At 53.9% G+C, this 115,343-nt stretch carries 105 protein-coding genes, 1 tRNA gene, 3 pseudogenes and 1 riboswitch (2 of these 110 running past the window's edge); of the genes and pseudogenes, 65 read left to right on the top strand and 44 right to left on the bottom strand.

Translation table 11 applies throughout. The annotated features are described in order from the left end of the window. Positions 1–977, top strand: the 3' portion of a protein-coding gene (locus HF685_RS10110; RefSeq protein WP_211051109.1) for an agmatine deiminase family protein. Its footprint begins 130 nt before the window's first position; only the last 977 of its 1,107 coding nucleotides appear in the window; the start codon falls outside the window, past its left edge; it ends in the stop codon at positions 975–977. A 12-nt stretch (positions 978–989) separates the two neighbouring features. Here HF685_RS10110 and HF685_RS10105 read toward each other — a convergent pair whose 3' ends face one another. The 6 genes from HF685_RS10105 to HF685_RS10080 all read right to left on the bottom strand — a co-directional run bounded on the left by HF685_RS10105 (position 990) and on the right by HF685_RS10080 (position 7,172). Further along, the gene (locus tag HF685_RS10105) at positions 990–2,453 is read right to left on the bottom strand and encodes a carotenoid oxygenase family protein (RefSeq protein WP_168819723.1); all 1,464 of its coding nucleotides are present in this window, start codon (positions 2,451–2,453) and stop codon (positions 990–992) included. A 93-nt stretch (positions 2,454–2,546) separates the two neighbouring features. Further along, positions 2,547–3,383, bottom strand: a complete 837-nt coding sequence (dapD, locus tag HF685_RS10100) for a 2,3,4,5-tetrahydropyridine-2,6-dicarboxylate N-succinyltransferase (RefSeq protein WP_168819721.1) — start codon at positions 3,381–3,383, stop codon at positions 2,547–2,549. Beyond that, on the bottom strand, positions 3,380–4,063 hold the full coding sequence (locus HF685_RS10095; RefSeq protein ID WP_168819719.1) for a pyrimidine 5'-nucleotidase: 684 nt from the start codon (positions 4,061–4,063) through the stop codon (positions 3,380–3,382). The genes dapD and HF685_RS10095 overlap by 4 nt, the downstream gene beginning before the upstream one ends. Positions 4,064–4,185: 122 nt before the next feature. Next, complete coding sequence (dxs, locus tag HF685_RS10090) at positions 4,186–6,111, bottom strand: 1-deoxy-D-xylulose-5-phosphate synthase (protein ID WP_168819717.1); 1,926 nt, start codon at positions 6,109–6,111, stop codon at positions 4,186–4,188. A 132-nt stretch (positions 6,112–6,243) separates the two neighbouring features. Next, positions 6,244–6,702 (bottom strand): Fur family transcriptional regulator, encoded by a 459-nt coding sequence (locus tag HF685_RS10085; RefSeq protein ID WP_168819715.1) that lies wholly within the window; start codon positions 6,700–6,702, stop codon positions 6,244–6,246. Between the two features lie 101 nt (positions 6,703–6,803). Beyond that, positions 6,804–7,172: a MerC domain-containing protein gene (locus HF685_RS10080; protein WP_168821471.1), complete on the bottom strand. Its 369-nt coding sequence runs from the start codon at positions 7,170–7,172 to the stop codon at positions 6,804–6,806. Positions 7,173–7,360: 188 nt separating this feature from the next. Between HF685_RS10080 and HF685_RS10075 the strand changes: the two genes are divergently transcribed. The 6 genes from HF685_RS10075 to HF685_RS10050 all read left to right on the top strand — a co-directional run bounded on the left by HF685_RS10075 (position 7,361) and on the right by HF685_RS10050 (position 12,611). After that, positions 7,361–8,422: a COX15/CtaA family protein gene (locus HF685_RS10075; protein WP_168819713.1), complete on the top strand. Its 1,062-nt coding sequence runs from the start codon at positions 7,361–7,363 to the stop codon at positions 8,420–8,422. Between the two features lie 169 nt (positions 8,423–8,591). Beyond that, positions 8,592–9,071, top strand: a complete 480-nt coding sequence (gene rplM, locus HF685_RS10070; RefSeq protein WP_168819711.1) for a 50S ribosomal protein L13 — start codon at positions 8,592–8,594, stop codon at positions 9,069–9,071. Further along, entirely contained in the window at positions 9,071–9,598 is a 528-nt protein-coding gene (gene rpsI, locus HF685_RS10065; protein ID WP_168819709.1) for a 30S ribosomal protein S9, read from the top strand. Before rplM ends, rpsI begins: the two co-directional genes overlap by 1 nt. Positions 9,599–9,715: 117 nt before the next feature. Next, positions 9,716–10,861, top strand: coding sequence for a T6SS phospholipase effector Tle1-like catalytic domain-containing protein (locus HF685_RS10060; protein WP_168819707.1), 1,146 nt, complete (start codon positions 9,716–9,718; stop codon positions 10,859–10,861). A gap of 57 nt (positions 10,862–10,918) precedes the next feature. Continuing rightward, a complete protein-coding gene (locus tag HF685_RS10055; RefSeq protein ID WP_168819705.1) occupies positions 10,919–11,803 on the top strand; it encodes an alpha/beta hydrolase in 885 nt (294 codons plus the stop codon). A gap of 4 nt (positions 11,804–11,807) precedes the next feature. Continuing rightward, positions 11,808–12,611, top strand: coding sequence for a nucleotidyltransferase family protein (locus HF685_RS10050; protein ID WP_168819703.1), 804 nt, complete (start codon positions 11,808–11,810; stop codon positions 12,609–12,611). Positions 12,612–12,629: 18 nt separating this feature from the next. On the opposite strand, the gene HF685_RS10045 is transcribed toward HF685_RS10050, so the two are convergent. Further along, entirely contained in the window at positions 12,630–13,958 is a 1,329-nt protein-coding gene (locus HF685_RS10045; RefSeq protein ID WP_168819701.1) for a lipopolysaccharide biosynthesis protein, read from the bottom strand. A 98-nt stretch (positions 13,959–14,056) separates the two neighbouring features. Between HF685_RS10045 and HF685_RS10040 the strand changes: the two genes are divergently transcribed. From HF685_RS10040 to HF685_RS10020, 5 genes are all read left to right on the top strand, one after another. Continuing rightward, a complete protein-coding gene (locus HF685_RS10040) occupies positions 14,057–15,238 on the top strand; it encodes a hypothetical protein (RefSeq protein WP_168819700.1) in 1,182 nt (393 codons plus the stop codon). Between the two features lie 71 nt (positions 15,239–15,309). Continuing rightward, positions 15,310–16,092, top strand: coding sequence for a succinate dehydrogenase iron-sulfur subunit (locus tag HF685_RS10035; protein WP_168819698.1), 783 nt, complete (start codon positions 15,310–15,312; stop codon positions 16,090–16,092). Between the two features lie 20 nt (positions 16,093–16,112). Further along, on the top strand, positions 16,113–16,607 hold the full coding sequence (locus tag HF685_RS10030) for a PaaI family thioesterase (RefSeq protein ID WP_168819696.1): 495 nt from the start codon (positions 16,113–16,115) through the stop codon (positions 16,605–16,607). Next, positions 16,604–17,722 (top strand): cell division protein ZapE, encoded by a 1,119-nt coding sequence (gene zapE, locus HF685_RS10025; RefSeq protein WP_168819694.1) that lies wholly within the window; start codon positions 16,604–16,606, stop codon positions 17,720–17,722. The genes HF685_RS10030 and zapE overlap by 4 nt, the downstream gene beginning before the upstream one ends. A gap of 22 nt (positions 17,723–17,744) precedes the next feature. Further along, entirely contained in the window at positions 17,745–19,133 is a 1,389-nt protein-coding gene (locus HF685_RS10020) for a M20/M25/M40 family metallo-hydrolase (protein ID WP_168819692.1), read from the top strand. Positions 19,134–19,226: 93 nt separating this feature from the next. Here the strand turns inward: HF685_RS10020 and HF685_RS10015 are convergent, their stop codons facing one another. Next, the gene (locus HF685_RS10015) at positions 19,227–20,267 is read right to left on the bottom strand and encodes a phosphotransferase (RefSeq protein WP_168819690.1); all 1,041 of its coding nucleotides are present in this window, start codon (positions 20,265–20,267) and stop codon (positions 19,227–19,229) included. After that, positions 20,264–21,388 (bottom strand): Rv3169 family protein, encoded by a 1,125-nt coding sequence (locus HF685_RS10010; protein ID WP_168819688.1) that lies wholly within the window; start codon positions 21,386–21,388, stop codon positions 20,264–20,266. The genes HF685_RS10015 and HF685_RS10010 overlap by 4 nt, the downstream gene beginning before the upstream one ends. Positions 21,389–21,798: 410 nt before the next feature. Between HF685_RS10010 and mdh the strand changes: the two genes are divergently transcribed. The 9 genes and pseudogenes from mdh (at position 21,799) to HF685_RS09965 (ending at position 31,758) form a co-directional block, all read left to right on the top strand. Continuing rightward, entirely contained in the window at positions 21,799–22,761 is a 963-nt protein-coding gene (mdh, locus tag HF685_RS10005; protein ID WP_168819686.1) for a malate dehydrogenase, read from the top strand. 47 nt (positions 22,762–22,808) lie between these two features. After that, complete coding sequence (locus HF685_RS10000) at positions 22,809–23,009, top strand: hypothetical protein (RefSeq protein WP_211051106.1); 201 nt, start codon at positions 22,809–22,811, stop codon at positions 23,007–23,009. Further along, positions 23,006–23,896 (top strand): succinate--CoA ligase subunit alpha, encoded by an 891-nt coding sequence (gene sucD, locus HF685_RS09995; RefSeq protein ID WP_168819682.1) that lies wholly within the window; start codon positions 23,006–23,008, stop codon positions 23,894–23,896. The genes HF685_RS10000 and sucD overlap by 4 nt, the downstream gene beginning before the upstream one ends. 41 nt (positions 23,897–23,937) lie before the next feature. Then, a pseudogene (locus HF685_RS09990) lies at positions 23,938–26,717 on the top strand (2-oxoglutarate dehydrogenase E1 component). Between the two features lie 37 nt (positions 26,718–26,754). After that, positions 26,755–28,023, top strand: a complete 1,269-nt coding sequence (gene odhB / locus HF685_RS09985) for a 2-oxoglutarate dehydrogenase complex dihydrolipoyllysine-residue succinyltransferase (protein ID WP_168819680.1) — start codon at positions 26,755–26,757, stop codon at positions 28,021–28,023. Between the two features lie 89 nt (positions 28,024–28,112). Then, positions 28,113–29,518, top strand: a pseudogene (gene lpdA / locus HF685_RS09980) (dihydrolipoyl dehydrogenase). 52 nt (positions 29,519–29,570) lie between these two features. Next, a complete protein-coding gene (locus HF685_RS09975) occupies positions 29,571–30,359 on the top strand; it encodes a hypothetical protein (protein WP_168819678.1) in 789 nt (262 codons plus the stop codon). Further along, positions 30,346–31,023, top strand: coding sequence for a PepSY domain-containing protein (locus HF685_RS09970; protein WP_246218578.1), 678 nt, complete (start codon positions 30,346–30,348; stop codon positions 31,021–31,023). Before HF685_RS09975 ends, HF685_RS09970 begins: the two co-directional genes overlap by 14 nt. 102 nt (positions 31,024–31,125) lie before the next feature. After that, positions 31,126–31,758 (top strand): trimeric intracellular cation channel family protein, encoded by a 633-nt coding sequence (locus HF685_RS09965; protein WP_246218577.1) that lies wholly within the window; start codon positions 31,126–31,128, stop codon positions 31,756–31,758. Here the strand turns inward: HF685_RS09965 and sppA are convergent. From sppA to HF685_RS09930, 7 genes are all read right to left on the bottom strand, one after another. Next, positions 31,731–33,620 (bottom strand): signal peptide peptidase SppA, encoded by a 1,890-nt coding sequence (gene sppA, locus HF685_RS09960; RefSeq protein ID WP_168819676.1) that lies wholly within the window; start codon positions 33,618–33,620, stop codon positions 31,731–31,733. The genes HF685_RS09965 and sppA overlap by 28 nt on opposite strands. Before the next feature lie 72 nt (positions 33,621–33,692). Continuing rightward, positions 33,693–34,334, bottom strand: coding sequence for an NrsF family protein (locus HF685_RS09955; RefSeq protein ID WP_168819674.1), 642 nt, complete (start codon positions 34,332–34,334; stop codon positions 33,693–33,695). Positions 34,335–34,347: 13 nt separating this feature from the next. Next, positions 34,348–34,872 (bottom strand): sigma-70 family RNA polymerase sigma factor, encoded by a 525-nt coding sequence (locus tag HF685_RS09950; protein ID WP_168821468.1) that lies wholly within the window; start codon positions 34,870–34,872, stop codon positions 34,348–34,350. Positions 34,873–34,902: 30 nt separating this feature from the next. After that, positions 34,903–35,361, bottom strand: a complete 459-nt coding sequence (locus tag HF685_RS09945) for a DoxX family protein (RefSeq protein WP_168819672.1) — start codon at positions 35,359–35,361, stop codon at positions 34,903–34,905. A 3-nt stretch (positions 35,362–35,364) separates the two neighbouring features. After that, positions 35,365–36,102: an HvfC/BufC N-terminal domain-containing protein gene (locus tag HF685_RS09940; protein ID WP_168819671.1), complete on the bottom strand. Its 738-nt coding sequence runs from the start codon at positions 36,100–36,102 to the stop codon at positions 35,365–35,367. Continuing rightward, positions 36,086–36,967, bottom strand: coding sequence for an MNIO family bufferin maturase (bufB, locus tag HF685_RS09935; RefSeq protein ID WP_168819669.1), 882 nt, complete (start codon positions 36,965–36,967; stop codon positions 36,086–36,088). The genes HF685_RS09940 and bufB overlap by 17 nt, the downstream gene beginning before the upstream one ends. Before the next feature lie 60 nt (positions 36,968–37,027). After that, positions 37,028–37,324, bottom strand: a complete 297-nt coding sequence (locus HF685_RS09930) for a BufA1 family periplasmic bufferin-type metallophore (RefSeq protein ID WP_168819667.1) — start codon at positions 37,322–37,324, stop codon at positions 37,028–37,030. Positions 37,325–37,654: 330 nt separating this feature from the next. Between HF685_RS09930 and HF685_RS09925 the strand changes: the two genes are divergently transcribed. From HF685_RS09925 to HF685_RS09905, 5 genes are all read left to right on the top strand, one after another. Further along, on the top strand, positions 37,655–37,942 hold the full coding sequence (locus HF685_RS09925; protein ID WP_168819665.1) for a co-chaperone GroES: 288 nt from the start codon (positions 37,655–37,657) through the stop codon (positions 37,940–37,942). 51 nt (positions 37,943–37,993) lie between these two features. After that, the gene (gene groL / locus HF685_RS09920; RefSeq protein ID WP_168819664.1) at positions 37,994–39,646 is read left to right on the top strand and encodes a chaperonin GroEL; all 1,653 of its coding nucleotides are present in this window, start codon (positions 37,994–37,996) and stop codon (positions 39,644–39,646) included. A 171-nt stretch (positions 39,647–39,817) separates the two neighbouring features. Then, entirely contained in the window at positions 39,818–41,698 is a 1,881-nt protein-coding gene (locus HF685_RS09915) for a DUF885 domain-containing protein (RefSeq protein WP_246218576.1), read from the top strand. Between the two features lie 9 nt (positions 41,699–41,707). Then, complete coding sequence (locus tag HF685_RS09910; protein WP_168819662.1) at positions 41,708–43,084, top strand: L-serine ammonia-lyase; 1,377 nt, start codon at positions 41,708–41,710, stop codon at positions 43,082–43,084. A 95-nt stretch (positions 43,085–43,179) separates the two neighbouring features. Further along, a complete protein-coding gene (locus tag HF685_RS09905; protein WP_168819661.1) occupies positions 43,180–44,184 on the top strand; it encodes an NADP-dependent oxidoreductase in 1,005 nt (334 codons plus the stop codon). On the opposite strand, the gene HF685_RS09900 is transcribed toward HF685_RS09905, so the two are convergent. Together HF685_RS09900 and HF685_RS09895 are read right to left on the bottom strand one after the other, a co-directional pair. Then, the gene (locus HF685_RS09900) at positions 44,181–45,389 is read right to left on the bottom strand and encodes an MFS transporter (RefSeq protein ID WP_168819660.1); all 1,209 of its coding nucleotides are present in this window, start codon (positions 45,387–45,389) and stop codon (positions 44,181–44,183) included. The genes HF685_RS09905 and HF685_RS09900 overlap by 4 nt on opposite strands. 50 nt (positions 45,390–45,439) lie before the next feature. Then, on the bottom strand, positions 45,440–46,132 hold the full coding sequence (locus HF685_RS09895) for a DJ-1/PfpI family protein (RefSeq protein WP_168819659.1): 693 nt from the start codon (positions 46,130–46,132) through the stop codon (positions 45,440–45,442). A 20-nt stretch (positions 46,133–46,152) separates the two neighbouring features. After that, positions 46,153–46,237, bottom strand: a riboswitch (ZMP/ZTP riboswitch). 73 nt (positions 46,238–46,310) lie between these two features. Between HF685_RS09895 and HF685_RS09890 the strand changes: the two genes are divergently transcribed. Both HF685_RS09890 and HF685_RS09885 read left to right on the top strand, forming a co-directional pair. Beyond that, positions 46,311–47,435: a YeiH family protein gene (locus HF685_RS09890; RefSeq protein WP_343040042.1), complete on the top strand. Its 1,125-nt coding sequence runs from the start codon at positions 46,311–46,313 to the stop codon at positions 47,433–47,435. 64 nt (positions 47,436–47,499) lie between these two features. Further along, the gene (locus tag HF685_RS09885) at positions 47,500–48,246 is read left to right on the top strand and encodes an energy transducer TonB (protein WP_168819658.1); all 747 of its coding nucleotides are present in this window, start codon (positions 47,500–47,502) and stop codon (positions 48,244–48,246) included. A gap of 12 nt (positions 48,247–48,258) precedes the next feature. Here the strand turns inward: HF685_RS09885 and HF685_RS09880 are convergent, their stop codons facing one another. Both HF685_RS09880 and HF685_RS09875 read right to left on the bottom strand, forming a co-directional pair. After that, a complete protein-coding gene (locus HF685_RS09880; RefSeq protein ID WP_168819657.1) occupies positions 48,259–48,774 on the bottom strand; it encodes a DUF1993 family protein in 516 nt (171 codons plus the stop codon). A 29-nt stretch (positions 48,775–48,803) separates the two neighbouring features. Beyond that, positions 48,804–49,232 carry an MAPEG family protein gene (locus tag HF685_RS09875; protein WP_168819656.1) on the bottom strand — a complete coding sequence of 143 codons (429 nt, stop codon included), beginning with the start codon at positions 49,230–49,232 and terminating at the stop codon, positions 48,804–48,806. Positions 49,233–49,337: 105 nt separating this feature from the next. On the opposite strand from HF685_RS09875, the gene HF685_RS09870 reads away from it, so the two are divergent. The 4 genes from HF685_RS09870 to HF685_RS09855 all read left to right on the top strand — a co-directional run bounded on the left by HF685_RS09870 (position 49,338) and on the right by HF685_RS09855 (position 54,785). Further along, positions 49,338–50,261, top strand: coding sequence for a LysR family transcriptional regulator (locus tag HF685_RS09870; protein WP_168819655.1), 924 nt, complete (start codon positions 49,338–49,340; stop codon positions 50,259–50,261). A 142-nt stretch (positions 50,262–50,403) separates the two neighbouring features. Further along, positions 50,404–51,243, top strand: a complete 840-nt coding sequence (locus tag HF685_RS09865) for a GGDEF domain-containing protein (protein ID WP_168819653.1) — start codon at positions 50,404–50,406, stop codon at positions 51,241–51,243. 88 nt (positions 51,244–51,331) lie between these two features. Then, a complete protein-coding gene (polA, locus tag HF685_RS09860; protein ID WP_168819651.1) occupies positions 51,332–54,148 on the top strand; it encodes a DNA polymerase I in 2,817 nt (938 codons plus the stop codon). A 46-nt stretch (positions 54,149–54,194) separates the two neighbouring features. After that, positions 54,195–54,785 (top strand): BglII/BstYI family type II restriction endonuclease, encoded by a 591-nt coding sequence (locus tag HF685_RS09855; protein WP_168819650.1) that lies wholly within the window; start codon positions 54,195–54,197, stop codon positions 54,783–54,785. On the opposite strand, the gene HF685_RS09850 is transcribed toward HF685_RS09855, so the two are convergent. Continuing rightward, positions 54,786–55,487: an MT-A70 family methyltransferase gene (locus HF685_RS09850; protein WP_246218575.1), complete on the bottom strand. Its 702-nt coding sequence runs from the start codon at positions 55,485–55,487 to the stop codon at positions 54,786–54,788. A gap of 265 nt (positions 55,488–55,752) precedes the next feature. Here HF685_RS09850 and HF685_RS09845 point away from each other — a divergent pair, with 265 nt between their 5' ends. Continuing rightward, entirely contained in the window at positions 55,753–56,571 is an 819-nt protein-coding gene (locus HF685_RS09845) for a hypothetical protein (RefSeq protein ID WP_168819648.1), read from the top strand. Positions 56,572–56,573: 2 nt separating this feature from the next. Here HF685_RS09845 and HF685_RS09840 read toward each other — a convergent pair whose 3' ends face one another. Next, complete coding sequence (locus HF685_RS09840; protein WP_168819646.1) at positions 56,574–57,473, bottom strand: prephenate dehydratase; 900 nt, start codon at positions 57,471–57,473, stop codon at positions 56,574–56,576. A gap of 189 nt (positions 57,474–57,662) precedes the next feature. On the opposite strand from HF685_RS09840, the gene HF685_RS09835 reads away from it, so the two are divergent. Next, a complete protein-coding gene (locus HF685_RS09835; RefSeq protein ID WP_168819644.1) occupies positions 57,663–58,304 on the top strand; it encodes a c-type cytochrome in 642 nt (213 codons plus the stop codon). Positions 58,305–58,327: 23 nt separating this feature from the next. On the opposite strand, the gene HF685_RS09830 is transcribed toward HF685_RS09835, so the two are convergent. Together HF685_RS09830 and HF685_RS09825 are read right to left on the bottom strand one after the other, a co-directional pair. Continuing rightward, on the bottom strand, positions 58,328–59,197 hold the full coding sequence (locus HF685_RS09830) for an LOG family protein (protein WP_168819643.1): 870 nt from the start codon (positions 59,195–59,197) through the stop codon (positions 58,328–58,330). A gap of 84 nt (positions 59,198–59,281) precedes the next feature. Beyond that, positions 59,282–59,965, bottom strand: a complete 684-nt coding sequence (locus tag HF685_RS09825; RefSeq protein WP_168819641.1) for an extensin-like domain-containing protein — start codon at positions 59,963–59,965, stop codon at positions 59,282–59,284. 105 nt (positions 59,966–60,070) lie between these two features. Between HF685_RS09825 and HF685_RS09820 the strand changes: the two genes are divergently transcribed. The 7 genes from HF685_RS09820 to HF685_RS09790 all read left to right on the top strand — a co-directional run bounded on the left by HF685_RS09820 (position 60,071) and on the right by HF685_RS09790 (position 67,070). Next, positions 60,071–60,721, top strand: a complete 651-nt coding sequence (locus HF685_RS09820) for a protein-methionine-sulfoxide reductase heme-binding subunit MsrQ (RefSeq protein WP_211051103.1) — start codon at positions 60,071–60,073, stop codon at positions 60,719–60,721. Beyond that, positions 60,718–61,032, top strand: coding sequence for a PepSY domain-containing protein (locus HF685_RS09815; protein WP_168819639.1), 315 nt, complete (start codon positions 60,718–60,720; stop codon positions 61,030–61,032). Before HF685_RS09820 ends, HF685_RS09815 begins: the two co-directional genes overlap by 4 nt. Before the next feature lie 126 nt (positions 61,033–61,158). Beyond that, complete coding sequence (locus HF685_RS09810) at positions 61,159–62,331, top strand: phosphoserine transaminase (RefSeq protein ID WP_168819637.1); 1,173 nt, start codon at positions 61,159–61,161, stop codon at positions 62,329–62,331. 103 nt (positions 62,332–62,434) lie between these two features. Beyond that, positions 62,435–64,024: a phosphoglycerate dehydrogenase gene (serA, locus tag HF685_RS09805; protein ID WP_168819636.1), complete on the top strand. Its 1,590-nt coding sequence runs from the start codon at positions 62,435–62,437 to the stop codon at positions 64,022–64,024. A 63-nt stretch (positions 64,025–64,087) separates the two neighbouring features. After that, on the top strand, positions 64,088–65,203 hold the full coding sequence (locus HF685_RS09800; protein ID WP_168819635.1) for an ATP phosphoribosyltransferase regulatory subunit: 1,116 nt from the start codon (positions 64,088–64,090) through the stop codon (positions 65,201–65,203). 18 nt (positions 65,204–65,221) lie between these two features. Then, positions 65,222–66,511 carry an adenylosuccinate synthase gene (locus HF685_RS09795; protein WP_168819634.1) on the top strand — a complete coding sequence of 430 codons (1,290 nt, stop codon included), beginning with the start codon at positions 65,222–65,224 and terminating at the stop codon, positions 66,509–66,511. Positions 66,512–66,539: 28 nt separating this feature from the next. Then, positions 66,540–67,070, top strand: coding sequence for a L,D-transpeptidase family protein (locus HF685_RS09790; RefSeq protein ID WP_246218574.1), 531 nt, complete (start codon positions 66,540–66,542; stop codon positions 67,068–67,070). Positions 67,071–67,092: 22 nt separating this feature from the next. On the opposite strand, the gene HF685_RS09785 is transcribed toward HF685_RS09790, so the two are convergent. The 8 genes from HF685_RS09785 to HF685_RS09750 form a co-directional block, all read right to left on the bottom strand. Next, positions 67,093–68,331, bottom strand: a complete 1,239-nt coding sequence (locus HF685_RS09785; RefSeq protein WP_168819633.1) for a dicarboxylate/amino acid:cation symporter — start codon at positions 68,329–68,331, stop codon at positions 67,093–67,095. A gap of 117 nt (positions 68,332–68,448) precedes the next feature. Continuing rightward, positions 68,449–70,248, bottom strand: coding sequence for an SLC13 family permease (locus tag HF685_RS09780; protein WP_168819632.1), 1,800 nt, complete (start codon positions 70,246–70,248; stop codon positions 68,449–68,451). 12 nt (positions 70,249–70,260) lie between these two features. After that, on the bottom strand, positions 70,261–71,328 hold the full coding sequence (gene aroC / locus HF685_RS09775; RefSeq protein WP_168819631.1) for a chorismate synthase: 1,068 nt from the start codon (positions 71,326–71,328) through the stop codon (positions 70,261–70,263). Beyond that, the gene (locus HF685_RS09770) at positions 71,325–71,693 is read right to left on the bottom strand and encodes a VOC family protein (protein WP_246218573.1); all 369 of its coding nucleotides are present in this window, start codon (positions 71,691–71,693) and stop codon (positions 71,325–71,327) included. The genes aroC and HF685_RS09770 overlap by 4 nt, the downstream gene beginning before the upstream one ends. After that, positions 71,693–72,496 (bottom strand): enoyl-ACP reductase FabI, encoded by an 804-nt coding sequence (gene fabI / locus HF685_RS09765; protein ID WP_168819629.1) that lies wholly within the window; start codon positions 72,494–72,496, stop codon positions 71,693–71,695. Before fabI ends, HF685_RS09770 begins: the two co-directional genes overlap by 1 nt. A gap of 82 nt (positions 72,497–72,578) precedes the next feature. Continuing rightward, complete coding sequence (locus HF685_RS09760) at positions 72,579–73,520, bottom strand: YihY/virulence factor BrkB family protein (protein ID WP_168819628.1); 942 nt, start codon at positions 73,518–73,520, stop codon at positions 72,579–72,581. A gap of 33 nt (positions 73,521–73,553) precedes the next feature. Then, positions 73,554–74,477 (bottom strand): DnaJ C-terminal domain-containing protein, encoded by a 924-nt coding sequence (locus HF685_RS09755; RefSeq protein ID WP_168819626.1) that lies wholly within the window; start codon positions 74,475–74,477, stop codon positions 73,554–73,556. Between the two features lie 69 nt (positions 74,478–74,546). Next, entirely contained in the window at positions 74,547–75,005 is a 459-nt protein-coding gene (locus tag HF685_RS09750; RefSeq protein WP_168819624.1) for an ABA4-like family protein, read from the bottom strand. Between the two features lie 112 nt (positions 75,006–75,117). On the opposite strand from HF685_RS09750, the gene pdxH reads away from it, so the two are divergent. Then, positions 75,118–75,696, top strand: a complete 579-nt coding sequence (gene pdxH / locus HF685_RS09745) for a pyridoxamine 5'-phosphate oxidase (RefSeq protein ID WP_168819622.1) — start codon at positions 75,118–75,120, stop codon at positions 75,694–75,696. After that, a complete protein-coding gene (locus HF685_RS09740) occupies positions 75,693–76,490 on the top strand; it encodes a PhzF family phenazine biosynthesis protein (protein ID WP_168819620.1) in 798 nt (265 codons plus the stop codon). The genes pdxH and HF685_RS09740 overlap by 4 nt, the downstream gene beginning before the upstream one ends. Here the strand turns inward: HF685_RS09740 and HF685_RS09735 are convergent. Then, positions 76,487–77,629, bottom strand: a complete 1,143-nt coding sequence (locus HF685_RS09735; protein ID WP_246218572.1) for a serine hydrolase domain-containing protein — start codon at positions 77,627–77,629, stop codon at positions 76,487–76,489. The genes HF685_RS09740 and HF685_RS09735 overlap by 4 nt on opposite strands. Before the next feature lie 29 nt (positions 77,630–77,658). Here HF685_RS09735 and HF685_RS09730 point away from each other — a divergent pair, with 29 nt between their 5' ends. Then, a complete protein-coding gene (locus tag HF685_RS09730) occupies positions 77,659–78,039 on the top strand; it encodes a hypothetical protein (RefSeq protein ID WP_246218571.1) in 381 nt (126 codons plus the stop codon). A 7-nt stretch (positions 78,040–78,046) separates the two neighbouring features. On the opposite strand, the gene mnmA is transcribed toward HF685_RS09730, so the two are convergent. Further along, positions 78,047–79,138, bottom strand: a complete 1,092-nt coding sequence (gene mnmA / locus HF685_RS09725) for a tRNA 2-thiouridine(34) synthase MnmA (RefSeq protein ID WP_168821458.1) — start codon at positions 79,136–79,138, stop codon at positions 78,047–78,049. 248 nt (positions 79,139–79,386) lie between these two features. Between mnmA and HF685_RS09720 the strand changes: the two genes are divergently transcribed. From HF685_RS09720 to HF685_RS09695, 6 genes are all read left to right on the top strand, one after another. Next, entirely contained in the window at positions 79,387–79,719 is a 333-nt protein-coding gene (locus HF685_RS09720; RefSeq protein WP_211051100.1) for a hypothetical protein, read from the top strand. 113 nt (positions 79,720–79,832) lie between these two features. Beyond that, complete coding sequence (gene sciP / locus HF685_RS09715) at positions 79,833–80,132, top strand: CtrA inhibitor SciP (RefSeq protein ID WP_168819614.1); 300 nt, start codon at positions 79,833–79,835, stop codon at positions 80,130–80,132. Positions 80,133–80,284: 152 nt separating this feature from the next. Continuing rightward, positions 80,285–80,548: a GlsB/YeaQ/YmgE family stress response membrane protein gene (locus HF685_RS09710; RefSeq protein ID WP_168819612.1), complete on the top strand. Its 264-nt coding sequence runs from the start codon at positions 80,285–80,287 to the stop codon at positions 80,546–80,548. Between the two features lie 280 nt (positions 80,549–80,828). Beyond that, positions 80,829–82,037 (top strand): efflux RND transporter periplasmic adaptor subunit, encoded by a 1,209-nt coding sequence (locus HF685_RS09705; RefSeq protein ID WP_168819610.1) that lies wholly within the window; start codon positions 80,829–80,831, stop codon positions 82,035–82,037. A 3-nt stretch (positions 82,038–82,040) separates the two neighbouring features. Beyond that, complete coding sequence (locus tag HF685_RS09700) at positions 82,041–85,136, top strand: efflux RND transporter permease subunit (protein WP_168819608.1); 3,096 nt, start codon at positions 82,041–82,043, stop codon at positions 85,134–85,136. 74 nt (positions 85,137–85,210) lie between these two features. Further along, positions 85,211–86,416 (top strand): DUF445 domain-containing protein, encoded by a 1,206-nt coding sequence (locus HF685_RS09695; RefSeq protein WP_168819606.1) that lies wholly within the window; start codon positions 85,211–85,213, stop codon positions 86,414–86,416. Between the two features lies 1 nt (position 86,417). Here HF685_RS09695 and HF685_RS09690 read toward each other — a convergent pair whose 3' ends face one another. Both HF685_RS09690 and HF685_RS09685 read right to left on the bottom strand, forming a co-directional pair. Beyond that, on the bottom strand, positions 86,418–91,052 hold the full coding sequence (locus tag HF685_RS09690) for an NAD-glutamate dehydrogenase (RefSeq protein WP_246218570.1): 4,635 nt from the start codon (positions 91,050–91,052) through the stop codon (positions 86,418–86,420). A gap of 229 nt (positions 91,053–91,281) precedes the next feature. Beyond that, the gene (locus HF685_RS09685; protein ID WP_246218569.1) at positions 91,282–92,649 is read right to left on the bottom strand and encodes a PAS domain-containing protein; all 1,368 of its coding nucleotides are present in this window, start codon (positions 92,647–92,649) and stop codon (positions 91,282–91,284) included. A 222-nt stretch (positions 92,650–92,871) separates the two neighbouring features. Between HF685_RS09685 and HF685_RS09680 the strand changes: the two genes are divergently transcribed. The 5 genes and pseudogenes from HF685_RS09680 to HF685_RS09665 all read left to right on the top strand — a co-directional run bounded on the left by HF685_RS09680 (position 92,872) and on the right by HF685_RS09665 (position 96,627). Beyond that, positions 92,872–92,947: transfer RNA gene (locus HF685_RS09680), tRNA-Thr, on the top strand. A gap of 828 nt (positions 92,948–93,775) precedes the next feature. Beyond that, a pseudogene (locus HF685_RS16720) lies at positions 93,776–93,859 on the top strand (hypothetical protein); the annotation flags it as partial. A gap of 104 nt (positions 93,860–93,963) precedes the next feature. Then, positions 93,964–94,500 carry a hypothetical protein gene (locus HF685_RS09675; protein WP_168819604.1) on the top strand — a complete coding sequence of 179 codons (537 nt, stop codon included), beginning with the start codon at positions 93,964–93,966 and terminating at the stop codon, positions 94,498–94,500. A 53-nt stretch (positions 94,501–94,553) separates the two neighbouring features. Beyond that, on the top strand, positions 94,554–95,624 hold the full coding sequence (locus HF685_RS09670; RefSeq protein ID WP_168819602.1) for an MBL fold metallo-hydrolase: 1,071 nt from the start codon (positions 94,554–94,556) through the stop codon (positions 95,622–95,624). 13 nt (positions 95,625–95,637) lie between these two features. After that, positions 95,638–96,627 (top strand): glutathione S-transferase, encoded by a 990-nt coding sequence (locus tag HF685_RS09665; protein ID WP_168819600.1) that lies wholly within the window; start codon positions 95,638–95,640, stop codon positions 96,625–96,627. A gap of 34 nt (positions 96,628–96,661) precedes the next feature. Here HF685_RS09665 and HF685_RS09660 read toward each other — a convergent pair whose 3' ends face one another. The 3 genes from HF685_RS09660 to HF685_RS09650 are packed head-to-tail and all read right to left on the bottom strand — an operon-like array spanning position 96,662 to position 97,871. Next, positions 96,662–97,081: a DUF1330 domain-containing protein gene (locus HF685_RS09660; protein WP_168819599.1), complete on the bottom strand. Its 420-nt coding sequence runs from the start codon at positions 97,079–97,081 to the stop codon at positions 96,662–96,664. Between the two features lie 9 nt (positions 97,082–97,090). After that, the gene (locus tag HF685_RS09655) at positions 97,091–97,255 is read right to left on the bottom strand and encodes a hypothetical protein (protein ID WP_168819598.1); all 165 of its coding nucleotides are present in this window, start codon (positions 97,253–97,255) and stop codon (positions 97,091–97,093) included. Next, on the bottom strand, positions 97,248–97,871 hold the full coding sequence (locus tag HF685_RS09650) for a TetR/AcrR family transcriptional regulator (RefSeq protein ID WP_168819597.1): 624 nt from the start codon (positions 97,869–97,871) through the stop codon (positions 97,248–97,250). The genes HF685_RS09655 and HF685_RS09650 overlap by 8 nt, the downstream gene beginning before the upstream one ends. Positions 97,872–98,282: 411 nt before the next feature. On the opposite strand from HF685_RS09650, the gene HF685_RS09645 reads away from it, so the two are divergent. The 6 genes from HF685_RS09645 (at position 98,283) to HF685_RS09620 (ending at position 107,238) form a co-directional block, all read left to right on the top strand. Beyond that, on the top strand, positions 98,283–99,902 hold the full coding sequence (locus HF685_RS09645) for an FAD-dependent oxidoreductase (RefSeq protein ID WP_168821454.1): 1,620 nt from the start codon (positions 98,283–98,285) through the stop codon (positions 99,900–99,902). 24 nt (positions 99,903–99,926) lie between these two features. Next, positions 99,927–100,877, top strand: coding sequence for an SDR family oxidoreductase (locus HF685_RS09640; protein ID WP_168819596.1), 951 nt, complete (start codon positions 99,927–99,929; stop codon positions 100,875–100,877). A 102-nt stretch (positions 100,878–100,979) separates the two neighbouring features. After that, positions 100,980–101,879 carry an ABC transporter ATP-binding protein gene (locus tag HF685_RS09635; RefSeq protein WP_168819595.1) on the top strand — a complete coding sequence of 300 codons (900 nt, stop codon included), beginning with the start codon at positions 100,980–100,982 and terminating at the stop codon, positions 101,877–101,879. A gap of 12 nt (positions 101,880–101,891) precedes the next feature. Further along, on the top strand, positions 101,892–105,482 hold the full coding sequence (locus HF685_RS09630) for an ABC transporter permease/M1 family aminopeptidase (RefSeq protein ID WP_168819594.1): 3,591 nt from the start codon (positions 101,892–101,894) through the stop codon (positions 105,480–105,482). 68 nt (positions 105,483–105,550) lie between these two features. Continuing rightward, the gene (locus tag HF685_RS09625; protein WP_168819592.1) at positions 105,551–106,468 is read left to right on the top strand and encodes a hydroxymethylglutaryl-CoA lyase; all 918 of its coding nucleotides are present in this window, start codon (positions 105,551–105,553) and stop codon (positions 106,466–106,468) included. Continuing rightward, the gene (locus HF685_RS09620) at positions 106,468–107,238 is read left to right on the top strand and encodes a hypothetical protein (protein WP_168819591.1); all 771 of its coding nucleotides are present in this window, start codon (positions 106,468–106,470) and stop codon (positions 107,236–107,238) included. The genes HF685_RS09625 and HF685_RS09620 overlap by 1 nt, the downstream gene beginning before the upstream one ends. Before the next feature lie 18 nt (positions 107,239–107,256). On the opposite strand, the gene HF685_RS09615 is transcribed toward HF685_RS09620, so the two are convergent. The 5 genes from HF685_RS09615 to HF685_RS09595 form a co-directional block, all read right to left on the bottom strand. Next, the gene (locus HF685_RS09615; protein ID WP_168819590.1) at positions 107,257–107,856 is read right to left on the bottom strand and encodes a nucleotidyltransferase family protein; all 600 of its coding nucleotides are present in this window, start codon (positions 107,854–107,856) and stop codon (positions 107,257–107,259) included. Continuing rightward, entirely contained in the window at positions 107,853–108,317 is a 465-nt protein-coding gene (locus HF685_RS09610) for a c-type cytochrome (RefSeq protein WP_168819589.1), read from the bottom strand. Before HF685_RS09610 ends, HF685_RS09615 begins: the two co-directional genes overlap by 4 nt. Positions 108,318–108,338: 21 nt before the next feature. Next, the gene (locus tag HF685_RS09605) at positions 108,339–110,618 is read right to left on the bottom strand and encodes a xanthine dehydrogenase family protein molybdopterin-binding subunit (RefSeq protein ID WP_168819588.1); all 2,280 of its coding nucleotides are present in this window, start codon (positions 110,616–110,618) and stop codon (positions 108,339–108,341) included. Positions 110,619–110,620: 2 nt separating this feature from the next. Then, positions 110,621–111,109: a (2Fe-2S)-binding protein gene (locus tag HF685_RS09600; RefSeq protein WP_168819587.1), complete on the bottom strand. Its 489-nt coding sequence runs from the start codon at positions 111,107–111,109 to the stop codon at positions 110,621–110,623. A gap of 113 nt (positions 111,110–111,222) precedes the next feature. Further along, positions 111,223–111,963 carry a YciC family protein gene (locus HF685_RS09595; protein WP_168819586.1) on the bottom strand — a complete coding sequence of 247 codons (741 nt, stop codon included), beginning with the start codon at positions 111,961–111,963 and terminating at the stop codon, positions 111,223–111,225. Positions 111,964–112,092: 129 nt separating this feature from the next. On the opposite strand from HF685_RS09595, the gene HF685_RS09590 reads away from it, so the two are divergent. From HF685_RS09590 to HF685_RS09575, 4 genes are all read left to right on the top strand, one after another. After that, positions 112,093–112,755, top strand: a complete 663-nt coding sequence (locus HF685_RS09590; protein WP_168819585.1) for a hypothetical protein — start codon at positions 112,093–112,095, stop codon at positions 112,753–112,755. Continuing rightward, positions 112,755–114,041 carry a DUF4350 domain-containing protein gene (locus HF685_RS09585; RefSeq protein WP_168819583.1) on the top strand — a complete coding sequence of 429 codons (1,287 nt, stop codon included), beginning with the start codon at positions 112,755–112,757 and terminating at the stop codon, positions 114,039–114,041. The genes HF685_RS09590 and HF685_RS09585 overlap by 1 nt, the downstream gene beginning before the upstream one ends. Continuing rightward, positions 114,038–114,994, top strand: a complete 957-nt coding sequence (locus tag HF685_RS09580) for an AAA family ATPase (RefSeq protein ID WP_168819581.1) — start codon at positions 114,038–114,040, stop codon at positions 114,992–114,994. The genes HF685_RS09585 and HF685_RS09580 overlap by 4 nt, the downstream gene beginning before the upstream one ends. Positions 114,995–115,118: 124 nt before the next feature. After that, on the top strand, positions 115,119–115,343 hold the 5' portion of the coding sequence (locus HF685_RS09575; RefSeq protein WP_246218568.1) for a DUF58 domain-containing protein. The gene runs 1,095 nt beyond the window's last position; only the first 225 of its 1,320 coding nucleotides appear in the window; its start codon is at positions 115,119–115,121; its stop codon lies off the right edge, out of view.

The raw sequence follows: 115,343 nt of genomic DNA, 5'->3' as shown, positions 1-115,343 counted from the left end.
CGCACCAGCGCACGTTCATGCAATGGCCGGTCAGCAAAATAGTCCATCCCGATCCGGTGTTCCTCGATATGCTTCAGCAAAGCATCGCCGATGTCGCCAATGCGATTGCCGAATTTGAATCCGTCGTCATGCTGATGGACGAGCGGTTTGAAGAGTCGGCACGGCGGAAATTATCCGATGGCATCGAGGTATGGAATATCCCCACCGATGATCTGTGGTGCCGCGATGCAGGACCATGTTTTGTTCGCAATGAAGCGGGACAGCTCGCTGTGCGGCATTTTAACTTCAATGGTTGGGGGAGCAAACAGGTGCACGGCAATGATGGCAAGGTCGCCGCCGCTGTTGCTGACCGCCTGGGGTTGGAGTTGCTCGACAATGGTCTGGTTGGCGAACCGGGCGGATTGGAATCCGATGGCGCGGGAACCGTCATCGCCCACGAATCGAGCTGGGTGATCGATAATCGCAACGGCGGAACTAAAGCCGAGATAGAAGCGAAAATTCTCGAAGCGGTTGGTGGGAAGAAACTGATCTGGGCACCAGGAGTCAAGGGTGGCGATATCACCGATTATCATATTGACGCGCTGGCGCGGTTCACCAAGCCGGGAGAAATATTGATCCAGTTGCCGGACGAAGACGATGCGGAAGAAGATCCGTTTGCAGCCTCTGCTTATGAAACCCATGATATATTGGCAGAAGCAAGTGACGCAGGCGGAAAGAAATTTGCAATGACGGTGTTGCCGCAACCCTATGATATCCGTGTAAAATCGGAAGATTTCGTCGCGTCTTACGTGAATTATTATGTTTGCAACGGCGCGGTTATCGCGGCGCAATTTGGTGATGCCGAGGCGGATGCCGAAGCCGGGGAAACACTGCAACGGCTACATCCGGGACGCGAGATCGTGATGCTCAATGTTGATCCGATTGGGGAATGCGGTGGCGGAATTCACTGCGCCACGCAACAAATGCCGAAGGTTTGAGCGGGTGTTAAGTTAAACCATATTTATCTGGTCACTCGAAGCCCAGGTCGCATGGGTGCCGCTCGAAATCCGGTGCGGCAAAATGATTGTGCAAACCGGCCCCGCAGCAATATCCTTTGCGTCAACGATGATACACTCGCTGCGATCCAGCTTCATATCGGTAATGAAGCTGATCAAATAGCCATCATCTTCGTCCACCGCTCCAGCGCGCGGAATAAAGGGCGCTTCCGATCCAAAGCGATCATCGCCAAAATAATAACGCTCCGCTGTTCTCGTCTCCAGATCATGTTTGACCAGACCGTTGAACAGGAACCAGCCGGGATGACCGGTGACGCTATAGGCATAGCGATAAGGCTGTCCGGCGACCTGCTGATTGAACATCCCGAATTCCACCGGATATTCATCGAACAATGTTTCTTCGCGGGTCTCGCCGGTTTTCATGTTGAACCGCCAGCGATGTAACTCGGGTTTGAAGCTGTGCAGGTCGATGCTTGCGCCCATGCTTTCATAGCCTGAGGGAAAATCCGTTAATGGCGGCGGCACCGGATCATTCTGGAAATAACCGTCGAGCACCACGTCATCGCCCTCCTCAAAGGCATTGGCCCAGTGCAACACATAGGTTGGCTTGGCGTCGAACCATTTTATCTCTTCCGGTTTGCCCATCCGCGGTATGATCCCGAAGCGGGTTGGCATATCCTCGTGATAGGCCGGAATACGCAGGCCGTGCTCCATCAGGTCCTCTTTCCAGAACATCGGGCAGTCATTGAAGATCGCGTAGTTCTCCGAAAACGCCATATCATGCGGTAGTCGCGCTCCGGGCAGTTCGATGGGTATGAAATGCTTGAGCTGGTCATCCGGTCCAACGACACCATAATGGAGGTAAGGCGCTTTGGTAGAATAGTTGAAGAACAGCAATTCGCCGGTTTTCTCATCGACCTTGGGGTGGGCGGAAATGCCCTCTTCGGGCACCCAGTCAGCAACGCCCAATGTCTCCAGTGTTTCGGGGTCGAGCTGATAGCCTTCGCCGCACTGGTAGAAGGTTGAGAGGATTTTCCCGGCATGGACCACGACATCAGTGGAGCTGCTGTCTTTCACGCTGCCGTGCGCGCCCCAACCAGGCCTTTTGGATTCGCCCGGTTTGCCCATGATACCAGCCCAGAGCGGGCCGCCTTCGTCCTGTTCCGCCGCAAAACCCTTGGTGCGGACGAAGCGGTTCCGGTAATGCGCCTTGCCGCCCTTGATACGGATGGTGTGGATCATCCCGTCGCCGTCGAACGGATGATAGCGACCGAGACTGTCATGCAGCGGATTTTCGGTATTGCGCACATATAGTCCGTCAATATCAGCCGGTATTTCGCCAATTATTTCAAGATCATCGGTGTCCAGTTCTTCAAACACCGGGGTCCACGCGCCGTTGCGATAAGGGTGGTCATTCTCCCCCAGGGTGACGGTATAGTCGTTTGCCCGTGTGGCCATTCTTCATCCTCTCCGTTCGTCCTGAGCCTGTCGAAGGACGGTTAGCGCATACTCACCCTTCGACAGGCTCAAGGCAAACGGAAACTTTCCCGTTTAATCCCTCAGCAGCTCGTTGATACCGGTTTTGGATCGCGTCTGTGCATCAACGGTTTTGACAATCACCGCGCAATAGAGGCTCGGGCCCGGCTCGCCATCAACATTGGCGCGCGGCGGCAAGGTGCCTGGCACGACCACGGCGTAAGGCGGCACTTCACCAATCCATGTCTTGCCCGTCAGCCGGTCGACGACCTTGGTGGACGCGCCAAGATAAACACCCATCGAGAGGACCGCGCCTTCGCCGACACGTACGCCTTCTGCCACTTCCGAACGCGCCCCGATAAAGCAACCATCTTCGATTATCACGGGTTCGGCCTGCAAAGGTTCGAGCACGCCGCCGATGCCGACACCGCCGGAGATATGCACATTTTTTCCGATTTGCGCGCAACTGCCAACCGTCGCCCAGCCGTCGATCATGCTGCCCTCATCGACATAGGCGCCGATGTTGACGAAGCTCGGCATCAGGACAACGCCCTTGCCAATGAAAGCGCCCTGGCGGACGATGGAGCCGGGAACCGAACGGAATCCGGCGTCGCGGAAGCGGTTTTCACCCCAGCCCTTGAACTTGCTCGGCACCTTGTCCCAGTGGTTCGCACCGCCAGGCCCTTCGATCACTTCATTGTCGTTGAGCCGAAAAGAGAGCAGCACTGCTTTTTTGAGCCACTGGTTGACCACCCACTCGCCGTCCTTTTTTTGGGCGACACGCGCGGTGCCATTGTCAAGCATGGCGAGCGCTTCATTGACCGCATCACGCTCCGCGCCTTGCGAGGTCAAGCTCAGGGATTCGCGCTTATCCCACGCTTTTTCGATTATACCCATTAGTTTTGCGGTCATGTTGCTTTTGCTTCCTTCGGATGATGCAAGCCGGTCACCCAGCTTTCCAGTTCAGATATTTCGTGGTCGATATAGGCGGGATCATGTTCCCGGCCCGCCCATTCCGCGCCGGTATTAACCCATATTGTCGTCATGCCCAAATCTTTTGCGGGACGCAAATTGCGCGCCATATCTTCAACAAACAAGGATCGCTTGGGATCGACGCCGGTTGCCGCAACCATGCTGTGATAAGCGCCGGTTTGCGGCTTGGGGACCAGATCGGTATCCAATATGTCATGCATCTGATGGAACAGATCGCCAAGGCCGCGTCGCTCCAGCACGCGCTCGGCATAGGGCCGGTCGGCGTTGGTAAAAACCAGCTTCTCGCCCGGAAGCGCTTCAATCGCCGCGCGCAGGTCTGGTGAGGGCGATAGCCGGTCCATGTCGATATCATGGACATAATCGAGGAATTCCTGTGGCGCGATGGCATGATGATGCATCAGTCCGGCCAGAGTTGTGCCATGGTCGTGGAAATAGGATTTTTGTACGGTCCGCGCTTCGATCAGATCGCAGCCCAGCAGCTGCGCGACATATTCGCCCATCTTGATATCGATCAGCGCAAACAGGTCGCACTCGGCAGGGTAGAGGACATTGTCGAGATCAAAGATCCAGTGATCGATATGGGAGAATTCTGGTGGCATGAGTTTGGCCTAATCATTGCGATGTCCTGCGGCAAGCTGAATTGCCGATCAAGCCTCCATCAGTTCCATCAACTCGATTTCAGGAGATAGTGCTGGCAAATATTTTTCAAAATATCATGGTCTTATGCCCGCGCGCCTTGCTCAACACTCGTGCTGTTATGGCGCAGCGCTTTTAGCACCGTCTCGACAATGCCATCCGCATCCAGCCCCGCTTCAGCATATTGCAGCTCCGGCTTATCCTGATCCTGAAACATATCGGGAAGTCGCATCGTGCGGATTTTCAGGCCAGCATCAGTAAGACCTTCGTCTGATGCCATCGTCAACACATGCGCGCCCAGCCCGCCTACGGCTGCTTCTTCCACCGTCACCGCCACTTCGTGCGTGATCAACAATTTGCGGATGAGCTCATCATCGAGCGGTTTTACAAAGCGCAAATCGGCGACCGTTGCGCTGAGGCCCTTGGCCTCCAGCTTGTCGGCGGCTTTCAGTGCTTCCTGCAAGCGCGTTCCGAGCGAGAGAATCGCAACTTTAGTGCCTTGGCGAACAAGGCGGCCTTTGCCGATTTCGAGCTTTTCCGGAACCTCGGGAAGTGCAACGCCGGTGCCATTGCCGCGCGGATAGCGGAAGGCAATCGGGCCATCGTCATATTCTGCTGCTGTGTAGGTCATGTGGACCAGTTCTGCCTCATCGGCTGGGGACATCACCACCATGTTGGGGAGGGTCGCGAGATAGGTGACATCAAAGCTACCGGCATGGGTTGCGCCATCCGCGCCGACCAACCCAGCCCGATCAATCGCAAAACGAACCGGCAGGTTCTGGATGGCAACATCGTGCACCACCTGATCATAGGCGCGCTGGAGGAAGGTGGAATATATCGCGCAAAATGGCCGCATACCCTGCGCGGCCAATCCGGCGGCAAAAGTCACGCCATGCTGCTCGGCAATGCCGACATCAAACGCTTTGTCAGGATGCGCCTTGGCGAATTTGTCAACGCCGGTGCCTGATGGCATCGCGGCGGTGATCGCACAGATGCGTGGGTCGGTATCGGCCAGTTTTGCCAGCGTTTCCCCAAAGACATTCTGATAGGCTGGCGGTCCGCCGCCGGGGCCTTTATCCTGCTTGCCGGAGATAACGTCGAATTTCGCCACGCCATGATATTTATCGGCGGATTCCTCGGCAAATTTATAGCCTTTGCCTTTTTCCGTAACGCAGTGGATCAGCACCGGCCCTTGCGCATTGTCACGCACGTTTTCCAGAACCGGAATAAGCTGGTCCATATTGTGGCCGTCAATCGGGCCGACATAATAGAAGCCGAGTTCTTCAAAAAGGGTGCCGCCCATTGCCATGCCGCGTGCATATTCTTCGGCTTTTTCGGTTGCGCCATGCAGTCGGCGGGAGAGCTTGGCGGTTACTTTGCTCGCAAATTTGCGCAAGCCGAGATATTCGCTGGATGACACCAGTCGCGCGAGATAGCCGGAAAGACCCCCAACGGGCGGTGCAATCGACATATCATTGTCGTTGAGAATAACGACGAGCCTGTTTCCCGCTGCTGCGGCATTGTTCATCGCTTCATAAGCCATGCCCGCGCTCATCGCGCCATCACCGATGACAGCAATGGCCTTGCCCGGTTTGCCCGCCATTTTATTGGCCACCGCAAAGCCTAGTGCAGCGCTGATCGAGGTGGAGCTGTGCGCCGCGCCAAACGGATCATATTCGCTTTCGCTGCGTTTGGTGAAGCCGGAAAGACCGCCGCCCTGCCGCAAGGTTCTTATGCGATCACGGCGGCCAGTGATGATCTTGTGCGGATAACATTGGTGCCCGACATCCCAGATCAGCCGGTCTTCGGGTGTATTGAACACGTAATGGATGGCTGCGGTAAGCTCGACAACACCAAGACCGGAACCCAGATGTCCGCCGGTTTGCCCGACCGCATCTATCACTTCCGTGCGCAATTCGTCGGCAAACTGCCGTAGCTGCGTGGGCTTTAATTTTCGCAAATCCGCCGGATAATTGACTGTGTCCAAAAGCGGTGTGTTGGGGCCGACCATAAAAACTCCCTGTCTTGTCCCTGCTTTAACCAGAATGTCTGTTGATGTCGAACATTGAAAGCTGTCCATTGGAACGCATATTTACGGGACGCCCTGAATACCGGCTGACCGCTTTGCTTGCGTCTGAAGCTATCAGCTACATTTCTCGCAAACACCGCGCACTTCGATGACCGGGCGGATGGAGCTAAAGCCTTGGTTTTTAGCCACTTCGCGGACTTGCGATGACAGCGCATCATCATCAATATGGGTCGCCTCGCCGCAGGTATCGCAGACCAGAAATATGCAATCATGTTCACAGCCGGGGTGGCTGTTCGCGAGATAAGCATTGGCACTTTCCACGCGCATCGCGAGGTTTTTGGCGACGAACAGATCGAGGATGCGGTATACGCTATTGGGTGCAACCCGCTTGCCGCGCGCGACCGAAACCAGCTCCGCGATGTCATAAGCGGAGGCGGGCCGCGAAAAACCGGACAGCGCCTCAAAAATTGCCGCTCGTGTATCGGTCCATTTTTCGCCGGAGCGTTCCAGATTGGCCCGCGCTGCGTCGGCCAAAGATTCGCCGTGATGTTCGTGATGGTCGTGTTTGGTCATGGATGGTATTTAGGGGTTTTTGAAGATTGGGGCAAGCGGCAGGCTCCATTTTGTCTCGCGAGTTTTATTGGACCTCAAGCGCCAGGCGATTGAGGTTAAATTTAATGCGTAGCGCGGTAATTCAGATCGTGCCCCAGCGCCAGCACACCAACGCCAAGCATCGTGTAAATCACTTCTGCACCGCCATGATCGCCGCCGTGGCCCAGCGTAATTGCGCCCATCATCATGCCAAGGCCAAGCCCGCCGAGCGCGGCTGGCATGACATATCCATGATCCAGAACCCCGCGGCCCAGCGTGAACATACCCAATGCTATGGCGATACCGATGCCGATTTCATGGACCAGCGGATCAAGAAACACACCGCCTGCTGAAGACAGCAGCGCGACAAATAATATCGTCGAAATGCAGTGTACAAGACATAATCCGGAAATCATCACAGCAATCCGGTCCCACAGGCCATCCTTGCCCATAAGACCATCTTTGTTCCAAAGATTTGCTGTCGTAAACACGACTCGATTTCCAGTTTCGTTCAGATTTAGTGATTAACTGCAACATTTATAGGGGTGATCGTGTTAAGATACAACATATCATTATTGATAACGCCGTTACGCGTGCTTTCTTCTTGCCGATCTGTGCTTTTGATACCACATAGCGCGCCATGACAGACTCATCCGCCAACTTCGCTCATAGTGCAGTGACGCAAAGCAAAGTGCGACCCATTGCTATCGCTAACTGGTTATATTCAGTGGCCTTTCTGGTATTCATAATGGTCGTTGTCGGCGGGATTACGCGGCTTACCGAATCCGGACTGTCGATTACGGAATGGAAACCGATTACCGGTGCGCTGCCGCCACTCAGTGAAGCTGATTGGCTCTCTGAATTCGAGAAATACAAGCAGATCCCGGAATATATCGAGATCACTGGACCGGCAGGAATGACTCTTGCGGATTTCAAGTTCATCTATTTCTGGGAATGGGTGCACCGGCTGCTGGGACGGGTGATTGGCCTTGCTTTTGCGCTACCGCTGCTGTGGTTCGCAGTGAAGCGCGCCATTCCAAAAGGCTATGTTTGGCGGTTGCTGCCGTTGCTCGCCCTTGGCGGATTGCAGGGTTTCATTGGCTGGTGGATGGTGAGCTCCGGGCTTGCCGATCTCACCGATGTCAGCCATTTCCGGCTGGCGACACATTTATTGCTCGCGCTGTTCATATTAGGCGCGTTGGTCTGGACAGCGCTCGATTTGCGGCGGCTAGCCAACGGCAAACCAACGCCTGCGCGAATTACGCCATTCGGCCTTCTGGTCTTTGGCGTGGTTTTCATCCAGTTTCTGTTCGGGGCTTATACAGCCGGCCTCAACGCCGGTTATGTCTCCAATACTTGGCCGCTAATGAATGACCATTTTGTCCCCGGCGGTATTGATTTCTCCTTCGGAATGTGGAGCGCGCTCAACAATGATCCGTATCTGATCCACTTTATCCACCGCTGGTGGGCCTGGGTCGTCGTCGCGATCTTGGTGTTGCTTGCACGCAAGATAAGAGCAATATCCCGCCCCGCATCCATTGCCATTCACATTGCTTTCGGAACGCAGATATTACTCGGCATCGCAACGGTGCTTTCCGGGGTGAACATAAACCTCGCCGTCTTGCATCAGGCGGTCGGAGCGTTGGTCATCGCGGCGACCGTTTGGGGTGTCCACATATTGGGTTGCCAAGCCAACCGCTAAACTACAGGGTACTATTATACCCGTTAGCAATCCCGCAGTTTCTCTTGACTCACGCGATGTTTGTCGCCAATAGCGCCTGACTTGGCCGGATGACCTTGCAGAAGGATCGTTCGGCTTTCGTTATTTTGAATCAAGCCTTCTTCCCGAAGGTCTCATAAGGAGCAGCCCGATGAAGGCTATTACCAAGCAGACGCAGTCGGTTAAGCCCGCTGACGTCGAAAAGAAATGGCATATTATTGATGCCACCGATCTGGTTGTTGGCCGGATGGCGTCAATTGTCGCCAATATCCTGCGCGGCAAGCATAAGCCAAGCTACACCCCGCACGTTGATTGCGGCGATCATGTGATCGTGATCAACGCGGACAAGGTGAAATTTACCGGCAACAAGACCAAGAACAAGGTTTACTACCGGCACACCGGTTATATCGGCGGCATCAAAGGCGTTACCGCAGAAAAAGTGCTGGAAGGCAAATTCCCAGAGCGGGTTGTCGAAAAAGCGATTGAGCGCATGATTCCAAAAGGTCCGCTCGGCTTTGCGCAAATGCGCGCCTTGCATGTTTTTGCTGGCACCGAACATCCTTATGATGGCCAGAAACCCGAGCCACTCGATATTGGCTCCATGAACCGTAAAAATAAGGTGAGCGCATAATGGCTGACACAAAAGATCTCTCCGATTTGAAAGAAATCGCTGGCGCAGCCGTTGTTGAGGCACCTGTTGCTGATGCAGCAGAAGCACCGGTTGAACCACCGGTATCGACCATGCCGTTGCGTGAGCAGGAGCTCGACAAATTCGGCCGCGCATACGCGACCGGTCGCCGTAAAGATGCGGTTGCCCGTGTTTGGCTGAAACCTGGTAAAGGCAAAATCACGGTCAACGGCCGCGATTCGGTTACCTATTTTGCACGTCCGACATTGCGTCTGGTCCTCAATCAGGTTTTCGCCATCACCGAGCGTGAAGGTCAATATGATGTTGACGTGACCGTAAAAGGTGGCGGCCTATCCGGACAGGCCGGTGCTGTGAAACATGGTATTTCGCAAGCGCTGACCAAATTCGAACCTGCCCTTCGTCCTGCGGTTAAAGCGGCAGGCTTCCTGACCCGCGATAGCCGCAAGGTTGAGCGCAAGAAATATGGTAAAGCGAAAGCGCGCAAGAGCTTCCAGTTCTCAAAGCGTTAAAGCCTCCATCTCTTCCATCGTTTTCAAAAAGGGCGGTCCGTGTGGCCGCCCTTTTCTTTTGGCGCATGAAAGGATTACAGTGGTTTCATCTCGGAGTCGCGCAAACCGGAGCAGCCCATGCCTAAAAACATTGTCATTTGCTGTGACGGCACCGGTAACGAGATAGAAGAAGCGCAGAGCAATGTGCTCAAGCTCTATCGCATCCTGAAAAGAAACCAACGCCAGCTAGTCTATTATCATCCCGGCATTGGAACGATGGGCGCGAATAACGGCTGGGATTCGCTCAAGCAAAAGGCCCGCGGTATTTTTGGTCTGGCAACGGGTGCAGGGCTCGATAAAAACATCCTCCACGCGTACGATTTTCTCTCGCGGCACTATGAAGACGGCGACCAGCTCTATTTTTTCGGCTTTAGTCGCGGGGCGTATACCGTGCGCGCACTGGCCGGCTTTATCTGCGCCGTGGGCTTATTACGACCGGAGCAGCTCCATCTCGCGAACTACGCGCTGAATGCTTACAAAAAAATGCGAGATAACAACCGTACGCAATCGACGCGGCTGTTCGAGCAGGCGCTTAAGGTTGAATATCCGGTGATCCAGTTTATGGGCTTATGGGATACGGTGGCTTCCGTACTGGTTCCGAAAGCGAATATGTTGTTCCTGCCAACAATGAAATTTCTGGCTTTCACCAGGGAAAATCCGCTGGTTGCCAAGGTCCGCCACGCAATTGCGATCGATGAGCGCCGCAGCATGTTCCGACCGTATCTTTGGGCGGATAAGGGAGAGCATTGGCGCAACCCTTACAATGACAGCGGCGCAAAGGCGCAGGACATCAAGCAGCGCTGGTTTGCCGGCGTGCATAGCGATATCGGCGGCGGCATGCCGGAAGCCGATGCCGGGCTTTCCAAATTCCCGCTCAACTGGATGATTGATGAAGCCGGGCCGGGTTTGTGGACAATAAAGGCAACGCGCAACCAGATTGCCAATGGTGACAAGCGCGCAAAAAGCAGCTGGGACTACAGTAAGCCGGACGCTGGTGCGAAATTGCACAATTCATTGACTGCCGGGTGGTGGCCACTTGAACTGTGGCCCAAGAGAATCAAGCATCGCGAATGGCCGAAGCGCTGGAATTTATTCGGGCTGTATTTACCGATCGGCGAACCTCGCTTTATTGCAGCTGATGCCGATATTGATCCATCGGCGCGGACGCGGCAGACGTTGCGCGAGGATTATCGCCCCGTAAATCTGCCACCCAAGGCGCAGTAAAATCTGGCGTCCAACGGTTTCATTGCCACTTCTGGTTCCGCTAGCTAAAGCAACGGAATGAAATGGCTTTTTGGTCTTGGTGCGACAGCACTCGCGATTGCAGGCTTTGTCTGGTGGTTCACCTCTTTGCCCGGCCCGAAACAGCTGGATATGGCGAACAATGCTTTTCCCGGCGATAGCAACGCCAAGCTGCTGATCAAGGACCAGACCTACGACAAAAAACTGAACCTTGGCATGAACATCTGGGCGTCTGAAGAGGCTTCGGACCAGCCACGGCCGGTCGTGGTTTTCATCTATGGCGGGGGCTGGCGGCAGGGCTCCAAGGACGAATATGCTTTTGCCGGACGCGCCTTGGCCAATCGCGGCTATATTGTCGCGCTGCCGGACTATCGGCTCTATCCCGATGCGAAATTCCCCGCCTTTCTGGAAGATAGTGCCAAGGCTCTTGCCTGGGTGCATGACAATATCGCCCGCGTTGGTGGCGACCCCGAGCGCATTTTTATCTCCGGTCAATCCGCTGGAGCCTATAATGTTCTGATGCTGGCGCTGGATCGCCAATGGCTGGGGCGCGAAGGCAAAAGCACGGACATCATAAAGGGCGTCGCGGCGCTGGCCGGACCAACCGATTTTTACCCGTTTAAAGGCGAAACACGAAAGAACAGCTTCGGTTCGTATCACAAGCCGGAAATGACCCAGCCAATCAATTTTGTCCGCGCCGATGCTCCCCCGCTTTGGCTGGCGACCGGCATTGATGACACCCAGGTCGATCCGCGCAATAGCAGGGTGTTGCATTATCTGATTCTCGAAGCCGGCGGCGATGCGCAATATACCGAATATCCGGAAATGGATCATCTGGAGATCATGATGGCAATTGCAAAGCCGTTTCGCGGCAAAGGCCCGGTGCTGGATGATATGGTCGAATTCTTCGAGAGCCAAAACTAGTCCGATGCGCGCTTCCCTAAATAGCGTTACCGCAATAATATTGGCGGGCAGCAGGCCGGGTGTGGACTCGTTTGCCGCTGCCCACGGCGTGACGTTGAAATCGCTAATTCCGGTCGCTGGAAAAGCGATGCTCGCGCATGTTGTCGCTGCCGTGTCGGCAAATAGAGCGATCAATGGTACGCAGATTATTGCGCAGGACATCAAGCAACTGGCTAGCGACCCGGATGTCGCGGACGCCCTGCTCGCCGCAAAAGCGCACCTGATTCCGGGAGCCGCGACGATCGCGCAGTCTCTCGAAGCGGTCTTGGCCGATCCCGATGTGCGTTTCCCCTTGATGGTCACCACGGCTGACAATGTGCTGCTGAATGATCCAATGATCGCTCATTTCCTTGCGCAAAGTGACGGCAGCGACGTCGCTGTTGCTGTCGTTGAGCGAGATGTTTTGCTACAAAGTTATCCTTCCTCAAAACGGACCTGGATTAAGCTGAAAGGGAGCCAATATAGCGGCGCCAATCTATTCTACTTTGGATCGGAAAAAGCAGCCAAACTGCTCGCGCTTTGGGCCGAAATTGAGCAGGACCGTAAAAAGGGCTGGAAGATTTTCACCGTTTTTGGACCGTGGCTGCTGATTTTGGGCGTGCTTCGGCTGTTCACCATAGATCAACTGGCTGAACGGATTGGCCGCAAACTCGGCCTGAAAGCCAAGGCCGTGCCGATGCCGCAAGCGGAGGCTTGTATTGATGTCGACAAGGCGGAGGATCTCGAAATGGTGGAGTCCATATTGGCGCGTCGTCGCTCTCCAGGCTGACCAGTATCTTCCGCCCGATTAGCGGCGTTTCATCTTTCCGATTTCGCCAAAAGCTGTGAGAAGCAATACGAGTAATGTCGCCAATGCTGCGCCCAATAATGCCAGCGCTGCGCCAACTGCCCCGAACACTGGCACCAGAAAATACACGCTCAACAAAATCAGCGCCAATGCCGATATGCGGATGATAAGTGACAGATGCGCTTTTCCTGACGCTTGCAGCAACGGGTCTAGCCCCAGTCCGATCATACCCATCCCCGTCGCGGCGCCCAAAATGACCAGCAAGGGGTAGGCATCGACAAATTCAGGTCCTGCCATCAGGCTGATCAACCGTTTTCCTATAACCACAAGGACGATGATAACCCCCACCCCGCTTAACAATGACAATCTCAGCGAGCGATAGAATAGCCGCCGGAATTCCTTTAGATCACCGCCCGCGTGGATACGCGACAATTCTGTAAACAAGGGCCGCGCGAACATATCGGCAATCCGGTTGATTGCATTGGAAAGCTGGGCAGCGAGACGGAAGAGGCCAGCAGACCGCGGATCGATGAGGAAGCCGATCATCAGCACCACAAGATGCTCGCGCATCGCCGCCACCATTTCCATCAGCGCGGTCGAGGTGAAGAATTTCCCGATCCCGGGATTTTCCGAAACAATATTGGAAATCTGTTTACCATGAAGAGCCGAACGCCGGATGCGCGCGTGTCGATATACCAGAATCCAGAAAACAACCGCACTCAATATTTCAGCGCCGACCCATGCGCCGAGAAATGCCGTTACGCTCGGTCCATAAAAGAGCACGAAACTTGCACCGATCATCCGGCCAATCGGGATCATTGCGTCAGCCAATGCGCCGTCGCGAAACCGGTCATGCGCGCGCAATATACCAAGCGCGCTTGATTTGACGCACAGCAGCATAATCACTGCATAAATCTGGGTGATGCCAATAAATTCGACCCCCCAATCGAAATAATTGCCGATGACCGGGATGATCAGCCAGGCAAGAATGCAACCGATCAGCGCGCCGGTGGTCTCAAGCGCGATCCCGAAAAAGGCGAGCGCGGAGAATTTTTGCGGGTCTTGTTCCAGCACATAGCGGACGCCAAAATGGACAATTGTCTGCCAGGTCTGAAAGCGCAGAAATGCTGAGATCATTTGCACTGCGCTGAAGATCAGCACGAATTTACCGAAGCCTTCCGGCCCCAGTGTCCGGGTGAGAATCGCGAGATAGAAAAAACTGAGAACGGCTGTCACGCCGTTGCCGGTAAACAGCCACACGCTATTGCGCAGCACCCGAACCAGATTGTCCTCGCTATTGCGAAACTTGAGGAATGTTTTTCTGACCAAAGCCGGCTTTCCGGTTGACTATGCCTATACTCGCCCAGACTCATTGAGAATTTCGCGCGCAATTGCAAGCGTGCCGCCTTGTGGCTATGGCGAGACGGATGAAAATCTGCTTTCTTTTCAACCATGATGCCGCGCATCAGGTGGCGCACAGCATCGGGATTGCAGCGTGCCTAGCCGAGCAATATCCACAGCATGAGACGGTAATTGCTTTTGGCAGCGCGGCCATTCGTCAGGAGATCGAGAAACATCTAACGGCGGAGCAAGTCACCCGTTTGAGTTGGCATGATTTGTCGTTACCGAGCCTTGCAAGCGGCGCGCTTGCGCCGCTCAACAAGCTGTTTCCTGCTCGCCGGTTGGCGCGGTTGTTTTTGGGCGGAACCAGTCTTCGCCAATATGATCTGATTGTTTCTACGGAACGGACATGTCTAATTCTCAAGCGCCAGTGGCGGGACAAGGGTCCGAAGTTTGTCTTGGTTCCCCATGGGGCGGGTGACCGGGCGGTGACCTATCATCCGGCAATGAAAGATTTTGATCTGATGCTGCTATCTGGCGCAAAGGTGCGAGACCAGATGGTCGCGCATGATATCGTAACCGCTGACCAATGCCGTATCATCGGTTATCCAAAATTTGATTCTCTTATAGGTAAAGCGCCCGAAAAATTTTTCGATAATGATAATCCGGTGTTTCTCTATAATCCCCATTTTGATCCATTATTGTCGAGCTGGTATGATGACGGCGAAGCGATATTGGAATGGTTTTACCAGCGGATTGATCAATATAATTTAATTTTTGCGCCGCATGTCATGCTGTTCTTCAAAAACACCCATATCTCGGCGGAGTATAAAAAAGGCCGCCGCCGTCCAGACGTCGCGCAGAAATATCGCAGCGCGCCCAATATTCTTGTCGATCTCGAGAGCCCGCAGCTGTTTGATATGAGCTATACGCTAAGTTCAGACGCCTATATCGGCGATGTCAGCAGCCAGGTTTATGAATTTCTCTATCATCCCCGGCCATGCTTTTTTCTCGACACGCACAGCGCGCAAATCGGCAAGCCGCATAGCCCGGAAAAGCCGACCTATGAATCATGGAACCTGGGACCAGTTGCAAGATCCGCCCAAGAGCTATGCCTATTGCTGGATGACTATAAAGAAATCGGCCTTCGATATCAGGCAGAGCAGAAACGATTGATGGATTACACCGCCGACCGGAGCGATTCGCGTCCAGCGGCGGAGCGAGGGGCAGAGGCGATAGCCGATTATTTAAACTTTCAGGCGGGATGATGGTGTAAAATAGTTGAGAAACCTAAGCTTTTTGGTTATGCCAAGCGCCAGAACAAGGGAATCCGATAGATATGGCAACTTTCACGCTTCCGAAGAACAGCAAGATCCGCAACACTGGCGAAGTGCATGAGGCTTTGAGTGGCGGAACCACCCGAAATTTCAAGATCTATCGCTATGATCCCGACACTGGCGAGAATCCACGCTATGACACGTTCAAGATCGATACCGATGAATGCGGCCCGATGGTGCTCGATGCGTTGATCAAGATGAAATCGGAGCAAGACGCGACGCTCACATTCCGTCGCTCCTGCCGTGAAGGCATTTGTGGTTCTTGCGCCATGAATATCGACGGTAAAAACGGCCTTGCCTGCACGACTGCGATTGAAGACTGTGGCAAGGAAGTAAAAATCACCCCGCTGCCGCATATGGAAGTGATCAAGGATCTGGTCCCTGATTTCACCCACTTTTATGCGCAATATGCTTCGATCCAGCCTTGGCTCAAAACGGTCACACCGACGCCTTCCGGCAAAGAGCGTCTGCAATCACCGGAAGACCGCAACAAGCTGGACGGGCTCTATGAGTGCATCCTGTGCGCATGCTGCCAGACCAGTTGCCCAAGCTACTGGTGGAATTCAGACAAGTTCCTTGGCCCTGCTATCCTCCTGCAAGCCTATCGCTGGCTTGCCGATAGCCGCGATGAAATGACCGGCGAGCGTCTGGACGAGCTGGAAGATCCCTTCCGTCTCTATCGCTGCCATACGATCATGAATTGCGCCAATGCTTGTCCGAAAGGCCTGTCACCGGCGAAGGCCATTGCCGAAATCAAGAAGATGACGGCTGAACGGCATATTTAAACGTGCATGGCGAGACGCTGATGGCTGACGCCGAACCGGTTTATTTTACCAGCGACCCCGACCCCAATCACCCGGGCTGGCACAACTGGGTTTTGACTGACCCTGAGTGTTATAACAGTTTCCTCGGGGAGATGATTGTCCGGCGTGGTGGCGATGGTGTTGGTGAAAATATCGCTCGTATCCGCATGTTTCCCCAGCGGCGACATCGCAATCTGGGCGATGTTGTTCATGGCGGCACAATGATGGGATTTATTGATTGTTCCCTGTTCGCCGCCATGCGGGTGCTGGACCTTGGCCCTTCGGGATTTGCTGTCACGCTCGAACTACAAACACATTTTATCGGCGCTGCGCGGATGACCGAGCCGCTTGAAGCGCAGGTAGAAGTCACGCGGGAAACCGGGCGTTTTCTGTTTATGCGCGGGCTAGTGGTGCAGGGCGATAAGGGTCAGGACAACATGGCATCATTTACCGCTATCGTGAAAAAAGCGCCGCGCAAAAATGCAGAAGCCAAATGAGCAGCTTCTACCAGCGCTATGAGGCGTTGATTGCGCAGGGCGAACTCAAGCCCGATCCTGACCAGCAGACTTGCGCGAAGCGACTGGCACAGCTGCAGGAAGAGCTGGAAGCGGTTCCGCCAAGAGGTAGCCTTTTGTGGAGAACTTTCGGGAAAAAGCCGGAACCGCCCAGGGGCATATATATGTGGGGCGGAGTCGGCCGCGGCAAATCCATGCTGATGGATTTATTATACGAGAATCTCGACATCCGGCGAAAGAAGCGCGCTCATTTTCACGAGTTTATGCTGCGGGTGCACGACATGATGCGCGCATGGCGCGAGGCCGACCCTGGTGATCCGATCCCGAATGTCGTTCGTGATCTCGCACAAGAAGCGCGATGTCTGGCCTTCGACGAAATGGTTGTCAACAATAGCGCCGATGCAATGATCATGTCGCGGCTATTCACGGGACTAGTCGAGGCGGGTGTGACGCTAATCGCGACTTCGAACCGTCCCCCAAGAGATTTGTATAAAGACGGCCTGAACCGGGAGCATTTCTTGCCGTTTGTTGACCTATTGGAAACACGGCTTGATGTGATTTCCCTCAACGGCCCGACCGATTACCGGCGCGAAAGACTGGGCGGCGTTGACTTGTGGCATGTGCCCAATGGAGAGGCCGCAACCAAGGCGATGAGCGAGGCGTTCTTCCGGCTGACGGATTATCCGCCAGAAGACCGCGCGCACGTTCCGTCGGACGAGCTCGAGATACAGGGTGCGCGCTCGATGCATGTACCCAAAGCGCTCAAAGGTGTCGCGGTATTCTCCTTCAAACGGCTGTGTGCAGAAGCGCGCGGCGCCACGGACTATCTCGCCATCGCCCGGAAATATCACAGCGTAATCATTGTCGGCATTCCGTTGCTGTCCAAAGAAAACCGCAATGAAGCGGCGCGCTTTGTGACGCTGATCGATGCACTTTACGAGTATAAGGTGAAGCTGCTCGCCAGCGCCGATGCCGAGCCCGATAGTCTTTACCCGGCAGGCGATGGCAGTTTTGAATTTGAACGCACAGCTTCACGGTTGATAGAGATGCAATCGGATGAATATCTTGCGCTAGGCCATGGCGAAGCGGAGGACTGAATTTAAGGAAATGGAGAGTGCAATGAACAGACTTGTGATCGGATTGGTAACCGGTATGCTTGCTTTTTCGGCTAGTGCGGGTGCGAAAGAATTGAAGCCTTCCGAGGTGGAAGCGCGTGATCTGTTCAAACAGGTTGTGGAAATTCCGACTGTTGAAGGGCGCGGAGAAGTGCCGCGGTTGGTAAAACTGCTCTCCGAAAAATTTCGCGCGGAAGGCTTTGATGACATCATTGTAAAGCCGCATGGTGAGACCGAGACGATGATCTTGCGCTGGAAGGCCGGAGGCACACCGATCGCCAAACCAATCCTGCTGATGGCGCACATGGATGTGGTCGAAGCCAAGCGAGATGACTGGGCAGATGATCCGTTTATCTTCCGTGAAAAAGACGGATACTATTGGGGCCGTGGTTCGGTTGATAACAAGGCCGGAATGACCGCCATTGTGATGAGTTTGATCCGGCTCAAGCGTTCCGGTTTTGCACCAAAGCGCGATATCATTGTGTTGTTTACCGGCGATGAAGAAACGGCAGGCGATGGTTCGCGTTTGGCGGCGAGTGAATGGATTGATCTGGTTCGCGCGGAATATGCTCTCAACAGCGATGCGGGCGGCGGTGGATTTACCGCTGATGGAACACCGCTCGGTTATGGCATGCAGACCGCAGAGAAGACTTACCGGACTTACACATTCAGCGTAACCAATAAAGGCGGTCACAGCTCCAAGCCACGCCCGGACAATGCGATTTATGAGCTCGCGAGCGCAATAACCCGCCTGGAGAAGCATCGGTTTGCGCCGATGCTCAACGAGACCACACGCGGGTATTTCGCCGCCCGTGCCAAACAGGAAAAAGGCGCACTGGGTGATGCGATGCGGCGCTGGCTGGCGGACGACAATGATGGCGAGGCTGCAGACATTGTTGAGGCGGATCCCAAGGAAGTCGGCCTGACCCGCACGCGCTGCGTGGCGACAAAACTTGCTGGTGGTCATGCAGATAATGCGCTTCCGCAGCTCGCGCAGGCGACGGTGAATTGCCGCATTTTCCCGGGCGTTGATCCGGTGGCAGTCAAGGCTGAACTTGAGCAGATTGCAGGCGAAGGTGTGGCAGTGGAACAGAGCGACAGTTTTGGCGCATCAACCCCTGCCAGTCCGTTGCGCGCAGATGTGGTCGGCGCGTACACCAAAGCCATTCAGAAGCGCTTTCCCGACATGCCGATTGTGCCTTCGATGTCGACTGGTGCGACCGATGGTGTGTTCTTTCGCGGTATCGGTATTCCCGTCTATGGCGTCAGCGGTATCTGGCTAAAAATCCCCGAAGACGCGCGGGCGCATGGGCTGGATGAGCGTATTCCGGTGGAAAGTTTCCACATGAATATTGGCGTGTGGGAAGATATGCTGCGCGAATTGGCGGGTTGATCGAAGCAGGTGATCCGTTCATCCTCAGCTTGTCGAAGGATATTGAAGAAGCGAGTGAAAAGACCCTGCGACAAGCTCAGGATGAACGGCACTTTAAAGCAGAGATAAACTATCCAGATCCATCGCCATTTGCGCGGGCCGCTCTGCCATTGCGGCAAACATCGCATCGCCGCGCTCGGTCTGCTCGACATGCAGTGAGGCGTTGATCGCCATCAGGAAACCGGAAAAAGCGTGGCGGCGATATTCGTTCCAGAACGCATCAAAATCCTGAGCAGACGTGCGGGTCGCCAGATAATCCTCGACCAATTGCTTTTCTTCAGCCCGGCGGACAGCAGGGTCGGCAAAGCTGGTCCCAATCAAATAGGCCACATCATTGGCTGGATTGCCTAGTGAGCAGGTCTGCCAGTCGACTAGCGCTGCGATCCTTCCGTCGGCTTGATAGAGAATATTGTCGAGCCGCATATCGCCGTGGGTGATCGTCTGTTCAAGCGGCTCACGGGCAACATAGTTGCCGATCCGGTCGACCAGTTGCTGGCCCAAATCCAGAATATCCGCCGTTAGCAGCGATGAAAACCGATCGCGAAAAACAGGATAGCCATTTTGCAATGTGTTCACTAGAAACTGGCTATTGTCCTTGCCGTGGTGCAACCACTTGTAAGACGCAAACCCACCTTCCGGCCGAAAGCTGTGCAGTGCTGCCGCCTCTGCCAGAGTTGTTTTGACCTGCACCAGCGATGCGCCGGCCAGTTGATCGCCCTGACTGGCAGGCGCCATATCTTCGAGCAACAGCACAAACTCCTGTTCGTTTTCAGCGATATCGGCGTGGTAGCATTTTGGGCAAAGCGCATCGCAATGCTCGGCGATGTCGCGATACCAACCGACCTCCATATCATACAGATGGAAGATCGCGGCCGCGCCCCGGCTAATTTCATTGGCGCTAGGGCATTTCGCCACAAATGTCGCTGGGCCATCATCACCAACCCAGTCGCAGACGAACCGGTAGCTGTCACAGACCTGGCCGGTTCCGACCGGTTCGTACGTCAAACCTAAAAGCGATTGGGCGGGTGCGTTAAAAACCCGTTCGACAAAGCCCGGATTGAAATCTTCGGGCCGGAGCGGGAAGGCAGCGCTCATGTTATCCCGTCCAGCATCCCGGCAAGCCCGCTAGCGGCATGCGGACCGACAAATAATTGTTCGACCACACCGATACCGTCATGCCGATAATCTCCACTTGCCAAAATCGCATCGCTTAAAGCCTGAATGTGGAGATAAAGCATGTCATGGGCGGGAATTTTCGAGAGATCCATCACGTCATAGCCAACTTCCAGCGCGCCATGATCCATGCCATGACCCCATGTCGGGTGCATATAGCCCAGCCCGGACATATAAAATGTGCGGGCATCCTTGCCTGAGCGGGGAGCGATCGACAGCGTGCCAGCACCTGTTGGAACATCAATCTGCTTGATACGCCGCGTTCCCAGGAAATAGCTCAAACCGATCTCGGACGGTTCAAATTCACCCGATACCACTCCGGCGTTTTGCGCGATATTATCGATCACGCCGCGCCGGTTCCACGGCAATCCTTCGCCATCATCATTGCTGTGAAAGAAGCAGGCATGACCGGGAAAGTTGAGCGGTGTCCACAGCCACCAGAATTGCGGGAAAGCGCCTGCTGGTGGCGGCTGTGATTCTGGAGCGCCAATGGGGCGGACACCCCAGCTGCGGTCTCTTGTGCCGAAGTGAATGTCGGGCGAGAGTTTGATCTCCTTGCCCGCCATGGTAATCGCTCCGGACCATGCGCCATTTTGCGTCATGCGGGTGTAGTCCATCATCAGCCGTGGCCCTTCGCGGCGGGTGAAGCGGGGTTCCTTGATCGGATTGTGCCGTGCGGTGAAGGTGATGTCTGCGGTGATCGGGCAGCCGCTACCAGTGGTGTCAGCGGAGACGATCAACCGGATTGTCTGTAGCGGTTCAATGATTTCAATGCGGATCGGCCCAACTTCCAGATCGAGCCGCTCGCTCGACATGCGTTTGGAGGCGCGCAGATTATGTTGCCAGCCACCAATCGACACGCAAAACGCCGCGTCCATAATATCAAGCTGCGGATAGACTCCCAGTGCTGCGGCGAAGAAGATGCTGCCGTCGGCGGAATATCCGTTGAAGAAGTAACGGTCATAGAAATTCCGGTTACCGCCGGATACCGCCATTGGTTCCGGGGTTTGGTGCAGCGGATAATCATCGCCTTTTGTCAGCATATTTTTTCTCCCGAGGTGGCCACCATGCCGAAAGGAAAAGTCTTTGCAAAGAAAAAGATGGAACGGATGGAGGCTTGTTCGGGAGTACTTGGGAATACCCGTGATCCTGAACTTGTTTCAGGATCTCCGGCGATTCCGCTCAGTTTGACTAGGGCAACACGTCATTGCGAGGAGCCGAAGGCGACGCGGCAATCCAGAGCCATACACGCGAAACTCTGGATTGCTTCGCTAAGCTCGCAATTACGAGATCGGTAAAGCTATTGTAACGCCAATTTTAGCATTATTGCTATTGCGAACTAATTGCAAAGATAGCAGGCAAAATGGTGCTATATGCTGTTGAAATCGCCTGTGGATAAGTTTAACCCGTTGGGAATACCAACGCGACTCTATAATTTAGGAGAAACTCCCACATGGCCCGTAACAAAATTGCGCTGATTGGCGCCGGTATGATCGGCGGCACGCTCGCCCACCTCGCAGCTTCCAAGGAAATGGGCGATGTTGTTCTGTTTGATATTGCCGAGGGCATGCCGGCGGGCAAGGCGCTCGACCTTTCTCAGGCCGCACCGGTTGACGGGTTTGACAGCAATCTGAAGGGCACCAGCGATTACGCCGATATCGCAGGCGCGGATGTGATCATCGTGACCGCAGGCGTGCCGCGCAAACCCGGCATGAGCCGCGATGATCTGCTCGGCATCAATCTGAAGGTGATGAAGGCTGTGGGCGAAGGTATCAAGACCCACGCACCGGACGCTTTCGTAATCTGCATCACCAACCCGCTCGACGCGATGGTCTGGGCGTTGCGCGAATTTTCTGGACTGCCGCACAACAAGGTGGTCGGCATGGCAGGCGTTTTGGACAGTGCCCGCTTCCGTCATTTCCTCGCGGACGAATTTAATGTCTCCGTAGAAGACGTCACCGCGTTCGTGCTTGGCGGCCACGGCGATACGATGGTTCCGGTTCCGGCATACTCGACGGTTGCCGGAATCCCGATCCCTGACCTTATTAAAATGGGCTGGACCACGCAGGAAAAGATCGATGCCATCGTCAAGCGGACCCGTGGCGGCGGCGGCGAGATCGTCGCCCTGCTCGGCAATGGCTCGGCCTATTATGCGCCAGCGACCAGCGCAATCATGATGGCGGAAAGCTATCTCAAGGACAAACGCCGCGTGCTTCCGGCAGCGGCGCACCTGACCGGCCAGTACGGCGTAGATGACCTGTATGTCGGCGTACCGTGCATCATCGGCAAAGATGGCGTCGAGAAGATAATCGAGATCGAACTGAGCGAGGAAGCGCAGGGCAATTTCGATGTGTCGGTCGATGCGGTGAAGGAATTGCTGGCGGCTTGTAAGGTGTTGGATAGCTCACTCGGCTAATGGCTAGTGGAAATCCCAAACTCAGGTACCGTCTCGCAGTAGGCCTGTTGGCTTTTGGCATTGTTTCGATGCTTGCCTTATTTCCGCTCTCCTTTGTGCTGTGGGGCAGCCCATGGGGATTTATAGGACCTATTCTATTTTTCGCTGGATTTATGGCAATTGCAGCAGCTGCAATACTTGACATTTTTAACAATCTTTCTCTGCACGGAAATCGTGCAAACACTTCTCATATGGAAGGCACAGAATGAGCATTTTAATCGACAAAAACACCAAGGTGATCACCCAGGGCATGACCGGCAACACCGGCACGTTCCACACCGAACAGGCGCTGGCTTATGGTACGCAGATGGTGGCTGGTGTGACGCCGGGCAAGGGTGGCACGACCCATATCGGTCTGCCGAATTTTGATACCGTGGCCGAAGCCAAGGAAGCGACCGGCGCCACGGCCTCCGTGGTTTATGTTCCACCGCCATTTGCCGCGGATTCAATCCTCGAGGCGATTGATGCCGAGATTGAATTGATCGTCGCGATTACCGAAGGTGTTCCTGTTCTCGACATGGTTCGGGTCAAGCGGGCGCTGCAAGGCAGCAAGTCGCGCCTGATCGGCCCGAACTGCCCCGGCGTTCTGACGCCTGATGAATGCAAGATCGGCATCATGCCCGGCAGCATTTTCAAAAAAGGCTCGGTCGGTGTGGTATCGCGCTCCGGTACGCTCACCTATGAAGCGGTGCATCAGACAACGGCGGTTGGCCTTGGCCAGACGACGGCGGTCGGCATTGGCGGTGATCCGGTCAATGGCACCAACTTCATCGACGTGCTTGAGCTCTTCCTTGCCGATGACGAAACCAAGTCGATGATCATGATCGGTGAAATCGGCGGCAGTGCGGAAGAAGAGGCGGCACAGTTCCTCGCCGATGAAGCGAAGAAGGGCCGTTCGAAACCAACCGTTGGTTTCATCGCTGGCCTGACTGCCCCTCCAGGACGCCGCATGGGCCATGCTGGTGCTATCGTTTCCGGCGGCAAAGGCGGCGCGGAAGACAAGATTGCGGCGATGGAAGCGGCGGGTATCCGTGTATCGCCATCGCCAAGCGAGTTGGGCACCACGCTCGACGCGATGCTGAAAGAACTGGTGTAACGCCCGTTTTACCCAGTCAACCCCTCCCCAAGGAAAATAATATGGGCGTAGAAAATCAGGAATTCGGTATCGGCTCGGAAAAAGAGCAAGGCCCCAGTTGGCAGAAGAGCAACTGGCCACTGAACGCGATTGACGATCTGAATGTGGCGCTCGACCCCACGCAAATGGGCGTCGAGATTAAAGCGGCAGCAGAACAGGCTGGCGCGAAAATGTCGGATGCGGACGTTGCAGTGGCAGCGGAGAAATCCATTCGCGCGATGATGCTGATCCGCACCTATCGCGTGCGCGGGCATCTGGGCGCTAATCTTGATCCGCTCGGCCTCTCAAAGCTGGAAGAACCGGCTGATCTTACGCCGGAATATCACGGCTTTGCTGCCGATGAGATGGACAAACCCGTCTATCTGGGCGGCGTGCTTGGTTTTCAAACGGCTTCCATCCGCGAGATTGAAGCCGTGCTGCGGGCCAATTATTGCGGCTCGGTTGGCCTGGAATATATGCACATTGCCGACACCGAAGAACGACGATTTTTGCAGGACCGGATGGAAGGCAAGGATGCCGCGATCCAGTTTACGCCTGAAGGCAAAAAGGCGATCCTCAACAAGGTGATCGAGGGTGAGGAATATGAAAATTTCCTCGGAAAAAAATATGTCGGTACGAAACGCTTTGGCCTTGATGGCGGTGAGTCCATGCTGCCGGCGCTGGAAAATATTATCAAATATGGTGGCGCCGCTGGCGTCCGTGATATTGTCTATGGCATGGCCCATCGCGGGCGGTTGAACATTCTCGCTAATGTGATGGCAAAGCCCTATAAAGTGATCTTCCATGAGTTCCATGGCGGCTCTGCAAGCCCTGAAGATGTGGGCGGTTCAGGCGATGTGAAATATCACCTTGGCACGTCGAGCGACCGCGAATTTGATGGCATTAACGTCCACATGAGCCTTGTACCAAACCCATCGCATCTCGAAGCGGTGGATCCTGTGGTGCTGGGCAAAGTGCGCGCGCAGCAAGTCGCAAGGGATGATTTGGCCAAGCATGAGCAGGTGCTTCCGGTTCTCATTCACGGTGATGCGGCTTTTGCTGGCCAAGGCATTGTCTGGGAGTGTCTCGGCTTCTCAGGTATCCGTGGTTATAATACCGGCGGCTGCATTCATTTTGTGATCAATAACCAAATTGGTTTTACAACTAGTCCACAATTTGCCAGATCATCACCTTATCCTTCGGACGTCGCGAAGGGCGTCCAGGCGCCGATCTTCCATGTGAACGGCGATGATCCCGAAGCGGTGACTTTTGCGTGCAAAATCGCGATTGAATTCCGCCAGAAATTTGGACGGGATATTGTGATTGATATGTGGTGCTATCGCCGGTTCGGCCATAACGAAGGCGACGAGCCAAGCTTTACGCAGCCGATTATGTATGCCGCGATTAAAAAACATCCCAAGGTCAGCAAGCTCTATGAGCAACGACTGGTAGAAGAGGGCGTGATTGACGCGGAATGGGCAGACGGCAAACGGACGGAATTTGCCGACCACCTGGAGACAGAGTTTCAGGCAGCGGCGGATTACAAAGCCGACAAGGCCGACTGGTTTGGCGGCCGGTGGCAGGGGCTTCATGCGCCCGCCGATCCCGAAACCGCCCGGCGCAACGTTGATACCGCGATTGACAAGAAACTTTTCGACAGTCTTGGGCGGACGTTGACCGAAGTCCCCCTGCCCATAATATCCACAAGACACTGCAACGCGTTCTGGATGCCAAAGCCCAGATGTTCAAATCGGGCGAGAATTTCGATTGGGCGACGGGCGAAGCGCTGGCTTATGGTAGCCTGGTTTCCGAAGGTTATAATGTGCGGCTGTCCGGTCAGGATAGTGGGCGCGGGACATTTTCCCAGCGCCATGCCGTTTGGGTCGATCAGAAAACCGAAGAGAAATATATTCCGCTTAGCACAGTGCCGCATGGTCGGTTTGAAGTACTCGACAGTCCGCTCAGCGAATATGGTGTGCTGGGTTTTGAATATGGCTATGCCGGGGCAGACCCCAAAACGCTGGTGCTCTGGGAAGCGCAATTTGGCGATTTCGCCAACGGCGCGCAGATCATGATCGACCAGTTTATCGCCTCGGGTGAAGCCAAATGGTTGCGGGCCAATGGCTTGGTTATGCTGTTGCCGCATGGCTATGAAGGGCAAGGGCCGGAACATAGCTCGGCGCGGCTGGAGCGGTTTTTGCAGCTTTGCGCGCAGGATAATATTCAGGTTGCGAATATCACGACACCGGCCAATTATTTCCACGTATTGCGCCGCCAAATGCTGCGTAGTTTCCGCAAGCCTCTGGTGATTATGACACCGAAATCCTTGCTCCGTCACAAAATGGCCGTTTCAAAGGCAGAGGATTTTCAGGGCGATCAGCATTTCATGCGCATCTTGTCTGACACCAATCCGCCAGCGGATAAAGATGTGAAGCGTCTGGTGCTGTGTTCGGGCAAGGTTGCTTATGATCTGATCGAAGCGCGCGATGAAGCTGGCGACAAGAACACCGCTATCATCCGCATCGAGCAGCTTTATCCGTTTCCCGGCAAACCCTTGACGGTCCGGCTGAAGCGGATGAAAAATCTTGAGACCGTGGTCTGGGCACAGGAAGAGCCGCAAAATAACGGCAGCTGGCATTTTGTCCGGCCCTATCTGGAGGAGTGTGTTCAAGATGCAGGCCATGGCACGATTATACCGACCTATGCAGGGCGCGTTGCATCTGCATCGCCGGCAACCGGCTTGGCATCGCGGCACAAGCAGCAGCAAGAGCAATTGATTGCAGACGCGCTTGGGCACGCGTGATTTTGGCGAATAAAGATTGAAAAGAGAGCGTTAGCATATGGCAACAGAAGTAAAAGTTCCCGTCCTGGGTGAGTCCATCACCGAAGCCACTTTGGGCGAATGGCTGAAGCAACCAGGCGACACCGTCGCGGCGGACGAACCGATCGCTAGTCTGGAAACCGACAAGGTCGCACTGGAAGTGCCTGCGCCCCAAGCGGGCGTGATGGGTGAGCACATGGTTGCTGTCGGCGATACGGTCGAAGTGGGTGCGGTGATCGCTACCATTGAAGCAGGCAGCGGTTCCGGGACATCGACGAGCAAAGCCAAGGCCGTTGAGCCAACTGACCCGCCTGCCAAAACTGCCGCGACGACGGCTGAGGCCAAAGCCGAACAAGGTGAACCGGCATCGTCCATCACGCTGTCACCGGCAGTGCGGCGTCTGGTTCTTGAGCATGGAGTTGACCCCAGCAAAATCAACGGCAGCGGTAAAGATGGTCGCCTGACCAAGGATGATGTCGAGCAATATGTGAAAGTGGGCGGCGCAAAAGCCGATGTGCTGGCTGCCAAAGGCACGGCGACGGCGGCCGACACGCATCCAATCCCAAGCGCAACTTCTGTCGGCAGCAATCGCGGCGAGGAACGCGTGCGCATGACCCGCCTGCGTCAAACGGTCGCGCGACGGCTGAAAGAAGCCCAAGATACAGCCGCGCTTCTCACCACGTTCAACGATGTCGATATGACGGCTGTGATCGAAACGCGTAGCAAATATAAGGACCTGTTTGCCAAGAAGCATGGCGTGAAACTCGGCTTTATGGGCTTTTTCGCCAAGGCGGCATGCCTTGCGCTCAAGGACGTGCCTTCGGTCAATGCGCAGATTGACGGGGAGGAAATTGTCTATCATGATTATGTTGATATTTCGGTCGCGGTGAGCGCGCCCAACGGTCTTGTCGTTCCCGTCATCCGCAATGCCGAAGCGATGAGCTTTGCCGATGTTGAAAACACTATCGGCGATTTTGGCAAGCGGGCAAAAGACGGCACGCTGACGATGGCGGATATGGCGGGCGGGACTTTCACCATTTCTAACGGCGGCGTGTTCGGCAGCCTGATGTCGACACCGATTATCAACCCGCCGCAGTCGGCTGTGCTGGGTCTTCACCGCATTGAAGACCGGGCAGTGGTGGTAAACGGCGAAGTCGTCGTGCGGCCGATGATGTATCTGGCGCTGAGCTATGACCATCGGTTAATTGATGGGCGTGAGGCGGTTACGTTCCTCGTGAGGATCAAGGAAGCGATTGAGGATCCGACACGGCTTTTGATTGATCTTTAGTCTAACCCAACGTCTCGTCATCCTGAACTTGTTTCAGGATCTCCTGAGATGCTGAAACAAGTTCAGCATGACGAAGTGAGAGAAGAAAAATGACCGACAATTTTGACTATGACATTCTGATAATCGGCTCAGGCCCCGGCGGCTATGTGGCGGCTATTCGTGCTGCACAGCTGGGGTTGAAAACCGGCTGCATCGAGAGTCGCGAGACACTTGGCGGAACCTGCCTCAACGTGGGTTGCATCCCGTCCAAGGCGATGCTCCATGCTTCTGAAGTTTATCATGAGGCTTCCTCCGGTGCGCTGGAGAAATTCGGCGTCAAGATTTCTGGCGCAAAGCTGGATTTAAAACAAATGCATGCGGAAAAGGCTCTGGCGGTTTCCGAACTGACCGGCGGTATTGCGTTTTTATTCAAGAAAAACAAAGTCGACTGGATCAAGGGGCGTGGCGCATTTGAAAGCGCGAATAGCGTCAAGGTTGGCGACAAAAGCTATACCGCGAAAAACATCCTGATTGCCACCGGGTCTTCGGTTACACCATTACCCGGCGTTGAAGTCGATAACAGCAAGCATGTCGTGGTCGATAGCACCGGCGCGCTCGAATTACCCAAAGTGCCCGGTCACATGGTTGTGATTGGCGGCGGGGTTATCGGACTGGAATTGGGTTCGGTCTGGCTGCGGCTCGGCGCGAAGGTCACGGTCGTCGAATATCTCGACCAGATTTTGCCCGGCATGGACGGCGATATCCGCAAAGATGCTAACCGGATTTTCAAAAAGCAGGGCTTTGACATGAAGCTCGGCATGAAAGTCACCGGTGTAGCCGTGAAGGGCAAGAAGGCGACGCTCACCATGGAGCCGGCGAAGGGCGGCGATAGTGAAACATTGGAAGCCGATGTTGTGCTGGTGTCGATCGGCCGTAAACCGAATATAGATGGCTTGGCGCTGGAAAAATCAGGTGTCACCACTAATGATCGCGGCCAGATTGAAGTCGGTCATGATTTCCAGACATCGGTCAAAGGGGTCTACGCAATCGGTGATGTAACCCCGGGCCAATGCTCGCGCATAAGGCCGAGGACGAAGGCATCGCGGCGGCAGAATTTATTGCAGGCCAGCAGGGCATTGTGAATCACGACCTGATCCCCGGCGTTGTTTATACCCACCCTGAAATTGCTTCGATTGGCAAGACCGAGGAAGAGGTGAAGGAAAGCGGCGTCGAATATAAGGTTGGAAAATTCCCGTTCGCGGGTAACAGCCGCGCGAAGACGAACCGTGATACCGAGGGCTATGTGAAGATTATTTCCGACGCGAAAACCGACCGGGTGCTAGGCGCGCATATCATCTCTTCCCTAGCCGGAACGCTGGTTTCCCAAATCACGCAAGCCATGGAATTCGGCGCGACGTCAGAAGACATCGCCTATACCTGCCACCCGCATCCGACGCATAGCGAAGCGATCAAGGAGGCGGCGATGGCTGTGCAGGGCAAACCGATTCATATTTAGCGCGGTGCTGCATCAGCTAACGCGCCTGGCGGGTTTCATTGTCGCAGTCGTTATGGGCTGCATATATATGGTATTGGCCGATGCGCCGACTATCTATGTATTGGTAAATGGCTCGGCACTCGTGGGAGCGATTGCCATTGCATTGTTACTGAAGCGACCAACCAGCGAGCGGTCCGCTGCCACGTTGACCGGTTTGGGTGTGTTGCTGCTTGGCGGAACATTATTTAGCAGTCCTGAAATTGACGGCGTCCACCGCTGGATCGGGCTTGGACCGATACGGCTGCACATAGGCGTTGTTATTCTACCCGCGCTGGCTGCGATGCTGCCGCTAGTCGATCGACGAATTGCGCTGCTGAGCGTGATCCTGGTTAGTCTTATTGTCACGTTGCAGCCTGACCGGGCCAGTGCATTTGCGCTGTTTGTCGCTGTGCTGGTTCTGGCGATGGTCAAACGCAATGCGTGGGTTTTCGGGATGCTGACATTTGCAGGCGCAGGTCTTATCTGGACCTTGGGAAAGCCTGATCCATTGCAGAGTGTCCCGTTCGTTGAAAATGTCATTCCGGACGCCTGGGAATTTCATCCTTTTTTTGCAGCAGTTTTGGCGCTTGCGCTTATTCTGGCCTTGCTGATGCCGTTCTATCGCATTGATTTCAAAAATCATCTGCCGCTCACCATTTCTTTGACGGCGATGATCGGTTTTGTTCTAATTTCGCTACTCGGAGCCTATCCGGTGCCGCTTATTGGATATGGTGCTTCTGCCATTATTGGATATGGACTCGTTATGGGGCTGTCGACCGCCCGCAAGTACGAAACAGAAAGAAACGAAATTGAAACACCATAAATTCATGCGCTGGCACGTCTGGCTCGGGTGGCTTATCGGAGTTCCGATAATATTGTGGACGGCTAGCGGCTTGTTCATGGTGGTGCGCCCGATTGAGGAAGTGCGCGGTAATCATTTGCGGAACGAGGCACCGGCTCTTGTAGCGATACAACCCGTCGCGCCGTTACTGGAGGGAAGACAGGCAAAAACCCTTACTTTGCAGCAGAACAGCGACGGTCCGTTCTGGGTGGTCGCTTATGCCGATGGCGGAAAGCGCCGCGCCAATGCTTTGACCGGGGCGTTGCTCCCCCCGGTTTCGGCAACCGAAGCTGATCGAATGGCGAGAGCAGCACGATCTGACAATGTCGCGATCAAGTCGGTCAAAAGATATGGCGCGGACAACGCGCCGATGGACCAGCGCAGCGGACGGCCGTCTTGGCAGGTGGTTTTTGACGATGATGCGCGTTTCTATATTGATGCAGATACCGGCGAACTGCTGGCCGTGCGCACAAATTTCTGGCGGGCGTTTGATTTTATGTGGGGATTGCACATTATGGATTTGCAAACGCGAGAGGATACCCATCATCCGATATTGATCATCTTTGCGGGGATTTCGCTGGTGGGATCGATATTGGGATTTGTGATGCTGTTTACCCGTCGTAGAAGGCGTTGGCGTGCAGCGTAATATTTCCATTCCTGCTGAGCTTGTCGAAGTACGAGTGCGCGCTATCTGCTGTCCTTCGACAGGCTCAGGACGAACGGGGTTGCTCGTCGAGAGAGAAAGCAAGTGAACAGCGAAATTCTCTACAATGCGCTTGGCTGGCTTGATTTGTTCGGGATTGCCGTGTTCGCTGCTTCTGGCGCGCTGATGGCAGCGCGGAGCGGGCAGACCCTGGTTACGTTCGCATTCTTCGCTTTGGTTACCGGGGTGGGTGGCGGAACCGTGCGTGATCTGCTGATCGATGCGCCGGTTTTCTGGGTGCAGGATGCGCGCGTCCCCGTTTTATGTCTCGCCATCGCATTGCTGGTCTGGCTGACGCCTGTGAAATTTTGGAAACCGGCTGCAGTGGACTGGTTTGATGCAATCGGGTTGGCTGCTTATTCCGTTTTCGGAGCGGCGAAGGCATTGCAATTGGGTATTGATCCTGTGCCGGCGGCGATCATGGGGGTTATTACCGCCAGTGTTGGTGGTGTTATCCGGGATCTTATTGCCGGTGAACCTTCGATTATCGTCCGGCCTGAAATCTACGTCACCGCAGCGGCACTGTCGGCCTTTTCATTCGTGCTGTTCGCCCAAACCGGCATGCCGGGCATTATCGCCGCGTTGATCGCCTTCGCCGCAGGATTTGCCTTGCGCGCAATGGCTATCGTAAAAGGGCTGTCGCTCCCCTCCTATCGCGGCGCGGAAGACAGCGAGTAATTTTTGAGCCAGTCAAACCAGCTGATATTCGCAGCCTCACCGCGATAAAAACCGGCAGTACATTCCAGACACAATGCCTTCATATCTTCGCTCGCGAGCAGACCGCGTGCTGTGCTCAGCGCGTTGGCAAAACTCGACTTCTGCTGGCGGGCAATCCAGCCGACCATGCTGGTAACAGGTACAGATTTTGTTTTGGCAAACGGAAGGCCGTCAATCGGCAACCAGCGAAAGCCGTGCGGCTTTTCGAGATATTTCGCGTAATATTCGCCCTCACCCAATTTGGCACGCTTGGCCGCTTCTGCGAGCGCTTCTTCGATCCCGCCGAAGCTGTCTACCAGGCCAAGTTGCCTTGCTGTGCCGCCATCCCAGACCCGGCCTTGGCCAATCGTGTCCACCTCATCGCGGGTTTTTCCGCGGGATTTGGCAACCAGCGCAAGAAAATCCTCATAGCCATTTTCCACGCCCGCCTGCAAAACCGTATTGAGGTCATCGCCAAACCCGCCGACAAAATCTGGCTCGCCAGAGAGCGGCGTCGTCTGCACGCCGTCAGCGGTCACGCCCCATTTGGACAGTGCTTTTTCGAAGCTCGGCAAAACTGCAAAAATTCCGATGGAACCCGTGATCGTATCTGGCTCGGCCATGATGTGATCACCGGCTGCTGCGACCCAGTAGCCGCCGCTCGCAGCAACATCGCCCATCGAAATAACCACCGGCAGCTTTTTCTTTTTCGCTTCGGCGACAGCGAGGCGGATTTCCTCGCTACCGAACACCGAGCCGCCCGGAGAATCGACCCGAACAACCAGCGCCTTGATTTCGTCTTCGTCCAAAGCTTTGTAAATTTGTTCGGCAATCCGCCCGCTCGCAGCGATGCCGGGGCCCGCTTCACCGCCGACAATTTCACCAGCCACGGTGATGACCCCGATAGGCGAGCCGGTTTCTTCGGCCGGATTTGCAGCGACATAATTGGCGTAATCTATGGCCTTGAAGCTGTCGGGTGACGGGATTTCGTCGACGCCCACCTTCTCGGCAACAAATTTGTCAAACGCCCGTTTGTCGCCGATTTTGTCGACCAGCTTTTGCCCGATGGCTATTTTTGCATAGTCACCACCTGCAGCGGAGATCAACGCCGCCGGGTCTTTGGCATAAGGTTCGATGATCGCTTGCGGACGCGCCTTTTTGACTTGCGCCTGCCAGCTATCCCAAAGCACTGCGGCGAGCGCCTGAGATGCTTCCTTGGCCTCGGGTGACTGATCGGCGCGCAAATAGGGTTCCACGGCGCTCTTATAGGTTCCGACACGGTAAACATTGGCGGTGATGCCAAGCTGATCGATCAGGCCTTTATAATAAAGCCGGTTGCCGCCTGGTCCGGCAAACACGATCCCGCCCAATGGATCCATCCAGATTTCGTTAGCATGGGAGGCCAGTAAATACGCATCATCGCTGTAAAAATTGGCAAAAGCATAGACCGGTTTGCCCGACTTTTTCGCCTTGTCGAGCGCTTCTCCAATATTGGCGAGACTAGTCTGGCCGCCGCCGAGAAAGCTGCTCAGGTCTAGCACTATGGCTTTGACGCGATCATCTTTCGCTGATGCGTTGATCGCTCGCACGACATCACGCAGACGATATTCGGCAACGGCGCTTTGCCCGCCGCCGGTAAGAAATGTCATAAAGTCAATCTGTGCCGGTTCCTCGACAATCACGCCATCGAGATTGAGGAGCAATGCCCCCTCACCAATTGCGGCAGCATTCGGCCGGGCGGAGAGCGCTGCATAGAGTGCGGCGAAAAACAGCAACATCGCGATGAGTACGAGCCCGTCCTTAATCGCTACCAGAAATTTCCAAGCTGCCCGTGCAAACTGCATTATTCATCGACTCCAAAAGTAAATGGCGCACTATTACTAGCCCGCCATCAATATGGATATTTTAGTGCCGGATTACCAGCGTATAAGATGCGGCACGACAAACCGACCAATCACGGCACTGGCCAATACGGGTAATGTGAACCACAGACCAATATAATAAATATCGTTGAACGGGCAGTGGATATTATAGGCCGCCGCGCCCAATGCGCCTGATGCTATGCCGACCAGCCAGCCAGCGCGTTCGGGTGATGTCGGTGCGCCCTGCCTGAGCCAAAGCGTTAAACCGGTGCCAATAACACTCGCGGATAACAGGCTGACGACAAGACATTCCAGCCCGTATGTTGGACGTAACACTTCTACTGGCGGTGTGTTAATTGCGCTCATCATGGCGGCAGTGAGCGGGAAGAGCGCGGCAGTAGCCAAAGCCCATATCCAGCCCCGGTTCAATTTACCAACGCCAGGCCGTGCCATATTTACAGCGGCAAGACAGGTTGCCACACCCAGCATGAGCAGAACCCCGCTGCGCAGGAAGAACATTTCATCCACCATTCCCATTGCCAGATCATCACGGACGCCCATGAAAAACGAAACGGCGGCGAGCGCAGCCAAGCTCAAAAGCCCTGCCACAGCAAATCCGGTTACCGGGTTAATCGTTTTGACCGGTTTGAGATCATCGACCAAACCGTCGATCAGGCTCTTTGTTACTTCACGCATGACTTTAGTCCTTTTAGGCACTCTCAATAAGGGCGCTCATTTTTTTGAGACCCCGATGTATATTCACTTTGACCAGAGATTCCGTCTGGCCGGTCATCGACGCGGCTTCGTGAATGCTCAGGCCTTCAATTTTGACCAAGTTGATCACCTCTGCCTGTTTGTCCGGGATCATGCCGAGCAAACGCTCCAGACTTACCTTGGCGGTGACATCCTCATCCTGCGGATCGGCGACCATTTCTTCGTAAAGTTCATCATGGTCGTGGCGATAAATTTTGCGCAGGCTATCAATCCAGCGGTAGCGGCCAATTGCCGCAAGCCACGGCAAGAACGCTTTGGTGGAATCATAGCTTGACCGTTTGCGATGCAGCGAAATCAGCGTTTCCTGCACCAGATCATCTATCGCCGCCGGGTTGATTTTTCGCGCATAATATCGCCGTAGCCATTTCTCGCACTCTACGAGCAACGACGAATAGCACTGCTTGTCACCGCCCTGTGCTTTGATCATGAGCAACTTCAATGTTTCTTCATTGGCGATCATCACTTAGCTTTCCTTGCGGTGCGCTTCTGATCAACCCAGCTTGTGTCCGATTAATTTATCGACCGAGAACATCCCGCCGCCGCGCATCATCAGGATCAGTGCCAGTGCTACCCAGACCGCTACCGTTGCCCAAAGGTGAGCAAAGCTGGGGAACACAAAAAATTGGATAACTGCGGCCATGCCGAGCACGGCGACGGCGCTGAGCCGGGTTGCCAGACCGATCATCAACAGAAGGCCAATGGCGAGTTCTGTGAAACTGGTGAAATAAGCGCCAAATTCGCCGTTGATGATCGGCACATTGTTGAAAGGCGCTTCAGAGAACTGGTAGACAGCATTTTCAGTTAGCTGTGTCCAGGAGCCTTCTTCCATCCGGCTGGTTGCCGAGCGATAAAATACACCGCCAAGGCCGAGACGTGCCAGCAATAACGCGACGGACTCAAAAGCCGGACCGCTGATTTTCTCGAATATATTATTTATCAAATTCGTCATAGGTCATTCCCCGTATTGATCTTGTTTCACTATCGCACCGGCCTGCACAAGCTTGATTATGTGCCCCATGGCGATGGTTCCACTACTCAGTTCGATGGCGTTAGCCAAAAGGTTACCCATATTCGAAATATTTGTAATTTTTTGCGCTATTGAATGTTCAACAGCCGTCAGCGGGTGAAATAAAACCTGTGCTTCGGGGCGTACGACCATCAGTGCAAACGGTGCTTCTGTGCCGAGTTCCGATAATTGCGATGACAAGGGACCTGAGAGTCTGATCAGGCACATTGCGGGGTGTGCATTTATCGGGAGGGAAAGAAGTTCATCTTCAGTCAGGCTTGCGATATCTGACAGCGCGAGCGGAACGGATTCCTGGCTATGGTAGCTTTGCAGCCAGGCCCATTCGATGTGTGCCAAATCAATTTCGGTCCCGCCAGCCCCTTGCGCGCTCAGAAAGTCAGCAAAATCTGCGGCGATGGTATTCATATCGCAAGTCAGAATATGCGGCTGGTCAATGTAGTCCCGCGAAATGGCGTGAAATTGCTCGTGCCCCATATGCTCGTGAAGCTTGGGATAGGCATTTTCCAGCGCGACCAGACGCGCGTGCGAAACGGTATTGGCATGGGCCTTTAAGCCCAGCAACGCGCGGTCTTTGGTTTCTGTAAACATTCCATCGGGAAAATGCGCCGGGCCTTTTTGCAGGCATGCGATAAAGCGGGATTGGGATTCAGCGAGCGAGGGCATGAAGCGCTTCGGGTTGATGTTGCAATAGAATCGATTCAACTTTACTGACTTCATCCATCAGAACATCATATTCAGGAATGTCAGTATCCCACTCGATCAGCGTTGGTTTCGGGCCTGCTCGTTCAATGAAGCGATTATAGAGACGCCACGTCACATCGCTTACAATCGAGCCATGATCATCAATCAGCAATGGTCCGGATTCATGTTCTTCGCGGGCATGACCGGCCAGATGCATCTCGCCAACAATGGCTGGATCAATCGCATCCACATAGGCTTCCATATCAAGCCCGACATTGGTCGCCGTTACTTCGACATTATTGATATCAAACAACAGACCGCAGCCTGCCTGTTTGCAAAGCGCGTGGATAAAATCCGTCTCGCTCATTTCATCATCGGCATACGAAAGATAGCGCGATGGATTTTCGATCAGGATCGGTCTTTGCAGTCGATCCTGGACGCAGGAGATTTGCGTCGAAAAATGATCAAGCGCCTCCTGTGTATAGGGAATAGGGAGAAGATCAGGATAACGGTCGTGGGCATTGCCGCTCCAGCTCAAATGGTCAGAGACCATTGCCGGCTGATAACGATCACATAGAGCCGCAATCTTCTCCAGATCATATTGGTTGAGACCATCAGCGCTGCCGAGCGACAGGCCAACGCTATGAAAGCTCAACAGATAAACCTCGGCGATAGCGGTGAGCCAACGATGTGCTGGACCGCCATCACCGAAGTAATTCTGTGGATGAACCTCAACCCAGCCAGGTTTTCTTCTGGGTGTTTCCTTTGCTTTGTCGTCATCCAGCACATCATTATAATGGACCGATTTCAGACCTATGCCACCTGATGGAGGGAGGGAGCATGACATAGTGTGTCGCGCCGGAATTCGAGGATCAGGATTGCTGTTCATCCACAAAATATAAGCGTTTTAGCTCTTTTTGGCTACAGGCTTTGCATTGCCCTTGTGCGCAGTGAGCGTGCCGCCCATTTTAACGCAACTGTCTTTGGCAACATATTTCCAGGCATTACCCTGATAATTTATGGTTGAAGTGCCAGCGCAGCTTGTGCCTGGACCAGCGGCACAATCATTTTTCCCGGCCAAAGCAACGCCGAAGCATTTTTCTTTCGCGCCAGCAGCTTCGGCAGCAGTTGCCGATAGAGAAAGGGTCGCAGAGGCGGCTAGGGCCGCGGCAGCAGCGGTTGATTTGATAAGGGTGTTAGACATTGTATTTTCCTCTCAGGAAGTGGGGGATTAATGGTGAACGCTCTCTCAAACGCTCATCAAGCCATTCGCCGCCGCCTGCAAAAAAGTTACGGCACCAATCACGGAAAGTTGCGGATTGACTCGCAAACGAATCGCAAAGCCCCAGAAATCCAACAAAAAATTGTGGAAAAAATTTCGCTATTTCTCTTGACCCGGAATGATTAGCGCTTACATCGGCTCCGTTAGCACTCACCCAAGACGAGTGCTAATCCTCATTGAACCATTCCTGATGGCCCATGCGATCAACCGCTGGCCCGCTGGAATGAATGACAGGACAAGAAAGGGAAATATATGAAATTTCGTCCATTACATGACCGTGTACTGGTTCGCCGCATCGAGGCCGATTCAAAGACCTCTGGCGGAATCATCATTCCGGATAGTGCGCAGGAAAAGCCTTCCGAAGGTAAAGTTGTCGCAGTAGGCAAAGGCCTGAAAGACGACAACGGCAAAGTTACCGGCCTTGATGTTAAAAAGGGTGACAGCATCCTTTTCGGCAAATGGTCCGGCACCGAAGTCACCGTTGAAGGCGAAGACCTGATCATCATGAAGGAAAGCGATATTCTCGGAATCATCGAGTAGTTCGTTCTTTCTTTTTTCATTCAATCAATCTCATAACCAGAGGAAAATAACATGGCTGGTAAAGACGTAAAATTTGGTCGTGACGCCCGCGAACGCATCCTTAAAGGTGTAAACACGCTGGCTGATGCCGTTAAAGTAACCCTCGGCCCTAAAGGCCGTAACGTGGTTCTCGACAAATCATTTGGCGCGCCGCGCATCACCAAAGACGGTGTTTCGGTTGCCAAGGAAATCGAACTGAAAGACAAGTTCGAAAATATGGGCGCGCAGATGCTCCGCGAAGTTGCATCAAAAACCAATGATGTTGCTGGCGACGGCACCACCACGGCTACAGTGCTTGCTCAGGCGATTGTCAAAGAAGGCATGAAGTCTGTATCTGCCGGCATGAACCCGATGGATCTCAAGCGCGGCATTGACCTTGCGGTTGATAAAGTTGTCGCTGATCTCAAGAAGCGTTCGAAAGACGTCAAGGGCAGCGAAGAAATCGCACAGGTTGGTATTATTTCAGCCAATGGCGATGTTGAAGTCGGTCAGAAAATTGCTGAAGCGATGGAAAAAGTCGGCAAAGAAGGCGTGATCACGGTTGAAGAAGCCAAAGGTCTCGATTTCGAGCTAGACGTTGTTGAAGGCATGCAGTTTGACCGCGGTTATCTCTCGCCTTACTTCATCACCAATCCGGACAAGATGATTGCGGACCTCGAAAATCCATACATCCTGATCCACGAGAAAAAACTCACCAACCTGCAGCCTATGCTCCCGATTCTGGAAGCTGTTGTGCAAGCCGGACGGCCTTTGCTGATTATCGCTGAAGATATTGAAGGCGAAGCGCTTGCTACTCTGGTCGTAAACAAGCTGCGCGGCGGTCTGAAAATTGCAGCGGTGAAAGCACCTGGTTTCGGTGATCGCCGCAAAGCGATGCTCGAAGATATCGCGATCCTCACCAAAGGTGAAATGATCTCCGAAGATCTCGGCATCAAGCTGGAAAGCGTTACACTGGGCATGCTTGGTGAAGCCAAGAACGTCACGATCGACAAAGACAACACCACCATCGTGGACGGTGCTGGCAAGTCGAAAGACATCAAGGCGCGTGTGGAAGCGATCCGTAACCAGATCGAATCAACCACTTCCGATTATGACAAAGAAAAACTGCAAGAACGTCTGGCGAAACTCGCTGGCGGTGTTGCTGTGATCAAAGTCGGCGGCGCGACCGAAATCGAAGTGAAAGAGAAGAAAGACCGTGTCGACGATGCGCTGCACGCAACCCGTGCTGCTGTTGAAGAAGGCATTGTCCCAGGCGGCGGTGCTGCGCTTCTCTATGCTACTTCAGCCCTTAAAGGCTTGGAAGGCATCAACGAAGACCAGACCCGCGGCATCGACATTGTTCGTAAAGCGCTGCAGTCTCCCGTTCGCCAGATTGCTGAAAATGCCGGTTTTGACGGCGCGGTTGTTGCTGGCAAAATGCTCGACCAGAAGAGCAAGGAATTCGGCTTTAACGCATCAACCGATGTGTACGAAGATCTTGTGAAAGCTGGCGTGATCGATCCAACCAAGGTTGTGCGCGCTGCTTTGCAGGATGCGTCTTCGGTTGCCGGTCTGCTGATCACCACCGAAGCAGCTGTTGCCGAACTGCCAGAAGACAAGTCTTCTGGCGGCGGCATGCCTGACATGGGCGGCATGGGCGGCATGGGCGGCGGAATGGGTTTCTAAAAAACCCAAATCCGTTGGCACCAAGCTAACGCCGAAACAAACAGTGGGGCTGGAAGGAGACTTCCGGCCCTTTTTTTGTGTTGGGATCGGTTAAAAAATTTCCGGTTATTTTAAAGAGACCCGGTCTGTGCAATGGTGTCCCGATAAAGTTTTAGATGAGGATTCTGTATTATGACCAAAACACTCAAGATGCTTATGGCCACCGTTGGTCTGGCCGCCTTCATAACGACCGGTTCGTTGGCGGCGGCTCAAACAGTCGTCTATTCCAAGGCACCAGATACTCAAACTGCCGTCGAGGGGATTGCCACCACCGAAAGCGATCGCCTCAACATCTGGTTTGACCAGAAATTTGAGGAAGAGCTGGAATATAGCCCGATCCGCCAGACTACGCTCGGCCGAAAAACAAATTATGGCGATCTTGACGATTTCAGCACCGCCGCTGAAGATCGTCAGCTGGCATGGCGACGTGCTGCGACCGAGGAGATGAAAAGTAAATTTGACTACGATAAGCTAACCCCGGAGGCGAAAATCTCATGGGACATGTGGCTGTTCCGGCTGGCGCAGGCCGAAGCGGCGGTGCCATTTCGTTCAAACGACTATGTGTTGCATCATTTTAATGGCACCCATGCCTTTATCCCCACATTTCTGATCAACCAGCACCGGGTCGAAAGCGAGGCGGATATGGTTGCTTATATATCGCGCCTCGAACAAAGCGGGCGGGCGTTGAACCAATTGCTCGATCTGGCCTATGAAAATGCCAAGGCAGGCACACGGCCACCGCGCTTTTCCTACGAGGAAATTATCAATCAGGCGGAAAAGATAACAGCCGGCGCGCCGTTCACAAAAGGGGAGCCATCGGCGATCTGGAAAGATACACTGGAGAAGATCGCCGGGCTAGTGGAGAGCAAGACGATCACCGAAGCGCGCGCCGAGTCATTGCGCGAGCAAGCGCGAAAGGCGCTCACCACCAAGATGCAACCAGCCTACGCACGGATTATTGACTGGTTCAAAGCTGACCTACCCAATAGCGATGCCGAGGCGCGCGGCGTATCGGCGCTGAACAATGGCGAGGCGTTTTATAACTACCGGCTAGCGAACCAGACCACCACCAATCTGACCGCCGATGAAATTCACAACATCGGCCTGAGTGAAGTGGCGCGTATTCGCGGTGAGATGGAAGCGATCAAGGACAAGGTAAATTTCGAGGGCGACTTGCAGGCATTTTTCGCGTTCCTGCGCGCAGACGACCAGTTTTATTTCTCTGAAGACGACAAAGGCGCGCAGGATTATATTGACGCCGCCGAGAAGCATCTGGCTTTTATCAAAACCAAATTGCCGGAGTTTTTCGGAACCCTGCCCAAAGCCGATCTGGTCGTCAAACGCGTCGAACCTTTCCGCGAGCAGGACGGCGCGGCCCAGCATTATCGCACCGGAACGCCGGATGGATCGCGGCCAGGCACTTATTATGCGCATCTCTCCGATATGCGGGCGATGCCGATCCACAGTCTGGAAGTAATTGCCTATCACGAAGGCAATCCCGGCCATCACATGCAATCTTCCATCGCGCAGGAGTTGACAGGCATCCCTAAATTCCGTGCCCAGGGCGGGTATATCCCCGCCTTCGGCGAAGGTTGGGGGTTATATTCCGAGCTTCTGGCCAAGGAGATGGGTGCCTATGCCGATCCCTATTCCGATTTCGGACGCCTCACGACGGAGATGTGGCGCTCAATCCGGCTGGTTGTCGATACCGGGCTGCATTCCAAAGGCTGGAGCCAGGAAAAAGCGGTGCAATATTTCCTCGCCAACTCGCCAATCCCGGAAACCGCTGTTCGTTCCGAAGTGAAGCGCTATCTAGTGATGCCGGGGCAGGCGACAAGCTATAAAATCGGGATGCTAAAAATTCTTGAGTTGCGGGCCAAAGCGGAAAAAGAGCTCGGCGATAAATTGGATATTCGCGGCTTTCACGACACTGTTCTGGGCGGCGGCTCGGTTCCGTTGAACATATTGGAGAAGGTGATCGACCAGTGGATCGCCAACGAAAAAGCATCTTGAGTTAGCCATATGGTCGCTAGCACATTTGAACTTTTTAAAATTGGTGTCGGGCCTTCCAGTTCCCACACGATGGGACCGATGCTGGCGGCAGCGTTATTCATCGGTCGCGTCGCTGAGACTGGGAAGCTGGCACAGGTCACGCGGCTGGAAACCCTGCTTTTTGGTTCGCTGGCATTGACCGGCAAGGGCCATGCTACGGACCGCGCGATATTGCTTGGTCTCTCTGGGCAAAAGCCCGAAAAAATCGAGCCGGATGCTGCAGACATTTTGGTGAGCGAAATTCGTGGAACAAAGCGAATCAGGTTGAACAGTGAACACGAAATTGCTTTTAACGAAGATGCAGACGTCATCTTCGACCAGAAAAAGCGCCTCGATTTTCACAGTAATGCGATGCGTTTCAACGCGTTTAATGGTGATACGCTGGTCGAGACCCGCGTCTATTATTCGGTTGGAGGCGGGGCGATATTGGATGAAGACCAGATCGGAGCCAATAATCCTGAAGCTGGTCTGTGGGACGTCCCGCATGCTTTTTGTTCCGGCGCGGACCTCCTCAAAATTGCAGCAGACAAGAATATTTCGATTGCCGATATCATGCGCAATAATGAGCGGACGGCAAAGGGCGACAACGAGATCAGTGGCGATATCAGAAAAATTGTTGATGCCATGTCGGCCTGTATCGATCGTGGCATAAAGAATGGCGGTATCCTGCCAGGTGGTTTGAAAGTCAAACGCCGCGCCCCGTTGATCTACGGACGTCTGATGGAACGTCAGGAGCGGGCATTATCTGACCCGCTTACAATTCTCGATTGGGTGAACCTCTGGGCGCTGGCGGTGAACGAGGAAAACGCGGCGGGCGGCAAAGTCGTGACGGCCCCCACCAATGGAGCCGCTGGAATCGTCCCTTCGGTGCTGCGCTTCTATGAAAGATTTGCTCCGAAGGCAGATGAAGCTGGCGTTGAGACTTTCATCCTCACTGCCGCCGCCATTGGTTCGCTATTCAAGGAAAATGCTTCAATATCCGGCGCTGAAGTCGGCTGTCAGGGGGAAGTAGGCGTGGCCTGTTCCATGGCCGCTGCTGGCTTGACTGCCGCTTGGGGCGGCACACCGCTGCAGGTTGAGAATGCCGCCGAAATCGGCATGGAGCATAATCTCGGCCTGACCTGCGATCCGGTTGGGGGGCTCGTGCAGGTGCCGTGCATTGAGCGCAATGCTGTTGGCGCGGTAAAAGCGATTGAGGCCGCGCGACTTGCCATATTAGGGGATGGCACCCACCGCGTCAGTCTGGATGAGGTCATCGAAACGATGCGCAAGACAGGGCTGGATATGTCCGAGCGCTACAAGGAAACATCGCAAGGCGGATTGGCTGTCAATCTGGTGGAATGCTGAGCGCGCACCCCTCCTAATATCGCCAATGGGCCAAGCGTGATTTTGCTTTAGGTTATGTTTCTCGGGGGAATGATCTACCCGATGGGGAACAAGCAATGACAACAAGACAAATCTGGCAACTGGAAAGCCGTCCGGAAGGTAACGACTTTGTTTCCGCAATCAGGCTGGTTGAGGAGCAGATACCGCCGCTTGCTGACGGCGAGGTGTTGGTGAAAAATATCTATCTCTCGATGGATGCTGGCACCCGCATGTGGATGACGGCGCGGGAAGACGGTTATAATCCGCCGCTGCCGTTGGGATCGCCAATCACAGGTCTGACGATGGGATATGTTGCCGCCTCCAATGCAGCGGGTTTTGCCGAAGGCGATCTGGTGCGCGGTTTCGGGCAATGGTCGGACCAGTCGGTTGTTCACGCAGAACTGGGCGGTCTATTCAAACTTGATGATAGCGTCGAAGACATCCGCCAGCATTTCGGAGTGCTTGGCATGAACGGCTGGACTGCGCTTTGGGGTCTGATCGAGACAGCAAAAATTCAGCCCGGAGAGAATGTGCTGGTTTCCGCTGCGGCGGGTTCGACCGGGATGTTGGCATGTCAGATCGCCAAAATATTAGGTTGCAATGTTTACGGTCTCGCGGGGGGTGCAGAGAAGTGCCGCTGGCTTGAGGACGAGATCGGTATCACCAAGGCGATTGACTATAAGACCGCCGATATTGGCGCGGAACTAGGCCAGATACAGGACGGTATAAACGCCTATTTCGATAATGTTGCAGGACCGATACTCGATGCGGTGCTCCCCAACATGGCGTTATACGGGCGTATCGCGCTATGCGGACTCATGGCGCAATATAGCGGCGACGGGCGGGCTCGCGGTCCTGAACATTTTGACCAGATCCTCATGAAGCGACTTTCGGTGATCGGCTTTTTCTCGCCCGACTTTATGGACCAGGGAGAGCGATTGACAGCGCAGCTCAAGACTTGGCTGGATGACAGCAAATTACAGATGCCGTTTGATGTCACCGAGGGGCTGGAGAATACGCTTGATGCTTATGAAAGGCTTTTTACCGGCGCTAATATCGGCAAGGTTCTGGTGAAGCTCTAGGACTTTTTGAAGCCTAAACCCCATAGCGCCAATCCCATGATTGATAGTGCATAAATGATCGCCATTGTTGAAATCCCGCCCCAGCCGTAAAATTCATAGGTCGCTGTTCCCAGCCAGCTGGATATTCCGCCGCCGATGAACATGATGACGACATAGATGGTCATCAACCGGGTTCTGATTTCGGGCGCGCGGCTGAACATGATCGTCCGGCTGCAGACATCGATAGAAGCGCCGCCCAACGTGTTGAAGATTATTGCTATCACCAGCAACCAGAGATTTTGTCCGGCAAACGGCAATATGAACACGCCCACCAACTGGAGAAAAGAAAAATAGACCCGCGCCCGTTCAGCGCCGATCCGGTCCGCGAATTTTCCGGCATAGGGCGAGGCGAGAACATTTATCGCCGCTATGATAGCAAGATAGCCGACCGTATCAACGCCGTAACCATTGCGCGGCAAATGCAGCCCGATAGCGAGCCATAGGGCGAGAAACAGCCCAAAGGACAGCGCCTGCATCAGCCCGCCGAGAGGGACTTCCGGTAAAGACTTCATTATTGGCCAGAGCGAGCGCAACAATTCGCCATAGCGTGGCGGCTCTACGCCGGACGGATTCTCGTCCTGCCTGCGCTCCATAATTAACGGCAACAAGATCACGAGCAAGGCCATAGACCCAACACCCACCCAAAAGGCCGAGCGCCAGCCGAAATAATGGCCAAGCAATCCGCCGCCGACCCGGCTGACCAATATTCCCAGGGTGACGCCGGCAGTCATAATCCCCGTGACATGGCCGATGCGTCCCGGGCGGACGCGCTGCGTCACATAGGCCGGCAACAAATAGGGCGTTATCGTGAAAAACCCCAGCAGCGATGAGGCGGTAACAAACAGCATGAAACTGCCGGACAAAGCCATGGTCAGCATCGCAAAAAATTGACCGATGACAAAAATCGTCACCAGCTTGCGATTGTTAATCCGGTCGCCGAGCGGCAGCAGCAGCAAAATGCCTAGCGCCAGCGCAATCTGGTTGAACGCCGGGACCAACCCGATGGTCGCGCCGCTAACGCCGAATTCTTCCGCCACCGGTGTGACCAGCGGGTGGATATAATAGCCATTGGCAACCACCGCCGCAGAGGCGAGAGCGAACAGAAACAGCTTGAACTCGCTGATCCGCGGCGGTGCGGTGTTTTCGGATTTATCGGGGTCGGACATTCCCGATTGGCTTAACCCATTCGACCGAAAGCGGAAATCAATATTCTTCGCTATAGCTTATCTATTATGTCAGCCAAGTCCGACGCTTGCTTGCCATAAACGCGTTCGTGCAGCGCGGTGATCAATTTTGGATCGGCAATATCGGGATGGCCGCTGTTAAACGGCGGGTTAGGGTCATATTCAAGGCTGAGTTGCACCGCTTCGGCGAGCTGTTGACCAGCGACCTCGGCGAGGACCGTCAGGGCAAAATCAACGCCGGATGTCACACCGCCAGCGGTAATCACATTGCCATCTTTGACCACCCGCGCCTTTTCATGGCGCGCGCCGAACTTTTCGAGCAGGTCGGTATAGGCCCAGTGGCTTGTCGCGCGTTTCCCATTGAGCAGTCCTGCCGCGCCGAGCGTCAGCGATCCGGTGCAGACCGAGGTGACATATTGCGCTCCCTTTGCCTGATCGCGCACAAAGTTGATTGTCGCTTGATCCTGGATCACTTCGCGGGTGCCAAACCCGCCTGGGACGCAAAGCAAGTCTGCTTGCGGACAATCGGCAAAATTGGTCGAAGGCAGGATTGCAAAGCCGCTATCCGTCTGAATTGGTTTCACCTTTTTGACGGCTGTGTGGATTACCGCCCCTGGCAAGCGTGCCAGAACCTGCGCAGGGCCGGTAAAATCAAGCTGGGTAATCCCGTCAAAGATCAGGAAGACGATGTGGAAGGGTTTGGGTGCACTGAAAGCATCGGTCATCGAGCATTCTCCTTTATTCCAAGAAATGCCCAGGCGATCGGCTGTAGTAATATTTCCGCTCCCCGGTGGTAGTCCACCTTGATCTCGCCAGTTGCGGAAGACGGGTTGTTAGCACTACGGAGCTTCATGCACAAACTGCTTTTGCGGGTCATGCTAACAGTCTTGCCATCAGTCTGGCTTGGCCATATTGCTCGTTGATGATCACGCGATTTTCCCCGGCCAGATGAGCGAGCCTGCACGCAATTTGCCAATGGGCGCAGATCTTTATGGTGAGCTGCTGATCACGGCAGATGACCGGCCCACCACCATCCGCAAAACGATCCCCGGCCTTTTGCTGGCGTTCATCGCATCGCTCGCGGCGGCATGGCTGAGTGAACATTATGGCGTGCCGCTAATCCTGATGGGCTTGCTGATCGGGCTGGGTCTGAATTTTGTTAATCAGGACAAGCGCCTCGCGCCCGGACTCACTTTCGCTTCGCAGACCCTGTTGCGCATCGGCATAGTTTTGATTGGTGCGAAGGTCACATTGGCGCAATTTGGCGCTCTCGGCCTGCCTGCGTTCGGGGCGCTACTGGTGATCATGCTCAGCGTGATTGCAGCGGGCATATTGGCGGCGAAATTTTTGAAACAGGATATGCTTTTTGGGCTGCTGGCTGGCGGCGCGACCGCCATTTGCGGGGCGTCGGCAGCATTGGCCTTATGGAGTTTGATCGGCGAAAAACGGATTGATCAAGCGCGTTTCACTCTGGTGCTGGTCGGCATTTTCATGATGAGCGCGATGGCGCTGGCCTTTTATCCCGCCATTGCCGGGATACTGGAATTGAGCGACAGGCAGGCCGGTTTTCTGATTGGCGCTTCCATTCATGATGTCGCACAGGCGATTGGCGGCGGTTTTTCCTATTCGCAAGCCGCCGGCGAGATTGCGACTATTGTCAAGCTGACGCGGGTTGCGCTGCTAGCCCCGCTTGTCGCTATTTTTGCCATCTGGTTGCGCGCGCAAGCCAAAAAAACGGGAGCTGATGATGTCACTCTTGGTAGCGCAGTGCCGCGCTTTGGCCTGCCGTGGTTCATTATCGGGTTTATTCTTCTGGTGCTGGTAAACTCGATGTTCAATTTGCCCGGCACTCTGGTTGGATATAGCCAGGATTTGGCGTCCTGGATGCTGCTTCTATCGGTCGTAGCAACGGCAATGAAATCCAACATGAGCGCGCTTTTGACCCAAGGGTGGCGCAGCTTTGTGCCGGTTATCGCGGCAACGGCAGTAGCGTTTTTCATGGCGCTCGGAGCTGCCATGCTGCTTTAATGCAAACAGGCTGATTTGGCCCGATAGCCAGCCCTTGTTCAGCCATTCACGCTAGGGTACACCGATGAGTTATGTGAACCAGAACAAAGGAAGCCAGCGGATCAAGTCGCTGGTTGCGGTCATCGTGATCCATGCCGTTCTGGGTTATGCGCTGGTCAGTGGAACGGGCGTTGATATATCCAGCGCAGTGAGCGACGGCTTCAAGGTGATCGCCCTGTCACCGGAACCGCCGCCCGAGCCAGTTAGAGAACCTGCACCGAAAAAAGCCGAGGCGAAGGAGGCCGAAGGCGCTGCGTCTGCAGAAAACCTGAAGGCCAAACCGACACAGATTGTGGCGCCAAAGCCTAAAGTGAAATTGAAAGTGAAATCCCCGGTTCGGGCTGCACCAAAGCCCGGACCCGGCAATGATGCCACTGCTGGTGCGTCAGACCGGAAGGGCCCCGGCTTCGGTGCAGGTGGCGCTGGCGACGGCACGGGCAGCGGACGCGGCGGTGATGGTTCAGGCGGCGGTGGGATGGTGTCCGGGCCCGCTCATAAATCCGGTGCGATCACCCGTAAGGATATTCCCCGCGCTGTCTGGAAATCCGGAGTCGGCGGAACAGTCGTGGCACGCTTCATGGTCGAACCCGATGGCCGGGCGACAGCTTGCGAAATCAGGCAATCGAGCGGCTATGCGGAGCTCGACAATGAAACCTGCCGGCTGCTTACGACCCGTTTCCGGTTCGAACCTGCTCGCGACGCGCAGGGTAAAGGCATACGTGCAGCTTACGGATGGCGGCAGGATTGGTGGCACGGGCGGCGCAAAAACTGAGCGCCTATCCGTTCACATTCCCATAAAATCTCGCTTGCCAACCGGCACACCTTGAGTGCGGGCCATGTTGTAGGCGGTGGTGACATGGAAGAAGAGGTTGGGGAGGTAGAAGCTCATGACATAAGTCTTGCCGTCCAGTTCCATGGTCTGTTCCGGGCCAACCGGCATCGAGATTTTCATATCTGCATTGCCATCAATCACGGTGTCATCCGCCTTGGCAAAAGTCTCGCCGCAGCTTTCTATCCGTTCGATCAAGGCATCAAACGTATCGCCTTCCATCGGCAGGTTTGGTAAGTCTTCGGTGGCAACGCCGGTCATCCGCGCCGCGCCGCGCACGGCAAATTCGGTGATCATCTGCACCTGCCATTTCATGTCATTCATATCGGGAAACAGCCGGTGATCCAGATATGCGGCTTCCGGTGCGCCGGTTTTTTCCGCTTCGGCCTTTGCTTTTTTGAGCACGTTTGTCAGCCCGCGGAATGCCTGGGCGGTGGCACCTTTGAAAGTTTCAGAGAGGGTGATGGTCATGGGTTTTCCTTAAGAGATGGCAAAGTTGGTTATCGAATAAGGCCGTTGAGCAAAAATCCACCGAGCGCAAGAAAAGAAGCAAGCGTTCCAAAGGCACCGATAACTCGAGCGACGACGAAAAACTTTCCGCCATTGCCACTAGTGCCACCATGTGACCCGGCCACGCTGGACAGCGCAATGGCATGGGAAATTCGGGCTACAACAAAAACTATCGCAATGATCTGGACAATATTATCCGGAACCACTGTCATCTCCGCAAGAGCAAGCACCGCAATGAACAGCCCCGCATTTTCGGCCAGATTGCCGTGACGGCGAATTTTTCGTTCCATAACAGGATCATCGCCGGTGCCCATATTTATACCGGATTTTGCGCGATAAGCTCCAGCCATAACCATGAGCAAGGCTTGCAAAATGATAATGATTGCGCCAGTGGCTGCGGCGATAACGGGTATAGTCATTGGCTCCCCCTCGCAAATTTATGCATCATTTGTACATCGTCGATAGCGGCTCAAAAATCCTATGTCTATTGTATTAGATGCACCTATATGGTGCAAAATTTAGCCATGCTATTTCCGCGCTTTTCGATTAGTAATCGCTTCATGGACTGGGAAGATGTTAAAACATTCCGCGAAGTTATGGCTGCCGGCACGGTTCGGGCGGCGGCGAAAGTGCTCAAGGTGCATCATTCAACCGTTAGTCGGCGGATCGAGCAACTGGAACGATCGTTGGATGCCGCGTTGTTCGAGCGTAGGCCAGAAGGCTATTTTCCGACCCAGGCGGGCGAGGAGTTGGCGCGCGCTGCCGGGCAGTTCAATGACGATCTGGTGACGGTGGAGCGGCAAATTGTCGGTCGTGATAATCAGCTGTCAGGTTCAATCAAGGTAACCATGGCAGAGCCTTTCGCGACCACGCTGTTTGCACCGCATCTGGCGGAATTTTGCGAAGAATATCCGCGACTGGAGCTTGAGATTATCACAAGCTATGATCTGCTGGATGTAGCCAGGCGTGAGGCGGATGTTGCTATTCGCATGGACAATAATCCGCCGCAAACACTGGTTGGCAAGAGGCTTTTTGCCTATACAACATCCATCTATGCGCACCCGGATTATCTCGCGGGCCATGATTTTGTCAACCATCCGGATGAGGCACGCTGGCTCGGCTGGAATGATCGCGAAAGCCGTTATCCTGACTGGACACAAGATACAGAATTTGCGCGGGTTCCGGTATGGGGAAATTTCGAAAGTATTGCTTTGCAGCTGGAGATGGCGGCGCGAAAAATGGGCCTTATCGCTGTGCCGTGCATGGCGGGCGATAGTCATCCCGATCTTGTGCGCGCGACAGAGCGCGTGCCGACACCATCCCGTGACATCTGGATTTTGACCCATGATGATTTGCGCAACACGGCGCGGGTGCGCGCGTTTATGGAATTTGCCGAGAAAGTCCTGCGGGAACACAAGCAGCAATTAACCGGTCAACTTGTCCCGTGAAGCAACGTGCCACCCAACCTGGCGGGACAGTCGCGTTAATCATTTTCTGACCGGATTGCCGCTCGAAAGCACCGGCCCGTGTAACGAAAGTTAACCATGTAATTGCATAAGAATGCAATCTATCCGCTTTATCAGCTGCTCTATGGTAAGATTTTCCAAAGACACATCACAGATTCGCGAGGCCAGCATTATCTCTGCCATCGCCGTGCTGTTGTCATTTGCAATTACCGGTTCGCTCTATATCCTGTTTTTCGGGTTCGATGAGAGATTCTGGGGCGCTATGGCCTTGGCCATAACTGTGCCTTGGGGCATTAGTATTCCGCTCAGTTTCTATATGTCAAAACAGCGCCGGAAAGTGGCTCTTGTTGCCATGCGGTTGAAAGAGGCGCGGCAAAAATTGCGCGATGCGAACAAGACACTCGAACATAAAGCCAGCTATGACGGATTGACGGGACTCTTTAATCGCGAACATTTCCTGGCCGAGTTTGAACAGCGGCGAATGGCTTCAAGCGCCAATGTATTGCTGATCATTGATGCCGATCACTTCAAGGATATTAACGATGGCTATGGTCATCCTATAGGCGACAAAGCGCTGATACTAATATCAACGGTGTTCAAGAGGATGCTGCGCAAGGATGACTTGGTCGGACGGATTGGCGGCGAAGAATTCGGAATATTGCTGCCGGATACCGTCGAGGCGGAAGGCGAGATTATTGCCGAGATGATTCGCCACGAAATCGAAAGCATAATTTTTGAACCCCAGAAAAATGTGCGTCACAGGATGACAGTCAGTATCGGAATCACAGGTGTATCGCCCCATCATGAGAGGGCGTTGCCAATGCGCAATGCCGACACCGCTTTGTTCGAAGCCAAAAGACGCGGCCGCAATCAGTGCGTACTCTATAAACCCGGCATGCGTTCAAAACCACGTCCGTTTTATGAAGCGGCAGGTCCGCTCAAGCGGGTTGTTCGCAGCGCCTGACCGCAAACGCAGCCAGGAAATTTCCGGCCAGTTTTGAAATCCAGTTTTGAAATGACGACCCGTTCTGCGGATGCTAGGGCTTGCGGGTATGACCGACTCTGCAGAAGCAAAACCAAATCACCTCTATCTTGTTGATGGATCAGCCTATATTTTCCGCGCCTATCACCGCCTGCCGCCGCTCACCAATATTCACGGCGAACCGGTGGGTGCGGTTTATGGGTATACCACGATGCTTTGGAAACTCGCGGATGAACTCAACAAGGCAGATGGCCCGACCCACATGGCGGTGGTGCTGGATAAATCCGGCACCAGTTTCCGCAATGATCTCTATGATCAATATAAAGCCAACCGCCCCGAAGCGCCCGAAGACCTGAAACCGCAATTCCCGATGATCCGCGATGCCACGCGCGCGTTCTCTTTGCCGCTGATCGAGGAGGAAAATGTTGAGGCGGATGACATGATCGCATCTTACACCAAGGCAGCGGTGGAGGCAGGCTGGAAAGTCACCATAGTGTCGTCCGACAAGGATTTGATGCAGCTGATAGAGCCAAGCGACGACAGCGCGGTTGATATGCTCGACACCATGAAAAACGCGCGGATGAACCGCAATACAGTGGAGGAGAAATTCGGCGTTGGTCCGGAGAAACTCGGCGATGTGCTCGGTTTGATGGGCGATAGTTCCGATAATATTCCCGGCGTTCCGGGCATTGGCCCCAAGACTGCATCGAAGTTGATCAACGAATTTGGCGATATCGAAGCTGTCCTGGCTGCTGCGCCCGAGATGAAAAAATCAAAGATGCGGGACAATCTTGTCGAGTTTGCCGAGCAGGCGCGGCTGTCGCGGGTGCTGGTGACGCTGCGGGAGGATTGCCCGTTGCCCGACACGCTGGAGAGCTTTTTGATCCAGGATATTCCCGATATGCCGCTGCGAGCGTTTCTGGAGCATCACGGGTTTAACTCATTGCTCAAGAAGCTCGGTGGCAACGGGATGGCAGAACCACAGGACCCGGGCGCTGACAAGGGAGAGGCCGGTGGGACGGTTATTGGCGATGCGCCCAAGCCCAGCGAAGCGCCGGCCATTGATCGTAGCCAATATGAATGCGTGCAGGACATGGACGCGCTGGACAAATGGATAGAGCGCGCGACCGAAAAAGGGGTGGTCGCGGTCGATACCGAAACCGACAGTCTGGAAAGTGTGACTGCGCGGGTTGTCGGGGTTTGTCTGGCCACCGCGCCCAATGAAGCCTGCTACATCCCGCTTGGGCATGGCAGCGGCGATATGTTTGGCGAGACGCCGAAGCAATTGGACACAGCCGCGGCATTGGCAAAATTGAAACCGTTGCTGGAGGACGATGCAGTTCTCAAAATCGGTCAGAATCTCAAATATGATATGACGGTGCTTGCCCAGCATGATGTGAAAATCACACCGTTTGATGATACGCTGGTGATGAGCTTCAATCTGGATGCGGGGCTTCATGGCCACGGCATGGATGAACTCTCGAAGCTGCATCTCGGCCATGAGTGCATCAGTTTCAAATCCCTGACCGGCACGGGGAAAAAAGCGATTACATTTGCCGAAGTGCCATTGGACAAAGCGACAGAATATGCCGCCGAAGATGCTGATGTCACGTTGCGTCTATGGGAAATTCTCCGTCTGCGGTTGGTGCCTGAAAAGGCGACGCGGGTTTACCAGATGGTGGATCGTCCGCTGGTCCCGGTCATCGCGAAGATGGAAGAAACCGGCGTGCTGGTCGACCGCGAAGAACTGGCGCGCTTGTCCAAAACTTTTGCCGTAGAAATGGAGAAGCTCGAGAAGCAAATCCATGAGCTTGCCGGTGAACCGTTTTCCATCGGTTCTCCCAAGCAACTAGGGGAAATCCTGTTCGGCAAACTTGGTCTCAAGGGCGGCAAGAAAGGCAAGAGCGGGCAATATTCTACTGACGTGACGGTGCTGGAGCGGCTGGCGGGCGACGGCGAGCCCATTGCTCAGAAAGTTGTGGACTGGCGACAATTGTCGAAGCTCAAATCCACCTATACCGATGCGCTGCAGGAGCAGATTAACGCGAAAACCGGTCGGGTTCACACGAGCTATTCGCTCAGCGGCGCGCAAACCGGGCGGCTGTCATCGACCGAACCGAACCTGCAAAACATCCCGATCCGCACCGAGATTGGCCGCCAGATCCGGCAGGCCTTTGTCGCCGCGCCAGGCAATGTGATTCTCGCGGCTGACTATTCTCAGATCGAGCTGCGGTTAGCCGCGCATATCGCGGATGTGGAAACGCTCAAGGAAGCCTTTGCGGCAGGCGAGGATATTCATAACCGCACCGCCCGCGAGCTATTTGGCGCCGAAGACCGCGACGCCCGCGCCCGCGCCAAGACGATCAACTTCGCGATCCTCTACGGCATTTCGCGCTGGGGTCTGGCCAAACGTCTCGAGGTTGATCCGGATGAGGCGCAGGATATGATCGACACCTATTTCGAGCGCTTCCCCGGCATCAACCAATATATCTCGACCACCCTGCAATCGGTCCGCGAGACTGGTTACACCGAGACGCTGTTTGGCCGCAAAACTTGGTTCGAACGGATCAAGTCGAGCAACCAGGCCGAGCGCCAGGGCAGCGAACGCGCCGCGATCAACGCGCCCATTCAAGGCACCAGCGCCGACATCATAAAACGCGCGATGGCCCGGATGTTACCTGCGCTGTCAGAGGCCGGACTGGGCGATGTCAAAATGCTGATGCAGGTGCATGATGAACTCGTGTTTGAGCTGCCCGAAGGCGATGTCGATGCGGCCAGCGAAGTTATCCGCAGCGTGATGTCCGGCGCGGCCGAACCGGCGGTGAAACTATCGGTGCCGCTGGATGTCGATATCGGGACGGGGAAGAGTTGGGATGAGGCGCATTGAGATATATCACTTTGTTTACTGCAAATGATAAGATAGGCGTCAGACCATGAGTACAATTCACCTAGTGCCGGAAGATCTTCGTGACCTTTATCATGTAAAGGAATGGAGAAATGCGACTGGGATTTTGTCAACGGCTTGTCCGGAAGAATGGGCAGAGTTGATTACCGTTCTTCGGGAATTTAGGCTTTATAGATCAGAAGTCCTAGCGCCTGGTGGCAGAAAGTCGCCGATCGCAAGCAGAATAGATTCTGAATTTTACGCAAGAGGTTGGGACGAAAGGAAATTTGATACCGCAATTTCCGTTGATGACGTGGAATATGAGAGCCCGACACACAGCGTCGATTGTTTCAAAGGGCGTGTGGGTATTGAGGTTGAATGGAACAACAAGGATCCATTTTATGATCGGGATTTGAACAACTTCCGATTGCTGTTTGATCTGAGAGTTATTGATGTTGGTGTGATTATTACACGCGCTAGCGAACTTCAGAAAATTTTCAAAGGTTTGGGGAAAGGACCATCATATGGTGCTTCCACTACTCATCACGAAAAACTATGGCCGAGATTAGATGGCGGCGGTGGCGGTGGATGTCCGATACTGACATTCGCAATTACACCGGAGCTTTACGTCGAAGACTGATTACTCGGCAGCTTCCAATGTGCTGTTGTGGGCGTATGTTTTCCAGTCAGGAGCGTAATCATCTGTTGCTTGATTGCCCCAGACGGACCAGCCTTTCCGTTTGCCCCGGCTGAACATTTCCAATCTGGGTCCCCAACTGCAATCTTCAATTATTTTATATTGCTCATCGGGTTTGCGACTATGTTCGCGCTTCCGGCTTTGGATCATATTGACCTGACTGCGGCCCGGATCGAGTGTTCGCGCTTTTTTGCCTTTAACGCCAAAAAGTAGAATTTCAGTGACGTTCCGAAAGTAAAAACCGACCCCACGCCCGTCCGAACCCCCGTCTTTCCGAATTTTATGCCAGACAATATTGGAAATATAACGAAATCCCCATGCTTCCATTACCTGCAGTCCGCTCGGCAGCAAAGCATTTGGTACCCAGAGGTAGAGGTGGGAAGGGTCAGCAGCAATGTCGTCGACTGGAAGTGCGCAAATTTCATCCAATGACATTGTCGAATATCGGTTGAGACGCTTATGCTCTGGAGCCACTTTCCCCGTTCTGTTCTGGAACTGCCAAGGCGGATCGGCAAGGATGGTTCCAAACTGTTTGCCCTTTGCAGTAGCGAGCAGATCAATATGAGCGTCGAGCGGTGTGTCAGATGAGAACATAAAGGGATCTTGGCCTGTGCAAAGCCGTTCGTCAAGCCTGATGATATCCATCTTCGCGCCTTCGCGTGAAAACCCTTCTCCCTTGAGGGAGAAGGATATGGAGCCTTATCCGCAGGATTAGGCGGGGTTGGTTGAGGGTGTTCTGCAATCTGAAGCGAAGTGCACCCTCACCCAGCTTCGTCTAATGGCCTTCGCCAAGGCTTCGGCGCTAAGACTGCGCAATCCTCTACCTCAAGGGAGAGGGGAAATCCCCCTTTCCTACACACCCCCAAATATCATAACCTCAGTCATTCCTCCCCCAACCACAGGAATGCTTATGACCTCCCCCAATATCACCTCCACCATCGAAACCACACCTCCCACCGATCTCCCCGACCAAGCACCACCGTCACCCCGCTGGACGCCCGCCAAACAGAAAACCTTCCTCGAAGCACTCGCCCGCTGCGGATCGGTCAAATCTTCCGCCGCCTATGCCGGGATGAGCCGGGAGAGTGCTTATCGCTTGCGCCGCAAGCCCGAAGGGAAGGCTTTTGCCCGGGCGTGGGATGCGGCGCTTATTCATGCGCGCGATCTTTTTGCCGACGAGCTGCTCGACAAAGGCATGAACGGCTGGACCGGGACGGTCTGGTATCATGGTGAGGAGGTGGGCGAGCGCTCGCGGTTTTCGGCGGGGCTTTTGCTTTCGGCGCTGGGGCGGCTGGACAAGAAAGCCGATGGGCTTGATCTGGCCGGTCATCCGGCGCGGGCGGCGGTCCATGATTTTGACACGATGGTCGAGGCGATTGGCAAGGGCGAGGATTGCACCGACATGCTTGCAGAGCAAGAGGCCGCGCTGCCTTTGCCGCAGGCCAATGAGCCGGATGACCGGACGATAATCGACCGGCTGGAAACCGAGCAGGCGCGCGACCGGATCAATGCCGCTGCGCCCGAAGAGATTGATCGGTCCGGGCTTGACCTTGCCGAGGCGGAGACATGGGATGACCTGCAATGGCTCCGCGCTGAACGCAGCGGGATGATGGATGAGCCGGGTTTCTGGGAGGCGGTTGATCCGGACGGGGAGCTGCAAGAACCGGCTGCAGACGGGGAGGAAGAAACGGATCCGCAATTTGCAGTAAAGGGGTGTGACCCTGTGTGACCCTATCCGACTACTGTCCGCGGCCGTGCCTGCCGATAGGTTCCCAATATTCTTACACTGTTGCAATGGAAGCCCAGTTCTTCAATCGCCCGGTCTACTCCGGCATCACCCGGCGCGCCTTCGATGTCGCAGTAAAATTCGGTTGCGGCGAAGCTGTTGCCTTGCTGGTAGCTTTCCAGTTTGGTCATATTGACGCCATTGGTCGCAAAGCCGCCCATAGCCTTGTAAAGCGCTGCGGGTGTGTTTTTCACCTCGAAGATCAAAGTGGTCATCACCGGTCCGTTGGGTTCCGGGATAGCAGACTCGGCTGCGAGCAACACAAAGCGGGTCATATTATCGGCGCGATCCTGAATGGCATCGGCAATCGGTTTGAGGCCATACATGGTGGCCGCCAGCGGCGGCGCGATGGCAGCAGCATGCGGGTCATCGCTTTGCGCGACATACGCAGCGGCGGCTGCCGTATCGGCATAGGCGACCGGAATGATGGATTTTTCCCGCAGATAATGGCGGCATTGGCCAAGCGCTTGCGGGTGGCTCATCGCGCTGGTGATTTTGGCGTCGGCAGATTTGGCCATCAGGCAATGCTGGATCAGCATGAAATGTTCTGCGACAATATGCAGGCCCGACTCGGGGAGCAGAAAATGGATATCCGCAATCCGGCCATGCAGGTTGTTTTCGATGGGGATCAGAGCGCTTCCAGCGACGCCGAGTTTTACCGATTCCAGGGCATCCTCAAATGAAAAACAGGGGAGAGGGAGGCAATCGGGATCAAATTCCAGCGCCGCAAGGTGCGAATTGGCACCCGGCGCGCCCTGGAACGCTATGGCTTTGCTGGGCTGCTGGGCTGCCGTTGCGGTCATTTTTTTGACCATTCCCAATGCATTTTCCGGAAAACTGTCCATATTACCCCTCTTGAAGTCGCGCACCGATAGGCGAAACCGGGCTAGGGGAGCAAGAGATATACGCGGGAAATCGCCTGCAATTTGCATAGTAAGGCTTGCGCGCCGCCGCCGCACTTATTAGAGGAAGCGCAACCTTGCTGCGGATCACGCGATTCCGCGCGTCTAATTGTTTGGGGCATGAGAGAACCGATGGATAATAACAACACGATTGCAGGCTGGCTCTTGTTTGGCTTTATCGCCGTCTTGGGATTTTCCATTGCGAGCAGCAAATATTTTCACGCCGACAAGCACGAGCGCCCCGAGGTGATGGGCTATGTGATTGAAGGTGTTGAAACGGGCGGCGGTGCGGACGCAGGTCCGGCGATTGAAACTCTGCTCCAGACGGCGGATGTGGCAGCGGGCGAGAAGGTGTTTAGCAAATGCGCGGCCTGCCACACCATCAATAGCGGCGGCGCAAATGGCATTGGTCCTAATCTCTATGCATCAATGGGCAAACCGCATGGTCATGTAGCCGGGTTCGCCTATTCTGATGCATTAAAGTCTATCCCCGGTAACTGGGACTGGACGAGCATGAATGAATGGCTCACCTCGCCACGGAAATATGCGGCAGGCACCAAAATGACCTTTGCCGGATTGGGCAAAGCGGAAGATCGCGCCAATTTAATGGCCTATCTCAACGCGCAGGGTTCCAACTTGCCGCTTCCGGCAGCGCCAACGGCGGCTGAAGCGCCTGCGGAAGGAGCCGTTGATGCAGAAGCACCTGCAGCGGCAGAAGCGGCGGCAGTTGCAACAGAAACTGCAGAAGCCAATGAGGCTGCCGCTACAGAATAAACTCTGGGGATTGTTGGCCCGGTCTAGTTACAATCCAGTCCGTAAAAACGCTGGATGATATCCCAGGCTTCTTCAGCCGTTTCAACGAACTGGAACAATTCCAGATCCTTGTGGCTGATCGTGCCTTCTTCGGCCAGCGCCTCAAAATTTACCACTCGCGTCCAGAAATCCTTGCCGAACAGCAGGATCGGCAGCGGTTCCATCTTTCCGGTCTGAACCAGGGTGAGCAGTTCGAATGTCTCATCAAATGTTCCAAAGCCGCCAGGAAAGGCGCAAACGGCTCGTGCCCGCAACAGAAAGTGCATCTTGCGCAGGGCAAAATAATGGAACTGGAAACTTAGGCTGGGCGTCACATATGCATTGGGTGCCTGTTCATGCGGCAAAACAATATTGAGACCGATCGACTCCTTGCCCGCGTCCGCCGCCCCGCGGTTGGCGGCTTCCATAATCGACGGTCCGCCGCCAGAACAGACAACAAAGTCTCGTCTACCGTTTTCTTCGAGCCCGCATTCGCTGGCAATCCGCGCTAGTTTGCGTGCCTCGGCATAATATTTGGCTTTATCCTTAAGGCTCTGGGCGGTCTTGAGCGACACCTCGTCAGTCGCCTCTGCAATCAGCGCGTCGGCTTTATCGGGTTCGGGTATTCGCGCCGAGCCATACATGACAAGGGTTGATCCGATATTTGCTTCATCCAACAACATCTCGGTCTTGAGCAGCTCTAATTGAAAACGCACGGGACGCAGTTCTTCGCGGAGCAGGAACTCATTGTCCTGAAACGCAAGCTTATAAGCCGGGTCCTGGGTTTGCGGAGTGCTCGGAGCTTGCTTCTTGGCAAACTCCACTTCCTGCTTGGCGTGATAAAAACGGCGGTCGTGGAGATCTTTATTGGTCATTGTTTCGTCCTAGAGCAGAATTTTGCGACTTGCCAATGAACTTGTTGGTTTGACGACGAAAAAACGAATATCTTCCGGCATTCTTCAGCGGCAGTAGCCGTTGCCACCCATGTCGAAATGGAAGTGGTTGTAGTGGGCTGCATTGTAATCAGGACTGAGCACGGTGCCAAAGCGTTTGCACGCACTGTCATGGATCGCGGCAAGGAACTGCTTTTCCTTGCGTCCGCTTTTCCAGTTGTTTTCCAACGTAATCCGTCGACCGTCCGCAAGGACAAAGCCCGATATATCAATGGCGTTGGCATGGGCGTGTTCCGAACGTTTGCCAGTGCCAGCAATATTGCGGCAGCTATAGCTGCCCATGGTTTCGATGCGGGCGAGTTCGCTGCCAAGATATTGCCGGGCCGCACGCTTCACCGCATACTCCGTCCACGCTGCAAATTTGCTGGCGAGCTCACACTTTACCGGGCCAAGATTGGTAACATCGGTGCCTACATCAAGCAGCGTAATACTATCAATCTGGCTGCAGCCGCCGCCAAAATTTCGGTTGGGCAGTGGTGAAAAGCTGACATTGGCCTTGCCGAGTTCGGCGAAACACTGACGCGCTGACGGGGTTGGATTGAAAGCTCCGATACCGGCGCTGCTTTGCGGGCGCTGAGCTGATTGATCCCGCCCTCCCGGAATCGCGCCGCACGCGCTAAGTGCGACAGACAATATGCTGACCATTACAATCGTGCGCACCGGTTGCGTGCCTTTTTTCGTTGTTCCCATATATCCGGCAATGACAGAAGATGGTTAAATCCAGGCTGAAGATTATGGTTAAGAAAAGCTTACCGGACAGGTTGGGCGGCTTTTGCGACCATTTGTTACAAATTTGTGCTGGACGAGACCGCTGGTGAAATTCATGGACAGCCAATGTCTATCCTGCGTTACCTTAATAGCTTACCGGTGTTCTGGTTCATATTGAGCATACCCGCTTTGCTACTCATCCGAAGCTGGACCGTGGGCGAATCCATCGCAATGGATATGCTGCACCCGACTGGCGAGCTTTCTGCCCGGTTCATGATTGTCGCCATGGCAATATCGCCGCTGATCGTGATTTTCGGGAAGCGCGGATGGACGGACTGGTTGCTCAAGCGCCGCAGGTCATTTGGTCTGACTGCTTTTGGCTATGCGATGCTCCATCTGGGATTTTACATCATCGATATGGAAGAGATCGAAGCTATATTGGCGGAAATTGATGCGCCGGGAATCTGGACTGGCTGGCTAGCGTTGCTGCTGTTCATCCCGATGGCGATCACCAGTAACAATGCGTCGATGCGCTGGCTCAAGGCGGGCTGGAAGAAATTGCAGCGACTGGTTTATCCAGCGGCGTTGCTAACGCTCGCGCATTGGTTGCTTATTCACGATGGTGTCGGCGGGGCGCTGGCCCATTTTATTCCGCTGGCTGCACTTCAGCTATTGCGAACCATTATCATTTATAATAGAGCGAAATCAACATCACCCCAACCGGAGTATTCCCCATGAAAATTTTTGCAACTGCCCTCACCTTCACCAGCGCTGCTTTTCTCTCGTTTGGCGTATCATCACCAGCATTGGCGACCGGCAAAATGAAGTGTGAAGCCGGACCAGAATCAGGTTGGAAAACCCGCGCACAACTGGAAGCAAGCCTCGTCAAAAAGGGCTGGACCATCAAGAAGTCAAAGGTCGATGGCGGCTGTTATGAAGTCTATGGCACAACCCCAGAAGGCGACCGGGTCGAAGCTTATTTCCATCCCGTGACAATGGAAAAATTGCTGGTCCTTCGCCGAGGCAAAGAGCTTTTTCGCAAAAAATAGACCGGTATCGGACAGTATCAAAAGCAACCAAATGCGCACTTGACATGCTGCGCTGCAACATTCAATGCGGCGCCGGGCCACGCGGTCCCAACGCCGCGCGAGCTCTCTGTAAGGAGAAGCGTTAAAATGACTGATACTACCCTACCGCAACCTGAGTTGCGCCCAGATTGCCCGAATTTTTCTTCGGGCCCAACCGCCAAATTTCCTGGCTGGTCTCTCGATAAACTCCAAACCGAAGTGATGGGTCGTTCGCACCGTTCTGCTCTCGGCAAGGCGCGGCTGAAATATGCTATTGACCTCACCCGTGAAATTCTCGGTATTCCCGATGACTATCTGATCGGCATTGTTCCAGCGTCTGATACCGGTGCTGTCGAACTGGCGATGTGGAATATGCTCGGCGCGCGCCCTGTAACGGTTGCCGCATGGGAAAGCTTTGGCAATGTCTGGATTCAGGACGCTGTCAAACAGCTGAAACCAGCGAACCTCACGGTTCTGGAAGCCGACTATGGCGAGATTCCCGATCTTACCCAGATCGATAAAGGCGACGATGTTGTCTTCACCTGGAATGGCACCACCTCGGGCGCGAAAATACCCGATACGGACTGGATCGCCGCTGACCGCGAGGGTGTGACCATTAACGATGCCACCAGCGCTGTTTTCGCACAGCCTATGGACTGGTCGAAGCTTGATGCGACGACTTATAGCTGGCAGAAAGTCATGGGTTCGGAAGCCGGTCATGGCATGCTGATCCTTAGCCCGCGCGCTATCGAACGGATCGAAAGCTATTCGCCGTCTTGGCCGCTGCCGAAAATCTTCCGGGTTAAAAAAGATGGCAAATTGAACCGTTCGATCTTTGAAGGCGCGACGATCAACACGCCGTCGATGCTGGCGACTGAAGATTATATCGCGTCGCTAGAATGGGCGAAATCCATTGGCGGTCTTTCCGAACTTCATGCCCGTGCTGACCGTAATGCCAAAATTGTCCACGACTGGATTGAAGCGACGCCGTGGATGCGCAATATGGTTAGTGATCCGGCAAAATGGACCAATACCGGCGTCTGCATGGTGTTTCAGGGCGACTGGTATGATGGCCTGAGCGATGACAATAAAGCTGCGGTTCCGAAGAATATCGCCGGCATGCTCGATAAAATGGGCATAGCTTATGATTTCAACGGCTATCGCGATGCGCCGCCGAGTTTGCGGATATGGTGCGGTTCGACTGTCGAAGAAGAAGACGTTCGCCGTCTGCTTCCTTGGATCGAATGGGCCTTCGCGCAGGTTAAAGCTGAACTTTCCTAAATATTTATTGCTCCGGGCGCAGACCCGAAGCCCTCAGCCTCATTGCGCATAGGCGCGAGATACTCGGCATCAAGTGCGGAGTACGAAATTCAGGAATAAAATCATGACAAAACCCAAAGTACTTATTTCCGATAAAATGGACCCCAAAGCCGCCGAGATTTTTCGCGAGCGCGGATGTGAAGTGGATGAGATTACCGGCCAGACGCCAGAAGAACTGATGAAAATCATCGGTGATTATGATGGTCTGGCGATCCGCTCATCCACAACTGTGACGCCAGAAATACTGGCTGCTGCAACCAATCTCAAAGTTGTTGGCCGTGCTGGCATCGGCGTTGATAACGTCGATATTCCAGCTGCTTCAGCCAAAGGCGTAGTGGTTATGAACACGCCATTTGGCAACAGCATCACCACGGCTGAACATGCCATCGCGATGATGTTTGCTCTCGCCCGTCAATTGCCAGAAGCAGATGCTTCAACGCAAGCAGGCAAATGGGAAAAATCGAAATTTATGGGTGTTGAACTGACCAGCAAAACACTGGGACTGATCGGGGCGGGCAATATCGGCTCGATCGTAGCTGAACGTGCGATTGGTCTCCGGATGAAGGTCGTCGCTTATGACCCCTTCCTAACAGAAGAACGTGCAGTAGAAATTGGCGTCGAGAAAGTGTCGCTTGATGATCTTCTCGCCCGCGCCGATTTTATCACCATGCACACACCACTGACTGATCAGACCCGTAATATCTTGTCGGCCGAAGCGCTGGCAAAAACCAAACCGGGCGTTCGGATCGTCAACTGCGCGCGCGGCGGGCTGATTGATGAAGAGGCTTTGAAAGAAGCATTGGAATCCGGCCATGTTGCAGGCGCTGCCCTTGATGTGTTTGCGCAGGAACCGGCCAAAGAAAACGCGTTGTTCGGCACTCCAAACCTGATCTGTACCCCGCATCTGGGTGCCTCCACCAGCGAGGCGCAGGTCAATGTAGCCATTCAGGTGGCCGAGCAAATGGCTAACTATCTCGTCAATGGCGGCGTCGAGAACGCGCTCAATATGCCAAGCCTTTCTGCCGAACAGGCGCCCAAACTAAAACCCTATATGGCACTCGCAACCCAGCTTGGTTCGCTGGTAGGACAGCTTGCCGCAGACCAGATAAAAGGGGTTTCGGTTGAAGTAGAAGGCGCAGCAGCCGAACTTGACCAAAAGCCGATTACCGCTGCGGTTCTGGCCGGATTGATGCGCGCCTATAGCGACACGGTGAATATGGTTAACGCGCCCTATATCGCTAAGGAACGCGGGTTAGACGTACGCGAAGTTCGCCATGAACGCGAAGGCGATTATCACACATTGGTCCGGGTTTCCGTTACCACTGATGAAGGCGAAAAATCTGTCGCAGGCACGTTATTCGGCTCTTCCGGTCCGCGTCTGGTGGAAATGTTCGGTATCAAGGTAGAAGCCGATCTTGAGGGCGATATGCTCTATATCGTGAATGAGGATCAACCGGGCTTCATTGGTAGTGTTGGTTCGACATTGGGTGCGGCGAAAGTCAATATTGGTACCTTCCACTTGGGTCGTCGTTCCGATGCGCCGGGCGGCGAAGCTGTGCTGCTGCTGTCAATCGATTCGCCAGTTGAAGAGCCAGTGCTTTGGGCTGTGTGCAAACTGGAAGGCGTGAAGACCGTAAAAGCGCTTCGTTTCTAAAAGGCAGCCTTTTTATAAAAGCTGTGGCCTGATCGGGCAGGCCTGTTTATGGAGCATTTGACAATGCAAAAGCTCTCGAATCTCCTGCCCGAAGGCTTCCACGATGCACTTCCCCCCAATGCGGAAGCAGCCTCGCGGCTCGAGCGCGATGTGCTCGATACGCTGGCGAGTCACGGTTACGCACGGGTGTCGCCACCTTTGGCCGAATATGAGGATGTGCTGACGGCCCGGATGCAAGGCGCGGCCAAAAGCGACCTGATGCGCTTTGTCGATCCAATCTCGCAGCGCACACTGGCTTTGCGCCCCGATATCACGATGCAAATCGGGCGAATTGCGGCGACCAGCATGGCGGACGCCGCGCGGCCTTTGCGGCTCAGCTATTCGGGGCAAGTATTGAAATTGCGCTCTGGCCAGTTGCACCCAGAGCGCAGCCGTTTGCAAATTGGCGCCGAGCTGATTGGAACCGATAGCGTGGCTGCGGCCAGCGAGATTGTATCGGTAGCAATCGAAGCGCTGGAACGGGCCGGCGTCACGGGCATTACGGTGGATTTCACCCTGCCTGATCTCATCGATATTCTGGCAGCAGGGCCGCTGCCACTGAATGAGGCACAAATTGCCGAAGTGCGCGGCGAGCTGGATATGAAAGACGCAGGTGGCCTAGCAGCAATGGGCGCGATGGGATATCTTCCGCTTATCGAAGCAACTGGACCGTTTAATGAAGCGATGAAACGCCTGCGCGCATTTGATGCCGAAAATCTGTTAACCTCGCGGCTGGATGGCATATCGAAAATCGCTGCTAGCATCGAAGGCAAGGTCAGCCTGACGCTTGATCCGACAGAACGCCACGGGTTTGAATATCAAAGCTGGCTTGGCTTTACGCTCTATGCCGAGGGTTTTGTCGGCGCGCTTGGACGTGGCGGGAGCTATGAAATCGCGGATGCACGCGGCGATGCTGAAATGGCGGTCGGCTTTTCACTATATCCGAACCCCTTGATTGGCGCTGGCTTTGGCGCGAAGCAAAACGACGTTTTGTTCCTGCCGCTTGGCCATGATCTTGCGGCGGCGAAACAAATGCGTGACGAGGGTTGGCGCACCGTCGCTGCCCTGTCCAACAAGGACGATGCAAATGCCATGGGCTGTACGCATCGGCTGGACAACGGAAAACCCCAGAAAATTTAACGGAAAGACCTTATTAACATGGCAAATGTAACGGTAATCGGCGCACAATGGGGTGATGAGGGCAAAGGCAAGATTGTCGACTGGCTTTCTGAACGCGCCGATGTTGTGGTGCGCTTTCAGGGCGGTCATAATGCAGGCCATACGCTGGTTGTGGGTAATGAGGTTTATAAACTCTCGCTGCTGCCATCGGGCATCGTGCGGGGCGCGCTTTCGATCATTGGTAACGGCGTGGTGCTTGATCCCTGGCATTTGCGTGACGAAATCAAGAAACTCGAGAGCCAGGGCGTCACGATCAACACCGATAATTTTGGCATCGCTGAAACCTGTCCACTGATCCTGCCGATCCACCGTGATCTCGATGCGATGCGCGAAGATGCGAGCGGCGAGGGCAAAATCGGCACGACCCGACGCGGTATCGGGCCAGCTTATGAAGACAAGGTTGGTCGCCGCGCGATTCGTGTTTGCGATCTCGCGCATCTGGATGATTTGGGACCGCAGCTCGACCGGCTCTGCGCGCATCATGATGCCTTGCGGGCCGGTTTTAACGAGCCGCCAGTGGACCGCGAACGCCTTCTCAATGATTTGCGCGAAATTGCCGATAGCGTGCTGCAATATGCGCAACCGGTGTGGAAACGCCTCAATGAAGCACGGCGCGACGGCAAACGGATATTGTTCGAAGGCGCGCAGGGCGTGCTGCTTGATGTCGATCACGGCACCTATCCTTTTGTCACCAGCTCGAACACAATTTCCGGCACGGCGGCTGGTGGTTCGGGCATTGGGCCATCAGGGACTGGCTATGTGCTGGGCATTACCAAAGCCTATACGACGCGGGTTGGTTCCGGGCCGTTCCCGACCGAACTGAACGACGAAGTTGGCCAGCGGCTGGGCGAGCGTGGCCATGAATTTGGTACGGTGACCGGTCGGCAGCGCCGCTGCGGCTGGTTTGACGCCATATTGGTCCGGCAGGCTCTGGCTGTATCCGGGGTTGCAGGCATCGCTTTGACCAAGCTGGATGTGCTCGACGGGTTTGAGGAACTGAAAATATGTGTCGGCTATGATCTGGATGGCGTGACCTATGATTATCTCCCACCGCATCATCAGGACCAGGCAGCGGTGAAACCGATTTATGAAACCATGCCGGGCTGGAATGAAACGACGGCAGGTGCGCGCAGCTGGGCTGATTTACCGGCGCAGGCGATTAAATATATCAAGCGTGTTGAGGAATTGATTCAGTGCCCGGTGGCGCTGGTGTCCACCTCGCCGGAGCGGGAAGACACTATTTTGGTAACTGATCCTTTTGCGGATTAGGTTTGGACGTGTCAGGTTTTTCCTACTTTTGACGGCTTTGATCGTCTCCGGTTGCACGACCGCGCCTCCGACTTCGGAAACAGTGAACCAGCGGGATATTTCGGAATCCGCAAACAAGCCTCCATCTCTTCCATCGGGTGTGAAAGCAGACCGCATATTGGTCGACAAAAGCGACCGGACTTTGGTGCTTTTCAACGGTGGAAAAGAGATTGCGCGCTATAATAAAATCCGTTTTGGTGATGTACCGATGGGGCATAAACGTTTCGAAGGGGATGAACGCACACCGGAAGGCAAATACACGATCAATGGCCGCAATTCAGCAAGCAGCTATCACCTGAGTCTTCGCGTTTCCTATCCCAATGCTGCTGATATTGCCTATGCGGAAGCGCGCGGTAGATCGGCGGGCGGAGATATATTTATTCACGGCCAACCCAATGGTTATAATGGTGCGCCGATTGCGAGGGACTGGACGGACGGCTGCATCGCGCTCAGCAATGCGGAGATTGAGCAAGTTTGGGAATTAGTGCCCGATGGAGCCGAGATTGAGATTCGGCCGTAAAATCTAGCAATTGCGACTGGTCCTAAACATCATCCGCCGAGATCATTTCTGCCCGGTCAATCTCTCCAGTCATTGATGCCACTGTTACCGCAACGGCTGCATCGCCGGAGACATTTGTGGTCGTGCGCATCATGTCCATGATCCGGTCCACGCCAGCAACAAAGGCGATGGTTTCGAGGGGGACACCGACGCTGCCGAATACCAGCGCCATCATGATCAGGCCCGCACCCGGAATACCCGCTGCGCCAACTGCGCCAAGCGTGGAGGTGATGGATATCAGGACATAATCACCAAAGCTAAGGTCGACGCCGAATATCTGCGCGCCGAATAATGTGGCGAGGCCCAGATACATCGCGGTGCCGTTCATGTTGATCGTCGCGCCGAGTGATACGACGAAGCTTGCGACTGAATTGCTGACGCCCAGATTGCGCTCGACGCATCGCAGGGTGACCGGCAATGTCGCATTGGATGAGGCGGTGGAATAGCTGACGGCAATTGCATCAATAATCCCGCGGAAGAAATCAATCACTGGCAGTTTTGCGATAAATTTGATCATCGCGCTATACATCACGCCGATAATAAGCAGGCAGCCGAGATAATTAAGCCCGACCAGCTTGGCGAGCGATAAAAGAGCATCCGGCCCCAAGGTTCCTGCAACCCAGGCCATTAGTGCGAACACACCAAAGGGGGTGAGTTCCATGACAATCATCGTGACTTTCTGCATCACAATCGCGCCGCTATCGAATATTTTGGCGAGCGGCTTGCCGTCTTCCTTGGCCATCAGGATGCCGATACCAATCAGCAGCGCAAACACGATAAGCGGTAAAACGCGAACGTCCGCCATCACCTGAACCGGGCTGTCCGGGACGATGGACAGGATCATGTCAACCGCAGTAGTCTCGTTCGGAACCGGTGTTTCGCCCTTTTGGATCGCGCTGGTATCGACGCCTTTGCCGGGCTGGAAAAACGTGCCGAGTGCCAGTCCTAGCCACGCGGCAATCTGACCGGTAATGACAAAAAGTATCATGGCCCGTCCGCCGACGCTGCCCAATTTGCGCAAGTCACCCAGCGCGGCAACACCGGCCACTAACGAGAAAAAGATTAGGGGAACGACCAGCATCTTGATCGATTTGATGAAGAAATCACCGATCCATTTGATTTGCTCTGCATCAGGGCCCCAGAAAAGGCCTGCTACCACGCCCAGAACAAGCGCCGCAATCACGCGCTGCCACAACGGAATTTTGAACCAGGTAGCTAGCATGTGATGATCCCCTTTAACGCCCGGCATTACTTCTGCGGGCTTTGATGCACCGAACTTAGTGCGAGCGCGGTATCGGAGCAAGCGCGATTTAGTGCGACTGACATTGCCTTATCGCTGTTACATCGAGTAGCTGATTGCCAGACAAGTGGCTGATCCCACACCCAGCGTAAGCGGAATACCGGCCTTGAAAAAGTCGGTAAATTTATAATTGCCTGCTGCGTAAACGAGAGTGTTGGTTTGATAACCAATCGGCGTTGCAAAGCTGGCCGAAGCAGCGAACATCACTGCGATCACCAGCGCGCGCGGATCGACGCCCAGCTGGTTGCCGAGCGCAATCGCAATCGGCGTAATGATGATGGCTACTGCGTTGTTGGTAACAATTTCTGTGAGCAATACCGACAACGCATAAACGGCAAAGACGACGCCCCAAGGCGGGATATCGCGAAGAAAGGGTGTGAGGTTTTCAACCAAGAAATCGACGCTGCCTGCTTGTTCGAGGCCAAGGCCAACCGCCAGCATTCCGAAAATCAACACCAACACATTGCCATCGAGCGAGCCCCATGCTTCCTCGGCATCAATACAGCGCGCAAACAGAATCGCGCCTACTGCCAATATCGCGGCGACCGCAATCGACAGCACATTAAAAGCAGCGAGCACGACCACAGCAACCAGCGCGCCAATTGCAATCGGGGCGCGGTCGCGGCGGAAGGCGCGGATCTTGGTTTGGCCGACACCGAACAGATTTGGATTCTGGTACATGCGCTGAATATCTTCACTTGATCCGGTGACGAGTAAGCGGTCGGCGGCATGGATGCGGGCATTGGTAAGGTCAGATCGGGGCAGGTTGCGATAGCGCGTCATGCCGAGCACGCGTACGTTTAACTGCGCCAGAAATGGAATATCATAAAGCCGGTTGCCGATGCTGGGGTGACTTGGGGCGACTGTGGCCTCAACCAGCTCTTCGCCCAGTGGCCCGGTATCGCCGGAGCGGACAATGCCGATTTTGAAATCGTCGGATTCCCGTAGCGAAATAAGTTCGGCCAGATCCAGCTTGACGACAACCCGGTCATCCACGCGCAGAACATGGTCCTCCAGATCATGACGGATGTAGCTGGCGAGGCGTTTCACCGCTGTAACAGTCACGCCGGGGCGCCGGAATAGCGGTACATCCTTGATCTGTTTCCGGACAAATTCGCCTTTGCGGCAAACGGTCAGCTCGGTAAGGAAATCACTCTCGTCGCTGCTTTCAAACGCGCCGCTAACCTGACCGGCGGGTAATAACCAGCTGCTAAACAGGACCATCATCGTAGTGCCCGCCGCAGCGGCGATCAGACCGAAAGGCGTAATCTCGAAAATTCCGAAACCAGGCAGGCCATTGTCCCGCGCCACCGCATCAACGATAAGGTTGGTGGAGGTGCCGATCAGCGTCGTTGTACCGCCCAATATGCAGATAAAGCTAAGCGGGATAAGGAGTTTTTTGGGCGAATATCCCGTCGCTCGCGACAGGCGCAGGATGATCGGGATTAGCACCAGCACTACCGGCGTGTTGTTCATGAACGCCGACGCGACAAAGGCGCCGAGAAACATCTCGGCCACCGCGAGCTTGGGATGTTTCTTGGCCCGCGCGATAATGAACCCTGCAATCGCGTCAATCGTGCCGGTGCGCAGGAGCGCGCCAGACAGGATGAACATCGCGGCAATCGTAATGGGCGCAGTGTTGGAAAAGACCGAGAATAAACCGTCGGAATCTATAATTCCGAGGAACAGAAACGCGCAGGCCCCGATGACGGCGACAACGGCGGCGGGAAACCGCTCCATGATAAAGCCGGTAAACATAACGCCCAATATGGCGAGGCCGATTATGGCCTTATGCTCGCCGATAAATTCGTCGATTATGTGGAGGATGAGGTCAATCATTCTGGTTCCGTATCACCCGCACTGCGCGCGATGCAAAAGCTTTTGATCGGCTAAGACCAGCGCCATCATTGCCTCGACAACCGGCACACCGCGAATGCCGACACAGGGATCATGGCGGCCCTTGGTGGATATTTCTGTTGCTTTCCCATCGCGATCAATGGTTTCGACCGGTGTCAGGATCGAGCTCGTGGGTTTGAAAGCAACGCGGCAGAAAACCGGCTGCCCGGTCGAAATTCCGCCAGCCGTTCCGCCGCTATGGTTGGCGAGAAACCGGGCCCTTTCATTGCCCGGGCGCATGGCATCGGCATTTTCTTCACCGCGCAGCCGTGCAGAGGCAAAGCCATCGCCGATTTCAACGCCCTTGGTGGCGTTGATTGTCATCATTGCTGCAGCCAGTTCGCTGTCGAGTTTGGCATAGACGGGCGCGCCCCATCCGGCTGGAACACCCGTCGCTTCGCAGGCAATGATCGCGCCAAGGCTGCTACCGGCTTTGCGCGCACCATCGACCAAAGCTTCCCAGCGTTTCGCGGCCTTTGCATCGGGACAGAAAAACGGGTTGTTGCCAATGTCATTGGTGTTGAAATTCGCCATATCAATGGCATCGCCGCCAATTTCGGCAACCCATGCACGGATTGATACTTCGGGAATTGCGAGCCGCGCGACGGCCCCTGCGGCCACCCGCGCTGCTGTTTCCCGCGCGCTTGACCGTCCGCCACCGCGATAATCGCGAAAGCCGTATTTCTGGTCATAGGCATAGTCTGCATGGCCGGGACGATAGGCTTTGGCGACCTCGGAATAATCCTTCGAGCGCTGGTCAACATTTTCGATCATCAGCGAAATCGGTGTGCCTGTCGTCTTGCCTTCAAATATACCGGACAGGATTTTGACTTGATCAGGTTCCTGTCGCTGGGTTGTATATTTCGACTGGCCGGGACGCCGCGCATCGAGATAGGGCTGAATATCCCCCTCGCTCAGTTCCAGTCCCGGCGGACAACCATCGACAACTGCGCCGAGCGCAGGCCCGTGACTCTCTCCCCAAGTGGAAAAACGGAATACGCGGCCAAATGTGTTGAAACTCAAAGTGATTTCTCCATGGCCACAATCTCTACTCTATTTCCAAATGGATCATCCACAAAGAATCGCGCCAAATCATCTATTGGCTCGCCGTATGTAATATTATGTCCGGCGTCGCCGAACTTGTCCAGCAAAGCTGCAAACTGAGACACTTGAAAACCGGGATGAGCCTTTCGAGCAGGCCGGAAATCACTCTCTACGCCAAGATGGACGCGAACCGGACCATCTTCAAACCAGCAGCCTCCTCTATTTTGCAACATCTCCGGCTTCGGCCTTTCTGTAAGGCCCATTAACTTGCCATAAAAGGCTCGCGCTTTTTCTTCTCCACCAGCAGGCATTGCAAGCTGCACATGATGCAGGGCGACGATCATCAATCCAGTGCAATATCAGGCGCATCTTCCTGCTTCATGCCGACCGTGTGATAGCCGCCATCAACATGGTGGGTTTCACCCGTCACGCCCAACGAAAGATCCGATAAGAAGTATAAGGCCGAGCCACCAACATCATCAATCGTAACATTGCGGCGCAAGGGTGCGTTAAGTTCATTCCATTTCAGAATATACCGGAAATCCCCGATACCAGAGGCGGCCAAAGTTTTGATCGGCCCGGCAGAAATCGCGTTTACGCGAATACCATCGGGGCCGACGTCATTGGCGAGATATTTAACTGAGGTTTCTAACGCTGCTTTCGCAACGCCCATCACATTATAATGCGGGATGACTTTTTCGGCGCCATAGTAGGAGAGCGTCAGCATCGAGCCGCCTTCGCTCATCATCGCAGCGGCGCGTTTGGCGACAGCGGTAAAGCTGTACACGCTGATATTCATCGTCATCAGGAAGTCATCCAGCGTGACATCATAATATTTACCGCGCAGCGCCTCTTTATTAGTGAAGCCGATGGCGTGCACCACGAAATCTATTTTGGGCCAGCGGCCCGCAAGTTCCGCAAAAGTAGCGTCGAGCTGATCCATATCCGAGACATCGCAATTGAGCAGGAAATCACACCCGAGTTCTTCGGCCAGCGGTTTCACCCGCTTTTCCATGACTTCGCCCTGATAGCTGATTGCAAGTTCTGCGCCCTCGGCTGCAAGGCGCTTGGCGATGCCCCATGCGAGTGACTTATTGTTCGCTAACCCCATGATCAGGCCGCGTTTGCCTTTCATCAGATCACCCATTGCCAATATTTCCTCTATATGATGTGTTTAACTCTCAATAGCGGCCATGTTACTGATTATCCAGCCTAACGATAGAACCTGTTCATTCAGCGCTTTCCTTGACGCGGGTTTCGGCCAGCGCAGCATTTAACTGGGCACCGATTACCATCCCGAGACCGATGAGATAAAAGAAAATCAGGGTGATCATGACCCCGGCCAGACTGCCATAGGTAAGCTTGTAGTTGGCGGCATATTTTAGGAAAAGTGGCAGAATTCCTGTTATAACGAGCCACCAGACACTGATAAAAACGGCACCTGGCCATTTGGGATAATGGGGCGAGCGATAATTTCGCGGGGTGAGCAGCCGGAATAACATATAAAGCGTACCGAACAGAATGAAAAATGGTAGAGCGCGTGAAATGGCAAGCCAGAAGGAAGCCGTTTCAACGCTTGGAAAATAGCCATCAATAAACTCACCGACACCTGCGATCAGAAACTGCATGCTCAAAGACAGCATTGCGAGAATGACAGAAACGATGATCAATCCGATGGATCCCAAACGATATTCCCAAAAGGCGCGCTGTGCCGTTACGCCGTAAGCCCTGTGTAATATTTCGCGGATCGTTTCTATCAGGCTGGCTGTCGTCCATAGCCCTACTGCAGCGCTCAACCATAATAACGGCCCGGTTCTTGCGGCCATTGCATCGCTCACAGGGTCGCGCAGCGCGTTGGCGACCGACGGTGGCACGGTGCGCAAAAAGGCATCGACAATTTCTGCGCCAGCGGCAGTATCCCCGAAACTTCCGGCAATTGCAGCAGCAACAATGAAAAAGGAAAACACCGCGAGCAGCGCGAGATAGGCAAAGTTGCCGGAGAAGGTGAAGCCATCGGTATAAACCCCGACAGCTGTGCGTTCCACCACTGACCTGATCTGGTTAAACGTGTTTTCATCAGCAAGATTCTCGGCAGCATGGCTGGCCGCCTTTTTCGCCTTGTCGGGGTTCCTGCGACGGCCTTCGGGCGAGAGAGGGGAGTGCTCAGACAATCGGCTGATCCCCAGAAGTTATTCGGCCATCCATCAAACGCCCATCTTGGCGCGCAGATTTTCATTATTGTCCCAGTCTTTGACAAAATCGCGCAGGGCTTGATCATCGTCCGGTAGCGCGATCATCAGCGTTACCAGTTGATCGCCGCGTTCACCGGATTTTTTATGAAACCCTTTGCCTTTCAAACGCAATATCTTTCCGGAATCGCAGTTGGCCGGTACTGAAAGCATCACCGGACCATCGACTGTCGGGACTTTGACCTTTGCGCCTTCGACGGCTTCTTTCAGGCTGATAGGCAATTCGAGCGCAACATTGTCTCCGTCCCGCTTATAAAAGGGATGGTTATTAATATGGATTGTGATGATCGCATCACCATTGCCGCCGGGCCCGGGGCGTCCCTTGCCTGCGAGCCGCATCTGCGTGCCGTCTTCAACGCCTTTGGGCAAGCTCAGGCTGATCGTTTTTCCGTCTTCGAGCGTGATACGCTGTTTTTCGAGTGTGGCTGCGGCGATAAACTCCACCTTCAACCGGTAAGCAACATTGGCGCCTTTGGGCGGCGGCGCGCTGCGTTGCTGAGATCCAAATGGTGACGATCTGCCACCACCACCGCCAAAAAGCCCTTCGAAAATATCTCCAAAGTCTGCCCCGCCATTGCCAAAATCAAATTGCTGGCCACCTGGAGCACGGGAATATCCACCTCCGCCTCCACCACCAAATCCGAAAGGCGATGTGGGATTGCCCTCGCCATCGATCTCGCCGCGGTCAAATTGCGCTCTTTTGTCTTTGTCGAGCAGCAGGTCATAGGCTTTGGTGACGTCCGAAAAACGCTCCGTCGCCTTGGGATTATCTCTATTTTTGTCGGGATGCAGTTCTTTTGCCAGTTTGCGATAGGCGCTCTTTATCTCCTTCTCGCTCGCCTGTTTGGCAACGCCCAATGCCTGATATGGATCTGCCATTATTTACCCTTTTTCAATTCCTTATCTCGTTCAAGATTGGAATTCTGCCGTGAAAGTTCAATCAGTGTTTTATTGAGGCACTACGGCGTCCGCAACTTTATTGTGCCGCGTGAAGCGGAGCAGGAGATACAGAGTGAGGCCGAGCGGTCCCAACATCAATGTGAAGAATAATATCGGAATCTGGACAATACGGTTAAACCCGTAGCGATCAGCATTGCGCGCGATCCAGATACCGACAAACAAATCAAAGGCGAGGTAATGAACCCAACCGATGGTGGCACCGCCATCGCTGGCGAGCAGAGCTTGTACGCCCGCAAGAGTGGTGAAATCGGCTGATCCGCTGCTGCCGCCCCCAATCATGCCTGTCATCAGCGGAATGACAATCGCGGCATATGTAAGGGCAAGCAACCCAGCGCCGCCATAGAATAAGCCGTTCAGGACAATTTCCTTGCGCGGGGCAATGGCCAGTATCAGCCACATGACCAACGCAAAATTATTGGTGATGGTAAAAATAAGTTCCCAGTTCATTCGGCGTCTCCCCCAGCCATATTTGCGATCCTAGCAGAAAATTCGCGACTGTCTTATGCAAATAGCAAGTTCCGGCTTTGCCCTGCCTGGTTGCGCTGATAGATGGTCATTCATGACAACAGATCCTTTCCAGCTATTCGATACATGGTTCAAAGAAGCGCGGGAAACCGAGTTGAATGACAGCAACGCGATGACCATTGCCACTGCGGATGCGACCGGCCAGCCGGCTGCGCGTATGGTATTGCTCAAAGGGCATGGTCCTGACGGGTTTATATTCTATACCAATCAGGAAAGCAGGAAAGCCGCTGATATTGCTGCAAACCCAAAGGCGGCAATCCTCTTTCATTGGAAAAGCCTGCGTCGGCAAATTCGCATTGAAGGCAGCCTGTCAGTGGTCCCCGATGAAACGGCAGACGCCTATTTTGCGACGCGCAGTCGAGACTCGCAACTGGGTGCCTGGGCATCTGACCAGTCGCGGCCGCTTGACAGCCGCGAAACTTTTGAAACCCGGTTTGAAGACATGAAGGCGCGCTTTGAAGGGCAGGATGTAAGGCGTCCGCCCCATTGGTCCGGCTACCTGCTCAAGCCGCATCATTTTGAGTTCTGGCAAGATCGGGAACACCGGTTGCACGAACGGCGTGTTTTTGAACGGGATGGAAACAGTTGGACGGAAGGGATGCTTTACCCATGAAAAAACTACCCTATTTTCATGTGGATGCTTTTGCTGAGCGGCCCTTTACTGGTAATCAGGCTGCGGTAATGCCTCTGGAAGAGTGGCTGGATGATGAAATTTTGCAGGCCATCGGCGAAGAGAATAATTTTGCGGAGACAGCATTCTACCTGCCTGATGAAACCAATGAAGCCGACTATGAACTTCGCTGGTTTACCCCGGCGGTTGAAATCGCCTTATGCGGTCATGCGACGTTGGCCAGCGGGCATATCATTCTGTCAGAAAACCCTGATTTCGACCGGGTCACATTTCGGACGAGAAATGCGGGCGTGCTGACAATGGTGCGTGATGGAGAAGATTATGCGCTGGACCTACCGGCCTATCCGCCTTCAGCCAAAGAAATGCCCGACATTGTCGCTCTGGTGGGTGGAAGCCCTGTCGCTACGCAATTTCACGAGGGCCGCTATCATGTTATTCAATATGAAACAGCGGGCGAGGTTCTGGCGCTCCAACCAGATCTGAAAGCCCTTGGCACGCGCGGTAACGAACAATTTATCTGTACCGCACCAGGAAAAGACACCGATGTGTTAAGCCGCGTTTTTGTTCCCGGCGGTGGCGTTGACGAGGATAGCGTCACTGGTTCGGCGCATGCGGTCCTAACACCATATTGGGCGAAGCAACTCGGTCGTGACAGTTTTACCGCTTATCAAGCCAGCACACGTGGCGGATATGTCAATTGCCGGCTGGATGGCGACCGGGCCTGGTTGGGCGGTAAATGCGTTACGGTCGTACAGGGCGAGTTTTTGCTGCCTTAATTTTCGATAGGAAACAGGGCCATGACCTTGCCGATTTGCGCGCTCATGGGTCCAAGCACGTCATCCTGTGTCTTGCCGAGGCGGACAACGGTGAGTTTTTGTTCAGGCGACACCACGATCTGCTGACCCAAATGGCCGAGCGCTGCAAAAATTGTTTCTGGCCCATTATCCGGAAACAACACCTGATTGCGGCCTTCCGGGCGTCTTTTGTTGAGCCAGATATGTCCGCCATAAGCGGGGTCATTCTCGGACGACGTTTTCATGAACTTCACCCAACTGACCGGCAGGTGTTGCGCGCCTTTTCTCGCGCCATTGTGCCTTAGAAATTCGCCGAATTTGGCATAGTCGCGGGCGGTCGATTGAATGATGCTGCCACCGAGAAATGTGCCATTGGCATCAAATTCGAAAAAAGTGCTTTCCATATCCAACGGCTCGAGCAACCGGCCCCTGATAAAACGGCTGGTGATCTTGCGGCGCACTTCGGGATTAGTACTTTTGGTGAGTGTGCGGGTGATAATGTCGGCCAGGATCATGCTGGTTGCGGTGCTATACTCAAATTTTTCGCCGGGTTGGGCCTCGAGTGTTCTCGCTTCGGCATAACCGGCCATATCAGCCGAGCCGTCCAGAAAAAGCATGCGCTGGGTATCCGCCTCATATAATGTTTTGCCGCCCTCTTCGCCGACTTCGGTATGATCCAGGCCGGACGACATATGGAGCAGTTGCCGCAACGTGATATCGCCACGCGGGTCGCCGGAGCGTTGCCATGCGGGCACCGGCGCGGGATCATCAAGCACCAGTCTACCGTCGCTGACGAGAAAGCCGATTAAAGTGCCGGTGAAAGATTTGGCCATCGACCAGCTGATGAATCTTGTGTCGGCATCATAGCCTTCGCCATAGCGCTCCGCGATGATTTTGCCGCGGTGCATGACGAGAAGTGCCCGCGTTTCGGCCATGGCGGGGTCATCGAATAGCGGCGATATTGCCAAATCCAGGCGTGCTTTTTTTATTGGGCTATCGTCAGATATATAAGCCAGCTCTTCTGCGCTCTTTTGCGGAGGCGCATCTACCGTGCGACCGGAACCGCAACTTGCCAAGGCAATTGCCATCGCAACAACGGGAATAAATTTCATCTTGTGCATGGCCATCCGTTGCACCAATAGACGCCGCTATGGCAACTGCAAAAAGCAAATCTGGATCAGCGTCGGGCGCTGAACGTAGTAAAGCACGTATGGCGTTGTATATAGCGGCGCTATTTTTGCTGATTCTGGTAGCAGTGTTCGCCTATAATTACGCGTTTATAAAAGGTCAGCTCAATGTTGGCACGGCTTACGGCGCAAGAGTGGCCTGTTCCTGCCATTATGTTGGTGGCCGGAGCATCGAGGATTGCGAGAAAGATTTTGAGCCGGGCATGGAAGTTATCGGGCTATCAATTGATGGCGTCAAAAAGCGTGTTACCGCTTCAGTTCCGCTCATGGAATCTGCAACTGCCGAATTTCGAGAGGGTTGGGGCTGCGTCATGCTGACGGAGAAAGAACTGGACGCCGAATAAGGCCGTTTCAGACCTCAGCGCCCGCCAACCATTGCTGCGCTACCGCGCCGGTTTCTTCAATCCAGCCACCGCCCAGCACGCGGTCTTTGTTGTAAAAGACAGCCGCCTGTCCCGGTGACACGCCAAATTCGGGATTATGGAAATGCAGCGTATCGCCTTCCAGCCGCGCATGGGTCGGCTTTGCCATAGACCGCACCTTCACCTGCAGTGGTCCCTCAAAGTCTCCCCCAATCCAGTTGATATCGCGTAATGTCGCAGATGCCACAGCCAGTGCCTGTTTTGGCCCGACAAACACCTGTTTTGTCTCTGCGTTCAGACGGATCACATATAAGGGTTCGGCCTGTCCACCAATATCCAGACCTTTGCGCTGACCCACTGTATAATGGATCAAGCCTTTGTGGCGGCCCATGACCGTGCCATCAATATGGATGATCTCGCCATCATCATCGGCCTCGGGCCGCAATTTGCGTACGACTTTGGCGTAATCGCCATCTGGCACAAAACAGATATCTTGGCTGTCAGGCTTGAACGCCACGGCCAGGCCCATTTCCTCAGCAATCTCGCGGACCTGCGGTTTGGGCATATTGCCGAGCGGGAAACGCAAATATTCGAGTTGCTCCTGCGTTGTCGCAAAGAGAAAATAGCTCTGGTCGCGGGCAGGATCGAGCGCGCGATGCAATTCCGCGCCATCTGCGCCCATCACCCGCTGAACATAATGGCCGGTCGCCAGACAATCGGCTCCCAGTTCGCGCGATAAATTTAACAAATCCGTGAATTTGACACCCATATTGCACTCAACGCAGGGAATGGGTGTGCGCCCAGCCATATATTCGTCAGCAAAAACATCCATTACCGATTCCTGAAACCGGCTGGCGTGATCAAAAACATAATGGGCGATACCAAGTTTGTCGGCAACCGCTCGTGCGTCACGGATATCCTGACCGGCACAGCAGCTACCAACCCGACCCACTGCTTCGCCGTGATCATAGAGTTGTAAAGTAATACCGATGGTTTCGGCGCCGGTTCTCGCAGCCAACGCCGCGACGACGCTCGAATCGACGCCGCCCGACATGGCTACAACAATGCGCTTTCCGCTCATGTCGGAACTCGAGTCGCCTCCCAGTTGAAAATCTATATTGATTCGGTCTGTCATATTGATCCGTTCCTTAAACACCTTGGGCGATTGGCGCTAGTTTATGCGCGGATCGACCCAAAATTTCATGTTTTGGTTCAAATCGGGACGGAACAGCCGGTTTGGTGCAAGGTTTGCTTAACCTCCCCTAAAACCGAATGAACGCTGGCTTTACGTTAGTTTATATGTTCGCTGTTAGACATCTGTTTATGGAAATGAACTTCCCACATAAAAACCTTGTCGGTGTGAACGAGTCAAGCGGCGTTGATGAAGCATCGCAACGCGGAGATTATAATGCGCTACTGGCAGGTGCTATCGCTCGTCAGGCGCTAAGCATTTCCGCAAGGCAATATGTTACAGACACAGAAGGTCTGAATCGGCAATCCACTCTTGCAGGGACCGAAAGTGTAAGTCAGCGTATTAGGTATTTTGCAGGCAAGTTCGATGATTCTAACCGGTGTGACAGAGGGCAGGTTCATTTCACGAAAGGCCATTTTCGGCCTGATTTGGTAAACGTACATGAAGAAGGTGACGGCGCGCGAAGCTAATTATGAACGCGCTGTTTACCTTAGCAATTTAGACATTTGAAAAGCTCGATGTTTATAGATGTAAAAACATTGGACGCCGAGCGAAACGCCGAAAGGCATGTATTGAGGGTAGTATGATTGAAAACCAGAAAATAAAACCAGCGCAGGTTGTCGGCCCATTGGGAGAGCCTCTAACGGTTGCTGATCTACCCGCTCCGGGCACAACCCGCTGGGTAGTGCGGCGCAAGGCAGAAGTTGTCGCAGCGGTCAATGGCGGTTTGTTAACCGTGGATGAGGTTTGTGATCGCTATAGTCTGTCATTGGAAGAATTTGCTTCTTGGCAGCGTGCGGTCGATCGCTCTGGGATGCCTGGCCTGCGAGTGACCCGTATCCAGCATTATCGCGACCTCTATGAGCGCCAGCAGAAATACTAAACTCATTTCAAACCAGTTTATCGGGGCCGTGAGATTCGTTTCTCAGGGCCCTTTTTTTGACATTTTTCTGGTCAGCAGCAACCTTTTGTATAAACTGACGTTCATAGGACACACGTATTTGTGATGTGTCGGACAAAATGCAGGAGGATTTCATGGGTTGGATTATTGCTTTAATAGTAGGTGGTGTTGCGGGTTGGCTGGCTAGCATGGTTATGGGGCGTGACGCATCCATGGGCATTTTCTGGAATATTGTGGTCGGTTGTGTTGGTTCAATAATTGGCAATTTGGTCGCCAACCAGTTCGGAATATCGGGTAGCGTACAGGAATTCTCCATCACTGGCTTGATTGTTGCGGTTATAGGAGCGATCATCTTGCTAGGTATCGTTAACCTGGTCCAGCGCGGTCGGGTTCGGTAAGACGTCAAAATAATCGACTTTTCGTCAAATACGTTTGTCGAAATATGGGGCCTGTTGGTGGATTACAGGCCCTTTTTTTGCTGATTGGTCGTCAGTCATGTGCCGAACTATTTGAACAACACCGGAATCTAGCGATGGGAACCCGCTTTGGCCTTGTCGCCACTGGTTTATTGATATAACACAGTGAATAATATAAACTGCGGTTTTCCAGTGTTCTTGATGGACGTTTGGTGTATTGGACAATGAAATCCTGCGAAAATCGCGATGAAGAGTATCGACTATGAACTATGAATCCACAATTTCCGGACAAGATATCGGTGTGGCAACTCAGGAAGAGACAGAGCAAAAGGTCCGCCGCCGTTGGATTATCATCGCCGTCGTGGTTGCAGCGCTGGTTGTGGCAGCAGCAGCCTATTTCGCAATTAATAGTGCCGGAACGGCGGGTGAAGAGGCGGCTACCGAAGAGGACGGGCAAGCACCGGTGGTCACCGTTACTAGCCCTGGTACCCAGACGATCAGCCGGACCATAAATGCAACTGGATCGCTAGCTGCCAGGCATGAAATTCCTGTTGGTGTCGTAGGTGAAGGCGGACGCGTCACCCGGGTTTACGTCGATGCCGGTGACTGGGTGAAGCAGGGTCAGGTCATGGCCAGTATCGACCAATCTGTTCAGAATCAGCAGATCGCCAGTTTGCAGGCTTCAATTGGTGCATCGCGTGCGGATCTTGATTTGGCACAGGCCAATCTTGATCGTGCGATGAAACTGGTTGAGCGTGGGTTTATTTCAAAAGCCGATATCGACCGGTTGACCGCAAACCGCGATTCGGCTGCGGCCAGACTACGAGTGTCGCAAGCGCAACTCGGCGAAGCGCGCGCACGGAACGCGCGATTGAGTATTGTTGCTCCCAAGGGTGGTTTCGTTCTCGAACGCGCCGTTGAACCTGGCCAGACCGTAACGCAAGGCAGCGGAATATTGTTTCGAATCGCCCAGAATGGCGAGATGGAACTGCAGGCGAGGCTTAGCGAAGAAGAACTGGCGAACCTGTCGGTTGGCGTTTCGGTTGATGTGATACCGGTCGGTACCAATAAAACATTTACAGGCCAAGTCTGGCAAATTTCTCCGACTATTGATGCGCAATCGCGTCAGGGTATTGCTCGGGTAGCGCTTAGCTATGACCGAGCCCTCCGTCCCGGCGGCTTTGCCAGCGCACAAATCCGTGCTGGTTCGGCCGTTGCGCCGCTGCTACCTCATACCGCTGTGCTATCCGACAAAACCGGCAGTTATGTTTATATCGTGAGTAAGGCAAACAAGGCTGTCCGTCGCGATATCAAAACTGGTCTGGTGACTTCTGACGGTGTAACCGTTACCGAAGGCCTTTCGGGTAATGAAAGCGTGGTATTGTTCGCGGGTGGTTTTCTCAATCCCGGAGAACTTGTTAAGCCTGAGAAACAGAAGAAGAGCCCCGCTCCGGTGCCAGCGGGCACGTAAAGCATGAATTTCCGCAACATATCCGCGTGGTCGATCCGAAACCCTGTCGTTCCACTGGTATTCTTTCTGGGCTTGTTGCTCGCCGGCATGGTGAGTTTCGCCCGGATGGAGGTTAACGACAATCCCGATATCGATTTTCCAGCCGCGACAATAAATATAACACTGCCAGGGGCGGCCCCATCGGAAATCGAATCGCAGATTACCCAACTTGTTGATTCCGCGCTGCAGTCGCTTGATGGTGTTGCAAACATCAGCTCAACTGCGCAGGAAGGATCAAACCGTACATTTGTCGAATTCGAAATCGGCAAAGACGCTGATCAGGCGGTGAATGATGTCAAAAATGCGATAGACACGATTCGCGGTGATCTGCCCGAAGGCATATTGGAACCACGCATTACCCGGGTCGATGCTTTCGGCAATGCCCTTGCCTATTTCTCGGTCAGCGCGACCGATATGACGCTGGAACAATTGAGCTGGTTTGTAGATGATACGGTCACCAAGCGCCTACTCAGCGTTGAGGGCATGGCAACAGTATTTCGCGGCGGCGGGGTTGATCGAGAAATTCGTGTTGTCGTTGATCCGCAGCGGATGCAAGCCCTTGGCGTGACGGTCGGTCAAATCAACGGCGCGCTTCGTCAAATCAATATTGATGCTGGCGGCGGGCAGGCCGAAATCGGCGGTTCACGGCAATCTGTGCGCGTGCTTGGAAATGCTGATACCGCCTATGAACTGAGCCAAACGCAGATTTCGCTGGGAGACGGACGGACGGTTCAGTTGAAGGATGTTGCCACGGTTTCCGATGGCTATGGTGAACAGCGATCAATCAACAAGATCAGCGGTAAACAGGTTGTGACTTTTGGTTTTCAACGCGCCAAGAGCGGTTCAGATGTAAGCGTCTATGACGGTGCAATCGCGGAAATCGAAGCTATCGAAAAAGAAAATCCGGGTATTAAATTCAAGCGTACTTTTTCAACGATCGATTTTACCAAAAACCAGTATACCAGCTCAATCGCGGCGATGATTGAAGGTGCGTTGCTCGCGGTCGTCGTGGTGTTTTTATTCCTGCGCGACTGGCGTGCTACGTTCATTGCCGCAATCGCCATTCCGCTCTCGGCAATTCCGTCTTTCTGGTTCATGGATCTGCTGGGCTTTTCGCTCAACCAAATGAGTCTCCTTGCACTCGGTCTGGTTGCCGGTGTGCTTGTTGACGATGCCATTGTCGAGATTGAGAATATCGTCCGGCACATGCGAATGGGTAAATCCGCCTATCAGGCCTCGATTGATGCTGCTGACGAAATTGGTCTGGCTGTTGTTGCGACAACTTTTTCGATTGTCGCCGTATTCCTGCCGGTCGGTCTGATGCCCGGCATTTCCGGCCAGTTTTTTCAAAATTTCGGACTTACTGTTGTAGTTACAGTACTGATGAGTCTGGCGGTTGCGCGGATGATATCGCCGATGATTGCGGCCTATTTCATGAAAGCAAAAGGCGAAGCGGATCATGCAACGGGTCCGATGATGGACCGCTATGTCCAACTGCTAGAATGGTCCCTGATTAATCGGTGGAAAATGGTGATGGTTGGAGTCGGTGCCTTCGTCGCCATGATAGGGATGTTTTTCATCCTTCCGGCACAACTTTTCCCTAATTCCAACGTCGACTTCTCAATAGGTCAAATTGACATGGTCCCGGGCACGACTTTGCAGCGCACGGAAGAGGTAGCGGCGCGCGTTGCAGACATATTGGATGAACAACCGGAAGTAGATATCGCGCTTCAGAATATTCGGGAAGGCGATGTCACAATTTTCATGGGGTTGCGCAAGGAGCGCGAACGCACCAGCCAGGAGTTTGAACGCGATGTTGCGCAGCTGTTCAAGGAAATCCCTGACGCGCAGGTGTCGTTCCGTGACTTTACGACCCCAGGTGGTGGCGGGACGGGCCGTGCCATCTCGGTCATGCTTTCCGGTTCCGATCCTGAACTGCTAGATCGTACGGCAGCTACTTTGGTTGAACAGATGAAGACAATACCGGAAGTCGTCGCGCCGCGTATCAGCGCCGATATTCGTCGACCGGAAATCCAAATAAAGCCGCGCCTCGATTTGGCAGCACAGCTTGGTGTGACAACAGTGGCGCTAAGCCAGACAATCCGCATCGCCACACTCGGGGAGATCGATCAGAATAGCGCAAAATTTTCACTGTCGAATCGCCAGATCCCAATTCGCGTAATGTTGCCCGAAGAATCGCGTCGTGATTTGTCGATGATTGAGAATCTTCCTGTCCAGACGTTGCGCGGGGGTTCGGTTCCGCTAAGCCGGGTCGCGGAAATTAGTTTTGGCTCAGGCCCATCGACGATCCGTCGTTACAACCAGTCGCGACGCGTGTTAATTGGTGCCGACCTTGCACAGGGCGTGGTCAAGGGTGATGCTGACAAGGCAATTCAGGATAAAACCATATTGTCCGAATTGCCGGCGGGGGTTTCGAATGCGCCCGTCGGTGCTGATGAAATCAGTGAGGAATTGGGGAGAAATCTCCCCATTGCTGTGATCTCGGCGCTGCTGTTGGTTTTCGCAGTTCTCGTCTTGCTCTACCGGCGCTTCATGGCACCGCTCGTCAATATGGCTTCGCTAACCATTGCACCGCTGGGCGGGTTGATATTACTATGGATTTTGGGTCAACCGCTGTCGATGCCAGTTCTCATTGGGTCGCTGATGCTTCTGGGCATTGTCGGCAAAAACTCGATCCTGCTGATTGATTTCGCGCTTGAAGAAATGGAAAAAGGTGTTCCGAAATATGAAGCATTGGTGGACGCCGGTCGCAAAAGGGCTCAGCCCATTGTAATGACGACGGTCGCGATGGCTGCGGGCATGATACCTACTGCGGCAGCCGTATCCGCAGAAGGCGCGTTTCGTGCGCCTATGGGCATTGTTGTAATCGGCGGTCTTATACTTTCAACTATCCTCACCCTTGCACTGGTCCCAGCGGGCTTTAGTCTTGCCGATGATATTGAAAAGAAAGTGGGTGGGTTTTTCAGCAAATACTTGTTGAGCGGCACCGGTAAAGATGTTGAGGCGGGCCCAAAAACGGAGGTTCAGCCCGCCGAGTGAAGCCGTTAAAGTCCCAGCCAAGTAGCGCAATCATCCTAAGGCGATCCGACAACGGCAACAATGGTGGCCGCGATATGAAGATTATCGCCACAGGTATGCTGGTGGTAATGGCGGTGATCTACTTCACTTCCAAATCCTATGAATATGTTCATCCTGCGCTTGGCTTTGTACGGTCGTTTGCCGAAGCAGCAATGGTTGGCGGGCTGGCAGACTGGTTTGCCGTAACTGCGCTTTTCCGTCACCCGATGGGAATTCCGATTCCCCATACCGCCATCATACCCCGGAACAAGGACAGGATAGGCAATACCCTTGCCAATTTTCTGAAGGATAATTTCCTAGTCTCCAAAATCGTCGCCCGGCGCATGCACGGAGTTGATATGGCTGGCGGTGCCGGTCGTTTTTTGAAATCTCCAAGCGGCGGCCAAGACCGGATGAAAATGGGTGCATCGCGACTGTTGAGCGATGTGATCGCATCTCTGGACAAAGACCGGCTGGGAAAAATGTTCAAAGGAGCGGTAAAGAAGCAAGCCAAACAGCTCGACCTCGCGACTCCGCTTGGACAAATTCTTGACGTGATAATGGCAGAAAATCGTCACGGGCCGTTGATCGATTCCACCATAAAATGGGCCTACAGAACATTGGATGCAAATGAGCATATCATTCGCACGATGGTTCATGACCGGGCAAATACGGTCATGCGTTGGACCGGGCTGGATGACAGGCTGTCCAACGAAGTCGTTGACGGCATGTATAAACTCATGGCTGATATGGCCGCCGATCCCGATCACCCCATCCGTGCCAAAACAGAAGAGAGTCTGGTTCGGCTTTCACAGGAACTCAAGCACGATCCAGAATTGCGAAAACGCGTCGATGAGTGGAAGCTCGAGATGATCGAAAACCCGGCAATCGCCAACTGGATTGACGGAATGTGGGAACACGGCCGTGAAGCCCTTTTATCTGCAACGCGCAATCCGGACGCCGCCTTGACTGGCCAATTGGGCGACGCCATGATTCAACTGGGCAACAGTTTACAGCAAGATGAAATATTGAACCGCCAGCTCAACCGATTCGCTCGCCGTGCTGTCGTGGGCGTTGTCGCCAGTTACGGTGACAATATCGTAAAACTGGTTTCCGAGACCATCCACGGTTGGGACCCGCAGACCATTACGGACCGGATCGAAAATGCTGTCGGACGAGATCTGCAATATATTCGCGTTAATGGTACCCTGGTGGGCGGCCTGGTTGGGGTGACGCTACACACGCTCGATATCTGGATCTAATTCACCGCGATAAAATGATGCGCGCTTGTCCTGCGATTTGTGCGAGCATTGCGATTGATGGTCGCGGCGATTGCTGTGCACGGTCAATAATCTTGCGGAATTGTGCCACCCGGCTCATGTTTTTTTCAACCCAGTTTTCGACAAATTGATCCATATCCTTGCTGCGCGCACGACGCAGAAAATCAAGGCGCATCTGCTGAAAGTCGCGTGCTAAACCGGCTACGAGCAAACGGTCCCAAGGATCCGAAGGATTAATGCGGGTGGCTGTCATCTGTGCCCAGTCCAGTCCAAGCAAGCTACCCAATTTAGTGAAAGCAGCGGCGACGTCTATGGCATCAATCTCGCGATGCTGGGCAAGATGTGATATCCCCGCAGCCCCATCATTTTTATAGAGATTGGCAATTTTCTGAGCAATCTCGGGTGTTGCACCCGCTTCAACGAGTCTTTTGGTTTGTTTTGCAGCCTGTAATTGCCCTTCCGCGGTGATGAGAGAATCAACCTTATCATTGAGCGCGCGAACGCCGGGAGAGAGCATCTTGACGGTAGCATCGATCTGACCATCGACAACTCCAATTCGCATCAAATCTGCCATATGAGAGCGCAGCACATAGGCTAGCCGATCAAATAGCAGCAGGCGGATTTCCTCGCTTATTTCTGCCCGATCCAAGCTGGCCCATAATGCGTCGGCATGAAATATACGCTCGGCCATAACAAAGGCGATTGCAACCTCACCCAGCGAGCAGCCTTCTTCATCAGCGAGCTCAAATGGGTCAATTAGCCCCATCCGGTTGATCATCCGGTTGGCCAGCTTGGTTGCGATGATTTCCTTGCGGAGCTGGTGATTCAATATCGCATCTTTGTGCTTGCTCTGCATCGCCTTTGGAAAGGCGTTGAGCAATTCATTATCCAGACTCCGGTCTTCTGAAAGATTGCTCTGCTCAATCGCATGCTGGAGCGCAAGTTTGGCAGTAGAAATCAGGACGGCCAGTTCAGGACGATATAATCCGCGTTGCTCTTCTGCACGCCGCATAAAGTCTTCGTTGCTTGCCAGCCCCTCAACGATCCGGTTCAACTGGCCCCGCTCTTCAAACTGTTCGATCAGGCGAACATAGGACGGCAGCGTTTTCGGGCCGCCCATTTCCGCAATTGACAGACTCAATGCCTGCAAACGATTGTCTTCTAGAACAAGCGCGCTGACATCTTCCGTCATCTCTTTTAGCAGTTCATTTCGCGCTGGCGGCGCTATCTTGCCGTTGGCCATAGCCGCATTTAGAGCAATTTTGATATTCACTTCATTATCCGAGCAGTCCACGCCGGCACTATTGTCTATGAAGTCAGTATTTATTCTCCCACCGTGCGCGGAAAATTCGATTCTTGCAGCCTGGGTGATGCCAAGATTAGCGCCTTCACCGACAACCTTTGCGCGTAACTGGCTCGCATTTAGCCGGATTTTGTCATTGGCAGGATCACCGACTTCAATGTGATTTTCCAGTGCCGCCTTGACGTAAGTGCCGATTCCACCAAACCACAAAAGGTCAGCGTCTTTAGCGAGGATGGCCGTCATCAACTGCGATGGAGTCACGGGAGAACTGTCCGGTAACCCCAGCAGCGCCGCTATTTCTTTGGATATTGCAATGGTTTTCGATTGCCGGGAAAATACGCCACCACCTTTTGAGATCAGGCCCTTGTCATAATCGTCCCAGCTGGAACGTGGTAGTTCAAAAAGACGTTTCCGCTCTGCCCAACTCTTCTTCGCATCGGGATCAGGATCGATAAAAATGTGTCGATGATCAAATGCTGCAACTAACCGGATTGATTTTGACAAAAGCATGCCATTGCCAAAGACGTCGCCTGACATGTCACCGACACCAACAACTGAAAAAGGGTCCTTTTGGACATCAACGCCCATTTCGGCAAAATGGCGCTGGACGGACATCCAAGCACCGCGCGCTGTGATACCCATGACTTTGTGATCATAGCCGTTGCTGCCGCCACTGGCAAAAGCATCTCCCAGCCAGAAGCCCTGATCAATCGCAATCTGATTGGCAATATCAGAAAAACTGGCCGTGCCTTTGTCAGCAGCAACTACAAAATAGGGATCATCTTCATCGTGCCGCACGATGTTCTCAGGCGGGACTACTGATCCGTCTACGATGTTGTCGGTTATGGAAAGCAAAGCCCTTATGAAAATTTTATAGGCAGCGACGCCTTCAGCAAGAAAAGCGTCCCGGTCATCTCCGGATGGCAATTGCTTTGCAAAAAAGCCGCCCTTGGCACCAGTGGGAACAATGACGGCATTTTTCACGCGTTGTGCCTTCATCAGGCCCAGTACTTCTGTCCTGAAATCATCACGCCGGTCTGACCAGCGCAGGCCGCCGCGAGCGACCGGGCCGGCACGGAGGTGGATGCCCTCTACTCGCGGACTATACACAAAAATTTCACGCCACGGCAGAGGTGCGGGCAGCTCCGGAATTTTTGCACTCTCGATCTTGAAAGCCAACGCTTCACCCAGTTTATTGGCAAAAGCATTGGTTCGCAAAATAGAGTCAATGACCGCCCTTATAAGTCTTAAAATGCGGTCATCATCAATGCTGTGGACGTGGACCAGCGCGGCATCCATTGCCTTCACCGCTTCGGCCGCTGCAAGAGCGCGATCTTCCGTAAATGCGGGATCATGCGAAACCCGAAACAGCGTGATCATAGCCTGGGTTACATCGCGGGCCTCGGCTAAAGCTTCTACTACCGTGATCAGGCCATAGCTGAGCCCTGTCTGGCGGAGATAGCGGAACCAGGCTCTGAACCAAACCGTTGATCGCGCATCAATGCCCGCAGTCGTAATTAGCTGGTTGAACCTGTCATTTTCAGACAGTCCTTCGAGAACATTGGTTATTGCATCCTGAATTTCAGTAGCGCGTGCGATCAGGGAATCGCGCTGATCGGGGTTACGCAGCTCGAGCTGGAAGTCATGAATATATCCCAAGCGCCCTTCATCAAGCGGCGTTGGGATCTCCTGAAATACCGAAAAACCGAAATTTTCCAGTGTCGGAACGGCATCCGAAAGCGGAAGTGCTCCGCCCAAATGATAAATTTTGAGACGCAGAAAATGCTCTTCGTCGCGATCCAGCCGGTAAAGGCGCGTCGATTTTTCGCCGCCACGTTCAAGACTGAACAGGTGCAAAATGTCACTGGCAGCTTCCTGGGCGCCGTAGGTTGATTGATAGGTACCTGGAAAACAATCAGCGTATCTCTGTGCCAATGCTGCAGCACGGTTTTCCTGACCCGCCTCACGCAAATAGCTCTCCACTTCGGGTCGCCAGCCGCGGACCATATTTTCAAGCTTTTTATCAAGTACATCGGGATCAGGAAACTTGCCATCCTGGCTCATATCGAGGGTGTATCGCAGCGACGAAATGCCGCCTTCATCGAGCGTATTCGACCAACTCAATATTTTGGCGTTCGTAGCACCAATCAACATTTTTTCGATATTCTGGCGGCGCTCAGTGGATAGTTGTTCGCGCGGAAGCCAGACAAATGCAAATAAATGCCGAGCGAGCGGAGAAATTACGCTGTGCAATTTTGGCCTTGGTCGATCCAGAAGTGACATCGAAATAAGTGCTAGCCGTTCCAAGTCCTCCTGCTTGAAGGAGATAAGCAAATCATGCGGCAACGACGTGAGAGCATGGGCTAGAGATTTGCCGGCATGTCCGGCACTCGCAAATTCGAACTTGTCGAAAAGCTGAGCCATTTGTGACCTGAGTACCGGGACTTTGGCAGGCGGTGCCGCCAGAGCCGCGCTCGTCCACAAGCCTGATGTAATTGATAGTCCGGAGAGTTTGCCCGCTTCCCGGATCGGAATTATTATCAAATCCTTGAGTACGTGACGATGAACAGTCGCCGTCCGGTTTGATTTTATGATCAGCGGTGCATGCCCGCCCTCGTCGAACCAGGTAAAGGCTCGCTTTAAACTTTCGGAAGATAACGCGGGCATTTCACGATTGCGGGCAACACCCAGTTGATCTGTGCGTGCGCCATTACGATCTATTTTTTCATGCGCGAGCAATGTGAAATTGCGGTCGAGGAACCAGCGGATCAGTGCGGTACCTTCGTTGTCAGGGAGATTGTCAGCATCTTCGCCCAGCGCGATCTGAATTTTCAACCAGTCTGTTACCGCGGCCGCTACGTCATTGAGATTGGAGCGCAATTTTCTTTCCAGTTTCCGCCTGGTTTTTGCATCCGTGCGTTCAAGCTCGATGTAGATAAACGATTCCAGTTTTTCTCCGCTCGTCGTTTCGGCACTGAGGTCGCGAAGTTCGCCAGCATCATCGCGCTTTATCGCGACGACAGGATGAATAAGTCGTTCAATATTCAGGTTAAATCCGGCAATAGTAGCGCACACGGAGTCGACTAGAAACGGCATATCGTCATTGACAATGGCAAGTCTGAGATAGCGATTACCATCTGCGTCGCTGACGCTTTCCATCAAAAGATTTGGTTCAGCAGTTTTACGAACTTCTGCGCACCGCAAAGCGAATTCCACCGCTTTGGCGCGGGCCTCGGTATCAAAACCGATATTCTCTCCCGGTAAGGCGCTTTCCAGAAAAGCAGAAGCCAGTTCAGACGTTAATTTGTCTGCCATAGTATTTTTAGATGGCGTGGCGTCGGATCGTGCGGAACGTTTTTTCCGGCTAGCAGTCATAATCCCCCAAAATGGATTATTGGAGATGACAAGAAATCCGCCATCGGGAAAACTATGGCCTTTTATGTAGCATTGCTCAAGTGGCTTCCGCATCCATTTGGGATAGGAATACCGGATTTACGACCAGCCGTGACAAATTGGTTACATTGGCAACCAGATGTCATCCTGCCTAAAGGCTGGTTTTTTGCAGAACGCGATTAGTCAGTTTTTGGTCGCCCAGCACGGGTCCGATTATGGAGAGATTGCCTTCATTGTTCTTGCGCGCAACCAGCACGACGAATTCCGCTTCGCCCGCATCAATATCATGAAGTTGACGGGATGGCGCGGCACGCAATCGGTCGAGCACGTCTTCGTGCTGAGAGGTTTGTGCAGGAGCTGTGCAAGCCGGATTTCGTGAACCACGCTCTGAATTGACAACTGCTTTCAAGCCGCCGTCATGTTGCGCCAAATAAGCAGCAAAATCACCTTTTCCAATGTTATGCACGCTTGCATAGCGCAGTGCGGAGGCATATTCTGTCAGCCGTGTTTTGTCGTAATTGACACCAAATACGAGTTTGACGATTGGCGTCATCGGTGCGCGTTCCTGGGCCTTTAAGCCAGAATCTTCAAGGAGTGTCTGATAGTCTTCCGGATAACTATTGGTCATCAAGTAGAAATCATAGGCCTGCCCAATGGCTTCGTAGAGCGCCGTGCGGCTGCGTTGTTCACATTGTGCAGCGTTATCGGCGCTATTGCGTGCGGCAGAAAGCCAGTCGGCAAGTGAGGCATCTTCATCGGGCTGGACCGACAGGGTATCTGTGAGCTCGAGAACAGCAGATTCTTTTGGCTCATCAAATATTTCCGCTGTCGGGCCATCTGCCCAGACAGGTCCGGTTTCCTTTTTGGAAGGAGCGGAACGCATGGCCTCGGCAATCTCATCCTCAAGCTGCACAGAAATTGCATCGGCAGCAACTTCTTTCCAGTTGATAACGCCGTAGATAAAATCAATATTGTCATCATCGGTCGAGAAAGGCAGCAATATGCCGCGATACATGATTGTAATGCCACGCTGATTGACGAATTCTGCTTCAAAGCCAATTGGCGCCTGATTGGCGATAATCTGCAAATAGTGATCGGTAATTCTCGAAAGCAATGATCGGGAAGGAACCTGTTCGATGGATGTTATCGTATCATCAATGTCACATTCTTCGCGAAGAGATTGGCCAAGAAACTGAATAGCGGGATTTTCAACACCATCGGTGAAATCAAGCAAAACGCTATTGGGCCCAAAATCATTGTCCGTTTCAGGATTGAGATCTTCAACATTGGGAAATTGACGTTCGCCAAGCAGGCCGGCCCAGAAATTATAAGCGCGGACATGCATCCGGCGTTCGTCCTGACCGATGGCGGGCGGCGGATTATCTGGCGTATCATCAGCGTCAAGATTATCGTCTTTAGCCGCATCGTCCTTATGAACATCGTCTTCATAAGCTACATAATCTGGCTCTGCACCCACAACCAGATCGCTATTTTCGCCGTTATTCCGAAGATTTTCCATGCCCGGTCCCAATGTTTCTATTCGTTCAAGGCTGTTTTGCGCTGGATATGGTAAATATATGGTAAATGCCGAGTTTATTTTTGAGACCGGAAATTTCCGTAAAACGATGCGTTGCTGTCATGAAAACGCCATCCATAGGCTTGTCACAAGGATAGGCGACTGATAAAGGCCGCCTATCCAATCACACGGGACTGATTAATCTCATCAAACCGTTGGTCAAATGCCGCTTTAGCTCAGTCGGTAGAGCACATCATTCGTAATGATGGGGTCAGAGGTTCGAATCCTCTAAGCGGCACCATATTTTAGGGGAATCATCCGCCGGGACGAAATCCCGCCACCCAAAGGCGATCATTAAATTGTCTATAGTTCTTTCTCCTATTCCCAAAGTTTGTCAAAGTTGCCTCCTGGGAAACGTGTTTTCCGGCCAAGTGCCGTTGGCTACCAGATGTTTCAAATCCGTCAATTTCCATAATTTCTACAAAAGCCCCCTGCGAAAAGCGCCTTCCATCCGCTTGCCGATCGGTCAGGGTCACAGTAGGTCACAACCCCAAACGCAAATTTCCGCTCACCCTTTTTCGGGCTCCAACTTCCGGCCCGTGTAGGAAATGAATTACAAGATCTGGGAACGTGAGCCCTATTCACGTGCGCGCGCGTCGCAAGAAGCGTTCCCAACATTTCGCCCAGTATCGGGAACAGGGCGGAAACGGGGGAGTGTGGCTGGTTCATTGGGTGACTGTGGCATGGATGAGGGTGTGTAGGAAAGGGTGTTGGGTTTTGTCTATTGAGAAAACGGCAACCGTAATTCCCCGCGTGTTTAGTGATTTGGACAATCTTTTTCGGGACTGACCACGACGCATATCAAAAGTACGAAAAGGGTTATTTCCCGATGCAAAAAGGCATGGCGGGGAATTTTTTACCTTTGACGATCATCCCAAAACCTACGAGGGAAATTCACCCAATGGTCGGATGAATGTTCATCTTCACGTACCCTGGTGAGACAGCCATTGGAGCGTAATATAGTGATCCGGAAGTACCAATCGCTTTCGGAGCACCGGCGGGCCGGTGCCGGGTTGCGCTATCTGACAATGGTGCTCGCGATTCCACCGCGCGGCTGATCAAACGGTGGATGAAAGTTGGACGTAAAACCCAATCCGGTTGCTTCTATGCGAACGCAATGACGGAAGCCGGGGCACATAACAGCGATTTGAGAGATCATATCGCCGCACAGGTTGAAAGGCTTGAAGGACGCTTTCGTAATGCACTCCAAAATTCGTTTGTTCTGATCACGAGGAATCGGATTAGCTCGGTTCTTACTTGGCCATCTCGGCGCAAGGACTTTACGCCGTATCTCGGATCGATGGCGGCATCGGCAAACTTCGAGACTATGTCGCATCATTGCCTCAAACTGTTCGCACCAAGTTGGATTACATACGAGCATTGCAATTTAATCTGGGAAACCGCAGTGAGCAGAACCAGGAAAATTCCGTTAGAAGCAAGAAATCCCTTGGTCACTATCGCGGCAATTTTACCGGTGCACGTCGGCAAATCGCTGCCAAAGCGACTACGTGCCTATGTTTTTCTATTTTACTGAGCTGCCGCAATTTTCGTGCTGATCACAAAACCATCGCCATTTGGACCCAGATTTGCGAAGGCTGTGGGCGCGACCGCATCCTTGTCGGAATAAAGGGTAAGGAACGGCAATCCGGTATTCAAGAGGATGCTGCAGGCGGCGCGGTCCTGACAGTCGCCGATTGCGCGCAGTCCGATGATGCGACCCCGATCATGCAGAATCATAGGGGCATTATCGGCGCTATAACATTCAACCTTTTTGAAATAGCAATTGATTATTGACACTTATCGCGCCATTAAATTTTTTGATGGTAGCATCGCTCGGGAGAGGCAATATGCGTAAGAGAATTTTGATCGTGTTTGCCGTTTTAATCGTCACGGCTATGTCCGGGGTTTTCATCTTCCAACAACGGATCGGCATGGCCATTTTTGATCGCGCTGTTCAGGCGCAGGTGGGAACTGACAATAGTGAAATGCTAGCGGACGGCCTGCATGTCGGGCTTTGCGGCACAGGCTCGCCGCTTCCCAATCCCGACCGTGCCGGTCCCTGCAACGTCGTGATTGCCGGCAAGCAAATCTATGTCGTGGACATTGGCGAAGGCGGGGCGCGCAATCTGAACCTTATGGCGATACCGATTGCCAAAGTGGATGGTGTTTTGCTGACCCATTTCCATTCTGATCATATTGACGGGATGGGACCGTTGATGTTGTTTCACTGGACTCAGGGGTCTGCAACAGCGCCCTTGCCAGTCTATGGTCCGACTGGCGTTGAGGCTGTTGTCGATGGATTTAACGCCGCCTATGCAACTGACAATCGTTACCGCATTGCCCATCATGGCGAAAATATTGTGCCCCCGACCGGCGGTGGTGCCGAAGCGCGTCCTTTTGAAATGATCGACGATACGATGGTGATTTTGGAAAAGGGCGGTCTGAAAATTACGGCCTTTAAAGTCGATCACGACCCGGTTGATCCTGCGGTCGGGTACCGCTTTGATTATAAAGGCCGGTCGATTGTGATCAGCGGTGACACCGCAAAGTCCGCATCTTTGGAACGGGCGGCAAAAGGTGCGGACCTGCTGGTGCATGAAGCGCTGGCTTCTAACATGGTCAAACGGATGACTGCCGCGCTAGAAAAGCGCGAGATGACCAACGCGGCGATCATTACAAAAGACATTCTCGATTATCATGCATCCCCGGCCGAGGCCGCAGAATCTGCGCAGATAGCAGGTGTGAAGCAACTGGTGCTCAGCCATCTCGTACCGCCACTGCCAGCTTCGTTTCTTTATCCCGCCTTTCTGGATGATGCGCCCGACAAGTTTGACGGCCCGATTATCGTCGGCGAGGATGGTATGTTCTTCAGCCTGCCAGCAGATTCCGACGTGATCGAACAAAGCAAGTTAATGTAAGGAGATTTCCGCCATGTATGTGATCAATGGCGCTTTGGGTTCACCCTATTCGATGAAGATGCGGGCGTTGTTTCGCTATCGCAGGATCACCCACATCTGGAACCATGGAGCAGCTGCACAAGCCGCCCAGTCCCAGGTGAAAGCGCCGGTTATTCCGGTGATTGAATATCCCGATGGCAGCTTTCACAATGACAGCACGCCGGTCCTCTATGACCTGGAAACACGGCACACTGGAAGAAGCGTCGTTCCTCCCGATCCGGAGAAAGCCTTTATCGCGCATTTACTAGAGGATTTTGCCGACGAATGGCTGACCAAGGCAATGTTCGGGTATCGCTGGCTGGAGGAAGTGGACCAGATCCAGATGAGCCGCTGGCTATCCTTTGATGCGATGAAAGGCGGCGGAGTGAAGCAAAGCCAGGCAATGGCCGAACATTTCCGCAGACGTCAGGTTGACCGGATGGCAATTGTGGGCTGCAACCGTGAAAATTTCCCGCTGATCGAAGCCTCAACGCGAGCGGTGTTGCAGGCGTTGGAAGATCATGTTGTGAACGAACATTATCTTTTCGGCGCGCGGCCATCATCAGCGGAGCTTGGTATATACGGACAATTGTCGCAGCTCGGCGTAGACCCGACCGCTCAAGAAATGATGCGCGCGGACTACCCCTATGCCTTTCGCTGGCTACTCCACATTGATGATATGTCGGGAGTTAAAGGCGAATGGGATGTGCCGGATGCACCGTTCAAACCGGTAATCGGTATATTGTTGGAGCAGGTGGGAAGCGTCTATGCGCCATTCCTGCTCGCCAACGCGGCGGCGATGGAAGCAGGTGAAGATACTTTCAGCATCGAGGTGATGGGCAAACCCTATTCACAGGGTACATTTAAATACCAATTGAAATGCCTTGCAGACCTCCGTTCTCGATTTGCCGCGCTGGATGGCGACGCGCGCGCCAAGGTCGATCCGCTTCTGGCCGAGAATAACTGTCTGGCATTTTTGCAATGATCAAGCGCCTGTTACTGCCACCGAAAGCCAATAGCTATCCGTCCGATTTGGAAGCCTTTGTCTTGATATTTAATTGACCAGCAAGCCCGGCTGTCCGGTGGATGGTAATTTTCTGATACTCCGGCGATGACACCATTTTTTTCATCGCCTCCAGCGAGGGATATTCGACCAGCGCCACCATATCCCAATTCTCTTCAACTTCGCCGAGCATCAGGCCGGTCACCGGACCGGCGAACCCCGGTTTGCCGCCAACGTCTGCGATGCATTTCCCCACCGCAGCGCCATAGCGCGCGTAGGCTTCCGCCCCGCTTAGATCAGCATCAGAACCATCAGCATATTCTGCCTTGTCCTTGAATTTGAGCAAGTTAACCATCACGAATGGCCCTTCTTCCTCGGCACCGAAAAATTCCGTCATCGCTTCAGGCGATGGATTGACTTGATTGACGACTTTCATAGGTAATCCCTATCCGTTGATGAAGTTTATGATCGCTTCGGAAAGCTGCTCCGGTTGGTCTTCCTGCAGGAAATGGCCGCCGTCTTTAATAGTCACATGATTGACGCCCTTTGCGCCAAGCCCGCGTTCCTGAAACTGGCGCGCAGATGATTGCGATACGCATGGTTCAATCATCAATATGTGCAATTATGTCTTTCACAATTTGTGACATAGTAGCGATGGTTTGTTTATTGCTCAGTCGTTGATCATGCCGGAACAATCGCCAGCTATCGAAGCTTGTGGCGAGTAAAATTGCCCTGCTTCGACTTTTGTCTTTCTGTACCGTTCTCGGTAATATGGCTGCGAGCGCTTTGCTTTCATGCGTCATCAATCGCTCATAATTTTTCATGAGCTGCTCGGACCGAAATCGGGCGAAATTTGTGATCAGCCGATATGGCGCAATATTCTCATACACCTCCGCCCGCCTCGCGATTAGTTCCAATAGCTGATCACGCCAGTCTGACGAACTATAGGGTGCGGTGAGACCCGCTCCCCAGCGGTCGTAGAGAAGATTATCAATCTCCAGATAGAGCGAATCCATATCATCAAAATGGCGGAACACGGAACGCAGACCAACCCCTGCCCTTTTTGCCACTCGTGCGGCACTGGGATTCGGATCGCCTTCTTTCAGTAATTTCATAAAAGCAGCGATGATCTTGGCGTGGCTGACCTGGCTACGCTGGCGACGACCATCGGGATGCGGATCGCTATCCGGTATCATTTTATTTGCCAATGCGCTTTGTTTCGCCATGTTCAATCCTGAATATTTGCTCTGAAATCTATGGCATCCGTCATACTGAAACACCACCCTTAGTGGCTCACTCCGAGGGTAATTTTTTGCCAGCGCTTCATCGCTTTTCTCAGACCGCTATTATATTGACACTAGTAGTGCTAAATAAGATTGTAGGTCAAGAAACTTTGCGCTTCACCGCCAGTCCAGTCTCGCTGTTTTCCTTTCCATGACCCACGTTCCAAGTTGCCATCAAAGCAGTTGCACGTCGCATACCTAAAGCCCGTCTCTTAACCGGTGATCAAGAAGGGTGTTAAGCTTTGTGCCGACAAACGCGGCGGTTTTCTCATCCCAGTCCTATCCAAAAGACGTGTGGCCAATAATTGGTGAATATGGTGATTTGGCTCCGAGGATTTTACGGGAGTAGTCGCCATCGAAACGGACGTTCTGATTATCGGCGCTGGCGCTGCGGGGCTTACTGCCGCGCTTTCTGCTCATGAAGCGGGTGCAAAGGTCGTCATACTTGAAAAAGGGGAGCGGCTTGGTGGCAGTGCCGCAATTTCTGGCGGCATTGTCTGGGTGCCAAATAATCCGCAAATGCAGGCAGCTGGCATTGCAGACAGCCATGAAGATGCCATGGCCTATTTCCAGTCGCTGGACCATGGCGAGATGGATGAGGAAGTGCTCGGTGCGTTTGTCAAGGAAGGCCAGCACGCGCTGAAATTTCTCGATGACGTTGGCGCGACCAAGCTAAGTATGCTGGAGGGATATCCCGACTATTATCTCGACCGGCCCGGAGCAAAACCGGGCGGCGGCCGGGGGCTCGATAATGATCTGTTTGATTTCAATGAGCTTGGCGACTGGAAAGACAAAGTCTTTGATGGCGGCGATTTCCCGCGCCTGATGTTGCGCGAAACACCGCTCGGCGGTGGCAGCGGGATGATCGAACCGGAAGAACTGGAACGACGCGTTGCGGGCGATTTGCGCGGCTGGGGCCAGGCTCTCGTGGGCCGGTTGCTCAAGCAATGTCTATCGCGCGGGATAAAGCCGATACTAGGGGCGATTGGTGTTCAGCTTGTGGTTGAGGGAGAGCGTGTTGTCGGAGCTCGTTTTGGCGATCATGGCGTCCGCGATACTATCAATGCAAGCCAGGGCGTGGTGCTCGCAACCGGCGGGTTTGAATGGAATGAAGAACTGAAAACCACTTTTCTGCGCGGCCCACTAACCGCGCCTGCTTCGCCGCCAACCAATAAAGGTGATGGCTTGAAAATGGCAATGGGAGCTGGAGCCTCGTTGGGCAATATGACCAGCGCGTGGTGGGTGCCGACGATCTCCGTTCCTGGCGCGCAATGGAAGGGTGGTGGCCAACGATCCCTGCCGGTACTTATCGAGCGCACCCTGCCGCATACAGTGATGGTCAACACGGCGGGCAAGCGCTTCTGTAACGAGGCGAATAATTATGCGTCACTGGCCGGAGCGTTTCACTCTTTTGATCCGGCGACTTATGATTACCCTAATCTGCCAGCCTATTTGATTTTCGATCATCAATATCTATCGCGATATCCATTAGCTTCGGTGATGCCGGGGCAGGATATTCCTGACTGGATCGTGCAGGCAGAGAGTCTGGAAGCACTGGCGGGTAAACTGGAAATTGACGCTGCCCAACTGAACCAGACGATTGAGCGGTTCAATACGAATGCTAAAGATGCAATGGATCCCGATTTCGGGCGAGGGGAAAGTGAATATGATCGGTTTTATGGAGATCGCTCGCGCGCCGGTGCGGCAGCTACTTTAGGGCCGATTGAGCAGGCGCCATATTACGCGGTTGAAATTAAATCGGGCGCTTTAGGCACTAATGGCGGCGCGAAAACTGACGCTTCGGGTCGGATAATTGGCCATGACGGAAGGCCTATTGCGGGCCTCTATGGTGCCGGAAATGTCATTAGCTGCCCGACAGGAAGCGTTTATGCAGGGGCTGGTGGCACATTGGGACCAGCGCTGACCTTTGGATATATCGCCGGCCGTGCGGCGGCAAGGCGCGAGAATATCTAGTGTATTCGGAAAATTGATCAGGGAATGATGATGAGGAAAATATTGGTATTGGGCGCGACTGGTGATCAAGGCCATCCGCTGCTCCGTCGTTTGATAGATGCCGGCATGCGGCCAGTGGCTGCACTTCGCAACAAGGACGCCTTGGCGAGTACCGAATTTGCCGATGTCGAGACAGTGGCTGCTGATTTATATGACGAGCAATCGATGATCGCTGCGGCGGCAGGGATGGACGGCATCGCAGCCCATCTGCCATTTGTCTTTGATCGCGATCTGGCCAAACAATTGGGGAAGAACATCGCCTCCGCCGCGCGTGAAAATAGCGTAAAGAAAATCACCTTCAATACCAGTTGCTATGTCGCAGAGCATGATATTGACAACCCTGCGCATGATGGACGCCGTGATATTGAGCAGGCGATCATGGAATGCGGCAGCCAATATTTCATCTTCGAGCCTAAAGTATTCATGGACAATATGATCCGTAGCTGGAGCAAACCGTCCATCGCCAACAAGGGCATTTTTGCTTATCCGGCGAGACCGGATCTGAAAATTTCATGGATTTGCCTTGATGACGTGGCGGCGTTCATGGTTGCGGCGCTCCAGCGCGATGATATTCCTGGCGGGCGCTATGCGATTGGCGGGCCAGAAGCGCTAACCGGCGAGGAAGTGGCGCAGCGGCTCAGCAAAGCAGCGGGGAAAGAAATCGCATTTAAAAGCCTGTCGCCAGACGAATTTGCATCAGCGATGAGCCTGCTGGTTACCGGCTCAGCCGAGGTAAAACCTTTCTCGATTTACGATGGAATGGCATCTTTCTACCGCTTCTACAACACCCAGCCGGTGTCTCCGCTGATTGCCGAGATGGAGGAGATGGAGGCTCGGTTCGGGGTTTCGCCAACTTCGCTTGCGGACTGGGCGGCACGGCAAGACTGGTCTGATCCGACCGACCCGGCATTGGCTATTCGTATGGCTGGAGTGTGATTCCGCTTTATTTCCGACCTTGTTGATTTAGTCTATTGCGCCTAGTGTATTATATCGATACTACACACCGATATTGTCAAACCAATAGTGGAGCGCGACCCGATGCTAGATCTCAAGAATGTCACCCATATTTATCCCAATGGCACCAAGGCACTGGATGATGTGACGCTCTCCATTCCCAAGGGCATGTTCGGTCTGCTCGGCCCCAATGGCGCGGGCAAATCTACATTGATGCGCACCGTCGCAACGCTGCAAACGCCGACACAGGGCAGCATCCAGTTCGGCGATATTGATATATTGAAAGACCCGGAAACCTTGCGCGAACAGCTTGGTTATTTGCCTCAGGATTTTGGCGTTTATCCGCGCGTTTCGGCCTATGACATGCTCGACCATATGGCGGTGCTGAAAGGCATCGCATCCAAAGCAGACCGCAAGGCGACGGTCGAGACTTTGCTCAATCAAACCAACCTCTGGGATGTCCGCAAGAAAGCCATTGCCGGTTTCTCCGGTGGCATGCGGCAACGTTTTGGTATTGCGCAGGCGCTGATTGGTAATCCGGAATTGATCATAGTCGATGAGCCGACGGCGGGTCTTGATCCCGAAGAACGCAACAGGTTCCTTAATCTGCTGGCTGAAATCGGCGAGAATGTGGTGATTATCCTGTCCACTCATATCGTCGAAGATGTGTCTGATCTCTGCCCCAAAATGGCAGTAATCGCAGAAGGGCGGATACAGCTTGAGGGCGCACCGCTGGAGTTGATCGAGAATACCAAAAATACAATCTGGTCCAAGACGATCAAGCGCGAAGAACTGGATGCTTACCGCGCCAAATATGATGTTATCTCGACGCGGCTTTTTGCTGGAGCGACAATCATTCACGTGCTCTCGGGAGATAATCCGAATGACGGCTTTGCGCCCGTCAATGGCGGTCTGGAAGATGTCTATTTCTCCACACTCGCCGCCACTCGCCGTTCCGCATCTGCTGAAACTGCAGCAGCGTAAGGGAGCTTAACGATGTTCGGTAAAATCGCTGCGTTTGAACTGCGCTATCAGTTTAGAAATCCGGTATTCTGGGTTGTTGCGATCCTGTTCTTCCTGCTGACTTTCGGCGCCGCCACATCGGAAAATCTAAGTATCGGTGATGGCGGCAATGTCAACGCCAATAGTCCGGCGGCACTGGCGGAAACCACCATAATCCTGACGATATTCTTCATGTTTGTGACGACCGCATTTGTCGCCAATGTCATTGTGCGGGATGATGAAAGCGGCTTTGGCCCGATGGTGCGATCGACCCGGGTCAGCAAGTTTGACTATCTGATTGGCCGCTTCACCGGAGCATTTGGTATTTCTGCCATCGCCTTTCTGACCGTTCCATTTGCGATCTGGCTTGGTTCTTATATGCCGTGGATGGACCCGGAAACACTCGGACCAAACCGGCTCAGTCATTTTCTTTACGCCTATTTCCTGCTCGCACTGCCCGGCATATTCCTCACATCCTGCCTGTTTTTTGCGGTCGCAACGATCACCCGCTCGATGATGTATAGTTATATGGGCGTAGTGGTGTTTCTGGTGCTATATCTCGCGTTCAGCGCTGCTACTGAGTTTGATCCTGAACTCATGCTTTTTAGCGCTTATGCCGAACCCTTTGGCGGCGGGGCTTATGAATATTTGACACGCTATTGGACGGCAGCGGAAAGCAACAGCATGATGGCACCGTTTGACGGCGTGCTGCTGGTCAACCGTTTGATCTGGCTTGCTGTTTCGATTGCAGCACTGGCCTTTGCCTATTCGCGGTTCAGTTTTGCCGATGCCGGGATTTCAAAGCGACAAATCAGAAAGCAGCAGGAAAAAATGGCTGCGCTGGCAAAAGAAGAGCCGGTCCTTGTCGCAGCGCTGCCGCAGTCTAATCCCGCCGGAGCCGCCTGGTCGCGATTGCTAACCCGCACTCGTTTTGAAATGACGCAAGTGTTTAAAAGCCCGGCTTTTTTCATTCTCGTGCTGATCGGACTATTTAATTCTGTCGCAGCCTTGTTCTTCTTCACCGAGCTTTATGGAACGCCGGCTTACCCCCGGACATTCTATGTTATCGGCATATTGGAAGGCAGCTTCACAATCTTCCCGCTGATCATCGCAATCTTCTATGGCGGCGAGCTGGTGTGGCGGGATCGCGATCGCAAGATGCACGAGATTATTGATTCAACGCCGATACCTAACTGGGCGTTCATGGTGCCCAAAACCTTGGCAGTGGTCGGAGTACTTTTCACAGCATTGATGATTTCTGTTGTGGCGGCCATGCTGATCCAGCTGTCAAAGGGCTATACCGATTTTGAGCTTGGGAAATATTGGAGCTGGTATATTTTGCCGGGTACGGTCGAGATGGTAACTCTCGCCATATTGTCGGTGTTCGTTCAGGCGCTTAGCCCGAATAAATATATCGGCTGGGGGATCATGGTTCTCTACATGGTGGCGACGATCACCTTCAACATCATCGGCTGGAACCACCCACTCTATCTTTTCAACAAAGGTATTCCGGTGCCGCTGTCGGATATGAATGGCGATATGGTGGGAGCGTCTGGAGCATGGTGGCTGCGGCTCTATTGGGGCGCATTTGCAGTCATGTTAGCAGCGCTCGCTCATCTGATTTGGCGGCGCGGCACGGAAACCAGTCTGATGCCAAGGATCAGGCAACTGCCCCGGCGGTTGATCAGTCCGGCTGGCGCCTTGATTGCGGTCGCGGCAGCAGTGGCACTGGGCACCGGTATTTACATTTACAATGCCATGAATGTGCAGAACCGGTATCTGACGCTGGATGATACCGACAAACTAAGCGCCGATTATGAGAATAAATATCTCAAATATGAGTCCGTGAAGCAGCCGTCTGTCACTGATGTCAAAATGAACATCGGCCTTTATCCGGAGCAGCAGAGAATGAATGTCGTCGGGACGATCAGGATTGTAAATGATACGGGCGCTCCGGTGGAAGCGTTGCATGTCACTTTTACCGATCAAAATACGAAAATTGATGCCCTCGATATTCCGGCTTCAAAACTCGAAATGTTCGATGAGGAAATGCAATATCGCATCTATCGGCTTAATGAACCCATGGCCATTGGAGAAACGCGGACATTGGGTTTCGAAACGTCTCGCGAACGCGTAGGATTTAAAGCCAGCGGCAATGAAATACGGCTTTTGCAAAACGGCACATTCCTGAACAATACGGAATTCATGCCGACGTTCGGAATGAACCGCAACGGACTGTTGTCTGATCGGGCCAAACGCCGCAAATATGGCCTGCCTGCGGAGCTCCGCCTGCCAAAGCTGGAAGATAAAGGCGCGCGCGAAAAAAACTATGTGAACAATGTCGACTGGGTAATGTCTGACATCACGGTCAGCACAGCCAAGGACCAGACGCCGATAGCGCCGGGCAGCAAGGTCTCCGACGAGGTAAAAGGGGATCGGCGGATTGCGCGTTTCGTTTCGACCAACCCGATACTGGCCTTCTTCTCGGTTCAGTCCGCGAGATATGCGGTCGAACAACGCAGCGTGGATGGGGTTGATATTTCGGTCTATTACCATCCCGATCATGATTACAACATCAAGACTATGGTCGATGCGACCGAGAAGTCGCTCGCCTATTACAAGAAAAATTTCGGACCATATCAATTTGATTACGCCCGGATTCTGGAGTTTCCCGGCTATGAGAGTTTTGCGCAGGCTTTTGCCGGTACCGTGCCTTATTCGGAACGTATCGGGTTTCTGGCAAACATCTCTGATCCGGAAAATATCGATTATGTCACCTATGTAACAGCCCATGAAATTGGACATCAATATTGGGCCCATCAGTTGATCAGTGCGTATCAGCAGGGCGGCACTTTGCTGGTTGAAACAATGGCGCAATATTCTGCGCTAATGGTGATGAAAGAGCTTTATGGCGAAGATAAAATCCGGCGCTTTCTGAAGTATGAGCTGGATAACTATCTTAACGCGCGAGGCAGTGAGGCGGTCGAAGAATTGCCGCTCAATCGCGTCGAGGATCAAGGCTATATCCACTACCGGAAAGGGTCCGTGGTGATGTATCTGCTGCAGGACCGGCTTGGCGAGAACCGCGTGAATGCCATGCTCGCCAATTTGCTCGACAAATATCGTTTCAAAAGCCAGCCTTATGCCAGTTCGATCGATCTGGTGAATGGTTTTAAATCTCTCGCTCGCAATGATGCCGAGCGGCAGCTGGTTGTCGATCTGCTGGAGAAAATTACGGTCTATGACATGAAGGTCGATACCGCGACGGTTCGCAAACTGGCGGACGGCAAATTCGAGACCACGCTCACGGTTAAGGCTGACAAATATTATGCTGACGGTGAGGGCAAGGAAACCAAGGCCAGTCTCGCGGACAATATCGAAATTGGCCTGTTCACCGCCAAACCGGGAATAGGAGCCTTTGGCAAGAACGACGTGATCAGCATGGCGCGCAAGCCGCTTAAATCGGGCAAGCAGGTCATAAAAGTCATCTCGAAAAAGAAACCGGAATATGTCGGTGTCGACCCGTATAACAAATATATCGACCGCAACAGCGATGATAATGTGATTGCGGTAACAGCGGGGTAATTTGTCCGCCAGCCGAAGTGTGTTTTCTCAAGTAGTCATGCGCGGGCCATTTGTGATATGGTCCCCGCATGACCCAGGATAAAAGCATTTCGATAGTCGAAGTTGGCCCGCGTGACGGGCTGCAGAACGAGCCGGATATCATCAGCACTGCGGATAAGCTGCAAATGATTGAGCGGATGATTGATGCTGGGGTGCGGCGGCTGGAAGTGGCGAGCTTTGTGCATCCAGTGCGGGTTCCGCAAATGGCGGACGCCGAGGATGTAATCGCCGGACTGCCCGATCGCGACGATGTTTCCTATATCGGGCTGTGCCTGAACAAGCGCGGCGTCTTGCGCGGGTTGGCGACCAAGGAAGGCGGCAAACGCGGCATTGACGAGGCGGGCTGTGTGGTTGTTGCCAGCGATACGTTCGGGCAAAAAAATCAGGGCCAGACCATAGAAGAAGGCATCCGCGAAAACCGTGAGATGATCCGCTTTGCCAAGGGCGAAGGCTTGAAAGCGCAAGTCACGATTTCAGCGGCCTTTGGTTGTCCGTTTGAAGGCACGGTGTTGCCGGAGACCGTGATGCGCATTGCGTCTGAAATGGCGGAGGAGGAACCGCTGGAAATCGCGTTGGCTGATACCATCGGGGTTGGCGTTCCGGCGCAAGTGTCCGACCTTTTCGGCCAATTGCGGGAGCTGCTGCCGGATCATATCGGGATGCGGGCGCATTTTCATGATACCCGCAATACCGGCATTGCGAACGCCTGGGCTGCGGTAGAAGCGGGCGTCAATACACTTGATTCCAGCGTCGGCGGGCTCGGCGGCTGTCCTTTTGCACCCAATGCCACCGGCAATATCGCGACCGAAGATCTGATCAATCTGCTCAACCGCTCCGGTGTGAAACACGGTGTTGATCTGGAAAAGACCATAGCGGTGAACAAATATTTCGAGAGTGTGATGGGCCGGGCCTTGCCGTCGCTGGTGGCACGAGCGGACGCGGGTTAGTGGCGCATCAGGTGCTGCGTTACCTGTTCGTCATCTGGTTTGCGGCGCTGGCAAGTTGTTCGGTTGAAGCGGAACCCGATATTCCCGAAGGAACGACGATTGTCGCGGTGGTCGGAGCGATTCACGCGCAGCATAAGCGGAGCAAGACCTACTCGCTGGATATATTGAGGACCGCCATCAAGCGCTTCAATCCTGATATTGTGATGGTCGAATTACCGCCGGACCGCTTTGCCACGGCTTCTTCAAATTACCAGAAGTTCGGCGAAGTGCGGGAGAGTCGCGCGGATGATTTCCCCGAGCTTGTCGATGTCGTATTCCCGCTTCGGGCGGAGATGGGCTTTGAAATGGTGCCCGTTGCGGCATGGTCTCAGCAGACGGCGGACGCGCGCAAGGCGGCCATGGCACGCATCGAACAAGACCCGAAGCGGGCGGCAGATTGGCAGGCATTTCAAGCCGCGATCAAGGATTATAACGAAAGCGTTTCCGGCCGATCCGACGATCCTGCGTTCATCCATAGTGCTGCTTATGATCAGGCCGTTAAAGCACGGCAGGAAACGGACGAAAATCTATTCGGCGATGACCTTGGCGCAGGCGGTTGGGCGAATGTGAATGCCAGCCATATTGCGCTAATGACCGGGAAGCTGGACGCGATAACCGGGCATGGAAAGCGGGTTCTGATCCTGTTTGGGGCTTGGCATAAATATAAGATCATGGAAGAGATGGAGGCTCGATCCGATGTTTTTGTCTTTGATGCCTCGGAATTATTCTAGGCTACTAACCACATAAAATTATTGAATAATATTAAGCTTATTCAGCATTTCCGGTGTGTCGATGTCTTGTAAGAGAGCAGCGGGTGCCTGAACCAGCGTAGCTTTCTCCAACATTTGACGGGCACCTTGATCGCCGCTGATTTCCGTAAGCATATTCAGGCTGCTTGCTGGAAAAATCGCGGGCGGAGAGATTTTGTCGCGGGCTGATGATGCCACCGGTTCCGTGGCGTTTTTTCCTTCAAACATGGCGGCCAGTTTTTCAATCTCGGCAGCGGTGACGAAGGGCATGTCCGCGAGGCAAATGCACAATCCCCTTGCACCGCGATCAACCGCTGTCTGGGCTGCCAAATTTACAGATCTCGATTGGCCATCCGCCGCTTCCCTATTAACGACGACATCATAACCAAGCTGCCGCCAATCCTGCGCGCAAGGGTGGTCTCTGGATGATGCAATAACAGCGCGGTGATCAAACGGGCTTTTCGCCAGCGCTTCGGCGGCGTGAAGCCCGAGCATTTTGCCGTGCAACAAAGCGGTCAATTTATCCTGCTTGCCAAAACGCCGGGAACTGCCAGCGGCCAATATCGCCAGCATCATCCCGCTGCTTGCGCCTTCGCTCAACTTGAGGATGCATCCTTGAGATAAGCGATAACCGCCTTGCGCTGTTCAGCATCTTCCAGCGCACCGGCGACCATTGTCGTGCCCGGCACTTTCGCCACAGGATTGGCAAGATAGGCATCAAGCTCTGCTTCGCTCCAGCTAATCCCGGATGTCTTGAGCGCTTCAGAATAGGCAAAACCCTCTGCCGCTCCGGCTGCGCGGCCGACTACGCCGTGGAGATTGGGCCCCGGTCCGGCCGGTGCGCCTTTTTCGACCGAGTGACAGGCGCTGCAAACCGCAAATGCGGCTTCCCCGGCGGCCGCCAAGCTGATGTTTTCCGGGGCTTTGGTGAGCGTAACCGCAGGGGTCTCGCCGGGTTCCCGGACAATGATTTGCTCGGTTGGCCCGGGGGCTGCGTCCGAACCACAGGCTGCCAAAGCCGATACCAGCCCAAGAGTCGCTAACCGAAAAATCGTCTTCATCACTATTTCCATTTCCGTCGCTCAGGCGAATTTATGTTTGGCGATAGGCAGTTCGCGAATGCGGGTGCCAGTAGCTGCGAAAATCGCATTGGTGACAGCCGGAGCTATCGGTGGCAACCCGGGTTCGCCCGCGCCGCCTATGCGTTCATGATCGCCGTTGATCAGCGCGACCTCCACGTCCGGCATTTCGTTTATCCGGAGCATCTGGTAATCATGGAAATTGCTCTGCTGCACAGCGCCGTCCTTGATCGAGATTTCGCCGTAAAGCGCGGCGGTCAGGCCATAGACTATGGCGCTTTCCATCTGCGCGGCAACGCCGTCCGGGTTCATCGCAAAGCCGACATCCGCACAGCAATAGACTTTGGTTACGCGCGGTTTTTTTCCGGTCATATCCACCTCGGCAACTTGCGCCACGATGGAACCGAAGGATGGAACCAGAGCAATGCCGCGGCCATGGCCTTCTGGCAATTTGCTATCCCAATTGGCCATTTCCGCCGCCTTGTTCAGGACAGCCAGATGGCGTGGTGCTTTTACCAGCAATTCCCGGCGCAGCGCCAGCGGATCTTTGCCCGCTGCTTGCGCGACCTCATCAACGAAGCTCTCGATAAACCACGACTGCTGACTGTGATCGACCGAGCGCCATGGTCCAAAGCGCAAGTGCATGGGCACATCGACCTTGCGGATCAGGTGGTTGGGGACCGCATAATGCGGCACCGTTGGTGCTTCTTGCGGGTCGAACAGATGAACATGGATATTATTCCAGCTGACGAGTTTTCCCGATTCATCCAGTCCGGCTTCAAACCGGCTGGTCGCGGAAGGACGGTAATGATCCTGCGCTGTGTCTTCTTCGCGGGACCAGATCATTTTGACCGGATAGCCAGCGGCCTTGGCAATGCGCGCCGCCATAACCGGGATATCGCTATTGCCGCGTCGTCCAAATCCGCCGCCGAGATAGGCATTTTGCACTGATACATTATCGTCGCTAATACCCAGTGCCTTGGCAACATCACGGCGCGCGCCGAGCGGGTTTTGGGTTCCCAGCCATAGCTCGCATGTGTCACCTTCAACCCGGGCTGTACAGTTCATCGGCTCCATCGTAGCATGGGCGAGAAACGGCACTTTATATTCGGCTTTGACCGTTTTAGCCGCACTGCCAAATGTCGCGATGGCATCGCCTTCATCGGTTTCCACATCGCCGCCATCGCTACCGGCTTCATCCAGAGCTTTGGCATAGCGCGCGAAAACCGCATCTTGATCAAGCCCCTGTCCGTCCGCTTTGGAATACGTTGTTTCGACAGTATTGAGCGCTTGCTGTGCCTGCCAATAACCATCGGCCACCACAGCGACAAAATCGCCCATGTTCAAAATCTGCAGCACGCCGGGCATGGCTTTGGCAGCATCGGCATTGATTTTCTCGACCTTTGCTCCAATCACTGGCGGCGCTTTGACGGCGGCATATTTCATGCCTTCGACCTCTACATCAATACCAAATCCGGCTGTGCCGTTGACCTTGGATGGAATATCCTTGCGCGGAATGGGCTTGCCCATCAGCACATATTCGCTGACTTTCTTGCGCTTTGGTTTGACCGGCAGGCTTTGCTCGGCTGCCGCTGCGGCAAATTCACCATAGGTCGCCGACTTGCCTGATGCCTTGTGGGTCAGCATGCTCTTGGCAGCAGTGATTTGGCCCGCTTCCACGCCCCATTTTTGGGCGGCGGCGGCAATCAGCATTTGTTTTGCGGCTGCGCCGGCCATCCGCAGGCTGCGATTACCAACGCCGCGAATGGAAAAGCTGCCACCGGTAAAGCTTATCGACATCATGTCGGCAAGCTTGAGGAAGGTCCCTTGAACGGTCGGCTCCAGAAGATTGGGGACTTCAAGCGTGGGTGCCAGAAATTCGCGTCCAATATCCGCGCCTGCGTAACTGGCTATGCCAGGCGCTTCGAGAATTTCGAGCTTGTTCCAATCCGCGTCCATTTCATCGGCCAGCATTTGCGCGAGAACGCTATGGGCGCCCTGACCCATTTCAGCATGCGGAACAATAGCGGTCACGACATTGTCCGCGCCCACTTTGACCCAGGCATTTATCAGGTTTTCATCCTCGCCATTGGCAACAAAGGGCTTGAGCTTGCCGGTTGGGTTGCCGGGCCGAACGGCGATACCAACAACGAGCGCGCCGCCCGCGACAACGCCTGCGCCAATGAACGCCCGCCGGGTCCATTTGCCCTTTTTCTTCTCGGGTTTTGTTTCGACATCATTAGTGGCGTCATTCGGGGTGTCAGGAGTTTGTTCTTCTGTCATGTTCAGGCCTCCTGCGTTTCTGGTTTCGTTTCAGCGGTGATACCCGCAGCGGCTTTGATCGCCTTGCGTATCCGGCCATACATACCGCAGCGGCAGACATTGCCGGCCATCGCCGCATCAATCTGTGCGTCCGTCGGGTTTGGAGTTTTTTGCAAAAGCGCGGTTGCCGACATGATCTGGCCGGACTGGCAATAGCCGCATTGGGGCACCTGCTCGGCAATCCATGCTTGCTGCACTTTGCTGAGCGTGCCGTCTTCTGCAGCAATGCCTTCAATCGTGGTAATCGCTTTGCCATCAGCGGCGGAAACAGGGGTCGAGCAGGACCGCACCGGTTTGCCATCGAGATGCACAGTGCACGCCCCGCATTGGGCAATACCGCAACCAAATTTGGTGCCGGGCATTTTCAGGTTTTCACGGACCACCCAGAGGATTGGTGTGGCTGGATCAACATCGACCTGCTGATCTTTGCCGTTTACGTTCAGTTTAATCATGGAGCTTTACCCGCTGAATTGCATATCAATACGCAACTTATAGCGGTTAATCGGAGAATCTCCAACTGTTCAATTGCGCGGTTAAATTTAGCTTTCTTCTATTTGGCTTCTATCTAGGCAAAGACATCGGCCAATGTGCTGGTGTCTGTACCCTCTTTAGCGTTGCGCAAATCGACGTAGATGGAGGCAATGCCCGCACCCTGCAGAGCGCCGGTTATCGTATTCACAAGCAGGGCCACTATCACCGCGCCGGTCGTGCTGAAAAGGCTCATCGCTCCGCCAATCCCGCCAATGACTACGGCAATAACAACATAAATTATCATCAGGAGAAAAAGCAGCAATTTGGAACCGGACGTCAGCTCCGCACTGCGCTTCATGGAATCCACTACGCCCTTGTTTTCAGTCATGAGAACCGGAGAAGAAACCATCCACATGAGAGCCAGTATGACGCCGGGCACAACCAGCAGTACAAAACCCAGCATGATACCCAGACCCATCAGAAAACCGAGGCCGATCAGCGGCAGTACCTTGCTCAGCGCCTTGTTCACGCAGTCGCCAAGATTAATCTGCTCGCCGCCCAGGTCTTTAACGGTGGCAACAATCAATGTCGCTTGCAGTATGACCGAGAAAAAGATGATTACAATGAAACCGACGATGCCGGATATGATTGCGGTCGGGGAGGCAAAGGCACCCATAACAGCTTCAGGACTGCCCTGCATGAGTTGTAGCAAAGCATTGGGGATGCCAAGGATCAGGAACGAGAGCCCCAGAAAAACCACGGGATTCCGGCTTATAACGCCAAAAGTATTGTTGAGTACTCTGCTGATATCAACCTTGCCATCCGGATTGGCCATATTTGCTCCCCTCCAATATTATTTGGCAAATACTGTCATAAAATATTGTAAGGGTAAAGATCCGAATAGAAATTGGATCACTCTATCTTCGCTCTTGCCGCCATCGGTGGTTTCTGCAACATCTGCAGCGTGGCAAAGAACGCACAAGTACAGGGCACCAGTGAACAAGCCTCTTTCGATGCTGCATGGAAAAACGTGCGCGGCGACAGTGATATCCAGTTTGCCGCGGCGGAGTTTAAACCACCGGAAGTGCCGCAATGGTGGCAGGATTTTCTGAAATGGCTAGGAGAAGTATTAGGACCGGTTGGCGAAATGCTGGTCACCGCTTGGCCGGTCTTGCGGATCGTGCTGCTGGTGCTGCTCGCTGTAGGCGTGCTGACCCTGCTGTGGGTGATTTTAGCACCTTATATCGAGGAATGGCGTGGTCGGAAGCCAAAGTCAGACGTGGAAGAATGGCTGCCGGAACAAAGCGTCGCGCGGCAATGGCTGGATGAGGCGGATGCTCTCGCGGGCAAAGGCCAATATGACGAAGCGGCGCATTTGTTGTTGTTCCGTAGCATTGAGGATATCGAGAAACGCCGCCCGGAATTGCTTCGCCCTTCCAATACATCACGAGAAATTGAGCGGTTTGAAAGCCTGCCTGAAAAAGCGCGCAATATGTTTGCAGTCATCGCCAGCCATGTTGAACGCGGCGTTTTTGGCGCGACGCCTATTGGCGAGGCCGGCTGGCTGGCATCGCGCAACGCGTACGGCGAGTTTGCCCTGAAAGACAGTTGGAAGGCTTCTTCCTGATGAGTGTTCAGGCCAATCCGTTTAAACGGACGACGATCATCATCATGGTGATCATCGGCTTTGCCGCTTTTGTTGGTCTCTTATACGGGCTCGGCGCAGGCAATCGCCTCACCTCGGCCAATGACGGGCAGGCCCATGGCGCATCCTATAGCTTTGCTGGCTATAAGGCGCTCGCCGAGATCATCGAGCAAACCGGCACGAAGGTGCAATATTCGCGCAGTCCGGCAGGAAATGACAATGCCGGTCTGCTGATCCTGACCCCCGCTGCTTATGCCAATGCCGAAGATTTGGCTGAGGTTGTTCATAACCGTTCCTATATTGGGCCGACACTAATCATATTGCCAAAATGGTATATCGGGCCGCTACCCGGGCTGAAACAGGGGTGGGCTGCGAAAGGCGGGACTGTCGAGCCGGATACGAACACGGCTTTGCTTGCTGACCTAGTCGATGCCGAAATCAAGATTGATGAAAAGCGCAAAAAGGCTGGGACATTGCTTTCCCTTTCGGCGGTTGCCAAGCAGGTGAAGGCTCCGGACACTCCCGTCACGATCAAGGGTGATTATCTGCGTACCATAACCCGGGACCGAACATCAGGCCGGGCGCTCGCTGCCTATATTGATGATGGCGGCGTCTATGCGCAGCTTGATAGCCTCGATGAATCGCGGATCACCGATGAAGACGAGATTGATGCATCCTATTTCCCGGTGGTTGTGGTCGCCGATGCGGACCTGATGAACAATGCTGGCATGGCGGATAAACAGACGGCACGCCATGCCATTGCCCTCATAGAAGCCGCGTCAACGGGCAGCGAGGAGACCGTGACCTTTGATCTCACATTCAACGGACTGGGATCCTCCGAAAATCTCCTGACGCTGGCGTTCGAACCGCCGTTTCTGAGCGCTACGATTTGTCTGATCGTCGCAGCGATAGCGGCCGCATGGATGGCGTTTAACCGCTTTGGACCGCCTTTGCGCGAGCGGCGCAGCATTGATTATGGCAAGACTGCTCTGGTGAACAACAGCGCCGGATTCATCGGGCGCATGCAGCGGGAATATCTTGTGGCGGAACCCTATGCCGAGATGATCCGTGCGCAGGCGGCAGAGGCTATTGGTCTCCGGGCAGGCGCAGATGATGCGCTCGTTAACGAAAAGCTTGATCAATTGGGAGAGGTGGATGGCGACCGTTTCTCGGCACTTTATCAAGCCTTGCGCCGGACCCAGAACCGCAATGAGGTCGCCGACGCTGCGGCCGCTCTGTTTAATTGGAAAAAGGAAAAAATCGGATGAAGATGGAAGAGCTGAAAGGCCTCGCGGACAATATCCGCAGTGAAGTTGCCAAGGCGATTATCGGCCAGGAAGAGATTGTCGACCATTTGCTGATCGCGCTGTTTTCATCCGGCCATGTGTTGCTGGAGGGTCCGCCCGGCACGGCAAAGACTTTCCTCGCCCAGTGTTTCGCTTCCACGCTGAGTCTCGATTTCGGGCGTATCCAGTTTACGCCCGATCTCATGCCCGGCGATATTGTCGGTTCCAACCTGTTCAACTTCCAGACCAGCAAATTCACCCTGACGCGCGGACCGATTTTCTGCGATTTGCTTCTCGCCGATGAGATCAACCGGACGCCGCCAAAAACCCAGGCCGCCATGCTCGAGGCGATGCAGGAACGCTCGGTGACCATTGATGGGGAAACCCATAAGCTGGGGTCGAATTTCATGGTCGTCGCGACCCAGAACCCGATCGAACAGCAAGGCGTCTACCCGCTGCCCGAAGCGCAGCTCGACCGGTTCCTGTTCAAGCTGCTGATTGAATATCCCGATGCTGACGAAGAAAAGCTGATTGTGTCTCGATATGGTGACCGGATGGGCGCACCGGTTGCCGCTGATTTCGGGATTTCCGCGCAGGCGGACGAGAAGCTACTCGCAACCGCCGCCGAGGCAGTGAAAACTGTGAAGCTTGTGGAAGATGTTGTCGACTATATCGTGCGCTTGGTGCGGGCGACCCGCGAGACTGCGGATCTGGAAAATGGCGCAAGTCCTCGCGCTGCGATCATGCTCGCCAGTGCTGCCCGCGCCCGCGCTGCTATTTCGGGGCGTGACTATGTTATCCCGGATGATGTAAAAATGCTGGCTCCATCAGTGCTGCGCCACCGCACCTTGCTTTCCCCGGCTGCCGAAATTGAAGGTCGTCAGGTTGATGCAATCATCGAAGGTCTGGTTGAGCGAACGGAAGCGCCGCGCTGATGGGCTTTTTTGCTTTTCACCCCGTTCACGCTGCGCTTGTCGAAGCATCTGGCAGTGCATCATCGGCCCTTCGACAAGCTCCGGGCGAACGGGCGAACAGTCTCGGTATCAGCGGGATAGGCCGGTGATTTATCCCACTGGCCGCGCTGTTGTTTTGATTGCATTGGGCGCGCCTATTGCAGCGCTGCTCGCCGCTATCATCCCGGCCTTATGGGCCATTGGGGCGGCTTGGGCGGCGATGCTCATTTTGCTGCTTGTGCTCGATGGACTGATCGCGGCCAAGCTTGATGAAGTACAGTTGATCGCGCCCAAAATGGCTGAAATCGGGGCACCGCTGAACATGCAAGTC

Origin of the sequence: Parasphingorhabdus halotolerans (assembly GCF_012516475.1) — a bacterium.
Lineage (GTDB): Bacteria > Pseudomonadota > Alphaproteobacteria > Sphingomonadales > Sphingomonadaceae > Parasphingorhabdus > Parasphingorhabdus halotolerans.
Note: the sequence above shows the minus strand (reverse complement) of the source record. Positions and strands in the feature narration are given on the sequence as shown.

What these genes read in the sequence shown, in the direction of transcription:
- HF685_RS10105 (WP_168819723.1), bottom strand. Translation starts at nt 2,453, where the DNA reads ATGGCCACACGGGCAAACGACTATACCGTCACCCTGGGGGAGAATGAC.
- dapD (WP_168819721.1), bottom strand. Translation starts at nt 3,383, where the DNA reads ATGACCGCAAAACTAATGGGTATAATCGAAAAAGCGTGGGATAAGCGC.
- HF685_RS10095 (WP_168819719.1), bottom strand. Translation starts at nt 4,063, where the DNA reads ATGCCACCAGAATTCTCCCATATCGATCACTGGATCTTTGATCTCGAC.
- dxs (WP_168819717.1), bottom strand. Translation starts at nt 6,111, where the DNA reads ATGGTCGGCCCCAACACACCGCTTTTGGACACAGTCAATTATCCGGCG.
- HF685_RS10085 (WP_168819715.1), bottom strand. Translation starts at nt 6,702, where the DNA reads ATGACCAAACACGACCATCACGAACATCACGGCGAATCTTTGGCCGAC.
- HF685_RS10080 (WP_168821471.1), bottom strand. Translation starts at nt 7,172, where the DNA reads ATGGGCAAGGATGGCCTGTGGGACCGGATTGCTGTGATGATTTCCGGA.
- HF685_RS10075 (WP_168819713.1), top strand. Translation starts at nt 7,361, where the DNA reads ATGACAGACTCATCCGCCAACTTCGCTCATAGTGCAGTGACGCAAAGC.
- rplM (WP_168819711.1), top strand. Translation starts at nt 8,592, where the DNA reads ATGAAGGCTATTACCAAGCAGACGCAGTCGGTTAAGCCCGCTGACGTC.
- rpsI (WP_168819709.1), top strand. Translation starts at nt 9,071, where the DNA reads ATGGCTGACACAAAAGATCTCTCCGATTTGAAAGAAATCGCTGGCGCA.
- HF685_RS10060 (WP_168819707.1), top strand. Translation starts at nt 9,716, where the DNA reads ATGCCTAAAAACATTGTCATTTGCTGTGACGGCACCGGTAACGAGATA.
- HF685_RS10055 (WP_168819705.1), top strand. Translation starts at nt 10,919, where the DNA reads ATGAAATGGCTTTTTGGTCTTGGTGCGACAGCACTCGCGATTGCAGGC.
- HF685_RS10050 (WP_168819703.1), top strand. Translation starts at nt 11,808, where the DNA reads ATGCGCGCTTCCCTAAATAGCGTTACCGCAATAATATTGGCGGGCAGC.
- HF685_RS10040 (WP_168819700.1), top strand. Translation starts at nt 14,057, where the DNA reads ATGAAAATCTGCTTTCTTTTCAACCATGATGCCGCGCATCAGGTGGCG.
- HF685_RS10035 (WP_168819698.1), top strand. Translation starts at nt 15,310, where the DNA reads ATGGCAACTTTCACGCTTCCGAAGAACAGCAAGATCCGCAACACTGGC.
- HF685_RS10030 (WP_168819696.1), top strand. Translation starts at nt 16,113, where the DNA reads ATGGCTGACGCCGAACCGGTTTATTTTACCAGCGACCCCGACCCCAAT.
- zapE (WP_168819694.1), top strand. Translation starts at nt 16,604, where the DNA reads ATGAGCAGCTTCTACCAGCGCTATGAGGCGTTGATTGCGCAGGGCGAA.
- HF685_RS10020 (WP_168819692.1), top strand. Translation starts at nt 17,745, where the DNA reads ATGAACAGACTTGTGATCGGATTGGTAACCGGTATGCTTGCTTTTTCG.
- HF685_RS10015 (WP_168819690.1), bottom strand. Translation starts at nt 20,267, where the DNA reads ATGAGCGCTGCCTTCCCGCTCCGGCCCGAAGATTTCAATCCGGGCTTT.
- HF685_RS10010 (WP_168819688.1), bottom strand. Translation starts at nt 21,388, where the DNA reads ATGCTGACAAAAGGCGATGATTATCCGCTGCACCAAACCCCGGAACCA.
- mdh (WP_168819686.1), top strand. Translation starts at nt 21,799, where the DNA reads ATGGCCCGTAACAAAATTGCGCTGATTGGCGCCGGTATGATCGGCGGC.
- sucD (WP_168819682.1), top strand. Translation starts at nt 23,006, where the DNA reads ATGAGCATTTTAATCGACAAAAACACCAAGGTGATCACCCAGGGCATG.
- odhB (WP_168819680.1), top strand. Translation starts at nt 26,755, where the DNA reads ATGGCAACAGAAGTAAAAGTTCCCGTCCTGGGTGAGTCCATCACCGAA.
- HF685_RS09975 (WP_168819678.1), top strand. Translation starts at nt 29,571, where the DNA reads ATGGGCTGCATATATATGGTATTGGCCGATGCGCCGACTATCTATGTA.
- sppA (WP_168819676.1), bottom strand. Translation starts at nt 33,620, where the DNA reads ATGCAGTTTGCACGGGCAGCTTGGAAATTTCTGGTAGCGATTAAGGAC.
- HF685_RS09955 (WP_168819674.1), bottom strand. Translation starts at nt 34,334, where the DNA reads ATGCGTGAAGTAACAAAGAGCCTGATCGACGGTTTGGTCGATGATCTC.
- HF685_RS09950 (WP_168821468.1), bottom strand. Translation starts at nt 34,872, where the DNA reads ATGATCGCCAATGAAGAAACATTGAAGTTGCTCATGATCAAAGCACAG.
- HF685_RS09945 (WP_168819672.1), bottom strand. Translation starts at nt 35,361, where the DNA reads ATGACGAATTTGATAAATAATATATTCGAGAAAATCAGCGGTCCGGCT.
- HF685_RS09940 (WP_168819671.1), bottom strand. Translation starts at nt 36,102, where the DNA reads ATGCCCTCGCTCGCTGAATCCCAATCCCGCTTTATCGCATGCCTGCAA.
- bufB (WP_168819669.1), bottom strand. Translation starts at nt 36,967, where the DNA reads ATGTCATGCTCCCTCCCTCCATCAGGTGGCATAGGTCTGAAATCGGTC.
- HF685_RS09930 (WP_168819667.1), bottom strand. Translation starts at nt 37,324, where the DNA reads ATGTCTAACACCCTTATCAAATCAACCGCTGCTGCCGCGGCCCTAGCC.
- HF685_RS09925 (WP_168819665.1), top strand. Translation starts at nt 37,655, where the DNA reads ATGAAATTTCGTCCATTACATGACCGTGTACTGGTTCGCCGCATCGAG.
- groL (WP_168819664.1), top strand. Translation starts at nt 37,994, where the DNA reads ATGGCTGGTAAAGACGTAAAATTTGGTCGTGACGCCCGCGAACGCATC.
- HF685_RS09915 (WP_246218576.1), top strand. Translation starts at nt 39,818, where the DNA reads ATGACCAAAACACTCAAGATGCTTATGGCCACCGTTGGTCTGGCCGCC.
- HF685_RS09910 (WP_168819662.1), top strand. Translation starts at nt 41,708, where the DNA reads ATGGTCGCTAGCACATTTGAACTTTTTAAAATTGGTGTCGGGCCTTCC.
- HF685_RS09905 (WP_168819661.1), top strand. Translation starts at nt 43,180, where the DNA reads ATGACAACAAGACAAATCTGGCAACTGGAAAGCCGTCCGGAAGGTAAC.
- HF685_RS09900 (WP_168819660.1), bottom strand. Translation starts at nt 45,389, where the DNA reads ATGTCCGACCCCGATAAATCCGAAAACACCGCACCGCCGCGGATCAGC.
- HF685_RS09895 (WP_168819659.1), bottom strand. Translation starts at nt 46,132, where the DNA reads ATGACCGATGCTTTCAGTGCACCCAAACCCTTCCACATCGTCTTCCTG.
- HF685_RS09885 (WP_168819658.1), top strand. Translation starts at nt 47,500, where the DNA reads ATGAGTTATGTGAACCAGAACAAAGGAAGCCAGCGGATCAAGTCGCTG.
- HF685_RS09880 (WP_168819657.1), bottom strand. Translation starts at nt 48,774, where the DNA reads ATGACCATCACCCTCTCTGAAACTTTCAAAGGTGCCACCGCCCAGGCA.
- HF685_RS09875 (WP_168819656.1), bottom strand. Translation starts at nt 49,232, where the DNA reads ATGACTATACCCGTTATCGCCGCAGCCACTGGCGCAATCATTATCATT.
- HF685_RS09870 (WP_168819655.1), top strand. Translation starts at nt 49,338, where the DNA reads ATGCTATTTCCGCGCTTTTCGATTAGTAATCGCTTCATGGACTGGGAA.
- HF685_RS09865 (WP_168819653.1), top strand. Translation starts at nt 50,404, where the DNA reads ATGGTAAGATTTTCCAAAGACACATCACAGATTCGCGAGGCCAGCATT.
- polA (WP_168819651.1), top strand. Translation starts at nt 51,332, where the DNA reads ATGACCGACTCTGCAGAAGCAAAACCAAATCACCTCTATCTTGTTGAT.
- HF685_RS09855 (WP_168819650.1), top strand. Translation starts at nt 54,195, where the DNA reads ATGAGTACAATTCACCTAGTGCCGGAAGATCTTCGTGACCTTTATCAT.
- HF685_RS09850 (WP_246218575.1), bottom strand. Translation starts at nt 55,487, where the DNA reads ATGGATATCATCAGGCTTGACGAACGGCTTTGCACAGGCCAAGATCCC.
- HF685_RS09845 (WP_168819648.1), top strand. Translation starts at nt 55,753, where the DNA reads ATGACCTCCCCCAATATCACCTCCACCATCGAAACCACACCTCCCACC.
- HF685_RS09840 (WP_168819646.1), bottom strand. Translation starts at nt 57,473, where the DNA reads ATGGACAGTTTTCCGGAAAATGCATTGGGAATGGTCAAAAAAATGACC.
- HF685_RS09835 (WP_168819644.1), top strand. Translation starts at nt 57,663, where the DNA reads ATGGATAATAACAACACGATTGCAGGCTGGCTCTTGTTTGGCTTTATC.
- HF685_RS09830 (WP_168819643.1), bottom strand. Translation starts at nt 59,197, where the DNA reads ATGACCAATAAAGATCTCCACGACCGCCGTTTTTATCACGCCAAGCAG.
- HF685_RS09825 (WP_168819641.1), bottom strand. Translation starts at nt 59,965, where the DNA reads ATGGGAACAACGAAAAAAGGCACGCAACCGGTGCGCACGATTGTAATG.
- HF685_RS09815 (WP_168819639.1), top strand. Translation starts at nt 60,718, where the DNA reads ATGAAAATTTTTGCAACTGCCCTCACCTTCACCAGCGCTGCTTTTCTC.
- HF685_RS09810 (WP_168819637.1), top strand. Translation starts at nt 61,159, where the DNA reads ATGACTGATACTACCCTACCGCAACCTGAGTTGCGCCCAGATTGCCCG.
- serA (WP_168819636.1), top strand. Translation starts at nt 62,435, where the DNA reads ATGACAAAACCCAAAGTACTTATTTCCGATAAAATGGACCCCAAAGCC.
- HF685_RS09800 (WP_168819635.1), top strand. Translation starts at nt 64,088, where the DNA reads ATGCAAAAGCTCTCGAATCTCCTGCCCGAAGGCTTCCACGATGCACTT.
- HF685_RS09795 (WP_168819634.1), top strand. Translation starts at nt 65,222, where the DNA reads ATGGCAAATGTAACGGTAATCGGCGCACAATGGGGTGATGAGGGCAAA.
- HF685_RS09785 (WP_168819633.1), bottom strand. Translation starts at nt 68,331, where the DNA reads ATGCTAGCTACCTGGTTCAAAATTCCGTTGTGGCAGCGCGTGATTGCG.
- HF685_RS09780 (WP_168819632.1), bottom strand. Translation starts at nt 70,248, where the DNA reads ATGATTGACCTCATCCTCCACATAATCGACGAATTTATCGGCGAGCAT.
- HF685_RS09770 (WP_246218573.1), bottom strand. Translation starts at nt 71,693, where the DNA reads ATGATCGTCGCCCTGCATCATGTGCAGCTTGCAATGCCTGCTGGTGGA.
- fabI (WP_168819629.1), bottom strand. Translation starts at nt 72,496, where the DNA reads ATGGGTGATCTGATGAAAGGCAAACGCGGCCTGATCATGGGGTTAGCG.
- HF685_RS09755 (WP_168819626.1), bottom strand. Translation starts at nt 74,477, where the DNA reads ATGGCAGATCCATATCAGGCATTGGGCGTTGCCAAACAGGCGAGCGAG.
- HF685_RS09750 (WP_168819624.1), bottom strand. Translation starts at nt 75,005, where the DNA reads ATGAACTGGGAACTTATTTTTACCATCACCAATAATTTTGCGTTGGTC.
- pdxH (WP_168819622.1), top strand. Translation starts at nt 75,118, where the DNA reads ATGACAACAGATCCTTTCCAGCTATTCGATACATGGTTCAAAGAAGCG.
- HF685_RS09740 (WP_168819620.1), top strand. Translation starts at nt 75,693, where the DNA reads ATGAAAAAACTACCCTATTTTCATGTGGATGCTTTTGCTGAGCGGCCC.
- HF685_RS09735 (WP_246218572.1), bottom strand. Translation starts at nt 77,629, where the DNA reads ATGCACAAGATGAAATTTATTCCCGTTGTTGCGATGGCAATTGCCTTG.
- HF685_RS09730 (WP_246218571.1), top strand. Translation starts at nt 77,659, where the DNA reads ATGGCAACTGCAAAAAGCAAATCTGGATCAGCGTCGGGCGCTGAACGT.
- mnmA (WP_168821458.1), bottom strand. Translation starts at nt 79,138, where the DNA reads ATGAGCGGAAAGCGCATTGTTGTAGCCATGTCGGGCGGCGTCGATTCG.
- HF685_RS09720 (WP_211051100.1), top strand. Translation starts at nt 79,387, where the DNA reads ATGAACTTCCCACATAAAAACCTTGTCGGTGTGAACGAGTCAAGCGGC.
- sciP (WP_168819614.1), top strand. Translation starts at nt 79,833, where the DNA reads ATGATTGAAAACCAGAAAATAAAACCAGCGCAGGTTGTCGGCCCATTG.
- HF685_RS09710 (WP_168819612.1), top strand. Translation starts at nt 80,285, where the DNA reads ATGGGTTGGATTATTGCTTTAATAGTAGGTGGTGTTGCGGGTTGGCTG.
- HF685_RS09705 (WP_168819610.1), top strand. Translation starts at nt 80,829, where the DNA reads ATGAACTATGAATCCACAATTTCCGGACAAGATATCGGTGTGGCAACT.
- HF685_RS09700 (WP_168819608.1), top strand. Translation starts at nt 82,041, where the DNA reads ATGAATTTCCGCAACATATCCGCGTGGTCGATCCGAAACCCTGTCGTT.
- HF685_RS09695 (WP_168819606.1), top strand. Translation starts at nt 85,211, where the DNA reads ATGAAGATTATCGCCACAGGTATGCTGGTGGTAATGGCGGTGATCTAC.
- HF685_RS09690 (WP_246218570.1), bottom strand. Translation starts at nt 91,052, where the DNA reads ATGGCAGACAAATTAACGTCTGAACTGGCTTCTGCTTTTCTGGAAAGC.
- HF685_RS09685 (WP_246218569.1), bottom strand. Translation starts at nt 92,649, where the DNA reads ATGGAAAATCTTCGGAATAACGGCGAAAATAGCGATCTGGTTGTGGGT.
- HF685_RS09670 (WP_168819602.1), top strand. Translation starts at nt 94,554, where the DNA reads ATGCGTAAGAGAATTTTGATCGTGTTTGCCGTTTTAATCGTCACGGCT.
- HF685_RS09665 (WP_168819600.1), top strand. Translation starts at nt 95,638, where the DNA reads ATGTATGTGATCAATGGCGCTTTGGGTTCACCCTATTCGATGAAGATG.
- HF685_RS09660 (WP_168819599.1), bottom strand. Translation starts at nt 97,081, where the DNA reads ATGAAAGTCGTCAATCAAGTCAATCCATCGCCTGAAGCGATGACGGAA.
- HF685_RS09655 (WP_168819598.1), bottom strand. Translation starts at nt 97,255, where the DNA reads ATGATTGAACCATGCGTATCGCAATCATCTGCGCGCCAGTTTCAGGAA.
- HF685_RS09650 (WP_168819597.1), bottom strand. Translation starts at nt 97,871, where the DNA reads ATGGCGAAACAAAGCGCATTGGCAAATAAAATGATACCGGATAGCGAT.
- HF685_RS09640 (WP_168819596.1), top strand. Translation starts at nt 99,927, where the DNA reads ATGATGATGAGGAAAATATTGGTATTGGGCGCGACTGGTGATCAAGGC.
- HF685_RS09635 (WP_168819595.1), top strand. Translation starts at nt 100,980, where the DNA reads ATGCTAGATCTCAAGAATGTCACCCATATTTATCCCAATGGCACCAAG.
- HF685_RS09630 (WP_168819594.1), top strand. Translation starts at nt 101,892, where the DNA reads ATGTTCGGTAAAATCGCTGCGTTTGAACTGCGCTATCAGTTTAGAAAT.
- HF685_RS09625 (WP_168819592.1), top strand. Translation starts at nt 105,551, where the DNA reads ATGACCCAGGATAAAAGCATTTCGATAGTCGAAGTTGGCCCGCGTGAC.
- HF685_RS09610 (WP_168819589.1), bottom strand. Translation starts at nt 108,317, where the DNA reads ATGAAGACGATTTTTCGGTTAGCGACTCTTGGGCTGGTATCGGCTTTG.
- HF685_RS09605 (WP_168819588.1), bottom strand. Translation starts at nt 110,618, where the DNA reads ATGACAGAAGAACAAACTCCTGACACCCCGAATGACGCCACTAATGAT.
- HF685_RS09600 (WP_168819587.1), bottom strand. Translation starts at nt 111,109, where the DNA reads ATGATTAAACTGAACGTAAACGGCAAAGATCAGCAGGTCGATGTTGAT.
- HF685_RS09595 (WP_168819586.1), bottom strand. Translation starts at nt 111,963, where the DNA reads ATGGCCAATCCGGATGGCAAGGTTGATATCAGCAGAGTACTCAACAAT.
- HF685_RS09585 (WP_168819583.1), top strand. Translation starts at nt 112,755, where the DNA reads ATGAGTGTTCAGGCCAATCCGTTTAAACGGACGACGATCATCATCATG.
- HF685_RS09580 (WP_168819581.1), top strand. Translation starts at nt 114,038, where the DNA reads ATGAAGATGGAAGAGCTGAAAGGCCTCGCGGACAATATCCGCAGTGAA.